We start from the raw sequence: 115,343 nt of genomic DNA, 5'->3' as shown, positions 1-115,343 counted from the left end.
CTGCTCGTCAGAATATGAATATCTTAGAGCGCAGCATCTCCCACCTAGCCGAAATTTTTGTTCCCCTTCTACCGGCGATCATTACGGGTGGTTTGATTCTTGGTTTTCGCAACGTTATAGGCGATATCAAGATGTTCGATGGCCAAACACTGACGCAAATCAGTCAGTTTTGGGCGACCGTCCATTCGTTTCTATGGCTAATTGGTGAAGCGATTTTCTTCTTCCTACCCGTCGGCGTATGTTGGGCTACGGTGAAGAAGCTGGGTGGCACACCAATATTGGGTATTACATTAGGTGTGACGTTAGTTTCACCTCAACTTATGAACGCTTATTTAATCGGTAAAGAAGTGCCCGAAGTATGGGACTTTGGATTGTTTGTGATTGAAAAAGTGGGTTATCAGGCACAAGTAATACCTGCAATGCTGGCGGGTGTAGCGCTGGCGTTTATAGAGACAAACCTCAAGCGAATTGTACCGGGATACCTATACCTTGTTGTGGTGCCATTTGTGTCTATTTTGTTGTCTGTGATCCTTGCTCACTCGTTGATCGGTCCTTTCGGACGTTTACTGGGCGATGGTGTCGCGTTTGCGGCTAAAGCGGCAATGACGGGTGACTTTGCCATTATTGGTGCCACCGTGTTTGGATTCCTTTACGCACCGTTAGTGATCACCGGTGTTCACCACACAACCAATGCTGTTGATTTACAGTTAATGCAAGAGTTGGGTGGTACGCCAATTTGGCCACTAATCGCATTGTCTAATATTGCACAGGCTTCTGCCGTCGTCGGTATCATCATTATCAGCCGTAAAGAAGGTGAGCGAGATATCTCTGTTCCTGCTGCCATTTCCGCCTATCTTGGTGTAACGGAGCCTGCGATGTACGGTATCAACCTCAAATACAAATTCCCAATGCTAAGTGCCATGGCCGGCTCTGCTATTGCGGCGGCAATATGTGGTAGTGCGGGTGTGATGGCAAACGGCATTGGAGTCGGTGGCCTGCCAGGTATTCTCTCTATACAGCCTCAATACTGGACTATATTCAGCATCGCCATGCTAGTTGCGATTTTTGTACCTGCGATGTTGACTCTCTTCTTCTATAAGCGCGCTCAACATAAAGGCAATTTAGAAACAGCAGCCGCATAACATACAGCAGGCAGCCTGCTCTCTTCCCCCTTGTTGGCTGCCTGCGCTTTACTCTGAGAACGAAACAATGACTATTCATAACGACTGGTGGCGCAAAGCGTCTATTTACCAAATCTATCCAAAAAGTTTTTGTGACAGCGGAAGTTCTGGCACTGGAGACATTCAGGGGATCATTTCAAAGTTAGAGTATTTGAAAGCTCTGGGCATTGACGCTATTTGGTTAACGCCTGTTTACTGTTCTCCGATGGTCGACAATGGTTATGACATTTCGGATTACTTTGCCATTAACCCTGATTTCGGCACTATGGCGGATTTTGATGAATTGATTGCCGCGGCACATCGCCAAGGGATTCGTATAATCATGGATATCGTCGTTAACCATACGTCGACAGAGCATGCTTGGTTCCAATCAGCTTTGGGTGATAAGAATAGCCCATACCGCGACTACTATATTTGGCGAGACCCACTCAATGGTGATGTCCCTAATAACTGGGAATCCAAGTTTGGTGGTTCAGCGTGGGAGCTTGATGGCTCCACTAACCAATATTATCTGCACTTATTTGCTAAAGAGCAGGCTGATCTGAATTGGGAAAACCCGCAAGTTCGTGAAGAAGTCAAAGCGATAATAGAGTATTGGGCAGAAAAAGGCGTTGATGGGTTCCGTTTGGATGTCATTAATCTTATTTCTAAACAGCAAGATTTCCCATCTGATGATGTGGGGGATGGCCGTCGATTTTACACTGACGGACCTCGCGTACATGAATATCTACAAGAAATCAGCCAGACGGTATTTCAAAAATATGGCAGCGTCACCGTAGGGGAAATGTCTTCAACGACGCTAGAGCATTGCCAGAAATATTCTTCGATGGATGGTAAAGAACTATCCATGGTGTTTAACTTTCATCATCTTAAAGTGGATTATCCGAACGGTGAGAAGTGGGGGCTTGCTCCGTTTGATTTTCTTCAATTGAAATCCATCTTTAACCACTGGCAGCAAGGCCTAAACGGAAAGGGGTGGGGCGCTCTATTTTGGTGTAATCACGATCAACCCCGCATCGTGAGTCGGTTGGGTAATGATGAGCAATACCGAGTCGAGTCAGCCAAAATGCTCGCCGCTTCCGTACACTTCATGCAAGGCACACCATATATCTATCAAGGTGAAGAAATCGGTATGACAAACCCTCATTTTGATTCAATAGACCAATACCGAGATGTCGAAAGCACGAATATGTATGACATCATGGTGAATCAGAAAGGGGGGAGCTCCGACGACATGCTTCGTATTTTAGCGAGCAAGTCACGTGATAACTCGAGAACGCCTATGCAGTGGGATGATTCTGAACATGCAGGGTTTACCCAAGGGACTCCATGGATTGATGTTGCTAGAAATTACCGTGATGTGAATGCAATGACAGCGTTCGAAGATAAAGGCTCAGTCTTCTATTTTTATCAGTCACTCGTTCATCTACGCAAAGAACTCCCCGTGATAACGGATGGAGACTATCAAGATTTAATGCCGGATCATCCGTCTGTTTTTGCCTACGCTCGTAGCAACGGTTCTCAGACGCTAATTTGTATTAACAACTTCTACGAAGAACGGGTCGAAATCACTCTACCGAGCCGTTACGACATGAAGCAAGCAAAAGGCGTGCTTGGAAATTATCAAACCGTTGAGCAGTTGAGTTTGGTTCAGAGTTCGAATCAATCTCTTGAACCCTATGAAAGCCGTGTTTTTATCATTGAGAGTATTTAGCGCTAAAATAAATGCATAAAAAAGCCGGGCAATTGGATTGCCCGGCTTTTTGTTGCTGACGTTGTTTTTTTATATCCCCAAGTAACCTCAAAATGCAGGATTCAGAGCCTCATATTCTGTTTCAATTCAAGCCTTTCTCACTTCAAAATAAAGAACGCAGCGGAATGACGAGTCCTTTCCAAGCTCTTAGACGATGAAGTGGGGCAGAATATGAGCCCACTTGGGGATATTAGTGTTGAACTGAGCGCTTACTTACACTGTATCGTGTGGGTTTATGGTTCATAGCCAATACTAAGTTCAGCGCGATTGCCCCTAAAATAGACAAGCCGATGACTTCAAGCGAAACGAAAAAGAATGATGCAATTAGAATCGCACAATCAATGATCATCTGGCTTTTGCCAACTGAGAACCCAGTCTTATCTTGAATAATCAAGCAAAGCACATTAAAGCCACCAAGGCTGGTGTGATGTCGGAATAAGATCAGCATGCCTAGTCCCATCAATAATCCGCCCGATATCGCGCAGTAAAGTGGGTTAATGCTATAAATCTGAATCAGCCAGTGCAGGTTATCTGCGAATATAGAAACAAGCGCACCAGAAATTAAACTGGTCAGCGCGAATCTTTTGCCAAAGCGTTTCCAGCCTAAAATATAGAATGGGATATTTGATGCGAAATAGAGAACGCCGAAACTAAAAGGCACAAATTGGCTAATTAAAAGCGCTAACCCTGTGGTTCCACCCGTCAGTAAAGTCGCATTCTGTAAGAAGAATACGCCCTGCGCGACTAAAAATGTGCCTGTCAGTATTGCGATCCAATCTTCTTTTCTTGTGTGTTTTTCCATCAAATTACATGTTAACTTACCGAAATTGAGCGGAATACTAGTGAAAAACTGCTACTTTCGATAGCTTGAATGGTAATTCTACCTCTAACTTATGTATCTTTGATTTTACAGGGTGTAAACCTTTAAGTTGACAGTGATATAGTTTAGAGAAACGATATAGACCACCACTATGATGAACACTCAAACGGAACATGAAATATCTACATAAAGAAAGTTGCAAAAGTCACTTTATGACGCAGATCAAATTATGTAGAATGCACCCCATCAAATACGGTGACGAAAACGTTTGCTTTTGGTCGTTGTGTGGTTTTTTTGAAACTTTCAGTAAATCTGAGTCAGGAGATACAGATGCTTAAGCGTGATATGAACATCGCTGATTACGATGCGGACCTATTTACAGCAATCCAAGAAGAGACTCTTCGTCAGGAAGAGCACATCGAGCTTATCGCTTCAGAAAACTACACCAGCCCACGTGTAATGGAAGCGCAAGGTTCTCAGCTAACAAACAAGTACGCTGAAGGCTACCCAGGCAAGCGTTACTACGGTGGTTGTGAGTTCGTAGACAAAGTTGAAGCATTGGCTATTGATCGCGCATGTGAACTATTTGGTGCGGATTACGCAAATGTACAGCCTCACTCAGGTTCTCAAGCAAACAGTGCTGTGTACATGGCGCTTCTTAACCCAGGTGATACGGTTCTAGGTATGAGCCTGGCGCACGGTGGTCACCTAACTCACGGTTCTCCAGTTAACTTCTCAGGTAAACACTACAACGTTATCCCTTACGGTATCGATGAAGCTGGTCAGATAAACTACGACGAAATGGAAGCATTAGTAGTAGAGCACAAACCGAAAATGATCATCGGTGGCTTCTCTGCTTATTCCCAAGTTTGTGATTGGGCGCGCATGCGTGAAATTGCAGACAAAGTAGGTGCTTACTTCTTTGTAGATATGGCTCACGTTGCTGGTCTAATTGCAGCGGGTGTTTACCCTAACCCAGTACCACATGCTCACGTTGTTACTACAACAACGCACAAAACACTGGCTGGTCCACGTGGTGGTCTTATCCTTTCTAATGAAGGTGAAGACTTCTACAAGAAGCTGAACTCAGCAGTATTCCCTGGTGGTCAAGGTGGTCCTCTAATGCACGTTATCGCGGGTAAAGCGGTAGCGTTCAAAGAAGCACTAGAGCCAGAGTTCAAAGAGTACCAAGCACGCGTTGTTGCGAATGCAAAAGCAATGGTGGCAGAATTCCTAGAGCGTGGTTACGACATCGTTTCGGGTTCAACAGAAAACCATTTGTTCCTAGTTGATCTCATCAACAAAGACATCACGGGTAAAGATGCCGATGCAGCACTTGGTGCGGCAAACATTACAGTAAATAAAAACTCAGTGCCAAACGATCCACGTAGCCCGTTCGTTACGTCTGGTGTTCGTGTAGGTACGCCTTCAATTACTCGTCGTGGCTTTACTGAAGAAGACGCGAAAAACCTAGCTGGCTGGATGTGTGACATCTTAGACAACATGGGTGATGAAGCCGTAATTGAAGCGACTAAAGCGAAGGTGCTTGAGATTTGTAAGCGTCTACCTGTTTACGCATAATATCCTTTAGTTCGTTCTATTGGGTTTCAGAGATATATACATAGTGTGTCTCTAATCGATAGACATAGAAATAGAAAAGCGCAGCCATTAGGCTGCGCTTTTTTTTTGAAATCAAAGCATGCTTGAACAACTTAACTCTCGCCAGTTATCTATTTTTGCGAATTTTATATTCTGCTGTGAATTGTCCTGATTGGCTTTAGTTTTGTTTCGGTATTTCATACTAAAAAAGCACGAAAGACCTTTTTATTGTAAGGTTAAATGACTTTATTTCCATCAAAAAACAGGTTGTTTGTTTCTTGATCGAGAATAGGGTTAACCTACTGACCTAGTTTGTATTTAGTTTTTTGTTTCGGTTTTTAAGGAAAATATCAGATTAAATTTTGTGAAGTTCATTGTGATATTTTTGTTAATAGTGCCTTTTATTTGTGAATTCAGTGTGTATTATTCCTGCCCTCTGCATTTGTTAGTGCAGTAAATAACTATCAAAATACTATATGCAAGCATAAACAACTGGAGTGAAACGATGAATAAATCGCTTTCAACAAAAATTTTTATAGGTCTATTTGCCGGCCTAATGATAGGTACCGCCATTCAGTACTTATTCAATGGCATCACCATTATGGATACTTATGTTTTGGGAGCGGCTGAGGGCGCTGGTGGAATGTTCGTATCACTTATCAAGCTTTTGGTTGTGCCACTGGTCTATGTGTCGATCGTCTGCGGTATTGTTGAGTTAAAAGACATTACTTCTTTTGGACGCCTTGGTGGTAAAACTTTTGCCTTGTACATTTTCAATACCATCATTGCGATTACTGCGGCACTGACTATCGGAATGATTGTTCAGCCGGGTGCTGACGCAAATTTGGCTGGTACGGTTTCTGAAGCAGTGAAATTAACGACAACAGAAACACCAGACATCTTCTCTCTGGTTGTGAACATCGTGCCAAGCAACCCTGTACAGGCGTTTGCAAATGGTGACATGCTACAAATCATCTTTATGGCAATCCTTACAGGCCTTGCTATTCAGGCTCTGGATTCACGTGGTGGTCCTGCAATTCGCACCTTCAAAATGGCAAACGAGATCATGATGAAGTTGGTGGGTTTGGTCATGAGCCTTGCACCATACGGTGTATTCGCGTTGATGATTCAACTTGGCGCGACTTTAGATGCAAATACATTGGCGTCAGTGGCTGGATATGTTGCCCTTGTTGTCGCTATGTTGGTGTTCTGGATTTTCTTCTTCTATCCAACCGTCGTAGGGTTGGCTACAGGTATTTCTCCAAAAGAGTTTATGCGTGCAACGCGCGAGCAAGTTCTGTTCTCACTTTCGACAGCAAGTTCTAACGCAACTATCCCTGTTACCATGCGCACACTTACCGAGAAGTTAAACGTCTCTCGATCTGTTGCCGGTTTTGGTGTGCCACTTGGTGCGACAATGAACATGTCTGGCGTATCCATCTACATTGCTCTTGCGACAATCTTTGTCGCCAATGCGTTTGGTCAGCCAATCAACTCTGCTGATATCTTTACTCTTGGTCTAACGATTCTGCTTCTATCTATCGGTGCGGGTGGTGTCCCTGGTGGCGGCGTAGTTATGGTTGGTGTATTACTGCACCAATTGGGTCTTCCACCTGAAGGTTTGGCTATCATTGCGGCAGTAGACCGTATCAATGATATGTTCTGTACGTCTTCAAACGTAGTAGGTGATACTGCGGTGAACACCATCGTAGCTAAATCTGAAAACGAAATAGGCGTTGAAGAAAAATCTGAACCTGTTCAAGTGAGCTAATTACGACGAAAATTGGCTTATATAAGCGGAGCCTTTTGGCTCCGTTTTTTGTTGTAACGACAAGGGTTCAGAGAAAAAAGAAAAAAAACGTTACTTTTTTTAATGAATCCCCTTGAAAAGGTATTCCATGCCCTTATCTATTGGGCATAGACAAAGCAAAGTAGTTTGCACACATATTTTGTGAGTAGGGGTTGAATCCCCATTCCTCATCCCCACTTATGGGGATATAGCAAAAAGATAATTGATTTAATCGGAGATAGCCTGATGGGTAAAATCATTGGTATTGACTTAGGTACTACTAACTCTTGTGTTGCTGTGTTGGACGGCGATGCACCACGCGTAATCGAGAACGCTGAGGGTGAGCGCACAACTGCATCTGTTATTGCTTATACAGACGGTGAAACGCTGGTAGGTCAACCTGCGAAACGTCAAGCAGTTACAAACCCGGAAAACACGCTATTTGCAATCAAGCGTTTGATCGGTCGTCGTTTCGAAGATGATGAAGTTCAACGTGACATCGAAATCATGCCTTACAAAATTGTTAAGGCTGACAACGGCGATGCATGGGTAGAAGCGAAAGGTCAGAAAATGGCTGCTCCTCAGGTTTCTGCTGAAGTTCTAAAGAAAATGAAGAAAACGGCAGAAGACTTCCTAGGTGAAGAAGTAACAGGCGCTGTAGTGACTGTTCCTGCATACTTCAACGATGCTCAGCGTCAAGCAACTAAAGATGCAGGTCGTATCGCTGGTCTTGATGTTAAGCGTATTATCAACGAACCAACAGCTGCTGCTCTAGCCTACGGTCTAGACAAGCAAGAAGGCGATCGCACAATTGCGGTATACGACCTTGGTGGTGGTACGTTCGATATCTCTATCATCGAAATCGACAACGTTGATGGCGAGCAAACTTTCGAAGTACTAGCAACTAACGGTGACACGCACCTTGGTGGTGAAGATTTCGATAACCGTCTAATCAACTACTTGGTAGACGAGTTTAAGAAAGAGCAAGGCATCGACCTTAAAGTTGATCCTTTAGCAATGCAGCGTGTTAAAGAAGCAGCAGAAAAAGCGAAAATTGAACTGTCTTCTGCACAGCAAACTGACGTGAACCTACCTTACGTTACCGCTGATGCAACTGGTCCTAAGCACATGAACGTTAAAGTGACTCGTGCAAAACTAGAAGCGCTAGTTGAAGACCTTGTTCAACGTTCTCTTGAGCCACTAAAAGTTGCTCTAGCAGATTCTGATCTATCAGTAAGCGAAATTACAGACGTAATTCTTGTTGGTGGTCAAACGCGTATGCCTATGGTTCAGTCAAAAGTTGCTGAGTTCTTCGGTAAAGAAGCTCGTAAAGACGTGAACCCTGATGAAGCAGTAGCAATGGGTGCTGCAGTTCAAGGTGGTGTACTTGCTGGTGAAGTGAAAGACGTACTACTTCTAGACGTAACGCCTCTTTCTCTAGGTATCGAAACTATGGGCGGCGTAATGACAGCTCTAGTTGAGAAAAACACAACAGTACCGACGAAAGCAAACCAAGTATTCTCTACAGCTGAAGACAACCAAAACGCGGTAACTATCCACGTTCTTCAGGGTGAGCGTAAGCAAGCAATGCATAACAAATCTCTAGGTCAATTTAACCTAGAGGGTATTCAGCCTGCACCTCGTGGTATGCCTCAAATCGAAGTAACTTTCGACCTTGATGCGGATGGTATCTTGCACGTATCTGCGAAAGACAAGTCGACAGGTAAAGAGCAAAAGATCACAATCCAGGCATCTGGTGGTCTAAGCGACGACGAAATCGAGAAAATGGTACAAGAAGCAGAAGCAAACAAAGAAGCGGACAAGAAGTTCGAAGAATTGGCTTCTGCTCGTAACCAAGCTGACCAAATGATCCACGGTACTCAGAAGCAAGTTGAAGAAGCGGGTGACGCGCTTCCTGCTGAAGACAAAGAAAAGATCGAAGCAGCAATTACTGAGCTAGAAGAAGCGAAGAAAGGCGAAGATAAAGAAGCTATCGACGCGAAAGTTCAGGCGCTAATGGCGGCATCTCAAAAGCTAATGGAAATCGCACAGCAGAAAGCTCAAGCTGAACAAGCTGCGGGCGCAGAAGCTGGCGAACAACCTAAGCAAGACGACGATGTTGTTGATGCTGAGTTTGAAGAAGTGAAAGACGAGAAGAAATAATCTCTAAGCTATTATCACTCGAAATATCAATGTTTCGGGTGATATAGCGTCTAAATCTTCTATGCTGCGGGCGTTCGAGTTATCTCTTACGCCCGCAAGTTTGTAAATAGGGAATCAATCCAGATAAAGAGTTTGTGATAGTAAGGTGCTTAGCACACTGGCTAGTGTTGCTATTCATACATATGCTTTTCTCATAACCTTAGGATCAGTCTCCTTATCTAGATTGATACAAACCACCAAGCGGAACCATCCGTTTGCAGTAAATAATTGGTGACGAAGAACATGTCAAAACGTGATTTTTACGAAGTATTAGGCGTTGGCCGTGATGCATCAGAACGCGATGTAAAAAAGGCGTATAAGCGCCTTGCTATGAAATTTCACCCAGACCGTAATCAGGGTGACGAATCGGCTGCGGAAAAGTTTAAAGAAGTAAAAGAAGCGTACGAAATTCTTTTAGACCCACAGAAGAAAGCGGCGTATGACCAATACGGTCACGCAGCCTTTGAACAAGGTGGAATGGGCGGCGGCGGTGGCTTCGGTGGAGGCAGCGCTGACTTTGGCGATATCTTTGGTGACGTTTTTGGCGACATCTTTGGTGGTGGTCGCCGTGGTGGCGGTGGTCAGTCACGTGCCCAACGCGGTGCAGACCTTCGCTACAACATGGAACTTTCTCTAGAAGAGGCTGTTCGCGGTGTTGAAAAAGAAATTGAAGTTCCTACTCTAGTTGAGTGTGATGTCTGTGATGGCAGTGGTGCTAAGAAAGGTTCTGGTGCTCAAACATGTGGAACATGTCATGGTCATGGCCAAGTTCAAATGCGCCAAGGCTTCTTTGCTGTTCAGCAAACATGTCCTACCTGTCACGGTAAAGGCAAAATCATTAAAGACCCATGTAATTCTTGTCATGGTCAGGGTCGTAAGCAGAAAACGAAAACACTGAATGTTAAGATCCCTGCTGGCGTGGATACGGGCGATCGTATTCGTCTTTCTGGCGAAGGTGAAGCTGGAGAAATGGGCGCACCTGCTGGTGATTTGTATGTACAAGTACATGTTCGTGAGCACAACATCTTTGAGCGTGATGGCAACAACCTTTACTGTGAGGTGCCAGTTAGCTTTGCAATGGCTGCACTGGGTGGTGAAGTTGAAGTTCCAACTCTTGACGGTCGTGTAAACCTGAAAGTGCCAGAAGAAACACAAACGGGTCGTATGTTCCGTATGCGCGGCAAAGGTGTGAAAGGTGTTCGCGGTGGCGGTGTTGGCGATTTAATCGTGAAATTGGTTGTTGAAACACCTGTTAAATTGAGTTCCCGTCAAAAAGAACTGCTGCGTGATTTCGAAGAAACGTGTGGCGGAGATGCGGCGAATAAGCATAGCCCTAAGTCAGAAGGCTTCTTTAATGGTGTTAAGAAGTTCTTTGATGACCTAACAAGCTAACAACGTAAAATCGAGACATAAAAAACGACAGCCAGTGCTGTCGTTTTTTTATATCTGAAACAAATGAGTGATTACTTGTTGATACTGATGGTTTCACCAGACTTACAACGGAACTGGTAGTAACGCTGGCTTTCGTTAAACTTAGACAAGCCTTCACCGCTGCAGTAATCAGCGTTAATGTTGCGCATTGTCTCTAGTGTCACTTCAGAGCGAAGTGCAAACTTGGAGCCATCCGCACATACAATACGAACACGACCATCATCGCTTACTGAGTAAACTTTTACTTCGGTATTACAAAGCTCGAACGATGCGTCCATGTAGTTATCTTGTTGGGTAGGTGTAGAGCTACAACCTACCAGCGTCAAAGCCATTAGACCTGCTACTGCAAATAATTTCATCTGTAGTTTCCAACTGGTTGATGTTAATTTTATGCTGAATAACAAGCTGAAGTGTTTGGGCTCGTCGCCATTTAATCGCTTAGCTGCTATACAACAGATTTTAAAGTAAAAATATTTAAGCATCTTAGCGTAAAGCCAGATGTGAGTAAAATTCCGGTATAAAAAACGCCCCGATTTCTCGAAATCGGGGCGAATTATAAAAAACTTAATAGTAATAGAAGGTTAAGAGTTCAGTTTACTTAATCTCAACCCCTTTAGCTTGAAGATCGGCATGGTAAGAGGAACGCACAAATGGACCACATGCAGCGTGAGTGAACCCCAGCTCTAGCGCGATCTCTTTTAGCTCATCAAACTCTGAAGGTGGCACATAGCGTTCAACCGCTAAGTGGTGACGACTTGGTGCTAAGTACTGACCAAGCGTTAGCATTGTCACACCGTGAGCACGTAAATCTTTCAGAACTTCTACAATTTCTTCTTTTGTTTCGCCTAAGCCCATCATCACACCAGACTTGGTTGGGACATCCGGGTGTTGTTCTTTAAACTTGCGAAGCAAATCAAGTGACCACTTGTAGTTCGCACCTGGTCTCACCTTGCGGTAGAGGCGAGGTGCTGTTTCTAGGTTATGGTTGAACACATCTGGCGGGTTATCTTTTAACAGTTCTAACGCGGTATCCATACGACCACGGAAATCAGGAACCAATGTTTCAATGCGTATGTTTGGGTTCATGGCGCGAATTTCACGGTTACAGTCGGCAAAGTGCTGTGCCCCACCGTCGCGTAAATCATCTCGGTCAACAGAAGTAATAACGACATACTTGAGTTTCATGTCTTTAATTGTTTGAGCAAGATGCTGCGGCTCGTTGCTGTCCGGTGTGATTGGACGACCATGGGCAACATCACAGAAAGGACAGCGACGGGTACAGATAGCACCTAAAATCATAAATGTAGCCGTACCGTGGTTAAAGCATTCCGCTAAGTTAGGGCAAGAGGCTTCTTCACATACAGAGTGAAGATTATTCTTACGCATGGCGGATTTGATTTCTTGGATACGTTTGCTATCAGAAGGTAACTTGATTTTCATCCAATCAGGTTTGCGTAACACTTCTTTCTGTTCAATTGGCATGTTCTTCACTGGGATCAGTGCCATTTTGTCAGCGTCGCGGTATTTAACGCCTTTTTCCATCTGGATAGGTTTGCTCATGATGATTTGCTTTCTGTAATAATTTCGACTTGCTTGTAGCCCAGCAGTGCAACAAGCTCTTCAATCAGCGTTGTTTCAACGCTGCTCACTTCAGTATCACTGTTAAAATCGCTGATTTGGACCATTTCCAATCCTTGGTAGCCACATGGGTTAATACGCAGAAATGGCGAGAGATCCATATTTACATTTAAGGCGAGTCCATGAAAAGAACAACCTTTTCGAATGCGTAGCCCCAGCGAACAAATCTTTTTATCACTCACATAAACGCCCGGAGCATCTGGTTTTGCTTCGGACTCTATATCATATTGCTTCAGTGTATTAATAACCAGATTTTCGATATGAGTGACTAAGTCTCTTACTCCCAATGAGCGCCGGCGCAGGTTTAATAGGAAATAAGCCACAACCTGACCCGGACCATGATAGGTAACTTGACCACCACGATCGCTCTGTACTACTGGGATATCGCCAGTATCAATTAGATGCTCTGTTTTGCCTGCTTGACCTTGAGTAAAAACTGGGTTGTGTTCTACAAGCCAAACTTGGTCGCCCGTTTCTTCATCACGAGTATCAGTAAAGTCATGCATGGCTTGCCAAATGGGTAGGTAATCTTGTCGACCTAGCTTTTTAACGACTAACTGGTCTTTGACTTCAAGCAAACTAAAAGATCCTTTGAAATAAGAACGATAAAAGTAAACGGATTATAAACTTCTTTAACCAATCTAACTACACATAAGCGACATGGATTTTACATCTAAGCTAGAATTCCATGCTGGAAATTAGAGAGTTGGTACTATGGATAGGGTAATAAACCCTAGAAAAACAGCGACTAATAAGTCGCTGTTTCAATTCGAGCTAAATAGTTAGAGGCTAAAGTACTATGCTTACCTAAAGTACCATGCGTACGATGTCGATATCGCCTAACTCTTTGTAGAGTGATTCTACTTGCTCGATAGAAGTCGCTGTGATGGTAATAGAGACGGAGTTGTATGTCCCTTTTCCACTTGGCTTAACGGTAGGGCTGTAGTCGCCAGGAGCGTGACGTTGAATGACTTCTAACACAAGCTCTGGCAGTTCTGGTTTTGCGTAGCCCATTACCTTGTAAGTAAACTGACAAGGGAACTCAAGCAGGTCTTTTAGTTTAGCGTCTGAGTTGATATTCAACATTGCGAGAACTCCGATTTAGTATTCGATATTGCGGTGCGAAATAGTACTGCCAAATGTAACGGATCTCAAGTTACATCAGTGTACCCTCACATTATGATGCAAAAAAGCCGCTAACGCGGCTTTCAATAATTAAGTATTAGATACGCTAAACTTAGCTAAACCAGCTCTTGAACAGCAAGACAATGTAATCAATTAAGCGGCTAAATAGGCTGCCTTCTTCTACATTTTCTAGCGCTAGAAGTGGGTATTCAGCGATGTCGTCACCTTCAACTTGGTAGAACAAACGTCCAACCACGTCGCCTTTGCGAATCGGGGCCTGAAGTTCTTTTTCTAATACGAAGTTGGCAGTCATGTTTTTCGCCTGACCACGAGGAAGGGTAACGTAGGTATCTTCGGCAACACCTAGAGCAACTGAGTCTTTGTCACCCATCCAGATTTTTTCGCTAACGAAAGTTTCCCCTGATTTGTGTGGGGAAACCGTTTCAAAAAAGCGGAATCCGTAGTTGAGCAGTTTCTTGCTTTCCGCCTTACGAGCGTTAGCATTTTTTGCTCCCATTACAACGGCGACTAAGCGCATTTTGCCTTCAGTTGCAGAGCTCACCAAACTGTAGCCAGCTTTGCTAGTGTGCCCGGTTTTGATGCCGTCAACGTTCATGCTTTTATCCCAAAGCAAGCCGTTACGGTTGTATTGGGTTATACCATTGTAAGTAAACTGTTTTTCGGCGTAGATGCGGTATTCATCTGGTACATCACGAATAAGAGCCTGACCAAGCAGTGCCATATCGTAAGGCGTTGAGAAAAGGTCTGGATTATCCAAGCCATGTACATTGGCGAAGTTGGTATCTTCCATACCAATCGACTTAGCCCACGCATTCATAAGGTCTACAAACGCGTCTTCAGATCCTGCAACATGTTCAGCCATGGCGACACAAGCGTCGTTACCTGACTGAATGATGATGCCGCGGTTTAGATCATCAACGGTTACCGTAGTGCCCACCTCAATGAACATTTTTGAAGAATCAGGGAAATTTTTCGCCCACGCATTCTTACTAATGACCACTTTATCAGACAGCGAAATGTTACCGCGTTCAAGCTCTTGACCAATGACATAGCTGGTCATCATCTTGGTAAGACTTGCTGGGGACAAACGTGTGTTCGCCTCTTTTTCTGCCAGAACTTTACCGGAATGGAAGTCCATGAGCACGAAACCTTTAGCGGCGATTTCAGGTGCATCTGGGACTACAATAGGAGCCGAGAATGCAGGAGAAGCGAAAGTTGCTGACACGATTGCTGAAGTGACAAACAAAGATTTAATAGATTTCACAGATTTTTTCATTGGTATTAGTTGTTAGTCTGATTGTTTAATGCTGAACGTTCGTATCTTAGCAGAATCATTCTGATAAGTCAGAAGCTTACTGTTGCACAAATTAACCCGTTTGTCCCTAAGGATTCTGTTTCACTTGTTTAATGAACGCGGTGGGGTAGCCTTGTGAGTGTACTTGAGATAACGTTTTTTGCGTTAATTCTTGGTCATTAAATGGACCTAAAAAAATACGATGTATCTTTTTTGACCCTTCTGTATAACTGCGTACTGATAGGCTTTGACCCAAAGATTTCGCTAAAGTTCGGGCTTTGTCTTCATCTTTTGATGCGGCAACTTGAATAACAAACCTTGGCAATTTCTTCTGCGCAACGAGCGATGTATTTTCACGGCTTACAGATATGTACTCAATTTTTACATTTGCAGTCCCCGTCTGAACAACGCCTAACTTGTATGCCGCTGCGTAGCTTAAATCAATAATACGCCCTTCATGAAATGGACCTCGGTCGTTAATGCGGACAATAGCCGCTTTTCCGTTGTCTTTGTTCAGTACCTTGACGTAACTTGGAAGAGGTAAAGTCTTATGTGCTGCTGACATAGAATACATGTCGTATATTTCACCGTTAGACGTTAGGTGACCATGAAACTTTTTACCATACCAAGACGCTTTACCTTCTTGAGTAAATCCTTCTGGCTCTTTAACAATCTTGTATGAGCCACCCAGTAAGCTGTAGTCTTTGTTGCCGCCTAAACTGATGGGTTCATAAACCGGATGAGCATCTTCAATATGTTCAACAGAAAGAGGCACTTCAGGGGCGACATCGTCATCTATGGTGTACCTGCCTTTGTCTGGGCTTGTACAGCCAGTTAAAGCCAGTATTAAAATTACGATAAGTGAGTAAATTCTAAAAGCCATCAGTTCGCCTTAGAGAGCATTTTACGGTGAGTGTGAATCGACATCAGAATGCCAAACCCGGCCATTAGCGTTACCATGGATGTGCCTCCATAGCTAATCAAAGGCAGTGGTACACCTACAACGGGAAGAATGCCACTCACCATACCTATGTTTACAAAAACGTAAACAAAAAAACTAAGAACAACACTGCCCGCCATCATTCGACCAAAAGCGGTTTGCGCTTTACTGGCTAAAAACAGACCACGACCAATTATAAACAGGTAGATGCAAAGTAGCGCGACCACACCAATCATGCCCCATTCTTCGGCAACGACGGCAAAGATGAAGTCAGTATGACGCTCTGGTAAGAATTCAAGTTGCGACTGAGTTCCTTGCAACCAGCCTTTTCCGGATAAACCGCCAGAACCAATGGCAATTTTACTTTGAATGATGTGATAGCCTGCGCCCAATGGATCAGATTCAGGGTCAAACAAGGTTCTTACGCGAACCTTTTGATACTCTCTCATCAAGAAGAACCAAAGAATTGGGATGAAGGCACCGAGTGCAACGGCCGCAGCCGTGATGATCTTCCAGCTTATTCCTGCAAGGAAAATAACAAAAATCCCTGACGCAGCGATGAGGATAGAGGTTCCTAAGTCGGGTTGCTTGGCAATGAGTATTGTTGGAATGAAAACCATCAATAGTGAGGCGATCAGTGTCTTAAATGTAGGGGGGAGTGAACGCTTACCAATGTACCTCGCCACCATGAGTGGTACGGCGAGTTTCAATAACTCAGAAGGCTGGAAACGCACAAAACCAAGGTTTAACCATCGCTGGGCTCCTTTAGATGCTTCTCCGAAAAATAAAACCCCTAACAATAGTAATATCCCAACAAAAAACAGCAATGGTGCGGCGGTTTCATAGGTGCGTGGTGGGATCTGTGCGAGCAGCAACATCACGACAAGAGACAACCCCATTCTCATGGCTTGTCTGTCCATCATCGCGAGGCTTTGTCCACTGGCACTGTACATAACTACCAGCCCAAAGCACATAAGCAGCAATAACCCAAGCAACATGGGCAAGTCGATATGGAGTTTATCGAAAAAGGAACGATTTCTTCCGGTAGAAGGGTCAAACCGCATTATTTATTCCCATCTTTGCTGTCAATTAAAACGTGGTCGAAGATCTCTCGTGCAACAGGTGCACCGTTTGAAGAGCCACCCCCTGCGTTTTCCAATACAACCGTTACTATCACTTCTGGATCATCAAATGGAGCAAATCCTGTGTACAGAGCGTGGTCTCTCAAGTGCTCTGCCAGTTCGTCGGCGTTGTATTCTTCGTCTTCTTTGAGCCCAAACACCTGCGCTGTGCCCGATTTGCCACCCGTTACGTATTTTGCTTTCGCGAAAGCTCGTCGGGCCGTTCCTTTTTTACCGTGGTTTGCTAGGCGCATTCCTTCTAAAGCAACATTCCAATAGCGTTTAGATACGCCTTCAACCGGTGGGTAAGATTCAATAGGTGCGGCTGTAGTGACATGAGGTTCTTGAGTTTTATCAATGGTCGCTCTAAGCAGGTGAGGAGCAATAACTTCACCTTTGTTCACCAACACGGAAGTAGCTTTCGCTATTTGCATTGGGGTCGCTGTCCAGTAGCCTTGTCCGATGCCTACAGGGATCGTATCACCTTGGTACCAAGGTTGGCGATGACGCGCCATTTTCCATTCTCGGGTTGGCATGTTGGCTTTACTTTCTTCATGAATATCGATACCCGTAAAGTCACCAAATCCAAACAACATCATCCAAGTGGAGATGCGATCAATCCCCATGTCGTAGGCAATTTGATAATAAAAGGTATCCACTGATTCCTCGATTGATTTCAGTATATCGACACGACCGTGTCCCCAACGTAACCAGTCTCGAAATGGTCGAGTTTTCGAGTTAGGAATACGCCAGTACCCTGGATCATTACGTGTGGTTTTTGTCGTAATGACTTTTTCTTGAAGTGCTGCCACTGCGATAAATGGCTTCACTGTAGATGCTGGCGGATAAATTCCAAGGGTTGCGCGGTTAACTAAAGGTCGGTCTTTGTCTTCTAATAAGGCGCGATAGTCTTTGCCGGAAATCCCATGTACGAAAGAGTTCGGGTCGTAGCTTGGGCTAGAAAGCATCGCTAAAACCCCGTTATCGGTTGGGTCGAGCAAAATTGCCGAACCTCTTCGACCATCCAGCAAACCATATAAATACTGTTGTAATTTAATGTCTAGGTTGAGGACGATATCTTGCCCGGGAACCGGTGGTACGTATTTTAATGTGCGAATAATACGGCCACGGTTGTTCACTTCAACTTCTTGGTAACCAGCCGTACCGTGAAGTAGGTCTTCATAAAAACGTTCGATACCAAGCTTACCAATATCTCGGGTTGCTTGATAATTGGCGACTTTATCTTCGCGCTCTAAGCGTTGTAAATCACGATCATTAATTCGAGATACATAGCCCAACACATGAGTCAGTACCTTTCCATATGGATAATAGCGTTTTAGCGTAGCGTTCACTTCTACACCAGGAAAGCGATGCTGATTCACAGAAAATAGAGCGACTTGTTCTTCCGTTAACTGGTTTAAAAGTGGTACGGATTTAAATCGCCGAGTACGCTTACGTTCCTTGTGGAAGCGAGTAACACGCTCTTCAGAGATATCAAGAAAAGTACGCAACTGAATAATGGTTTCGTCAATGTCTTTGATTTTTTCAGGCGTAAGTTCAAGGCTAAAGATGGGGCGGTTTTCAGCGAGTAGAATACCATTGCGATCGTAGATCAATCCGCGGTTAGGGGCGATAGGCACCACTTTTATACGGTTGTCATTAGAGCGGGTTTTGTAGTCTTGAAACTGGTTGACTTGAATGTTGTATAAGTTGACGAGAAGCACACCCATAAGCGCCACAATGCCCATAAAGGCGACTAAGGCGCGTCGCGAGAATAGGGCGGACTCGGCGGTGTAATCTCGGATTTGGGTGCGCTGACGTCTCATCTAGCGTTATTCTCGATGATAGGGGTGGTTAGCGGTAATGCTCCAAGCTCGGTATAGGCTTTCTGCCATAACAACTCGAACTAATGGATGAGGCAGCGTAAGAGGTGACAAAGACCAGCTTTGTTCGGCAGCCGCTTTGCAAGCTGGCGCTAAACCTTCAGGACCACCGATTAGAATCGATACATCTCGTGCATCTAGTTTCCAAGCTTCCAATTGTCCTGCAAGTTGCTCTGTATCCCAGCGCTTACCCGGAATGTCCAGAGTAACAATTCGATTGCCTTTTGGCACTGCCGCCAACATCGCTTCGCCTTCTTTTTGCAGAATTCTTGCAATATCAGCATTTTTTCCACGCTTACCTGCTGGGATTTCAATCAATTCCAAAGGCATGTCGTGGGGGAACCTGCGTTTATATTCTTTAAACCCTTCTTCCACCCACTTTGGCATTTTCGTGCCAACGGCAATAAGTTGAATCTTCAACGATTAGCTCCAGAGTTTCTCAAGCTGGTACAGCTCTCGCTGGTCTTCTTGCATTACGTGAACCATGGTAGAACCCATATCGACAACGACCCATTCGCCTTCTTGTTCGCCGTCTACACCTAGCGGTTCTAGCCCAGCTTTTTTCGCTTCACTGGCGACGTGATCGGCTATCGAGGCTACGTGACGCTTAGAGTTTCCTGTGCAGATAACCATAAAGTCTGTAACACTGGATTTGCCTTGAACATCAATGGTCACGATGTCTTCTGCTTTCATATCGTCTGCTTTATCCGCTAAAAAATCACGTAGATCTTGTACTTGCAATGTCTTTTACCTTAAAAAAAATTTAACCGTTATTATACTCAAGTTATTCCAAGATGCTCGCATCTGAATGAAATAGTTATTGGTGTTGTGGAACCAGGGTATTGGGCTGTTAAAGCGCTATATTGAATGTAGCCTTTGGCTCACAAAATTGAAGTGAAATTTGAGCCAGAAGTAGCCAAACTGGGCGGTCATAGCGCGTTTTTGCATTTATTTCGGCTTGAGCTGTCAACGAGAGCAATTTTTGAATATCAGTTGGCGCTAGCCTTTGCAGTGCAGCGGAATACATTGGACGCTTAGTTTGCCAAATTCTACGGGCATCGAAGACTTTCCCCAATGGTAGAGAGGTGGATTCTTTATGCATTTCCAATATCAGTAGCAATTCTTTCTGAAGAGTACGAAGTAAAATGATGGCTTCAGTACCTTCGGCTTCAAGTTGTCTTAATATGCGTTGCGCTCGCTTACTCTGACCGGCAAGCAATGCATCACTCCATTGGAATGGCGTAAAGTGATTATGCCGACTTAATGCTTCTTCGACTCTCAGCAGCGTTAACTGACCATCAGGATAGAGAAGTGCTAACTTTTCCAAACTTTGTGAAAGGGCCAATAGGTTGCCTTCGTGCCATTGCGCCAACATTTGTATTGCTTGATTATCAGGGACGAGGTTCAGTTTACGACAGCGTTGTTGCACAAATTGAGGTAGTCGTTGGGTGTCCGGAGTTAGACATGTCACAACACAACCATTGGCAGAAAGTGCTTTAAACCATTTAGCATTTTCTTGTTGCTTGGTCAGCTTGTGCCCAATGATTACCAGCATAATATCAGGGTGAAGCTTATCAGCTAAACCAATAAGCTCTTTTCCTGTTGCTGCATTTACACCGGTTTCAGGAATCTCTAATTCGATGATCTGACGAGCTGAGAATAGGCTCAATGCCTGACAGCAGTCGTACACCAAGTTCCAGTCGAGTTGAGCATCGACCGCAAAACGGTGACGTTCTTCAAACCCTAGGCTTTGCGCGTGTCGCTGTATCGCTTCTCGGCTTTCTTGCAATAACAATGGTTCATTGCCAAAGACCAAAAAAATACCATGCTGAGATCGAGGTAAGTGATCGGCAAGTTTGTCCGCAAAAATACGCATTACTGGTTCTCAGCCGAGACTTTTTCTGTAGTCGTTGTCTGTGTCACACCGAGATCTAACGTCATACTTTCTTCTTGGTTCTCGCTATTGATGTCGTTTTGGCTTTTATCAAGCTGTGCTTTTAATCGCGCCATTTGACGAAGGATTTGTCTCGCGGCTTGTTTACGCATTTCATCAATAATCATTTCTTTTTCAGTCGATTTAGCGAGGGCAGTTAATGGGTTATCCAAGAAGCTGCGGTTGACTGTTGTTGTAAATGATTGGCTACCAACACCTGGAACTGTCACTCGATACGAAGCCGCGTAAGTAAGTTCATATTCTGCTGCACGGCTGTTCTGATACAAAGAGAGAGTGCGTTCACCATTGGACTCACTGGTTAAATGCAGGTTTGGGATGTCTTCTCTTGGGGCAACGGCATCTACGCCATTCAAATCCAACTCAGCACGGACGTACCGCGTTAATGAGCCATAAGAATCAAAGCTGGTAAATGATATTTCAGAAAGTTCTTCTGGAAGAAAGTACGTATCTCGGAAATGAAAACCACAAGCAGACAACACCGTTGTCAAGACAAGAACAATAGAGGCACGCAAGGTGCGAGAAAAAGAAACACGCTTCACAAATCGTTTCCTAGTATTCGGATTAACTTTGATGACAACACTGTTTGCGTATGCGCACAATGTACTCATCAAAATACGCCGATAAAAACAAACAGGGTGATGATTCACCCTGTTTGCTTATTTTTATGGGTTGGGTTTTATGACAATCAGTTTGCCACAATGTTCAGAAGTTTACCCGGTACGTAAATGACTTTACGGATCGTTTTTCCTTCTGTGAACTTAGTAACGTTCTCATCGTTCAAACCAAGCTCTTCCACTTGTTCTTTCGACGCGTCAGCAGCAACGGTCATTTTTGCACGCAGTTTACCGTTAACTTGGACAACGATAAGTTTCTCGTCTTCAACCAGTGCTTTTTCATCGAAAGTCGGCCAAGTCGCGCTATCAACGTCAGATTCCCCTAGCGCTTCCCACATTTCATAACTGATGTGTGGAGTGATTGGGTATAGCATTGTAACGACTGCTTTCAACGCTTCATCCAGAATAGCACGATCTTGAGCAGACTCTTGTGGAGCCTTCGCAAGCTTGTTCATCAGTTCCATGATTGCAGCGATTGCAGTGTTGAATGTCTGGCGGCGAGATACGTCATCAGTCACTTTCTGAATCGCTTTATGAACGTCACGACGAAGTGCTTTTTGATCGGCGTTGAACGCACTTACATCAACGGCTTCAGCAGCGCCCTTTGATGTGTGCTCGTTTACTAGCTTCCAAACACGCTTCAAGAAGCGGTTTGCACCTTCAACGCCAGACTCTTGCCATTCGAGAGTCATGTCGGCTGGAGAGGCGAACATCATGAACAAGCGAACGGTGTCCGCGCCGTATTTATCCACCATTTCTTGTGGGTCGATACCGTTGTTTTTCGACTTGGACATTTTGATCATGCCTGAGTGCTCAACGTTACGACCTTGGCTATCGATTGCAGAGTCGATTCGACCTTTACCGTCACGCTCAACTTTCACTTCCGTCGGCGCAATCCATTCTTTCGTGCCTTTCTCATTCGTATGGTAGAACGCATCCGCTAGTACCATACCCTGACAAAGAAGCTTCTTGAATGGTTCATCTGATGTGACATAACCAGCATCACGAAGCAACTTGTGGAAGAAGCGAGAGTAAAGAAGGTGCATACACGCATGCTCAATACCACCGACGTATTGATCCACAGGCAGCCAATAGTTTGCTTTTTCTGGATCGAGGATATCGTCAGCTTGTGGAGAACAGTAACGTGCGTAGTACCAAGAAGATTCCATGAACGTATCGAATGTATCTGTCTCGCGTAGAGCGGGTTCGCCGTTAAACGTGGTTTTTGCCCACTCTTTATCTGCTTTTATTGGGCTAGTAACGCCGTCCATGACCACATCTTCCGGAAGGATCACTGGCAGTTGGTCAGCGGGTACTGGGTGAACTTCACCGTCTTCAGTGGTGACCATCGGGATTGGTGCTCCCCAGTAACGTTGACGAGATACGCCCCAGTCACGCAAACGGAAATTAACGGTTTTGTTGCCTTTGCCTTCCGCTTCTAGCTTCGCAGCGATAGCATCGAATGCTGCTTGGAATTCGAGACCGTCAAATTCACCTGAATCGAACAGCACGCCTTTCTCTGTGTAGGCTTCTTCAGAGATGTTGAGTTCACTGTCATCAGCGGGTTTAATGACTGGAACAATATCCAAACCGTATTTTGTTGCGAACTCATAATCACGCTGGTCGTGAGCTGGCACTGCCATGACGGCACCTGTACCGTAATCCATTAATACGAAGTTAGCGACGTAAATGGGTACTTCACGACCGTTTAATGGGTGGATGGCGGTGAGACCTGTCGCCATGCCTTTCTTTTCCATCGTGGCCATTTCAGCTTCGGCAACTTTGTTGTTCTTACATTCTTCGATGAATGCCGCGAGTTCAGCGTTGCTCTCTGCTGCTTTCGCGGCAAGAGGGTGACCAGCAGCAATGCCAACGTACGTCACACCCATCAACGTATCTGGACGTGTTGTGTACACTTCCAAATCTTTGTTGTCTTTGAGCGAGAAGCGTAGCTCAACGCCTTCAGAGCGACCAATCCAGTTACGCTGCATGGTCTTCACCATTTCAGGCCAACCGTCTAAATTATCTAGGTCGTCGAGAAGCTCTTGTGCATATTCAGTGATCTTAATGAACCATTGAGGAATTTCTTTTTGCTCAACAGGTGTATCACAACGCCAGCAACAGCCATCTTCCACCTGCTCGTTAGCAAGCACGGTTTGGTCGTTAGGGCACCAGTTAACAGAAGAGGTCTTTTTGTAAACCAGTCCTTTTTCGTAAAGCTTAATGAAGAACTCTTGTTCCCAACGGTAGTATTCAGGAGTACATGTTGCGAGTTCACGATTCCAGTCGTAGCCAAAGCCCAATAGCTTAAGCTGGTTTTTCATGTACTCGATGTTTTCGTATGTCCACGGAGCCGGAGCCGTGTTGTTCTTAACCGCAGCGTTTTCAGCAGGCAGACCAAACGCATCCCAACCAATTGGTTGCATAACGTTTTTACCTTGAAGGCGCTGAAAACGAGAAACCACATCACCGATGGTGTAGTTACGCACGTGACCCATGTGGAGACGACCACTTGGGTATGGGAACATGGAGAGACAGTAAAACTTTTCTTTATTCGGGTCTTCGCTCACAACAAACGTTTTGTTGTCGTCCCAGTGCTTTTGAACTTTCTGTTCAATATCTTGCGGGTTATATTGCTCTTGCATCGATGATATCCGGTTATCTTGGAATTTGTGAGATCGGTTAGATCAGACGGTGATAGATCAGCATAGAATACATAAAGGAAAGACAGTCAACAATAGTCAATGCACGGAGGTTGTTTATGCCTGAGCGTAAAGCCCGTTATGAAGCGTTCCTAGAAGAGGTTACTGATACGTTAAAACATAGCCCTGAGGAGTTGGAACGTGTCTTGGAAACATCGTCTCAGGTCGTTGCTGCTGCTAGCGATATGACTAAAGATGAACTTTCTCTTGTCTCCGCTTATGTCCGTTCGGATCTCAGTGAATTTGCTCAAAATTATCAACAAAGTAAAGATACCTTCCCCGAAAGCCCTTTTTATCGATTAATTGCCGATTCCGTTTGGGAGGGGCTGTTAGACATTACCGATAGAACCAAGGTGGAGTGGCAAGAGCTGTTTTTAGATTTGGAGCACAAAGGGTTATATCAAACAGGTGAAGTGATCGGGCTTGGGTATCTTGTTTGCGATGAATGCGGTGATAAATCGTATTTTAATCACGCCACATTGATTCCACCTTGTAAGAAGTGCGGCAATACAGGCTTCACACGACAAGCGTTGAAGCCATAAAATTAGCTGTTTTATTTCGCTATTGTCCAGCCGTCGGGAAGGTCCGCTTGTTGTAGGAACATGTTTAGAGCAAACTGACCGCCTTCATCTCCCCAATCGTACCACTTGACGTCAAATCTCGATCTTGTATCGGTAGCTCCGTGTCCCAATATTCCCCCATTTACCAATTGAACAGTATTTGGAGTAATAGTGACATCTAAAGTAATTGGAAATGCCATATAAGTCGAAGTACCGTTAATTAAGTACCCTGGCTGCATATGACATCTAGCTTCTGTGATGGAGTAGTCACCCGGCGGGATATCGGTAAGTAAACCATATCCACCGTATTGAGAGTAATCTCCGTCTTCTAACTCTTTTAGTTCCTCCAGATTGGTATAGAAGCGTCTGCTATCGTCGCCAAATGCAAAAGAGATGGCATGACATGGATACTTGACTGTATTACTCATGTAGACAACAACGGGAACCAATGCTGCACCATTGCCAACTGGATCTGCGAGCTTTGTTGTTTGACAGCCTGAGACTAATACAATGGACGACACTAGGGCTGCACAAGAAGTGAGTTTATTCACTGTAAAATCCTGTTTTACTTTTTTTGAGCGCTCATAATCCTAAAAATAAAATTATCATCAAGATATTACATGGTTTTTTCGGCTCGCTTCACATAAAAATGTGATACTGACAAAGAAAGCAACACAATTAAATACAAGGGCCAAATGCCCAATATTCTATACGGAGTCATGCCAGTTGCTGAACTCACTTCCGCCGTTAACACTTCTGTTTTAAATTGTGGCACTTGGTGAATGATCTTGCCTTTGTAATCGGTAATCGCTGTTACGCCGTTGTTGGTTGCTCTGACGACAGGTCGGCCTAGTTCGAGTGCTCGCATTTGCGCGATTTCCATATGTTGGTGAGGTCCAATAGAATCACCAAACCAAGCGTCGTTTGAAAGGGTGAGTATGTAGTCGGTCTCTTCCGTGATGTTCTGGCGAACTTGTTCGTTGAAAATGATCTCATAACAGAGCGCCGGCGCGAAGTGACGTCCATTGGCTTCGATGTTTTCCTGTACGAAACCACCTCGGCTGAATGACGACATTGGTAAATTAAAGAATGGTGCAATAGGGCGAAGAATGTCACCAAAAGGCACAAACTCACCAAAAGGAAGTAGGTGATGTTTGTGGTATTTGGGCTGAGATTTAGGGTTGTATTGTTCTTGCTCATTCTGCCCAATAGCTATCACGCTATTGTAGAAATTTTCTCGGCTGGTTGAGGTTACAATACCCGTTATGATGCCACTTTGGTTTAAGCGCCCTGCACTGTCTAAATTGCTAAGGAAAGAAGGCAATTCATTTTCAAATGCAGGTATAGCGGCTTCAGGCCAAATGACGACATCTGCATCCCAGTTTTCACGAGTCAGATCCATGTATTTCATAATGGTGGGCCAGCGCTGACTGGGCAGCCATTTGAGTTCCTGAGAAATGTTCCCTTGTATCAACGCGAACTTAGTCGTGTTGTCTTTGTCTTCTTCTACCCAATGAACAAGGTTAAGAGCACCTGCAAGCGCAAAGAGTCCGATTGGGAGGGCTAAGAAGTGCCATCGTTTCTGTGTGAGCGCGAGAGTGATAGCTCCTGTGATTAGCCAGATTATATAGCTTATGCTGTCTACGCCACCTATAGGGGCAAAGACACTGAGTGGGGAGTCTACTTGGCTGTACCCAAGCCATAGCCACGGAAAACCAGTCATTACCCAACCTCTTAGCCATTCATTAATGAGCCATAGAGATGGAGCCGCGAGTAAAAAGCGGACGAGATTAGCGTTTGGAAACCACCGATTGAGTACGGCAGCAAATAGAGCAGGGTAAATCGAGAGATAACTGACCAGCAAAAACATCAACGCTAAACTGGCGAATTTGGGTAACCCACCAAATGTATCGATACTGATGTGAACCCAGCTAATGCCTATGGCAAACTGCCCAATTCCCCAGCTAAATCCGATAGCTAACGCTTGTTTGGTCGTTTGTTTTTCTAAAAGCAGAAGAAGTAGGAGCGGGCTGAGAATAGCCACGGGCCAGAGTTGGTAAGGTGCAAAAGCAAGCGTAGTCAGTGCCCCAACAAAAGCGGCCGCAAGCGGCCGCACGAGGCGATGATTTAGTATTGTTATCATCTTCGTCTTATTATCGTTGTAGCATTTGGCTACTTGGTTAACCTAAACTCAGGTTAGCTACTTAAATCCTCTTCAGCAGGAAGAGGCTCCTCATCAGGGACGGTAACCTGAAGTTGAACGACACGGCGGTTGTCTGCAGCGGTAACCTTAAACAAATAATGCTCAATTTCGACCACTTCTCCGCGTGTAGGTAGGTGTCCGAAGCTGGTCATCACCATGCCGCCGACCGTATCCACTTCTTCATCGCTAAAGGTGGTGCCGAACGTTTCATTAAAGTCTTCGATGGTGGTCAAAGCTTTAACGGCGTAGGTGTGTTTACTCAATTTCTTGATATCGGTTTCTTCTTCGTCATCGAATTCATCTTCGATTTCGCCAACGATCTCTTCCAAGATATCTTCAATGGTTACCAGCCCAGAAACTCCACCGAACTCATCTACGACAATTGCCATGTGATAACGTTCCTCTCGGAACTCTTTTAGCAGTCGATCGACGCGTTTGCTTTCTGGAACGACGACAGCAGGGCGTATTACCTGCTCTATATCGAATGGAGCACTGTCCGAACCTAAGTATTTTAATAAGTCCTTCGCTAACAGAATGCCTTCCACATGGTCTTTGTCTTCACTGATAACTGGGTAGCGGGAGTGCTGTGCATCAGTGATCAAAGCGACTAAATCATCGAGTACATGAGTTCGCTCAACAGTGACCATTTGCGAACGTGGGAGCATGATGTCCCTTACTCGCGTTTCGGCGATTTCCATAACACCTTCGAGCATATCTCGCGTGTCATGGTCAATCAGTTCGTTTATTTCAGAGTCCCGAATGACATCAACTAGCTCCTGACGATCTTTCGGTTCACCTTGAAATAGCTGACCAAGGCGTTCAAAGAAGGACTTTCTACTCGGACCTTCAGTTTTTTCTTTCTTCCCTTCCGTAGAAGAGGTCGAATTGTCTTCGTTCATGATTTCTCAATCGTTAACGCTATCAGATGTGTGATAGCACACTTAAAGCAGCCTTATTTGTCGTTCAGTTTGAAGGCTACTGCTTTTCTGCTAAATATGGGTCTTCGAAGCCCATAGATTGCATAATTTCGGTCTCGAGGGCTTCCATTTCTTCTGCTTCCTCGTCTTCGATATGATCATAACCTAACAGATGCAAGCTACCATGTACAACCATATGCGCCCAGTGCGAGGTGGCATTTTTATCTTGTTCTTTTGCTTCCAGTTCAACCACTTGTCGGCATATTATCAAGTCACCAAGCAAATCCATCTCGATGCCCGGAGGGACTTCAAATGGAAATGAAAGTACATTTGTTGGTTTGTCTTTGCCTCGGTATTCGTGGTTAAGCTGTTGGCTTTCTTCGACGTCCACAATGCGAATGGTCACTTCGGCTTGGGGCTGGAAAAGAGGGATGGTCTTATCTAGCCACATTTGAAAGTCTTCTTGTGAAGGAAGTCCACCTTCATTTTCGACCGCGAGTTGAAGATCAAGTTCGATGGTCATTATTTACTTACCGATTGTGCTGCGCTAATCGATTGTGGCAAAAGCTCGGCGCTTTGGGTTTCAAGTAGTTTTGCTTCCCGCTCTTCACGCTTGCGCTTTTCGTATTCTTTTCGTTCTTTTTGATCTTTGGCTTCCCACTTCTCATATGCGTTAACAATACGAGCAACTACTGGGTGTCGCACTACATCATCAGACAGGAAGAAGTTGAAGCTTATTTCATCAACTTCACTTAATACTTCGATAGCATGACGAAGACCAGACTTTGCACCACGAGGTAAATCAATTTGGGTTACGTCACCGGTAATCACCGCTCGTGAGTTAAAGCCGATACGCGTCAGGAACATTTTCATCTGCTCAACAGTCGTGTTTTGGCTTTCATCGAGAATGATAAAGGCATCATTGAGTGTGCGACCACGCATGTAGGCGAGTGGGGCCACTTCAATAACGTTACGCTCTATGAGTTTTTCAACGCGTTCAAAACCAAGCATTTCAAACAAAGCATCGTATAGAGGGCGTAAGTAAGGGTCGACTTTTTGGCTCAAATCACCGGGCAAAAAGCCTAATTTTTCACCAGCTTCTACTGCAGGGCGAGTAAGAAGGATTCGTCGAATCTCTTGTCGCTCCAAAGCATCAACAGCCGCTGCAACGGCTAGATAGGTTTTACCTGTACCTGCAGGTCCGATGCCGAAGCTGATGTCGTGAGTCACCATATTAACCAAGTACTGTCCTTGGTTGGGTGTACGCGGCTTGATCACGCCTTTTTTGGTTTTGATAAAGACTTCTTTACCATGCTCGATAGCAGATTCAGTGGATTGCTCCAATACGCCCGACTCTTTGATGGCAAGGTGAATCAATTCAGGTTCGATGTCGGTAACTTGGCCTTTAACTGGCGCGGTCTCAACATATAAAGATTTGATGATATCCAGCGCAGCCGAGGCGGTATGGGGTTTACCCACAACGGAAAAGAAGTTGCTACGATGGTTTATTTCTACACCAAGTCGGCGTTCTAAATGTTTGATATTGTCGTCGAAAGGACCACAAAGGCTGGACAAGCGACGGTTGTCTGAAGGTTCTAGATCGATTTCTAGAGTGACGATTTTATTACTCAATGCTGCCTCACATTAAACCATGACAATAAAGCCCGACTTCGACCGGGCTCTACATGGTTATTTAATCTGTAAGCTTATGGTGTAAAGGTTGCTACACCTAGCTCATCTTCCTTGCGGGTTTTTTCCATCATTGCCGATGGAGAGGTCACCACGCGAAGGTTCATTTCTTTTTCAGTTCGTATCAGTTCGCCGCGAAGTGAATTCGCGAATACATCAACGATATTGACGTCGACAAACTGACCGATGAGTTCTGCAGGGCCTTCGAAGTTAACCACTCGGTTGTTCTCCGTACGGCCACGAAGTTCCATCATGTTTTTCTTAGATACACCTTCGACAAGAATACGCTGTTCAGTGCCCATCATCAAACGGGAGTATCGCATTGCTTGAGTATTGATTTGTTGCTGCAATTCGTAAAGGCGTTCTTTTTTAGTTTGCTCGCTGACGTCACACGGATAGTCTGCTGCTGGTGTTCCCGGTCGAGCTGAGTATATGAAGCTAAAGCTCATATCGAAGTCGACTTGTTTAATCAGCTTCATTGTGTCTTGGAAATCTTTATCCGATTCTCCAGGAAACGCCACGATAAAGTCGGAGCTGATTTGAATTTCTGGGCGCGCTTTTCTCAGCTTACGAATAATGGATTTGTATTCGATAGCGGTATGCGGACGCTTCATCATCGTCAAAATGCGATCGGAACCACTTTGTACAGGCAGGTGAAGGAAGCTCACCAACTCCGGCGTATCTTCATACACGGCAATGATGTCGTCAGTAAATTCAAGCGGGTGGCTGGTCGTAAATCGAATGCGGTCAATCCCATCGATAGACGCAACAAGGCGCAATAATTCCGCGAAGCTACAAATATCATCATCAAAAGTCGCACCACGGTAGGCATTTACGTTTTGACCCAGCAGGTTAACTTCACGAACTCCTTGCTCGGCTAACTGGGCGATTTCAAATAACACATCGTCCATTGGGCGGCTGACTTCTTCGCCACGGGTATACGGTACTACACAAAAAGTACAGTATTTAGAGCACCCTTCCATAATAGAAACAAAAGCGGTTGCTCCTTCAGCGCGAGGTTCAGGTAAGTTATCGAATTTCTCTATTTCTGGGAAAGAAATATCCATAACGGGCGCTGAATTGTCGTGAGATGATTTGATCATCTCCGGAAGACGGTGAAGGGTTTGTGGACCAAAAATAACGTCAACAAACGGGGCGCGTTGTCGAATGTGGTCGCCTTCTTGCGTGGCGACACAGCCGCCAACACCGATAACTACGCCGGGCTTTTTGTCTTTCAGTGTTTTCCAGCGACCAAGCTGGTGGAAGACTTTCTCTTGCGCTTTTTCTCGGATTGAACAGGTGTTAAGTAATAGAACGTCTGCTTCTTCAGGTTCCTCTGTTAGCTCGTATCCGTTGGCGGCATTAAGCAGGTCGGCCATTTTTGACGAATCATATTCGTTCATTTGGCAGCCCCAAGTTTTAATTAGCAGTTTCTTACTCATTGCACTCACGCTCGTTATTTTGTTCGTATTTGTTCAAATTATAGCCACTACTGTTGTAGTGAGCGGCGTATTGTACTGCTTTAAAAACCAACTGACCAGAGATCGTTTAGCACTTGAGCTTTAAGCTATTTGCCCAGAATCTATCGCGGCGGATATTTCTTCATCGGTAAAGCCAAATTCCAGCAAAACTTCGCGAGTATGCTGACCGACCAACGGAGCCGGTCTGTGAATATTTGGCGGTGTTTCAGACATGGTGACAGCAGGTCCGACACATTTCACATTCCCAGCGAGTGGGTGTTCGTAGTTTTGGATTAACCCAAGGTGCTCAACTTGTGGATCAGCAGCAGCTTCTAAGTGCGTTTTAACTTCACCACACCAAATGTCTTCTTCGAGCATCATTTGCATTAAATTTTTTGTATCAAAGGCTTGTGTTCTTTTGGCGATTTCATTCCAAACCATATCTCGTTCATCAAACAAAATAGCGGGGTCGTCAAATTGCAAAAGGCTGTCATCCCCAAGTACTTTTACCAGAGTCTTAAATGGGCTCATGGCAATGGTGACCCATCCATCAGAGCTCGGATAAGTACCAAAGGGCGCATCCATCCCGGGGTGACCAATACCGGAGTTTGGTCGTTGGAAATCCTGATTGAAATTCATCGCCATCAGCATTTCTTGACCCTGATGTGCGAGCATGCCGGCCAGTAAGTTCACGACAATCTTTTGCCCCTTGCCTGAACGCTCTCGCCAATAAAGTGCAGAAAGGACGGAGTAGACAATATTCATCGCACCCACTTGATCTGAAAAGCCAGAACCCGCAGGTGTCGGTGGGTGGTCGGCTTGCCCTGTCGCGGCCATTAACCCTGTTAGTCCTTGAACCAACATATCTTGACCGGGGCGAGAAACGTAGGGCCCTGATTCTCCGTAGCCCGTTCCCGAGCAGTAAATGATTCTTGGGTTGATAGCTTTGAGGTCGTCGTAGCCATAACCCAGTCTATCCATGACGCCAGGTCGAAAATTTTCGATGACGATATCAGCGCTTTCGACCAAGCGATAGAGAATGGCTTTGGCTTCTTCTGATTTTAGGTTGGCAGCAATGGAGCGCTTGTTTCGGTTCCACGCAAGGAAGTTGGGGCTCTCTTTTCCGCCGACCCATTGATTTTTAAAGGTGAGAGAACGAAATAAATCCCCAGCACCGGGTCTTTCCACTTTGATGACATTGGCCCCCATGTCGCCTAGCAACTGAGTAGCAAAAGGTCCTTGTAGAAGCTGTGAGAAATCCAATATCGTGACATCACTTAGAGCGTGTTCCATGCTCATTTCTCCTTGTTTTTGAATACAAAAGATTTATGTCTTTCACCAGTTGTTTTGAGGAGGCTCGGTTAGTGAGCCCCTCTCGAATGAGCTGTGCGGCTGCATCTTGAAAATCTATGTAACCTGTATATCTAGGGCGTAAATAAGCGTTATCTACGGTGGTATATGCATGGTGATAAAAATGATTCACAGGCTGATTTACATCGGTGTTTTTCCATGCGGACTTGAAACTCGGCTGCCCGTTGTATTCAGGAATGAAGGTGTTCTGAATATCAGAACTGAGCAGATTTTTAAGATACAGCAGTAACTCATTGGTGACAGAGCACTTTTTTGTAATGGCTATGCCTGTTCCACCTAATATTGATATGTTGCTTGGTGGGGCTCATATTTCGATCCTTGAAGGTGCTTGACTGTAGTTAACGTACCCATAGACAAACGGGCACAGGTCAAACGTACTTGAGTCATTCAGCGTATCTAATATCTCAATAGGGTTAAGAAAGGTGGACGGTGCAACACTCGCTAAGAATAAAGATTTCATTAAATCGACGGCTTCAACGCCATCATGAGTGCTCATAAATTGATGGTTATTAGGACCGCTTGAGCCTACTGCAAGAGAAAGAGCCAAAAGCTGCAATGTGGAGTGAGGACCCGCTAAACAAAGCTGAAAGTGACATCGAGTGCGTAAAAGGTCGAGCCAACCATTAATGGCTAGTGCGGTGTCTCTTTCCTTTAAGCGATACGCCATGACTTGAGAAGACGCATCCAAAGGCAGTGCCCAGCAGTGGTTGTCGAGCCAATAACTGTGGGCAGCTTGACCAATACAATGGGCTTTCAACTCTTCCAGCCACATGGGTGAAAGCAGCGCGTCAAGGGGTTGTAAACAATCAGAGGTAATGGCTTGCCCTAAATGAGGATGGTCTATAACGAGTAAGTCATAATGACTGGCGAGTTCATGAAGTGGTGTTTCCTCAAATCCAGATAAAGGCTGAACATCCCATTTCTCTATGGGGCAATGTTCCCACTCTAAGCTGGTTTGTAGCGCTTGGTAGCCTCTTGGGTGATCCCACGTTAGCCCTTTCAAATTCATTGCAACCTCTGCTCATTGTAACCGCATAGATATGGGTTCTATGCGCTCTCCAGCACTATCAAACCAGTGGGTGTGCTCGGAGGAAAACCCTAACCCAATGGTTTCGCCAGTATTTACTTGCATTTGCCGTGATGTTTTCACCATCAATACCCTGTTTTTTAGCGATAATGTATACAAGTAGCTGTCACCCAATAACTCCGTTAAGGTCACGGTGGCTTGGATGATGGCGTTGGGATCGTTTACCAGCTGGATGTTTTCCGGTCGTATTCCAAGTGTGACCGCCCCCTCGGGCACGGCGAGTGAACGGCAAAGATTGATGTGGTCGCAGGGGATGATATTCATGGGTGGATTACCTAAAAATGTTGCGACGAAGGTGTTTTGAGGTTTGTCGTAGATTTCTTCCGGTGTGCCGACTTGCTGAATTTTTCCTTGATTGATCACTACAATACGATCAGCAAGGGTCATCGCTTCGACCTGATCGTGGGTGACATAAATGGTGGTAACTGCCAATTCATGTTGCAGTTTCTTCAACTCCGCGCGCATGCTGGATCGTAGCTTGGCGTCTAAATTTGATAGGGGTTCATCGAGAAGAAATAACTTGGGTTGTCTTACAATGGCACGGGCTAAGGCGACGCGCTGCCTTTGCCCACCGGACAACTGCGCTGGTTTACGGTCAAGTAAGCTGTCGAGCTCAACACGTTTCGCGACCTCGTCGATCATTTCATTGCGTTGGGACTTACTTAGCCCTTGCACTTTCAGCGGAAAGTCGATGTTGTTGCGCACGGTCTTATGTGGATAAAGCGCATAGCTCTGAAACACCATCGCCAAATCTCGCTCGTTTGGGGGCAATTCGTTCACGCGCTTTCCATCGATCAAGATATCGCCTTGTGAGGGTTTTTCTAAGCCAGCAATCATTCTCATAGTGGTACTTTTTCCACAGCCAGAGGGGCCTAGCAACACCAGAAATTCTCGGTCTCGAATATTCAAGTTTAAGTTATCAACGCTGGTCACTGTAGACCAAGATTTGGAGAGTTGTTTGAGTTCAACAGAGGCCATAAACCGTCCTTATACATTACTCGAAGCGGAGAAGAGAGGAGTCAAAGGCAATATCACGATGTGTACCATCGTCTCCCGTAACGCGGATGCTGTGCCGTTCAACCTCCACATGTTGAATGTTTTGCCAATTTGGCTGCGCACGAAATACAGCAAAGGCATACCCCACTTGCGTTTTTCCATTGGTATTCAGGTCTAAGGCCGTGGGATACCCTTGTTGATTGATTGGGTTACAGGAAGTTGATGCTTTATGACCTAAATGGGAATACGCGCAACCTTCTTCCAGCCCAAGCACATGCGTGTGTGAACCATTAAATGGGGCGTAGTTTCGACCTCCATGGCTTTGCCAAAGCGTTGTGAGCGGCAATACCTTTTCAGGCTTAATGGCAAGGTAGACCCAGCCCTCTTCTTTGCACAGGGCGGCAGTCCAGCCCCATTCTTGTTGTGTTGGAGAAACGAGATGAAGTATATCTTCATGACGTTCGCTCCATGGGTAAACAGAAAGATCCGCGTGGTGTCCGTTTGCAAGCCTGACTGATTGGATAGTTGTGAACTGTTGAGGGTAGGCAAGAAGCGAGCGTCCGCGTGTCGGGTCTGGCTCCAATGCTTCATTAATGGTGTAACCAAACGCCTTATGTGAAAAGGATAACCGAACTTGAGATTGGCATTTGAGCATCGCATGGTAGCTGATCGGAATCGCTCCATTACCTCCAGAGAATTCATGCAGGTGATAGATAAAGGGTGAACCGCTTTTTAATGTGATTGTCTTGGTGAGCTTCGCTCCATAAATGTGGCGATCTAATTCTGCAACCAGCTGATTTTCTTCACTCTCTATTACCAGCCAGTTTCCGTTGCTGCTCCATCCATGAGGCGGGGCGGGTTCTATGTCACTTTCTCCGAATGGCGCACAGAAGAAATCCCCCGACAACTGCTGCAAAATAACAGGGTAATCTGGGTGGTGTTCATCGACCCAAGGCGCACGATGCATTGGCGAAAACTGATCATTGCCATCGGTGAATCGAATGTGATCTAAATGCCCACCTTTGGTTTTAAATTCACATTCCACATTTTCATTGCGAAGTGACACTACCATTTTAATCTCCTTTCACCAGCATACCGCCATCGGTGATGAGTATTTGCCCGGTGATGAAGCTCGATTGTTCTGTGGCGAGAAAGAGCACCGCTTGCGCCACTTCGTTTGGCTGACCAAATCGACCTATGGGGTGGTTGTCATTCCACCGCTGGCGAAGTTCTTCTGGGTTATCAACTTCATCAAAAATCTTCTCGTTCATGGGGGTCATGATGGTGCCGGGCGCGACAGCGTTGACTCGGATGCCATCGGGTGCAAACTCAATGGCGCTCTGGCGAGTGAGAGCGTTAATGCCTCCCTTTGCGGCAGCATAAGCACTCCAACCATGAAACCCAGCAAAGGCCTGCGCTGAACTGATATTGACTATCGCTCCTTTACCCACCTTTTTCATATCCGGTACGGAATGTTTTATGCCACGCCATACACCAGATAAGTTAGTGTTTATTACCTGATTCCACCGTTCTTCTGATATCTCAACGGCGTCACCGGATAACGCCACTGCCGCATTGTTGATCATGATACTGACCAGCCAATTTTTTTGGTGCACCCACTGGAATAACTGGTTTACCGAATCAGGGGAGGAAACATCGGTAAAATAATAGTGAACATCCAACCCATCCAATTTAAGCTGATTGGCTATCTCTTCTCCTTGGGTCTGATTGATATCGGCAATGATGACCGTTGCGCCATGGGTAGCTAAAACTTCGACGCACGCTAACCCAATACCTTCTGCTCCGCCTGTCACCACGGCAACTTGGTTCACCAGCTGATCTCCCCCAATATGCTCGTTTTTATTCATTGTTAGCTCCTGTTGAGGCGATGATTTCAGAGCTCATATCAAAAGAAGCAGTTCGTTTATCTAAAAAGGCGGAGACCCCTTCTTGCCCATCGGCGGAGCAATAGAGCTGTAAAAGTTCGGCTTGCTCCCAACTTAACCCTGATTCCAGCGGCGTATCTAACCCATTTCGAACCAGCTTTTTCATTGCGGCCTGAGCCGTAGGGCTGACTTTCAGTAAGTAACTGGCTTTTTTCAATCCTTCCGACATGAGATTGTCTTGAGAGCAAACTTGAGATGCGAGACCAAGACGCAACGCTTCATCAGCTTTAATTCGCTTAGCCGATAGGAGAGCGTCAAGAGTGACAGCTTTTCCTACCGCTCTTAATAGCCGTTGCGTGCCTCCACCTCCGGGGCATAATCCCAATAAACCTTCGGGTAACCCCATCTGGGCGTTGCTCGCCACTATCATCAAATCGCAGGCTAGGGCTATCTCGAATCCGCCGCCCATCGCGTAGCCATTAACCAGTGCTAGAGTCGGTTTGGGCAACTGCTCTATAGTTTCGAATGCTTTTCTTCCTTGGAGCTGATAATCGTTGAACTTTTTGATTTGCAAACCGCGGTATTCATTAATGTCTGCGCCAGCTACGAAGGCTTTGTCGCCGCTACCGGTAAACATCACAACTCGAACATCATCGTCTTGATTGACATTGTCTAGCGCCAGAATCAACTCGTTTTGCATGTCTTCAGAGAGTGCGTTGAGTTTTTCCGGTCGGCTAAAGGTGATCAGCGCAACGTGTTTGGCTGGGTAGGTCAGTTGGATAAAAGTAAAGTGATCATGTTTCATGGAATCATCCTTTTACAGAGCCAGCAGTGAGACCTGCAACAAAGTGTTTTTGTAGGAAGAAAAACACCACCACAATAGGCAATGAAATCATGACGGAGCTCGCCATGAGTTCGCCGTATCGAATGCCATACTGACCAATAAAGTCGTTCATCCCGACAGGCAAAGTTCGCATTTCTTGAGTGGTAGTAAACGACAGAGCAAATAGGAACTCCTGCCATGTGACAATTAAAATGTACACGCTGGTGGCGATGACACCGGGGCGGCAGAGCGGGAGGACAATTTCGAAAAAAATTCGCATTGGCTTGGCGCCATCCATCGCTGCAGCTTCGTCGAGCACAGCGGGGATATTTTCCATAAACCCTTTCAGCATCCAAGTTGCCACGGGAAGGGTTATGGTGATGTAAGCAATAATGAGAGACAGCTTGGTATTGAGTAAATCGGCGTCGTCCATCATTTTGTATATGGGAATGATGATGGCACTGGAAGGAAACATTTGTGACACCAGAATCAAGCCAAGGAAAATCGCCATGATTTTTATCTGAAATCGTGTAAAGGCATAAGCAGCCATTAGAGCGAGGCTAGTGGATATGACCAAAGTGCTTAAAGAAACGACGACGCTGTTGAAGAAATACTGCCTAAATTCTGGGCGGAAGGCGTTACTGTAGTTTTCAAAGGTTGGGCTGTCCGGCCACAGCTTTGCCGGAATGGCGAACGCTTCGGTGGACGGTTTTAGAGAAACTGACACCATCCAAAAAATTGGCAGCAAAATGATCAACGCCAGCAGTAATTGACCTGTCAGTAGCGCTAGCTGCTTCATGTTGAGTTTGATTTTCATATTGGGGCTCATCGGCTCTCCCTTTTTTGTAGCCAGAAGTAAACCGAGAGTAAAACCACTAAGATAAGAATCGACATCACGCCGTAAGTTGCCGCTTCTCCGAATCGAAACTGACCGAAACCCAATTCAAAGATCTTTGTGGGGAAAATATGAGTGCTGTCTTTAGGACCACCACGGGTAAGTACCCAAACCATGTCGAAGTAGTTGAAGGTTAGAATGGCGGTAAGCAGTAAGTTGATCGCTACCACATGTCGAACGGCGGGAATGATGATTTCTATCAGGCGACGAAATGGTCCAGCCCCATCCACGATGGCTGCCTCTATTTGTTCCTTATCGACACTTTGTAATGCAGCGAGATACACAACCGTTGAAAATGGGAAGCCTTTCCAAACGGCGGCTATCACAACTGCAAACATGGCGGTGTCAGGAGTGGCTAACCATGCAATGGCTTCGTCAATCAAAGAGCCAGACAGGAACATAGAATTGATGAGCCCCAATTGAGGGTCATACATGAAGCGCCATACTATGGCTGCCACTATTCCCGGTAGCACCCAAGGAAGCAGCACTAGAGAGCGCATTAACCCTTGTCCGGGTATTTTCTCGTTCAATAAAAGTGCCGTTAAAAAACCAAACAGGTTTTGCAAAACGATTACACCAAACGTCCATGCAACGGAGTTTTGAATGATTTGCCAGAACTGCTCCTGTGATAGCAATTTGCTGTATAGCTGAAATCCCACGAATTCTGGTTCGGGGTTGATGAATGATGTGGCGTATAAACTTTCGATGAACGTGCCAAACATTGGGTAATACATCAACAATCCGATAAGCGCGACGGCAGGCGCGATCATTATTAGAGGAAATCCAAAATTATTCTGGTACTTCATTGCCACACCCATGCTTAGTTCGCGCTGATAGCCTGATGTGGCTACCAGCACTTCCAATTACAACTGATTGATCTTGATGCAAGCCGAGTCCGCTGCTTTTTGTGCATCCGTGCCATCAAAGAGATCTTGAATCATTGCCATTTGAATATCGGCAATTTCCAAATACCGAGAAGACAGTGGTCGAGGTGATGCGTTATTCAAGTGCTCAATGATTGCGTCTGGCTTGTGGCGATTAGCATCAACAAACTTTTGCGCTGCGTTGACGTTAGCAGGAAGAAGGTCGACGACTTTTCCATTGATGTCTTGCCTTGTGAGGAATTGGGCAAATTTCCACGCCGCTTCTTGGTGTTTGGAACCTTTGTACACGACTAAATTCCAGCCGCCGTAAGTACCAATCGGGGTTTTACCAGCAGGGGCGTGACCGTTTACAAAGTCCCAATCTATACTGGATTTCTTCAATGTGGGTTGTTCTAAAGCTGGCCAAAACTCAATGGCTAATGAACCATTAAGGAATAGCTCTCGCATGTCTCCACTGGAAGCATTTAGAATACCTTTAGGGGCGTATTGCGAGAGATCTTGAAGATACGCTAAAGCTTCAACCGCCGGTTTTTCGTTTAACTTACATTGCCCACTGCTATCTAAGACTTGACCGCCATTGGAGAAGATAAAGGAGTTGACGATCACGACGGTGTCTTCGCCTTTATGACCAAACAAACCAACGCCATATTGTCCCTTGGAAGTGTCTGTTAGTGCTTTTGCAGCGGACTTTAGCCCACTCCAAGTGACGATTGAGTCAGGCTCGATACCTGCCTTTTTGAATAACGCGTTGTTGACGTAACTGAATTGCCACACGTCTACATTGAATGGGACCCCCCAAGTTTTGTCTTTGTATCGAACTGAAGACCAAGCGCCGGGAAAGAATTGCCCTGCATTCATTGAAGCCGCATTCATTTTCTTATCGAGTGGGATAATCGCTCCTGCTTCTGCAAATGCGGCTAGCCAGATCTGGTCTACCGTTGAAATATCGGGGGCATTGCCACTTCTTACTGCTGTCAGAAGCCTTTGTTGATATTCAGGGTAGGGCACGGTTGTTACATCTACTTTGATCCCTGGGTTTTCTTTTTCAAATAGTGCGACAGACGCTTTTTGGTAGTCACTCAAACCAGATTCAGTCTGTTGGTTATCCCAAAAGCGGATGGTTATGTCTTCTGCTTGAACTGTGGGTGCAGACACCATCAGCACTAAGCTGATAGAGGCGCATAAACTGCGCAAACGTGTACTGAGACGCTTCATAAACTATCTCCTTGTTTATTTTGGTGCATCACTGCTTGTGTCTTGTCTTCAGACTTCAAGTAGTCTTCGGCAAGGTGAACGCGTATACCATTTGCCGACAGCTCTAGCCGCTGTGCGGGAATGGTGCCTAAATCTGTCATAACATCAGTAATGTCATGCAATGGAGCAATCAGGTAATTTTCTTCCGCGCCCATCTGGCTGGCTTCGCCTAAAACCAGTGTTTGATGCGAGCGGGCAATGGCGGTTTTGGCTACGACTGAGCATGCTTCGTCGTTCATACTGATACCAAACTTGGCTGAAATGCCATCCACGGAAAGAAAGGTTTTGTCGACTCGAATTTGTTCTAACGTTGAAAAGCAAGCAGAGCCTGTCAGTGCGCGCTGACCAGACAAAAGCTCTCCACCTGTTAAGATGATCCGAAAATCGTGTTTGTATTGTTGGAAAAATTCAAAGGCATCCAGAGAGTTGGTCACAACGGTGTGTTTGCCAGCTGCCTCAATCAAAGCTGAAGACAAAGGCATGGCGAAAACGCCGTGATTAATGAATATTTTGCTTTCACGCTTGAGTACCTTCACTGCCATTTGGGCAATGCGTTCTCGAGCATGATTTACTTCTTTGTGAAATTGGATTTCAGGCGGTTGGATCTCACATTGTAGCCCTAAGTATTGGCATTCTGATTCCAAACTTTTCGCCAGTTTTCGGTACCAGTTGTGATCGATAAAGTGCGGCACAAACATGATTCTTGCTGGTGGTAAGCTGCTTTTGTCTACAGAAAAGTCACGACCAGCCAACTCGGATAGGTTTTGTTTTAAAACCCAATGATCATTTTGCCGAGTAAACCGAGTGTGTACATCTTGCCCTGTCAAAACATCAAAAGGGGTCAATACTGGTTGGGGAACAATGCCGCTAACCAACTTGGCTACTGTGTGTGCCGCCATGTAGCCAACCAATTCTGGATATAAAGCGACACATGCGTGAAGTCGGTTGCCGTAAGTGAGTTCATCCAGTAAATCATCGCCTTCTAATCCGATTGAATAGGCGTAAATGTCATGCCGACCTTTTGTGGCTTCTAACCCAGCAAGAATCGAGTGGTCATTCACGCCGAACAAAACATTGATATCCGGATGCGTTGTGAGCGCATCTTGTATTTGTCGCAGTGCGGTTCTGTAATGCCCAAACCCATCAATCGATAGCATCTGGAGTTCACCTAAGTAAAATTGGTTAAAACCCCGTAAAAACCCTTTTGTTCTTTGTTGTGCGTTAGAGAGTTGTGCATGGTTAATGAGTAGAACATTTGCGCACTTCACTTCATCACGATTGAGCTGACTAGCGGCAAATTTTCCTAGTTGGTAGCCTGCCTCTAAATTATCCGGACCAATATAAGTGCACTGAGAATCGGGAGCTGATTCAGACAAGACAGGAAGCCCGTTTGCTAATGCTCGTTGCTTGAGTAAGTCGCCCCATGGTTCATGGATAGGAGGAAGGATCAGCGCATCAACTTCATCAAGCCCGATATTTTCTTGGGGGAGCGGGGGAGGCGTTATATTTTTAACGGCATGAACAGCGCCATGAGAGCGTTCCAGTTTTCCACTTTTTGCCAGCCGTGCGACGTCTCTTCGAATAGTGACGTTTGCTACTTGTGGAAACTCCTGAGCAAGCTGCGCTATAGAGACGTTTCTACGGTTCTCTAGTACGTTCAATATGGCTTGTTCGCGGAGCCTTTGGTTCATAATGAGTGATCCACTGGATTAACAATATTCACCATTATCTGTATAAATCAATCTAAATGATCAAATTATTCACCTGTAAATTACAAAATTATCACAAATGATCATTTGTGTTCTTTATTGATCTTAAAGAGTGACCTGATACTTGTTCTTATCGTGGACGACTTGTCCAATAGAGCAGTAAACTAAGCGCTTCTGGCACAAAGTGGCTATTTGGGAAAGGTATGAAAAAGTTTGATATTGCCGTGATTGGTGGGGGTATGGTTGGTGCTGCTGTGGCGGTGGGGTTTGCCAAACAAGGGAAAGAAGTGTTGGTTGTTGAACATCATCAGCCTGAAGCTTATGACTCTACCCAGCCAATGGATTTGCGCGTATCTGCAATTTCTCAATCTTCAGTGAACTTTCTCGAAGAACTTGGAGCTTGGAATACTATCGAAAGCACCCGTGTATGCCCATACATACGCCTTGAAACGTGGGATATGCCAGAGTGTCGCACACGATTTCATTCCGACGAACTCAACCTTGAGCAACTGGGCTTCATTGTAGAGAACCGTATGGTGCAGTTGGGGTTGTGGGATGCGATGGCTAAGCTAAGTAATATCACGCTAAAGTGCCCAGATACGTTAGAGGCGATAGAAGATAATTTGGATTCTAGAGTGCTTCGTTTAGCCAGCGGGGAAGAATATCAAGCGACATGGGTGATTGGAGCCGATGGAGCAAATTCGAAGGTGAGAGACATTGCTCAAATAGGTGTTACTGCTTGGGATTACCGCCAGCATTGCATGTTGGTTAATGTCACAACAGATAAGCCTCAGCAAGATATTACTTGGCAGCAATTTACCTCGTCTGGACCTCGTTCATTCTTGCCTCTACCGGGGTATCAGGGCTCGGTTGTTTGGTATGACTCGCCGCAAAAAATTCGTTCTCTACTGGCGATGAATCATACTCAGCTGGCAACAACTATTATGGATGAATTCCCAGCTGAACTCGGCACAATAACGGTAGAGCAAGCCGGTGCTTTTCCGCTCACGAGACGCCATGCACAGTGCTACCATCAAAAAGGCTGTGTGTTAGTAGGAGACGCTGCCCACACTATTAATCCTTTAGCGGGGCAGGGCGTTAATTTGGGATTCAAAGATGTAAAAGCGTTGCTAGAACAAAGTGATTCGCTGGGTTTGACCAAACAAGCTTTGGATCAGTATCAATCGATTCGTAAGCGCGACAACCTCCTAATGCAAACAGGGATGGATGTATTTTACAAAGTCTTTAAAGACACATTCCCTCCCATCGCATTTGCACGAAACGCGGCATTGAAACTCGCAGAGCACTCCGGTCCTATTAAGCAACAAGTTCTGCGCTATGCGCTCGGTTTATAGCGCAATGTTCACACGCTTAAACGTAGGCTAAAAAAACTGCACACATACGGGGTTACCAGTCGAGATGCTGTACCCCGTTTCTTGTAATGTCCCGCTTTCTTCATTGCGGCGATAAGACACCAAATTGTTCGTATCTTGATTCGCGACAACTAACCATTTTCCGTTTGGCGTCAGGTTAAAATCCCGAGGGTTTAACCCACCTGATGATATGGTTTGAATTACGCCCAAATCACCGGAGACTTCCACCTTTAAACAGACGATAGAAGATTGCTGTCTACCTGAAACATAAACAAACTTCTCATCTGAAGATAAACGTATCGCTGCGGCAGCACCACCTTCATTGTGTTCTACAAATGGAGAAATGGTTGATGCTATTTCCCAAATGTCGTTTTCATTCTTTTTAAGAACCAAAACTTCTTCAGACAACTCGCAAAGCACATAAGCTTTGAGCTCATCTTGTGAGAAAACCAAGTGGCGAGGACCACTACCTGGTGGTGTTTGAACGTGCTGAACTTCAGATTCGTTGATGAGGGTGTTGGATATGGGATAAAAGCTCACTCGGTCCGTACCAAGGTCTACCGTGACTAATTCATTGGTTTGTTTTAAAAAACATGCAAAGTGAGCGTGAGGTCCTTCCTGCCTATCAGTATTTGGACCATTACCAGCATGTTGGATTGTGTGTGTGTGTTCTAGCCGATCACTGCTGAGCGAGAATACACTGAAATTGCCAGTGCCATAATTAGACGTCACTGCTAGTGTTTGATTTGAGTTTACTGCAACGTGGCACGGATAATCACCATCAACCAGATTGCTATCGAGCAGGGTCAGCTGGTGGTTTTTAATATCGTGCACTGACAAGCCTGCCCCTTTTCCATTGGCGAACTCATTAATTGCGAAAACTCGCCCATCCTGAGAGGTCAAGTAAGCAGGATTTTGCTCATCAGATATCAGCGCAAGTTTGTCGAAAGCGCCTGTTTCTAAATTCATGTGGACAGAGGAAATACCTTTTCCTTCCCCTGTCATGGCTCCAATGGATTGAGTGTAGCTACCGATAAGAATCTTTTGATGATTTGCCATTCTGAGTTGCCTTCGCTGCTTTAATTTATGCAAGCCATGATCAGTATGATTGGGGATAAAACGCAACTGAAAGCGGAATTCATAGAGAAAGAATGAGAATCAGAACAAAGATTTGATGATGTGAATCAGAAATGATCATGCAGAAAATAGAAAACCCACCAAAAGGTGGGTTTCTAAATAATGGTGCGGAAGGAGAGACTTGAACTCTCACACCTTGCGGCGCCAGAACCTAAATCTGGTGCGTCTACCAATTCCGCCACTTCCGCAACAAATCTGTAGTCTTGAATGATGATTGGTGAATCATTCAGACGTTGTATATGGTGGCTACGACGGGATTCGAACCTGTGACCCCATCATTATGAGTGATGTGCTCTAACCAACTGAGCTACGTAGCCACTTTTTGAAAAATGGTGCGGAAGGAGAGACTTGAACTCTCACACCTTGCGGCGCCAGAACCTAAATCTGGTGCGTCTACCAATTCCGCCACTTCCGCATCAAAATTTTTAGTTATCAAGATGATTGGTAAAATCTCAATAACGTTGTATATGGCTGGGCTACCTGGATTCGAACCAGGGAATGGCGGCATCAAAAGCCGCTGCCTTACCGCTTGGCGATAGCCCAGTAGAACAACTACATTTTGGAATTGAAGTGTTACTACACTGAATTCCGCCACCGCCGCTTAGCGGTAGTTTATATACTGTATCCACTTAAAACTCAATCTATTAAGTATTTAAGTGTGAATTTAGTGGCTGGGCTACCTGGATTCGAACCAGGGAATGGCGGCATCAAAAGCCGCTGCCTTACCGCTTGGCGATAGCCCAACAACGAGTGTGTATAATCACACTCTAAATAATGGTGCGGAAGGAGAGACTTGAACTCTCACACCTTGCGGCGCCAGAACCTAAATCTGGTGCGTCTACCAATTCCGCCACTTCCGCAACAAATTTGTAGTCTTGACTGACAATTGGTAAGTCAATCAGACGTTGTAATGGCTGGGCTACCTGGATTCGAACCAGGGAATGGCGGCATCAAAAGCCGCTGCCTTACCGCTTGGCGATAGCCCAACAGCGAGTGTGTATAATCACACTCTAAATAATGGTGCGGAAGGAGAGACTTGAACTCTCACACCTTGCGGCGCCAGAACCTAAATCTGGTGCGTCTACCAATTCCGCCACTTCCGCAACTTAATCTGTAGTTATCAAGACAATTGGTAAAGTCTCAACAACGTTGAATAATGGCTGGGCTACCTGGATTCGAACCAGGGAATGGCGGCATCAAAAGCCGCTGCCTTACCGCTTGGCGATAGCCCAACTGATTGTTTAGCGTGTCAATCTCACGCTCTTTATTTCTAAAGAGAACAATTCATGGTGCGGAAGGAGAGACTTGAACTCTCACACCTTGCGGCGCCAGAACCTAAATCTGGTGCGTCTACCAATTCCGCCACTTCCGCATGAATTTGTTGTGATAGAAGGTTTGAGATGGTGCGGAAGGAGAGACTTGAACTCTCACACCTTGCGGCGCCAGAACCTAAATCTGGTGCGTCTACCAATTCCGCCACTTCCGCGTCTCAAATTTCTATCTTGTTATTCGCTAATTGGTAAAAGCCAATAACAATTGTATGGTGGCTACGACGGGATTCGAACCTGTGACCCCATCATTATGAGTGATGTGCTCTAACCAACTGAGCTACGTAGCCATCTTTTGTTGCTATGTTTTTAGAGCGAGACAATATAATACAATCTCTACTCTAGTTCTACCGAAAATGTAAAAACTTTTCGCTAGAAAACAATATGGCTGGGCTACCTGGATTCGAACCAGGGAATGGCGGCATCAAAAGCCGCTGCCTTACCGCTTGGCGATAGCCCAACAGCGAGTGTGTATAATCACACTCTAAATAATGGTGCGGAAGGAGAGACTTGAACTCTCACACCTTGCGGCGCCAGAACCTAAATCTGGTGCGTCTACCAATTCCGCCACTTCCGCATTATTTCCTAAAAGCTTTCAAAAAAGCACTTAGGAAATGGTGGCTACGACGGGATTCGAACCTGTGACCCCATCATTATGAGTGATGTGCTCTAACCAACTGAGCTACGTAGCCATTTTCAAACTTTTGATCTCTTTGATAAGTCGCCTTATTGTCGAGAACGGAGCGCATTATGCGGATATGACCCAAAACCGTCAACAGTTTTTTTTAATAAATTGCGATTTTAGAATTGTTCGCCCTTTTTTTAAGCAAAGAGACGTGTTTCTGATCTAAAAGTGTTGTGATTGCAACACAGGTATAGCCTGGAGGGGTATTCAAATCGGAATTATGGGTATCGTTAAATAAAAAAAGCCAACAAATTTGTTGGCTTTTTGAACACTTTTAAGTGAAAACGTGAAGAGTAACGCTTAAACGTTGAAGCGGAAGTGAACGACGTCACCATCTTTCACAATGTAGTCTTTACCTTCTAGACGCCATTTACCGGCTTCTTTTGCACCGCTTTCTCCGTTGAATTGGATGAAATCATCATACCCAACGACTTCTGCACGGATGAAACCTTTCTCAAAATCAGTGTGGATTTTTCCAGCAGATTGAGGAGCTGTTGCACCAACTGGAATTGTCCATGCACGCACTTCTTTTACACCTGCGGTGAAGTAAGTTTGCAGCGTTAACAACTCGTAGCCAGAACGAATTACACGGTTCAACCCTGGTTCTTCAATGCCCATATCGGCAAGGAATTCTTCGCGGTCTTCATCGTCTAGCTCAGACAGTTCTGATTCGATAGATGCACAAACAGCGACAACAACGTTGTTTTCATTCTCGGCGTACTCACGTACTGCATCTAGGTATGGGTTGTTTTCAAAGCCATCTTCATTCACATTGGCAATGTACATGGTTGGCTTAAGTGTTAGGAAGTTCAAGTAGCCTACGGCTGCCAGTTCTTCTTTTGCAAGATCAACCGTACGAGCCATTCCACCTTCTGTTAGAACAGGAAGCAGTTTTTCAAGAACAGTCAGTTCAAACTTCGCGTCTTTGTCGCCGCCTTTGGCTTTCTTAGTGTTGCGGTGTATAGCGCGCTCACAAGAATCCAAATCAGCCAATGCAAGTTCTAGGTTGATGACTTCAATATCTTCAATTGGAGAAACTTTACCCGCTACGTGAACAATATTTTCGTTCTCGAAACAGCGAACAACATGACCAATCGCATCTGTTTCACGAATGTTTGCAAGGAATTTGTTACCGAGCCCTTCACCTTTGGATGCGCCCGCAACCAAACCTGCGATGTCGACAAATTCCATTGTTGTTGGCAAGATTTTTTTCGGATTAACAATTTTCGCTAATGCGTCTAAACGCAAATCTGGAACAGGTACTACGCCTGTGTTTGGCTCGATAGTACAGAAAGGAAAGTTTGCTGCCTCGATGCCTGCTTTAGTCAGTGCGTTAAACAGAGTTGATTTACCAACATTTGGCAAACCAACGATGCCACATTTAAAACCCATGATAGTAACCTTATTCAGCTTTGAACGTGTGTAAGCGGTTTTGCGCTTTCGTAAGTCCGTCTTTTAACAAGATGTCGAGGCTGCGTACAGATTCATCTACTGCAGCTTCAATGCATTCTTGCTCTTTGGCTGGTGCTTTGCCCAATACATAGCCCGCCACTTTGTCTTTATGCCCAGGATGACCAATGCCAATCCTAAGGCGATAGAAATCTTTGTTATTGCCTTGTTTACTGATGATGTCTTTTAGACCGTTATGCCCACCATGACCACCGCCTTTTTTAAATTTGGCTATACCAGGAGGCATGTCGAGTTCATCATGTGCCACCATTATTTCTTCTGGGGTAATCTGATAGAACTTTGCAAGTGCTGCGACCGCCTTGCCAGACAGGTTCATATAGGTGGTTGGAATCAGTAAACGCAAATCCTGACCATCGACCATGATACGACCCGTTAACCCGAAAAATTTAGCTTCATTTTTTAAGGTTACATTATGAACCCTCGCTAATTCTTCAACTGCCCAAGCCCCAGCATTGTGGCGGGTTCTTGCGTATTCCGGTCCGGGATTTGCCAATCCAACCAGAAGTTTAATGGTCTGACTCAAGGTTATGGTCTCTCTGCGTAATCAAAAAGCGCGATATGATAGCACAATTCAAACTTATTAATCGACAGGATGTCTGCGGACATTCTACGGATAAAAAAATGCCCCGCATTGCGAGGCATCTTTTAAATTAGGGTCATTCATAGCTCAACCTAAATCTTGGTTGGGCTTTGAACTTAAGTCTTAGTTGAACATTGCAGAGATAGACTCTTCATTGCTGATACGACGAATCGCTTCAGCCAACATGCTAGACAGAGTAAGCTGAGTTACTTTGCCTGTTGCTGCCATCTCTTGAGGTAGTTCGATTGAGTCAGTAATAATGACTTGGTCAAGTACCGAGTTAGCAATGTTTTCAGCAGCGTTACCAGAGAACACAGCGTGAGTTGCGTAAGCGAATACACGCTTTGCGCCACGTTGTTTTAGTGCTTCTGCCGCTTTACAAAGTGTGCCACCTGTATCGATCATGTCATCAACGATCACGCAATCGCGACCTTCAACATCACCAATAAGGTTCATCACTTCTGAAACGTTAGCACGTGGGCGACGCTTGTCTACGATAGCGATATCAGTATCGTCGAGAGCCTTTGCGGTCGCACGAGCACGTACAACACCGCCAAGGTCAGGAGATACAACAACCGGATCTTCAAGACCACGAGCACGCATATCTTCAAGTAGTACTGGAGTACCGAAGATATTATCTACAGGAACATCGAAGAAGCCCTGAATTTGTTCTGCGTGAAGGTCGATAGTAAGAACGCGGTCAACACCAACGTTAGAAAGGAAATCGGCAACCACTTTAGCAGTGATTGGCACACGAGCTGAACGTACACGGCGATCTTGACGAGCGTATCCGAAGTAAGGGATTACTGCTGTAATACGGCCAGCTGAAGCACGGCGCATTGCATCAATCATTACCACCAACTCCATTAGGTTGTCGTTGGTTGGTGCACAAGTAGATTGGATGATGAATACATCACTACCACGCACGTTCTCGTTGATTTGAACAGCGACTTCGCCGTCAGAGAAACGGGAAACAGTAGCGTCACCTAGGGAGATGTATAGACGATCAGCAATACGTTGGGCTAGTTCAGGTGTAGCGTTACCAGCAAATAGCTTCATATCAGGCACGGTAGAAACCTCGGGGTTGCGTCCAGTTTTTAGATAGATTGTGAGTCGGCCGATTCGTACTCGGCCAATCTTTCTTTTAGAGGCGAAAGATTTACGCCTGCAGCTACAAATGCATGTACATCATCTGAAAGCTGAGAGAGCACTGAATTTGCTTCACTTTTGTTCGAAAATTCGCCAAAAATGCAAGATCCAGTACCCGTCAATCTTGACGGCGCGTATTGTAGCAGCCATGAAAGTTGCTTATCAACCTCAGGATAGAGTATTCGGACGATTTTTTCGCAATCGTTTTCGTACTCAGTGTCAAGAAGTGTTGCCAGATCTCGTTTTGGTGTGTTTCTTGTCAATTGAGAATGAGAAAAAATGTCGGCTGTCGCGATGCTGACATTAGGGCGAACAACGAGATAGACTTTTTCTTCTGGCTCTGCTGGGTAAATTTCTTCACCAACGCCTTCTGCAAACGCGGCGTGACCTCGAACAAAAACAGGTACATCGGCACCCAAAGCCAAGCCTATTTCCGCCAGCTCATTGTCGGACAGCTTGGTTTGCCACAAATAATTCAACGCAACCAACGTTGTCGCGGCGTTTGAAGAGCCACCGCCTATTCCCCCACCCATTGGAAGAATCTTTTTTAACTCAATGTGCGCACCTAATCGGCATCCGGTTTTTTGTTGCAGTGCATGGGCGGCTTTCCAAATTAAGTTATCTTCTAGGGCAACCCCTGTGATTTCTGGCGACAGCGTCACGTTACCGGTTGTATTGGCTTTTATACCCAACTCATCGCCGTAATCGATGAACTGGAATAGTGTTTGGAGCTCGTGGTAACCATTAGCTCTTTGACCCGTTATGTACAAAAATAGGTTGAGTTTTGCTGGCGAAGGCCAAGTGGTATGGGTTGGAATCATTGAGAGACTATCCATTTTGAAACGGCAATTTTTAACTTTGTTTTGTCCTGTACTAACGTCAGGCTCGACGGTAATACGAATTCATTTTGTTGGGTGTATTTATTAAAGTTTAATTCCCAAGCTTGACCATCTATCTGCTTTGTTAAGCCACTTAACGTATTCTCTTCGTTAAGTTGGTAGTAGTCAGCATCGATAGGTAAACCTTTTATCCATTCACTTAACTGATCAATCGGGATACTGAGACCGGTAAGACGCTTAATCAGAATATTGCCACTAACGTGCTGATACGTGTCCCCTTCATGGGTGACGACGGTTGCTCCATTTTCATCAATGTTAAGCAATAACGCGGTCTGACCAAGCAAGGTAGTTAGACGAAGTTCTTCTGAGTTATGAGTTTTTTTCCAATAGAAATTCAGGCTCTGGCGCTTACTTTCACTGATGTAAGCCATTTTCCCTGTCAGGGCATATTCATGGAGTGATTCTAGCTGATTTTGATGTGAAACCCAGTCGACAGGTTGATTGGTCGTCTCTGGAAGGGTGGTACAAGCAGAAAGTAAAAGTGCTACTGAAGCGACAAACAGTGCAGAAGAGCTTCTCAAGGCACGAACAAATTGGGTGATAGGTGAAATGAGTAGAATAGTCAATCTTTGCTCCACATAACGCTAATTCGGCGCTCACTATATCACTTAAATGACATCGTGTTTAAATCCCCCCTTTAAATAGGTGCTTCCATAAAGTAAAATTCAAGCTCTTACAGTATTTTCGGACAGAGATCTCTCACTACATGTCTTTGCTTGTCATTGGTATCAATCACAATACGGCGTCGGTCGAATTGCGAGAAAAAATTGCATTTTCTCCAGACAAGCTGACCCAAGCACTATCTGATATTGCCAATAATTCAAGTATTAACGGTGGAGTGATCCTTTCAACCTGCAATCGCACAGAAATATATTGTGACGTCAAAAATGCAGGAAAAGGTCAGATAATCGATTGGTTGACTGATTTTCACGGTATCCATTCAACCGATTTAATGCCCAGCCTGTATATCCATGAAGAACAATCTGCCATCAAACATTTGATGAGAGTGGCTTGTGGGTTAGATTCCTTGGTGTTGGGTGAACCCCAAATTTTAGGTCAGGTTAAGCAGGCGTTTTCGGATGCTCGTGATAGTAAGGCCGTTGACGCTACAATGGAGAAGCTTTTTCAGAAAGCGTTTTCTGTTGCTAAGCGTGTTCGAACTGAAACTGAGATTGGTGGTAATGCGGTGTCTGTAGCTTACGCTGCATGCACACTAGCAAAACACATTTTCGAATCGATTGAAGAGACAACAGTATTGTTGGTCGGTGCAGGTGAAACCATAGAGTTGGTTGCCAAACACCTTGATGGTCATGGCTGTAAAAAAATGATTGTCGCGAACCGTACTCGTGAAAGAGCACAAACACTGGCGGAAGATTTTTGTGCGTCAGTGATTAGTTTGCCGGAAATACCTGATCATTTGCCAAAAGCTGATATTGTTATCAGTTCCACAGCAAGTCCGTTGCCGATCATAGGGAAAGGAATGGTAGAAACGGCTTTAAAAGCCCGCAGGCATCAACCGATATTAATTGTTGATATTGCGGTGCCTAGAGATGTAGAAGCACAAGTTTCTGAACTGGACGATGCCTATTTATATACAGTGGATGATCTTCAATCCATCGTTGATAAGAATATAGAGCAAAGAAAAGTCGAAGCCATACAAGCGGAAGCCATTGTGGCAGAAGAAAGTGCTGGGTTTATGACTTGGCTTCGTTCTCTGCAAGCGGTAGATAGTATTAGAGACTACCGCGAATCTGCGAATGGTATCCGTGAAGAGCTGCTTTCTAGAAGTTTGCAATCGCTGTCTTCGGGCGGTGATCCGGAAAAAATTCTTATCGAGCTTAGCAATAAGTTAACCAACAAGTTGATTCACGCTCCCACGCGTGCGCTGCAAAGTGCAGCAGAGCAGGGTGAACCCGCCAAATTAACTGTTATACGTCAGAGTCTCGGACTCGAAGACTCCTAAACTGATTTTAAGAACATTATGAAACCTTCTATTTTGACCAAGCTTCAAACGCTGGTAGAGCGTTATGAAGAAGTCCAGCATTTGCTTGGCGATCCAGACATCATTGGCGACCAAAACAAGTTCCGCGCCCTTTCGAAAGAATACTCTCAGTTGGAAGAAGTCACGAAATGCTTCCAATCTTATCAGCAAGCGCAAGAAGATCTTGAGGCTGCAGAAGAGATGGCGAAAGAAGACGATGCCGAAATGCGTGAAATGGCTCAAGAAGAAATCAAAGAAGCAAAAGCGTCCATTGAAAATTTAGCGGACGAGCTTCAGATTCTTTTACTGCCTAAAGATCCTAATGATGACCGTAACTGCTTCCTAGAAATCCGAGCGGGTGCAGGTGGCGATGAAGCGGGAATTTTTGCGGGTGACTTGTTCCGCATGTACAGCAAATATGCTGAGAAACGTGGTTGGCGAGTTGAAGTTGTGAACTCCAATGAATCGGAACACGGCGGTTACAAAGAGATGATTGCGAAAGTGGTCGGTGAAGGGGTTTATGGCGTATTGAAATTTGAATCTGGTGGTCACCGTGTTCAGCGCGTACCAGAAACAGAATCTCAAGGTCGCGTACACACTTCAGCTTGTACTGTTGCCATTATGGCGGAGATCCCAGAAGCAGAAATTCCAGAAATCAAAGCATCGGATCTGAAAATCGATACCTTCCGAGCGTCGGGCGCAGGTGGTCAGCACGTTAACACCACTGACTCAGCCATCCGAATTACTCACTTGCCTACAGGTACAGTGGTTGAGTGTCAAGATGAGCGTTCACAGCACAAGAACAAAGCGAAAGCGATGTCGGTTCTGGCTGCGCGAATTACCCAAGCTGAAGAAGCCAAGCGAGCAGAAGAAGTGTCAACAACTCGACGCAACCTATTAGGTTCTGGCGACCGAAGTGATCGAATTCGTACCTACAACTACCCTCAAGGTCGTGTTTCTGATCATCGTATCAATCTAACGGTGTACCGTTTGAACGAGGTGATGGAAGGCGATCTACAAAGCTTGGTTGATCCCGTGATTCAAGAGCATCAAGCGGATCAACTAGCGGCATTAGCAGATCAAAACTAACAGCATGTTGAACGCTAATGACTAGTGAGCTAGGTATGCCTGCAAGTATTGAAGCCACTTTAAAAGCGGCAACAGAACAATTGATAGCCAGCGGCAGTGATTCGCCGTCGCTGGACGCGGCTGTATTGCTTTGCCACGCACTGGATAAACCGAGAAGCTACCTGCTGACTTGGCCTGAGCGAGCAATGACGACCGAACAGAATACAACGTTTCTCTCTCTCTTAGAAAGACGTTTGGCCGGAGAGCCCGTCGCCTACATTGTAGGTGAAAGAGAATTCTGGTCGTTGCCGTTAAAGGTGTCACCATCAACATTGATCCCTCGACCCGACACTGAACGCCTAGTTGAACTGGCGTTGGATAAGATGTCTGGCGTTACAGGAGAAGTGCTTGATTTGGGAACTGGGACGGGTGCCATTGCATTGGCGATAGCCAGTGAATTGCCCTCGGTACAGGTCACAGGCGTCGACATTCGTATTGAAGCTCAAAAACTGGCTACAGAGAACGCAACGCGTTTAACTATACGAAATGCTTCATTTTTACAAGGAAGTTGGTTTTCCCCTATTACTGAGGGAACGAAATTTGCTTGTATCGTAAGTAATCCACCCTATATTGACGCTTGCGACCCACACCTTGAGAAAGGTGATGTTCGATTTGAGCCGATGAGTGCGCTTGTTGCAGAAGAGAAAGGAATGGCGGATCTGAGCTACATAGCTGATAACGCACGTTCTTATCTTTCTGAAGACGGTTGGCTTTTAATGGAGCACGGCTTTGAGCAAGGCTTGCTAGTGCGAGATGTTTTAACGTCACTAGGGTATGTCGATGTAGTGACAGAACAAGATTACACCGGAAACGACAGAGTGACGCTGGGTCGCTTTCAGTCTTGATAAAGGGCGATATCGTCCTTATTGATGAGCAATGTACTGAGTACATATAAAAAAGATAATTATTATGTATATAGCGCTAAAACATTTCCACATGCTTACGATTGCGATCAGTGTATTGCTGTTTGTTCTTCGGTATGCATTGATGGTGGCTAAATCGCCAGTATTAGAAAATAAATTTCTCAAAATATCACCTCACATTAACGACACACTTTTGTTGTTGTCTGGTGTGGGATTGGTTGCTATCACGGGCTTTGTACCGTTTACACCAGCAGGGCTTTGGTTAACTGAAAAGATAACTTGTGTGCTGGCTTACATTGCCCTTGGATTTTTTGCATTAAAATTAGGTAAGAACCAATTGTTACGAGCGTTTGCCTTTTTTGGTGCGCTAGGATGGTTGGCTATGGCAGGGAAACTTGCTGTTACGAAAGTACCGGTATTGTTAGGTTAAATCATGTTTGATCTGTTCGACGAAGACTTAGATGACATGACATTGGTTGAAGGGGCTTTAGCGCTAAATGAGGCGATTGATCCTGATACGAATGTACATTGGGCGAATGCAGAGCTTGAGCGTCTGTTAAAAGAAGCCGAGCTAGAATTGAGCCACGAAGTGAATGAGCAAGCAAGGTTTGAGGCTTTCTTGCGCCTTTTTTATTGCCAGTGGCAATTTGAAGGCGACAGTGAAGCTTACTTTGCAAGTGAAAATGCTTTTATGGACAAAGTGCTTGAGCGACGCAAAGGCATCCCTGTTAGCTTGGGTTCGCTTTTACTCTATTTTGGTCAAAAGCTGGGCTTTCCTGTAGAAGGGGTAACCTTTCCGACTCAGTTTCTTGTCAAGGTGATGTGGCCTGATGAAACAGCGACATACATCAACCCATTCAATGGGGAATACGTCAGTGAGCAAACACTGCGTGCATGGCTAATTGGTCATGATGGACCATTGGCTAAATTGAAGCCAGAGCATTTGGCTTCAGCGGACAATCCGACGGTGATTGGGCGTTGGCTTGCGTTAATTAAATCTGCGATGTTGCGTGAAGAGCGATACACTTTAGCGCTGAATTGCACGGATTTAGCATTGACGTTTGTTCCTGATGACCCTTATGAAATCCGCGATCGTGGGTTTATATATCAGCAACTCGATTGCCATCAAATTGCAGCAACGGATTATCAATTTTTTATAGATCAATGCCCTGATGATCCGGGTGCAGAACTCCTTAAAGCTCAGGTGAGTACCATGAGCGAAACTCAAATTACTATTCATTAGGCGAGACCTTCCTATGGAACAGAAAACCGTCAAAATTGGCGAACTGGATGTCGCTAACGACAAGCCATTTACACTTTTTGCGGGCATGAATGTCCTTGAATCACGCGATCTTGCTATGCAGATCTGTGAGCATTACGTAAAGGTGACAGAGAAGCTGGGTATCCCTTATGTATTCAAAGCGTCTTTTGATAAAGCAAACCGCTCCTCAATCAATTCATACCGTGGTCCTGGTATGGAGGAAGGTTTAAAAATTTTCCAAGAGTTGAAAGAGACTTTTGGTGTCAAAATTATTACCGATATCCACACAGAAGCGCAGGCACAACCCGTTTCTGACGTCGTGGATGTTATCCAACTTCCTGCTTTCTTGGCTCGTCAAACCGATTTGGTTGAAGCGATGGCCAAGACCGGTGCTGTTATTAACGTGAAAAAACCTCAATTTATGAGCCCTGCTCAGGTGGGGAATATCGTTGATAAGTTCGCGGAATGTGGCAACGAACAAATCATTTTATGTGAGCGTGGAGCTTGCCACGGTTACGATAACCTTGTGGTAGACATGCTTGGCTTTGGCGTGATGAAAAAGGCGTCTAATGGTAGCCCTATCATCTTTGATGTGACCCACGCGCTACAAATGCGTGACCCATCGGGTGCCGCATCTGGTGGACGCCGTGAGCAGACTGTTGAACTTGCGAAAGCGGGTCTAGCGACGAGCATTGCAGGTTTGTTTATTGAAGCGCACCCTAATCCAGATAAAGCGCTATGTGATGGCCCATCTGCGTTGCCTCTTGATAAGTTGGAACCTTTCTTAGCTCAAATGAAATCTTTGGATGATTTGATTAAAAGCTTCGAACCTATTGAGATTAACTAGGCTGGTTTCAGATAAATATCAGCGTACTAGCGCTAGCTAATTGAAGTGAAAAAAACGGGCTTTTAATGCCCGTTTTTGTGTTTATTGTGCTTGGACTTTTACAGGTCTAAAGCTTGAATCGAGACACTTCTTGGTAGAGTTCACCAGAAATACTGTTCAGCTCTGAAGCTTGTGCACTTGCGTCTTGCGCTTGCTCCGCAAGAGCCTGAGAAACGTCTTTTACTTCGTTGGTGTTACGAGTAATTTCTTCTGTCACCAAAGATTGCTCTTCTGCTGCTGCCGCAATTTGGCTTGCCATGTCGTTGATCATATTGGCGGACTGAGTAATTCGCTGAAGGCTTTCTGATGCAATACGAGCGTCAGTGACAGCTTTCTCTGCATTATTCTGGCTGATTTGCATAGAAGACACTGCACGCTGAGTCGTACTTTGAAGCGTATCAATATTGCGGTTGATTTCGCCTGTCGCATCATGCGTTCGTTGGCTTAAGACTCGAACTTCGTCTGCAACTACCGCAAACCCGCGACCTTGCTCACCGGCACGCGCCGCCTCGATAGCTGCATTCAATGCCAATAGATTGGTTTGCTCTGCGATTTCCTGAATCGTCGACAAAATGCCACTGATTTCCTGAGCATGCATTTCAAGCTCTTGGATAACAGAAGTGGCATCGCTGATGTCTGAGGCAAGAGAAAGAATAGACTCTTGGCTATTGAGTACCTCACGTTCACCTTGATTAGAGATCTCAACCGTTGCAGCCCCTTCTCTGGCTGTGTTTTCTGCATTGCTGGCGATTTCTTGAGTAGCGCTTGACATCTCGGTTACTGCCGTTGCCACCATATTGATTTCTTGTTGCTGGTGGTCGATGCGATGGGCATTCTCATTGGCGTGTCGAGAAGTGATATCGGCTTGGCTCGATAATTGAGTTGAATAGTTGTGAATGTTCGATACGAGCAAATGCATTTTTTCTGTAAATCGATTGAAGTTTGCAGCAAGCTTGCCAACTTCGTCGTTCGATTGAATGGTAATTCGTTGCGTTAGGTCCCCATCACCCTCTGAGATCTCTTCCAGCGCTTTACTGACTTGAGTAAGCCCTTTCAGCTGGAAAGAAACCATCCACCAGATAACGAAAAGTACGATCAACGCGACTATGATGCCAGTAAAAATCAATTGTTTAAGAAGAGCGTCGTGGTTGGCTTCTTCCGTTGCACGGTCCATTTCCAATGCAAAAATCCAGTCGCTGTTCGGTACTGAAGCAAAGTAAAGAAGTTTCTCTTTACCGCCGCGAATCGATATCTCAATTCGGTTCTCATCCGATGCAGAACGAATCGCAGTGTTAGAGAGTTTTGGAGCGTAGCGGTTAAAAGGCGTCATCAGTAACGACTCTTGAGGGTGAGATAAGATGGTTCCCCCTTCATTAAGCATCATAGCGAACGCATTGTCGCCTACTTGGTAGCTGTTGAGGTTTTTTTGAATCGACCCCAGCTTAAGGTCCGCACCCAAGATACCAATCATTTGACCGTTAGCGTACACCGGAGTCGATATCGTTAGCATGGTGTGACCTTGTTGGGCACCAACATACGGTTTTGATACCACGGTTTTACGTTGGTTAGAAGCTTGCTTAAACCAGTCGCGACCGCGAGCATCAAACTCAGGGTAGGGAGTAGATGTGCCTGCAAGATAAACGTCGCCGTTCATTTGCGCGAAAAATACTTCATCGAATCTGCCTGCTTTTTTCGCTTGAGGTAATGCCACAATGGCTTCTTCTAGCGAATTAACAGTAGCGGCGGCATCCACTACATCCTTGTGAGACACCAGCCAGTATTCCAGAGATTCGACAGCGGTATTCGATAAGCTTATCGCGCGGCTGTAAACACCGTGACGCGTTTGCTCAAAAAGAATAGATGAAGCACGCCACGTTAAAATGGAGCGGGTTCCCTATGCTTTCTGCCAATATTTACGACAAAGAAACGGGCGAGCGTAAATATCAGGCTTATCATATTTTTGAAAAGCAAGGCATCAAGATTGCGGTTATCGGTCTAACGACAGAAGATACGGCGAAAATTGGTAACCCTGAGTTCATCAGTAGCCTAGATTTCCGTGATCCAAAAGTAGAAGCGAAAAAGCTAATTGCTGAACTAGAGAAGTCTGAAAAGCCTGATCTTATCTTCGCGGTTACACACATGGGTCACTATGAAGACGGTAAGCGTGGCATTAACGCTCCTGGTGATGTTGCGTTGGCTCGTTACTTAGATGAAGGTTCTTTGGACATGATCGTAGGTGGTCACTCTCAAGAACCTGTTTGTATGGAAGGTCCAAACGTTGCGAAGAAGAAGTTCAAACCTTCTGACGAATGTAAGCCAGATCAGCAAAACGGCACTTGGATTGTTCAAGCTCATGAGTGGGGCAAATACGTAGGTCGCGCTGATTTTGAATTCACGAACGGTGAACTTCAAATGGTCAGCTACGATTTAATTCCTGTTAACTTGAAGAAGAAAATTAAAGTTGACGGTAAGAAGAAGCGTGTCCTAATTGAAGACGAAATTGCACAAGATCCAACGGTACTCGCATTCCTTAAGCCATACCAAGAAAAAGGTCAGGCAGAGCTAAACGTTAAGATTGCAGAAACCAACGGCAAGCTGGAAGGTGACCGTAACGTTGTTCGCTTCAACCAAACTAACCTTGGTCGTTTGATTGCGACAGCACACATGCAACGTGCTAAAGCGGACTTTGCGGTAATGAACTCTGGTGGTGTTCGTGATTCAATTGAGCAAGGTGAGGTCACGTACAAAGACGTACTTACTGTTCAGCCATTTGCCAATATTCTAACTTACACTGACATGTCTGGTGCTGAAGTATTGGATTACCTTAACGTTGTAGCAACTAAGCCTGTTGATTCTGGTGCTTATGCACAGTTCGCTGGCATTTCTATGACCGTTGCTAATGGCAAAGTAAGTAATGTAAAAGTGGGTGGGAAAGCTCTAGACAAAGCGAAAACTTACCGCTTTACCGTTCCTAGCTACAACGCAGCAGGCGGCGACGGCTATCCTAAGCTGTCTGGTCACCCTGGTCACGTAAACACAGGATTTGTTGATGCTGAAGTTTTGAAGGACTACCTAGAAAGCAACAGCCCAATTAACGTAAATGCGTATGAGCCAAAAGGCGAAATGGTATACAAGTAATTGACCCATAGCGGAAATTACGATTTGATAAAGGCGAAGCGAATGCTTCGCCTTTTTTTATGGAAATCGTACGCATGACACCAGCCATCAATTTAGCGAAAAAGAAAAACGTCCCCCATAAGGTCCATCAGTACAAACACGATCCAAGTAACCAGAATTATGGGCTTGAAGCCGTTGAGGCTTTGGGGCAGAACCCGGAGTGTGTTTTCAAAACGTTATTGTTTAGCCTCGATGGACAAGATAAAAACCTGGCCGTTGCCGTTATACCTGTTGCAAGTAAATTGAATCTTAAACTCGCAGCCAAAGCGGCGAAGAGTAAAAAAGCGGATATGGCGGATCCAAGCATTGCTCAGAAGACTACTGGTTACATTGTGGGAGGAATTAGCCCAATCGGACAAAAGAAGGCACTACCAACCTTTATTCATTCCTCTGCACTCGCTTTAGATCTTATGTGCGTGAGTGCCGGAAAGCGTGGGTTGGAAATAGAGCTCACGCCTGAAGATCTATCCAAACTAACTCGCGCTCAATTTGTCGACCTTTGCATTTAAATACGATTCTTACGGTGTTTGACGCAGACAAATAGATCGCCAAAAAGATAAACCACGACCGAAGAGGACACTTTAAAATGTGTTTGGTGAAAGAGGATTCGACGCGGCTGGGCTTCCAGACCCCGATCCACATGCGACGCAGATATATAGGTCGCTAAAACGAAAAAACCTCGTCCGAAGACGAGGTTTTAAAATGTGGTCGGTGAAGAGGGATTCGAACCCCCGACCCTCTGGTCCCAAACCAGATGCGCTACCAAGCTGCGCTATTCACCGATTCTTTATATCTCAAGGCTTTGCCTCAAGATGGATGCGTATAATACGGTTTCTGACGACAGACGCAAGCACTTTTATCAATAATTTTTAACTTATTGACGGTGTGGTTAGATGGTGAGCGATTAGTAATTAAATGTGATTAAAAACACATCAAAAGAAACAAAGTCGTCACGTCGGTATTACTGTTGATCTAGATCAGTACTGAGTAATCCATCGAGTATTAACGTTAACCTTGTCTTTCAGCACTGACGGAGGAAACATGGACTTTTGGCTAGATCTCCTATTTGGTAATGCTATAGGGCTGTCTTCAATGATAGTTATATTCGGCGCAATTGGACTGATGCTGTTTTTCGGCACCTACTTCGTCTATAAAGTATTGAATGACAAATCTCCTCACTAGATCGCTTAGCAATTAACTAAATTGCACCGAAGGGAGTGGACTGCTTTCTTCGGTTTTTCTTTTTCTAACACTCCATATTCCCATCACTTGGGTATATAATCCGTTCATCTGTTGATGATGCATTCGAGATGAACTTATGTCTCAAGATGATGAGCTGGATCTCTTTCAGCAAATGATGAGTGATGTCACTCCTATCAAAAACGACACGGCTATTCACGAGAAAAAACACCAAGTGACCGATGTGCAACTTGCAAAGCGCGAAGCTGCGATGTCTCTATCAGAAGATGACCCCGAATATTTGTCTTTAGAACATGCGCCTATGCTAAAGCCAGATGATATGGTCGAATACCAAAAACCGGGTGTTCAGGATGGAGTTTATCGAAAGTTAAGGCTTGGGAAATACCCGATTCAAGCGCGACTAGACTTGCACAAGAAATCGCTGAAAGATGCGCGAGATGAAGTGGTTAAGTTTCTTAAACAGTGTCAGCGATTGGATATTAGAACACTTGTGATTGTTCATGGTAAAGGCGAGCGTTCTAACCCTCCGGCATTGATGAAAAGTTATGTGGTGAGTTGGTTATCCCAAATCCAAGAAGTGATGTGTTTTCATAGTGCGCAACGATTCCATGGCGGAACAGGTGCTGTGTATGTCATGTTGAAAAAAAGTGCAGAAAAAAAGCTCGAAAATCGAGAGCGTCATCAGAAAAGAATGAGCTAATTTTTAAGGCGGAAATCCCGCTGGTTCACACCGATTGTCATCCGTTGTGAAACGTTAACAAAAGAGAAAATATCAATATGTCTCAGACATCTGAAGCCAAAAGGCTAAACAAATTCATTAGTGAAACTGGGTATTGCTCGCGCCGTGAAGCCGACAAATTAATCGAGCAGGGTAGAGTGACCATTAATGGTGATCTGCCTGAAATGGGTGTGAAGGTATTGCCAACAGACGACGTGCTGATCGACGGAAATCCTTTAAGGCAAAAAGAAAAGCCAATCTACATTGCACTTAACAAACCCACGGGGATCACCTGCACAACAGAACGTCACGTTGAAGGCAACATTGTTGACTTTGTTGGTCATAGAAAACGCATATTCCCAATTGGTCGTTTAGACAAACCTTCCGATGGACTGATTTTCCTAACCAACGATGGCGATATTGTTAATAAGATTTTACGTGCAGGAAATTCCCACGAGAAAGAATACGTTGTACGAGTGGACAAACCGATCACTCAAGAGTTTCTCGACAAAATGGGTAGTGGTGTTGAAATTTTAGATACAGTTACGCTTCCTTGCAAAATCTCTAAGGAAACAAAATTCTCCTTTAGAATTGTTCTAACTCAAGGGCTTAACCGCCAAATTCGACGTATGTGTGAAGCGTTGGGCTTTGAAGTATTTAAACTACGCCGTGTTCGAATTATGAACATTTCGCTTGATGGCATCCCTAATGGTAAGTGGCGTTACTTAACCGACGAAGAAGTAGCAGACATTCATCGATTGTGTGAATCATCGGTTGGAACAGAAGAAGCGTCTCGCGCAGATAGTAGCGGTAAAAAGATAGAGAAAGCGACGGATGCGAAGCTGTTCGATCACCGCCAAAAAGAACAAGCAGAACCTAAAAAGTTCAAGACCTTTAAAGGCAAAGGTACCGACTTTAATCGCCGACCAAGTAAAGGTGGAGAAGGAAGCACCGCTAGGCATAACAACGGTACTGTTAGTAAGAGCGGGAATAATAAAGGCGGCAGCAATAGCGGCAATCATAGTCAGAAGAACCGAAGACCAGAATCCAACGCTGGTGGTAAAAGCCGTCCATTTAAAGTCAGAAAACCGAGTGGAAAAACTCTGGGCTAAGTTAACCTGAATTTAGAATGAGTTAGGGTAACCGATTCCGATTCTTATACAACAAAGGAAGACAATGTCTTCCTTTGTTTATTTATGCGCTACACGTTTTTACACGTTTGTTATAGAGTTTCCGCGAAGCTCTGGTGAAGCAGTCACTTTTCTCCGCTAGCACTCTACTTTTGATGAGTTGGAAAGCTGATGCACTTTCCACCCTTTCTGCTCAAGGAGCTCAAGTACGTTGTGCTTCCCAAGTAAATGTAATGTACCCACCACCACTGTATAGTTACCTGCCACCTTCAGCCATTCTGGAGTATTCAACTTTTCAACCCAGTCTCGGTTGCGTTGATACAGCAAGGTTTCCAATGCATCTTCTTCAAAATCCCCTTCTTCAAGCAGTTGAAGGAGCTTACTTTTATCCCCCGACTTCCAAGCTGATATTTGACAATGGAATTCGTCGTTATACTTATCCCAATGCAGTAATGTTTCTACGAGCAACTGTGATCCGTTACGAGGGAGTGCGTTGAGAAATCCAAGTTGCTGATTTGCCGTTTCTAGTGCTTTAACAGGAACATTGTATTCTAACGCTTGGTTGGTCAGAACATGATCAACCCCATCATTTGCGGCGTAACCTAAGCGTTGGAAATTAGCCATTTGAAGGGTTAAAGCGGCCAGCCAAGGTGGGGAATTCTGCAATCGAGAATCGGGTAAGCCAAGTTCTTTGGCGATAGCAGTGAGTTTTGACGATTGTTCTTTACTCAGAATGTCGCTGGTCGAAAGTTCAGACGTCGGGAAACTGAGTGATTCTGGAGGGTGGCTTAAATCAATTTCAACAATCAAAGCTTTGCTGTCACTTAAAAAGCGATTCACCATCTTAGGCAGCGGATACATGCTTTTGTCGCCAACATGGATAGAACCCAGTATTAACAGAGTTTGCTGACCTTTTTGTGCTTTCCAGTAGAGCGGCTCTTGAGCTATTGAAGTTAACGGGAAAACAAGAAGCAAAGCCAATGCAATACGCAATGCAGAAGACAAAGACATAGAAAGTTCCTGACGTTGATTATCGATTTATACAGAAAGTGGGGGATGGCGTGTTTCGGTATATGCTCGTCTTTACTATGAGTATGTATCTTATGAAGTTTTGTTGTGCCCCATAGTAAAACCCCACCGGATATCGTATTCCAATGGGGGGAGAAATGACAGAAGCGCTGTCACTAAATTAGGGATTGTTTAGAATTTGTAGCCGATACCCGCATATAGAGAAGTGGACTCAGCAACAACTTTTTTAGCCCCAGCTTTAATCGTAAACTGTTCCATGATGTCGTAACCAATTTCAGCACCCAAGGTAAGACCGAAGCCGTCAGAAAAAGGTTTTTGCGATACTTTATACGTCTTGCCAAGAATTTTTGTTGATACTTCTACCTTACCATTTGCGCTTACATACGCTGCCCCCACTGGTGCTGCGAGATAAAGGTTACCTAAGTATAATTTTGGTTTAAGGTTGAAGTTGATTGCTGAAACGCTAATCTCTGAAGATGCTTGAATTCCAGTGACGAATATTTAATTAAGCGGAGTCAATCAAGTGAATCTACACCAGTTAGAGAGCGATAGGCGACAATGAAGTTTTACCCTAAATTTTATTGTTCACACCAAGTTTCAAAATGTAAGAAAACAGCGATTTACCTGTGTTGTTTTCCATTCTCTTTCTCTGCGTAACTCTAAATTTCGCTTTCATTGGTGAGTGATATTATGTGATCTAGATCTTTTTTATTACCTAAAAATACCTGATTCTGTTGATGTGTTCCTTGTGCTTATGTGACCAGGATCAGTATTGGTTGCTGCTATGCCGTATGGAATGTGATGTGACGCGAAATGCATGTTATAAGTGAACTTAATAACTTTTTATTTATAGTGTTTAACATGCTGAATAATAATGTTTTTTAGGTTTTTATAATCTTTGATTTTGATGGTGATCACTATTTAATTGGTTTTGTTTTGCGCTCCGAAAAATATCTGTAATGATTTGAATCGAGCCAGGGAGGCACTAAAAAGAATTCAACTGGATTGCGTATTCTTCGACCAAAACGGATTCAGTGCAGATTAACAAAGATAGGTAATTAAAATGAAAAAAGTATTCACTCTTTCGGCTCTAGCAGCGGTCATGTCTACCAGCGCTTTCGCAGGTTCTTCTTACGTAACGGGTAACGCTCAATTCCACAGCGATGATATCCATGGTTCAAAAGCGACTTCTACTCTAGAAGCAGGTCACACGTTCGATTCTGGTACCACCCTTTTGGTTGAGTACGATGGTATCCCAGTAGGTAAGTTAACTGGCGATGCTGCTCCAACACCTTACATCACACTTGGTGCAGAGCAGATGTTTAGCATCAACGACAATCTTTGGGTTGCAGCGGGTTACCATCACTTGCTCAACAATGGCGAAACAGTTCAGTATCGCCCACTCGTCAAGATTGGCTACAACTTCGATAACGGTCTTTCTTTGAGCAACCGTACTCGTTACCACTCAGTAAAAGATGGCGACAATCAAACACGTTTCGACAACCGTATTGGTTACACGTTGAATGAAGATGTTGCATTGTCTTACAACAACGTATACGTGGTTAACTCTGCAGAAGGTGCAGACAACTCAATGGATCACGAGCTTCGTGCGACATGGACTCGTAAAGGTGTACAACCTTACTTTGAGTTCCGCAATCAAGGCGACAACGCCAACAACGCATTCGTATTTGGTGCGTCTTACGGCTTCTAATTATCCGTAACCTTTTCTAAGTCCGAAATTGCCCGCTGTCCTAGCGGGCTTTTTCGTTTAATGCGTATTGCTCTGTTGAAGCTATTTTCATACGGATTCAATCTGGGAAGGTTGATTTGAACTCTAATCGGTATTTCTAATCGGTATAGAAGTGATGAACGGGACCCGAACCTGTGCCTACTTCTAATTCATCGGAATGAGCGATGGCTTTTGTAATGTAATGTTTTGCCATACTAACGGCTCTTTCCAAGGCATGCCCTTGTGCTAGATAAGATGCGATAGCCGATGATAATGTGCAGCCAGTACCGTGCGTATTGTTAGTTGAATGGCGTTTAGCACTGTATCGAAACACTCTTTCGGGCGTTATCAATAAATCTGTGCTGCTTTCATCCTCTTTTAAGTGACCTCCTTTCAATAACGCATTACGCGCACCAGATAGTTTTAAAGCATCGGCTAAGGTCAGCATTTCGTCTTCATTTGAAGGGAGTTTGGTATTCGTTAAGACCATGGCTTCAGGAAGGTTTGGGGTAATCAAGGTGGCTAATGGGAACAGTTCTTTCTTAAGTGCATCAACCGCTTTGCTTTCCAATAACGTATCGCCACTGGTGGCGACCATGACAGGATCAACGACGAGAAATTTAGGGTTGTACGCTCTAAGTTGGTCAGCAACAGCATAAATGATGTCTTCGTTACAGAGCATCCCCACTTTTATCGCAACGATGTTTAGGTCGGAAAAAACGGCATCCAACTGCTGCGCAACAAATTCAGCAGGCACAGAATGCACACTTGCCACACCATGTGTATTTTGTGCCGTCAGCGCAGTGACCACTGAACACGCATAGCTTCCCGTTACCGAGATGGTTTTGATGTCGGCTTGAATCCCTGCACCCCCACTGCTGTCTGAACCGGCAATGGTGAGCACGATGGGTGTAGCTGGTTTGAACATGGTGACTCCTATAAAGAGATCAATGCGCACGTTAACTGACGAATTTAGTGCATTCACCAATATAAATCGGAAGGGTTAAAAGTGAATAGGGGGTTGACTCACAAGTTGGATAAATGGCGTTGTCTTTTTAATGCCGGTTACGCTAGCTACAAGCGATATTTTTGCAATAAAGGCTTGTAGAAAGTTTGCGTTAAAACGGACAGCAACCGCCAAATACCGCGTTGAAACCATGTTAGATGCTTGGTGTAAACGTAGCTGTATTCAATTTCTGGCTTTGCACCTCTATGCGTTTTGAAGCGCGGAGCGCCAGAACTCATATTGAAGTTGAGGCCATGTGTCTTGGCGTATTCTATGGTGAAAATGGATATACGGCGATACAAGGCTAATTTAGAGGGAAGCGATGTGTCGTACCCAAAAATAGGGCAGGTCATGTCTCCATCTATAATAACCATCCCAAGCGCTGCAACCATTCTTCCTTGGTAAAAAAGCCCGCGTAGCTGAATGAGATCTTCTTGACTCATCCGGTACAGGTATTGGGCAGTAAATTGGATATTGTGCTCGCTGTACTTATCTAAATATAGGGCATCATAAAGGGTTTTAGCCCGTTCACATTCTTGCTTAGATTCAAGTGCTCTAAATTTCCAACCTTCCTCCATAAGTAACTTTTTGTCTCTTTTTACGTCGGGTGTAAGTTTGAAGTTAGCCCAATCGCAGTGCAGATAAACTTGCCTAGTGGCGATTGGTACCCAACCGTCGGTTTTTGCATTCTCAATAATACTGAGGTGCTGAACGGGATTGAGTGATCGCAGTAATAGGGCTTGTTTTGGTGCAAGCTTTAATGCAGCATCGCGAATTTTTTGAAGCGATATGGTATGCCAAGATGAACTGTACATATTGGTCGATAAGCATTGGTTGTTTAGTGTTTGAACTTCATCTAACTTGGCAAGCTTTAAGGGTATAACCACGGCTTTAATCATAAAGCGACATAGCATCCGAGCGAGAGCGTTGTGCACCTTTGGAAGCTCGTCTTCGGCATAACCAGAAATGAGCGATAATGGGGAGACGGCATAGCAGTTATTCGCGATAGGTTGGCTAACTGTACTTGGAATGATGATACCGTCTATTTCCAAACATGCGAACTCAGCCCAACACTTGTCTATTGGCGCTTCATTGGGGAGCAGGTTTGAAAACTTTCTGTACCAGTCATTTGAGCTATTCATTCAGATTCACCATTCCACTCTATGTCGAAGGTTGTCGCTGCTGATAGGCTTAGATTCTGCTTTTTTGCGTTGTAGAGAAGCCCCATGAACCCAAGTGGTGCACCATACACAGTGATGGGGACTTGAGAAACAGGAATGGCTGAGGGGGTGTTTAGAAAGTCACTCCAGCTTTTTTTGTTGAACAATGATTTCAATCCATCACAAATCAACATTACCCCGCCTAAATGTTTTGCACTCACTTTTGGGGAATTCAACGCTGATGTTTTCTTTGAGGTGAATTCGTCTTTGCTCCACAAAAGAAGGTCCCCAATAAGGTGTAAACCGCTGGTTGCTCTTGGATTGCATTCAATCACATAGACGTCACCGCTATGTTCCATGAAATCAAATGAGACTTGTCCATGATAGTTATGCTTAATACCAAACGCTTCAATAAACCGAGAAATTCTGGCATCTTCCGTGGGCTCGAAATAGGTTGCGGCGGAATGATTTAAGCAATATTTGGGTAAGTAACATTGATGTTCGATACGTTTTCCATGATCAAAAACCGCGTAAAGACACAGAGGTGCTCCCGACAGTTTTTGCTGCTGTACCCAAGGATATTGCTTGGATACCTCTATCGAAGAGATCGCTTCAATACTAATGTCACGGATGATGTCCGTGCCAAAGCGCGAATAAATCGGTTTAAGAATTGAATTAGAATCGATATCGATTTGCTTTTTGTCGGTGATCAATTGGGTAGTGGGGCGCTTTACACTAGGCAGGTTTTCTAGCAAACCAAAAACGTCTTTCTTGTTGTGCAGTGCATAAAGCAAGTCGGGCGGAGGCATAAAGCCATTCACATTTGGTCGCTCATTGATGAATTTGGCTAAGTAAAACACTTCTTCACAAGTTGGGATCACCACTTGAATATCAAAGTGGTCAATGGCTTCCAAAATAGCCGCGCGATACCCACTAAAATCGGTTTTTGGAGCGGGGGTTCTAATGTAACCGGATACGCCTTTGGTGTATCGAGCTAGCGGAAATCGTGTGCAATCCGAAAGGTAAATTTGGTGTCCTTGTTTTAGTAATGTTTGAGCCCATTCAAAGGCGACAGGTGCACGAGCCCCTGTGACAAGAAAGCGCATTGGATTATTTTGCATAGAGGTTGACCACACGTCTTTGCTTGTTAGAAGGGGTCCACTCTGGTGCGTGACCAAATTCAATGGTTACATCATCTAACTGCAGTGAATTAAATAGACCCATTAATGCCGCTTTTATTTTGTGATGCCATTGAGGCAGTGCTTCGACTGTTAACTCGTTGAGATCGGTTTGAACAATTCGGTAATCGACCCTGCCTGCGATCTCTAACGTGATGGCTCGATAGATAAGATCTGGCAGAACATGTGCCGGAAATTGGTTTCGAGTAAGTAGGAGCTTATCGCCGCACCGCCCTGCTATTGATCCAATAGGCTCAAATACGCCATCATCATCTTTTGCTTCAATAATATCGTCCAGTTGGTAGCGAATAACAGGCTGAGTTCGCCGCCTAAAGTCGGTAATAATAGGGCTATAGTGGGTTCTTTCTTGGTTCAGCCAATGCTTTTCGATATGAACAATGTCTTGGTTCCAGCGCATTTGTCCATGGTTATCGGTGCAAGCCAGAAACCCTTCTGTGCACTGATACACTTCATGAAGCTCACCTTTGAATCTCTCTTGAATGAAATGTTTATCAGCTGGGGTTAACACCTCTGCGCCTGAAATAATGCGTTGCGGTGAGATGGCTGGGGATCCAAAACTGCCGCTGAATTCGGCACAAAGCTGCAAGGCTTGGGCGCTTCCAATGAGCAATGTGGGCTGGAAATCATCCAATGCTTTCATCCACTCGTGAGTGGGCTTCATCAAGTCTGCAAAAAAGAACTGGATAGGTCCCCGGTTAACGGTGGTATAAAGTGGGCTATTTGCTCGTAGCGCTAAGGCGACTCGGTGTTTTTGCCAAACATTGGGTAAAAGCTTGCCAAGGATATTGCCCGCCCACATTTGTCTTTCTTTGCTGTCGGCAAGAAAGAGCCCGCGCTGCCCTGAAGTGCCAGAAGACAGACCAACCGTTACATCTCCAACACGAGATTCACTAAATTGGCGTGTCGATTCGCAAGTGAGCGCTCGCTCCATCAATTCCTCACCATCCAACCCTCGTGTATTGATTCGTGAAAGATTCTCCATCATGAAGGATTTATTGATAATGGGAAACGCTTCCAATGGGAGCCCTTTAAGCCCACGGTATAATGGGGAATGCTCACATACCCAGTCTAAGTGCGTCTGAATTTGCTGCTGCTGCCACGCATTCACTTGCTCGCGAGATTGAAAGCGTGAATAGCGCGCTTTGATAAAATGATTCAATAAGGTGATCATGACATCCACCCTTTTTCTTTTAGTCGGTCAATGGTGTCGGAGCAATGTGAAGGCACAAATTCAACTATGTGATTTAGTTGATGGTAACACTTACGGAGCTCGTTCAGCGTTCGTTTATACGCGCCAACATCATCACACAGCATATTGGCTAACCAGTGTTGATTGACGTTCTCAGACAAACTTTCAATAAGCCAGCAAGCATCAGCCAACAAGAAAACCCAGTTATTATTGAGTTTTGTTAATAACCCTACTTGCCCTGCAGCATGCCCTGGAAGATAAACTAAGAACAGCAACCCATCGCCAAATAAATCTTGGCATTGAAGATCAATGTCGTTTGCTTCAGGTAATACATCGCCTATTGGCTGTGTGATGTTTGAATGAGTACGAATGTTACTTCTTACCGAGTCAGGAAGAAGCTTTTTTAAATAGCCTTTGCGGACACCGCCCACTCGGCTTGACTGAGTCAGTGCGTTTAAACCATCGGGGTGGCAATGAATCTCGGCGTCGTCGAACTCGCAAATTGCCGCAATGTGGTCGGCATGAAAATGCGACAACACCACATGCTTGATGTCGGTCTTACTTATGCCTTCCTTGTGCAGTTGCTCCAAAATACCGTCACCTTGATGAAAATGACAAGGCGTCGTCCACGCGTAAAAACGTTCTGGGAATGGGCGAGTTCGTTGAAAAAACGCCTCGTGGTAACCCGTATCAAAGAGCATGTAGCCCTGCGTAGGGTGATGGATAGCGGCAACCGCAGCAGGAAAGGCTCGGGGTTTTATGCCACTACCGGGTTTAACAACAAAACCTGGGTGAACGCAGTGCCCACCTTCAAACAGTTTGATTTTTAGACCAGATGACATAACGCTGAATCCCTTCTTCTATTGATACGTGTGGTTTATAGCCAAGCAATTCTTTCGCTCGGCTAATATCCAAGGTTTGGTGGTAGTGGAATAACCCAGCAGAATACCGCGTTATTTTTGGCTCTGGTCTACTAGGTAGTTTTGTTCTTATCCACTCATTAGCGGTCAAAATAGGTAAAAGCCATGAATACGGAAGACCTTTTATGTTGACACGGGTATTGCTTCCTTGGTGATGTGAGCTTTGTTGAAATAGGCTATGTAGAATATCCAAAACGGGTTTTGGTTCGTCGTTACTGATATTTAAAATGGAACCTGATTCAATATTCTTGGCATTCTCGCAAGCCAGAATGGCGGCATCAGCGACGTTATCCACATAAGTAAGATCCAGAATAGGGTTCCGACTAGAAGGCATGAGCAGCGTATTTCCTCGAATTGCCTTCATGATTCTAGGCACAATAGCTCGGTCGTTGGGGCCAAAAATACCACGTGGTCTTAAGATGATACTTTTAAGGTCGGTAGGCGTTGATTGCACTAATTGCTCGGCTTGATATTTTGTTTTGGCGTAGTCGTTGCAAAACGGATTGGCGACAGGGTCTGATTCTTTTATTGCCCAGCGATCGCTTTCATCAAAGTACACGCTGGTGGTGGAAATATGAATGAAGGTTTTGACATCTTCTTTTAAAGCCGCATCGAGCAGGTTTTGAGTGCCCAAAACGTTGGCTTGGTAAAAATCATCATAGCTTCCCCATGGGCTTGAAAGCGCGGCACAATGAATGATGGCATTGACGCCATGACAGGCTTGGCGCAACATTTCTTTATCCGACAAATCACCGAGGTAAGCCGACGCGTTGTAGTTTTCTTCGAGTGAAGCGGCAATCTTCAGGTTTCTTCCTAAAAATCGTAGGGCGTGTTTTTTGTGGTACAAACGGATAATGGCGTTACCAAGCATACCCGTCCCACCCGTGACCAAAATCTTCATAGTGTGATGACCCCCATTCCAAGAGACAAACCAGCCGCCGATCCAGCCATAAGCACCTTCTTATCGCTGCCCGCGTGTTTGTTTCGCAGTAGGTGGAGGTTAATAGGAAGTGACGCGGCCACTTGGTTTCCTAGCTCATGGAAATTATTAACGATTTTCTCTGCGTCGAATCCCGTTAATTTGGGCAGTTTTACCATCCCATGGTAGCTAGCTTGATGCGGTAGGAAGAAGGCAATATCGTTTTTGGTTAACTCTGCCCGAGCCAAGCCGCGTTGTAGAAATTTAGGCATGACATTCACAATATGGCGAAACAGAGATTTACCATCCATTTCAAACTGGCAAGCGGCTAGGTAATCCTCGTAAGGAGTTTTATGCGGGTTCACGTTACTGCCGCCGCCTTTAATTTGACAGCATTGATAACCTTCATGATGAGTTTCAAATAGCGCTCCGTGAAAACCATAGGCGTCAGGCTTGGCTTCTAACAAATAAGCCGCCGCGCCATCGGAAAACAAAGTCGCTACCTCTGGCCTTGGTTTTTTGAATTTATTCAAAGTAATACCAGAACCTAGCTCACTTGAAACAATCAAAATCCGCTGGTGGCGATTGGCTTTAAATAAGCAATTCGCCAGATCAAGTGCAGATAAAAACGACAAACACGTGCTGTTTACATCGAAACTGGCTAGGGAAGGAGGTGCTTGTAATTGCGACAGTACGGCTGCGGCATCGTAAGGAAGTGATTGGTGGTGGGTACCGCTGGCATAAATAAGAAGGTCAATATCGTTAAGCGAAATGTCTGCCTTTTCTAAGCAACCTTTAACGGCTTTCGTTGCCATAAAAAGAGCGCTTTCTTCACCTGAGGCTATGTAACGTTTACCGACAGCGTATTTACTTCTACAGGTTCCTTTTTCTAATCCAAGGTAAAGGTCAAAATCATCTCCATTCCAAGGGTATTGGGGGAGATACACATCACTAGAGAGAATCCTAAAAGCCATTTTGTCGTCCAACTATCCATTTGTTGATTTTTTAATACTAATAAAACAGTGTTCAAAATGAAAGTAATTAAAAGACTTAAATTATCATTAGAGATAACGGCTATCAGTAACTTATTGTTATTTATTCTAAATTTTAGAGGAGCTTAATAGATTTGCTCAGAATGATGTTTTTAAATACGATTAAAAACCCTAACGGCAGTAAAACCGTTTTTAACAAGAACAGAGCGATAAGTTCCATTAAGCTAATAATTGAATCTTCCACACTGTTTTGTATTAAGTCGAGCCGTTCGGTTTGAGAGCGTAGCTTACCAGTTAAGCTTTCCCACTCTTGTCTGACTGAACCGAGGAAGCTGGAATCCTCCGCTGGCTTTTCTAATGCAGAAGGATCAGAAGCTTGTTGAACAAGTGCGGTGACTTCTTCGATATAAGTGGCTCGGGACTCGATTTGTTGATCCAAAAATAGCGTATCTACCATGATGTTTAAACCAAGGGAAATCACCACAGCAAACCGGATCAACACCATAAACTTAAACACCGAGAACCATTGCTTCTTGTAGCCCTGCATAATGGGGGACCAAATGGACAACAATAACCCCAAAGCACAAAATGCCAAAAGTACATTGGCAAGCTGGGAAGACATCATGATTAACAAGACTTTTTGTAAAGCCAAAGAACCGACAGCGAGTGTCATCACCCAAGCAAATTTGTCGATTAAGTCACTCACAGGGTTCAGAACTTGACCCAACGTAACGGAAGCCACACCAACGGACACTTCTGCACTTTTAACAAGCGAAATTGCCGCATCTAACGTACGGGCAGTCGCAAAACTGGCCCCTGCCACCAGCATGCTTTCATTTACCATCTCATGAGCTTTCTCGTCGGTAACACGCACAAACCCAAGTACCGTGATAGCAACAACCAATAGCGTTATCCATATCTTTTTGGAAGACGAAAGTTGCGCAGAAGATGAAGCTAAAGGGAGTGGGCTTTTTTGATCCGAGCCAGCAGAGTTTTCCATTTAAGTGTTACCGAAGACATAGGAGATAGGTAGGTATTATAACCAGCGTTAGAGTACTCGAATGTTAATAAATTAGAATATATGAGCTATTTGGGTTCTAATTTTTCCCTAAACTCAGACCCTCTTTCATCATATATCTATCAATAAGATCTTTCGAATTAAAGAGTTATAGCCTTCTGTGTAAAAATGCGGCAGAAATCAATCTACTGCCATATGGAACGGTGTATCTAATTGAGAGATTTGAACCTCTATGCTATTTTCGCGCGCTAAATAAGTGGTTAGTTTCATATTGAGTTTGTTAACAATAAAAAGTTAATGGCTCTCCGGTAGGCTGCGCGAAGGAAAAATAATGGGAAAACCAGCTGCACATATAGGCTCTGCTCATACTTGCCCTGCTGTAACGGGGAAAGTTCCACATGTAGGGGGACCAGTTGCCGCTGGATCACCTAACGTATTTGTTGGTGGTATGCCAGCAGCGAGACAAGGAGATATGTGTGTTTGCGTTGGTCCTCCCGACAGCATAGCCGCAGGCTCTTCTGGCGTATTTATCAATGGCAAACCAGCAGCTCGTCAGGGCGATGGCACATCACATGGTGGCTCCGTAGCTTCTGGTAACCCGACGGTTTTGATTGGGGAAAAAGCCAGTGGTCCAATGGGGAACGGTGGGTCTTCTGGAGCCTCAAAAGCCAATCGTAGTCCTGAAGACGATAACCGAGAGTTGCCTAGTGCTGGAGAATGGGTAAGCGTACAAACACTTGTTGAGCTTGCAGTGGCTGACCAACTGACCGCTGTTTTCTGCAACCGTTCTTCCGGTGGACATTGCCCATATTGTGGTAATGGCTGTTAGCTTGGAGGAAGTAAGTGAATAAACTCAAAGCACTGATGGCAAATGATGCCCTTAATCACTGGATAGTTGTCGACGCTATTCGAGTTCCTGATATTGAGGAACAAATTTATCTCCATGAATCCACTTCAGAAGCCTTTAAGCTCTACGATGAAAGTCCTCTTCAAGAATTCAGAGAACAAAGCCCTGTCATATTCCAATACTTTGGTGCAGAAGGAATTTCTGAGCAGCTTTTTAACGACTTTGCATTTCGCACCAGTAGCGTCATGTTTTCCGCAAATGTTGAAGTTGAACCATATCGTATTTTTAAACACCTCCAGTCATTAATGGTTGTGAATATCGACAGCAAGAAAACGTTGCTTAGGTTCTATTCAAGTAAATTCTGGAATTCTTCAATTGGAAAAATGGCCCAAAGTGATATCGATACGCTTTTAGGACCTTGTCAATACATAGGTTGGGTAAACGAAGATAAAGAACTTAAGGTTTACCAGGGAAAAGAAGTCGATGAGCCCAATTCAAATGACGAAATATTGAACTTAAATTCTAGCTACTTTTTGGAATTGATATAAATGGAAATCACAAAAGACATTTGCGTAATTGAAAACAATGATCCAGTTTCATTAATTTCTCGAAAGTTTGGCTTAAGTGTCGATATTGTAAAAGAACTTAACAGCAACCAACTCAAGTACTCAGATTTTTATTCACTCACAAAAGAAGCCGTTGAAGCGGGTAATGCTGGTGAAGCGGAGAAACGTACTCCCCTCCCAGATGAACCAAAAGAACGGGCATGTGGTAATGAAATATGTTCTGAAAAAACGGCAGACTTTGTTGATATCCTCTATGTACCTGCCCACCCGAGTACCGGAAACCCATATTGGTATGCGATTACCCAAAAAGCACAAGATGCCATAAAAAAAGAACAAGATCTGCTTAGTAAATCGGTATCTAAAGACTCTAAAGCAACACTCTCAAAAATGAATGAGCTTGGTCTTCTATCAAAATTTCAAACCGCACCTCATGAAGCTTTTTTGGAAAGCGCTAACGACAAAGAAAGATATAGAGATGTACTTCGAAAGCTGGTTGCATTGCGTTCAGGGGCGGCGGAGTACGCTAAAAATGGTGAAGCGGGTTATGTTATTTATATTGCTGAAGAAGAAGGGTTGGATTACGACAGCTTTTTAGACAGAAGCATTACGTGGGAAAATGTAAAGCAGTATTTTCTTAAAGCACTTCCTTACATTTCGCCACCAGTGGGTCAAATATTAGACTGGATTGCTGAGGACGAGAAAAAAATCAGCCTAATTGAAAAAGCTCGTTGGCGTGTACAAGCAAAATTGGTTGATCACTTAGAAGATGAAATAGATAGGTTGGAATACCTAGCTGAAAGAAGCGCCAAAACCAAAAAAAGTGATGATGGAACTGCATTTGTCTACGACACAAACCTAAAATACTTTACCAGTGAAAGACAAAAGGACATCGCAGCCAGAGTAAAACAACTGTTTCGAGGAAGGCCTTACAAAGACCAAGATATGTCTTTAAATTCTCACGCTACTGCATTGATAAAATACAAAAAGTTCTGGAATGAAGACGCGAAAGAAACCGCCGATTTTATTTTTAGTGAAACACCTATCACTCGTGGAATGCCTCAAAAAGTAAGAGCGTATCATTCATTTATTAAGTCACTGAATAAGCTCAATATTTATGGCTATCTTATCAAAGAGCAAATTCTTACCAAAGATGAACTGTTTGGAGGGAGTGGCACTCAGTTTGGACCCAATTTCCTCAACAACTCTTCTTACTACAAACATTATAGAGAAAACGCTTGGTTTTCAGACAAAGCCGTCCCGATTGAGATCGAAAATGAACAACATGTTCGCGAGGCGCTAACTCAGGAGTTGGGCTTACAAAGCCTAAGAGGTGTCGACTCGCAAGTACGCTCGAACCTAATTGAAGAGAAATCGAAACAAGTTAACTGGTCTTATTATCCGACATTAGCGGTTATCGAAACCATTGATGCAACATTGGCTGAGTGGCTTGGTGATTTAAGATCGGTTCTTGCTAATCAAGGGGGAAGTACTGCTTCCACAATTCCAGATATATTCAGTGAATTTGTTTGGGTGAAAGCAATTGCAAAAGCTCGCCTAGAAAACTTGAAGAATATGGCGAAAGAGCGAGCAGGAAAGGAGGGCTGTGAGCTAAGTAATCATTACTTGGATAGAATGAACCGAGATACCGTACCAAAAACATTCCAGGTTTTATGGGATGAAACAAAATTTGTCGCAAGTAGAAAGAGTATAGGTTTATTTCGGACTGATTCTGGGGCAGCAGATTTACAAGTCGTGGAATGTTCTCTACTTTCAGACGGCAACGTATATTGGGTAAGAGGACCAAGCTGGTTTATTCCTTCTTCGCAAAGTGAAATAGCGAGAGCAAAAGGGCACGTAAAAGATGTAACAGAAAAGGTCGGGCTTGTAGACCCTATACTCGCGCCGGAGCTCACACTTGGAGACGCCTTAAAGGCAATAAAAAATGGAGCTTTGTCATCGTTATCAGGACCTAAACTGAACTTAAAATTAGAAATTGACAAGTTTGAGTCAAAAGCGTTCTGGCAGGATTCTTATCATTGGCAAGGCGGTATGCATGAAGAGAAATCAGCCTACATCGCCAATGCGCAAGCACAGTTTTTCCGATTCACTTCGAGCACTGAAGCTACGTTGAACTTGCCTGCAACGCAAGTGACAGGAGTTGATGTAAACCGAGACCTCACTGGTGGAGCCTCAATAGGTATGCGTCTCAATTTATTGAGCGGTCAGTTACATTTTGCTACTTGGTTTCCTTTAAATAATGATGCTAAACAGCCCGCCAAAGATGTTGAAGGTATTCGATTAAGTATTCCATACATCGCTAAATTGCCTAAACAAGATGCTGTAGAAGAAAGGATTTTCGATGGCGGCGAGTTGTTTATGAAGGTTTCTGCCACTGTGTATGGGACAATAGGCGCAAGTTGTAATCTGTCTGCTCAGCTATCCTATGGTCCTTCAACGACGGAGCAAGGAAGTATTGGCGTTCGAGGACAAGCGTTTAATGTCGCGAGCTACAACGAGCAAGTAAATGCCCATGCCTCAGCAAGAGTGCATGATACCAATATGAAAATCCCAAAAGGTGTTGCACAGGCTACTGCCAAGGTTGATCTTTTTGCAGGTGTTGAAGCTGGGGGGAAAATAAATGCCGACGTTTATTGGCGGCCACCAACAGTGACTATTTCAGGAGTCGCACACAAAGGGAGTACACTAAAGCTCGGCAGTGTAGGCACACAGTTAGCGGGCAATTACGGAATCGGTTTCTCAGGTGAATTTCGTTTGGTGCTGGATAACGGCGTACTTACCATCATTGCTGCGGCAAAAGTGGTTTGTGGTCCCGGTGTTTCAGGAAAGTTCTCGTTCGCACTCAATGCCATTAATGCCGACCGATTTATAGCGCATTTGCTGAGTATTTTGAAAGAGTCAGGCTTTCGATACATTCGATTCTTTGGTGAAAAGGACGAACACGGTAAAAATGAGGCATTTGAGGAGCTGAATCAACAACTAACTCTAGCGGTTTGCCTCGGGCTCACATTAGGTGAAGTGCTTTTACTTCCTGCCACATCCTATAACTCTTACAAATTCGATATTCTACAAGAAGATTATGCGCCCACCATCGCTCGCCATATTTTGGATAAGTCTCAAAAAGGTACACAGGCTTGGGTGAAAAACTTACCACCAGAGACGCTAAGTAACCTGTTTTCTTGCTTGATTAACGCAAAAGAAAAGGGTTGGTTTGAATCAGTTGAAGAGGAAAAGAAAAGATTTCTAGAAAAACTCAATATGGCGAAAGCGTTGGCTCAATTATTTGACTGGATTAAACCTTCGGTACTAAACAAAGAGAATAACCACAAAGTATGTCGGCAATTAGAAGAAGCGCTTATAAGGATGGACTCCAATTTGGAAGAAAATGAAGCGCCTTTACTTCAATGGAAAAAGTTGGCCGACAGTTGGCAGAGAATTGATAGATTTATATCTTCAATAGAGGTTGAAAAAAATATTCTCAATGATGAAGGTGAAAATGTAATAATTGTAGCTGAGGAAGATGCTAAATTTATTAAAAAAAGTATGGCTAACGCGATGGAAGTTATAGGCTCAGGATTTTCATTGTTTAGATACGTAGACGCAAATGGAAATATTCATTACAGAGCTGTAAAGAAATCAACTGAAAATAGCAAGCAGAGTGTTAAAGAAAAGAGTAATACACTTCGAAGTATATATAGAGAGGATAAATCTTGGGAGGAAATCACGTGAAGTACAATATAAAAAAAATAGTAATGAATACAATCATTACAACTATTGTATTTGTTTTTCTATTTTTAGCTTTCATGTATGGTAGGAAATATTATAAGGATTTGCCAACTGAATTTAAAATAAATCAGTTAGAGAACTCACATGTCTACTCAAGGCTTCTAAATAGTCGAGAATATGTTGGAGTTACAAATAAAGACCCATATATTTCTAGTGCCTACCGACCAGGGGACAAATTATACGAGCCATTACTGGCAGTACAGCAAGGGCGGTGGGATGAAGCTCAAGAACTTCTAGAGCCATTGGTTATGGCTGGTGACACCACCGCCATGTTTTGGTTGGCAGAGATCAATTATTCCACCGGTGCTTTTTCAGGAACCTATGGGGCGACCTTATTTAAAAAGGCAGCCAAACTAGGTAACCCTTATGCAGCTCTAAAATTAGACGGCGACAATGAAGAGTGCCAACGTTTTATGGGCAGGCATTGCAGTAAAGAGTGGGGCGATCTTGCTGAAAAACTGCTAGAAGAACGAGCAGCCAATGGAGACTACAAAGCGCGTTTTGCATTGAGCCGATATCGAGGTTGGAACTCTAAGGAAGACTTTAACGAAGCCGTTGAAGTGGTTATAGAAAGTGCAAAAAATCATTATTTCAGACCATTAATGGAAGTGGCCTTTCCTTATTATGATGCAAGCGATATAGAACGGACAAAAATTGAGAATGATTTGCTTAGATTTATCTTACATCATAACTATCCTCGTGCAATTTTAATGCTTCACTATGGTGAACGAGAGTTTTCTGATGAGTATAAGAAAGAGATCTATGAAAAGTATATGTTACTCGTTGGGAATAAGGACTTAGCTATCTTAGATTATTATGGCGAAAATTATAGAAATGACAGAGACAAACTCATTTATAGTTTGGCTTTTTCTATGCTTTCAAATACCTATAAAAATGAGTATGGCGGTAAAGTAAGAACTTGGGAATTTGAACACAGATATCTTGATTCTGGTGATAAATTCACTGAAGAAGAGATTAATAAAGCCAAAAGTTTATTTGAAGAAATGAAAAGCACATCCACCCCTGTGATTTATATTGATGAGATTGAACCAAGAAAATATCTTTAGTAATAACGCCCTAATTAGGCGCTTGATTTTTATTATGAGATCATTGTTTTCTATATTGTTACTATTCATTTCACTGTGTTCTTGGGCAACCGATTCAATAGAACAAGGAATTCGACTTTTTAATCAAAAAGAGTACACCCAAGCACAAGAAATACTCTTAGAGGAATCCCGAAAAGGCAGCGCCTACGCCACCTATTGGTTAGGTGTGGTGCAATACAAGAATGGCGAACATTTTGAAGCAGGTGATACGTTTTTAAAAGCAGCGGAAATGGGAAGCCCATGGGCAATGGCTATGTTGTTTGAAAATAAGCTCTACATGCATTCACCTTGTTCGTATTTAAGTTGGGCGTGTGATGATACATGGGAAGAAAAAGCAATTAAAGCTTGGGAAGATCAAGCCAAAAATGGTAATGGAAAAGCACTATACGCACTTAATATAAGTCGAAGAGATTGGTGGGAATACATTCCATTTTACCGTAGCGGAATTTATAAAGAAATAGCGCGAGAAGCGACAAAAAATGGTGGTTACCGGTACTTTAATTACAGTCGGTACTGGGATTCGGATGATGAAAAAATTAGCTATCTCAAGTTGGCGGCTAATAAAGGGTACGCACCAGCAATGGTTTCATTATACTATTATACTGAAGATACCGATCCAATTTCAGCCGAAAAGTGGCTATATAAAGCACTGAGCCTTGGTTATCCGAATGCAGCAGAAGCATTCTTAAATAAATATTTTCTAGATGATAGTGATAATAAAGACTTAGAGAAAACTTATTTTTATAATAAACTTTGGGGTGAGCTGGGAGGAAGGAAAATGAGTGACGAGATTTTTCTAATCGAAAGTGTAAAAGTTAATGGGGCGACAGTATTTGATGATAAGGGAAAGCGAGTTACTCGAAGAATCATTTCTCAAGAAGAACAAAATGAATTAGACCGCCAAGTAGAAGAGTTTGTCAAAGATATTAAAATTAACCTATTCCTAGATGAAACCTCTATCGAGTTGTTCTAATTGAACGCGCCTAAAATAGGCGCTTTTTCTTCTTCTCTAATCACAAAATGATATGTGGAACATACCGAGCGTAGTCTTGGGTGATGAGTGAATCATCTTCTCGGATCGACATGCCTGCTGCCCGGTCGTTGACGAGCCAACTGCCGACAAGAGTGTGACAGTTATTGAATACGGGGAGCGGATGGTATGCCTGAATGATTGCCCCTTCTTCGCCATACGGTCCATCTGCTGTCGCCACTTCTTTTCCGTCTTTGAAGATTGAGATATTCGCCCCTTCGCGTGAGAAGATTGGTTTTACAACGTAGTCTTTCAAAGTATTTGCTTGAGGGTCATCCGAGAAGTACGAGGGCAGCAGGTTAGGGTGGTTTGGGAACATTTTCCATAACATGGGAAGTAATGCTTTGTTAGACAAAACAGATTTCCACATAGGTTCCAACCAGTTTACTTTCGCTTCCGCAAGGTGTTGGGCATACTCCTCATTGAACATGAATTCCCATGGGTAGAGTTTGAACATCCAACGGATCGGGCTGTTTTTCAGATCCGTGAACTCGTGGTGTTGGTTCAAGCCAATGTCTTCTATAAACACAAACGCTGTCGAGAGCCCTGCTTCTTTGGCGCAATCCTCTAAGTATTGAACCGTTCCTCTGTCCTCTTCTGTGTCTTTACAGCACGAGAAATGCAGCGTTTGACCGGGCTGAGATTTGGCGAGCTGATGGAATCGGTCTATCAGGTAATCTTGTAGAATATTAAATTGGTCGGAGCGCCTGTCCAATTCGCCTGCGTTAACTTTTTCTTCCAACCAAACCCACTGCCAAAACCCTGTCTCGTATAAGCTGGTTGGTGTATCTGCGTTGTTTTCCAGAAGCTTTGCGTGCCCCTTCCCTGAATAGGCAAAGTCGAGCCTCGAATATAAGGAAGGTTCATTGGCTCGCCACGACGTTCGAACGTTGTCCCACATCTCGCTTGGGATCTGAAATTTCGCGAGCAGTTCTTCGTCGTTCACCACTTTGTCGACGACTTGCAAACACATTTGGTGGATTTCTTCGGTTGGCTCTTCGATGTCTCGTTCGATCTGCTCGAGCGTAAATTGGTAATACGCTCGCTCATCCCAATACGGGTCGTCGTACATACTGTGAAAGCCAAAGCCGTATTTTTTTGCAAGTGCACGCCAATTTGCGCGCTCTTTGGTATCGATTCTTAGCATCAGGGGTATCGCGCCAGATTTTTGATGGAAGGTCTATCGACCTTAATGATGAATAAAAGCGAAAAGAAGTAGGGGACGATTTGCCCCCCTACTTGGATGGTATGAAGTTATCCGCCCCATCCTGACTTCTTGCCACTTGAGCGAGAAGAAGATTTAGAACCAGAGGATTTGCTCCAGCTGGATTTGGCTTCTACGGTAGAACCAAAACCGCCCCGCGACATCGTTTTAGATACGGTTGGCGGCTTTTTGAAGTCGTTTGTTTTGACTTTGATTTTTTTGTGTTTTTTGTAACTACTGCTACTTGAACCGTACCAAATACCATCGTCGCTGTACCAGCCACTGCGGTAGATGTACATGGGGCGAGAATAGTAGTGTGAGTCGGTAAGGCGAGCGAACATAAACCCACTCAAAGCTGGGATGAACCAATTTTGATATTCTGGCTGAAAACACCCGCGTGTAAAATCGAATTCACAGTCGTCCTGAGTGTTAAATCTAGGTGAAGATAACAACGCTAGCTCTGCCGCATCTTGGTACGCGGTCTGGCATTGCTGGGTATACCCAGGGTGGGCATCGCTACACTCTTCAACGGTTCTAAAGATTTCTGCTTCCGTTGAATCGTCCGAACAACCTGTAACGGTGGCTAACCCCATGAACGCTACGAGAGGTCTGACATCAGCTTGTCGCCAATCCTTTTTCATGGATGGCAATATGACTTTTCTACTCCGTTTCATCCGGTGCTCCTTAGTAAGTCATACACGCAGCGTTAAGCATACCTACTGCGATTGAAACACTTGCCAACACAATACCGGCAGAGATTTCGTTGTCTTCAATACGCTGGGAAATTTTAGGCAAGAACATGAATCGAACGAGCATAAAAGCAAGTAACTGAGCGATAAATGCGACTACTCCCCAGATAACAAAATCGACTAAGTTAACTGAGTTAGATGCTGCTCCCGCGATCGAAATGCTGTAACCCACAAACGAGCCCGAAAGTGCTACTGCGGCAGCGATATTATTTTCTTTGACCAGTTTCCATTCGTCATAAGGCGTAAAGCGGATATAGACCAGCTTAAACAGGATCAAGAAGGCGATACAAATCGCAAAGTATGTTACGAAATCCACTAAACCCGCTAGGGATTGAGCCACTAATTCCATGAATGAAATTCCTTGTAAATGTGTTATCCAATGACAGTAAAGTCAGTGGGTGACAGGTCGACGCCTGTAATATAGGTAACGCAGCGCTCAGCCGAACCATTTTCGAAACTTTCTTCGCATGAGATCACAAGCGATTCAGCTAAATCGGGGGTAGCGTCGCGTTCATAAAGCATAATGAATTGGTCGGTTTCCGATATCTTTCCGTTGCTGTGGTAGGTTTTTTCTGTCATCGCGACGGGGCGGTCGTTATCCCATACCTTGGTGAACTCATGATCGTCAAGTTGCTGAGATGGCTGCACCAAATCTGTCTCTATCCAGCGGTTCCAAGTGGTTTCTAGGTCGATAGACTTGGTCTCATAGAAGTAAAAGAGCTTCACTTCTAATACTCCAATGTCGCCTTCGCCATTCAGCAATACTTGTATGTATCCATCGTCGTCGGTGTAGTATCGAAGCAGTGTTGTTTGACTATCGAGCTTCACTTCCCCGACGGCTTGAATCAGCTGGGTACGAGATGCGCCGTCAATGGTGAGTTCAGGTTCGAGCATGCGAAACTTTAAGTCGTCCAACTCGAAAGCACCGCCAAGTCTAAGCCCTAAAACTTCGGGAGCATTGGGCTTTTCTTCGGTTTTTTCTGTTTTTTTCTTAAACCAGTCAAACATGGTTATTTCCAACTGAAGTTATCAATTCGCTCATCGGCAATATAGAAAAGCGTGTTACCGGCGGATACCACACAATCTAAGCTGGGGTTCAGCTCAATACCTGTTCCTTTATCAATACCAATCAGGGTTGCTTGATAGTCCTTTTTAAAGGAATCGAATAACTCGCTGATTTGGGTTTCAGAAGCATTGGCAGGAAATGCCACTGAATATTGAGTCATGCCTTGTGTTGAATTCAGCAGCTCTTGATGAAGGGCGCTCGAGCCAGGGTCGACAGCGGCTTTGGCCAGCATTTCGGTGGCTACCGATGGAATGCACTCGGCATTCGGGCAGTGCTGCTTAAGCAATCGACTTAATGCTTCGTCTTTGAAATAAGCCAGTAAGTGCGCTTTCGGGTTTTCATTTGCGCAGTAGAGGGCTGCTGATAAGGTGACGTCGTCTTCTGGGTTATCGATGATGACACAACTCGCGGCAGGCAAGTTGGTTTTCACCATATCGTTACAGTCTGTGAAGGCACTGACTTTAACGAAGTCGATTTCAGATGGAAGCGGGTTTTCTATGTCGGCTTTTACACAAAGTACGATGCGTCTTCTGCCCGTTTCTTCATGTTGTAACATACGAATTAAGTGCAACGTCCGTTGCTCATTCCAACCCAGCAACAGAATATGATTTTCCACGTTTACTCTCCGTTTTCCTAATACGCCTGCACGCCACATCGTGACGACCAAAACCCCAATTTGACTCACTGATATTGCAAATAAACCCAATCCAAACGGGATGACAAACAATGCCACAATCCAACGACCTATTGGCGTGGTTGGTGACATATCACCGTAACCAACGGTAGATGAGGTCACAACAATGTAGTACAAAAAGTCGGTGACACTCGATGTAAGGTCAGATTCGCCCGCAAACGCGAGTAACGCCCATGAAATGACCACATAGCCAGCGGCTAAACCGAGTAAGCTTTTGGTTCTTAGAGAAAACAGGTGGGCGTATACCCACCTTTTTAATGTAAACCACACAGTCATGTGAGGAATGTACCTTTATTTGCCTAAGATACGAGCAAGCTCGTCTTCTGCGGAAGATTTACCCCCCGCGGTAATACCTGCATTGGCCAGTTTTTTATCTAAGCTGCTGCCCGATTGCGCTTCGTGCAATTCTTCCGCTGCTTCTAACTGAGCTTGTTTCTCTGCTTGACGATTTTTAATGCGCTCAAGAGATTCCACGGCGGTGGTCATTTTACTGTTCGCACCAACGTTGGTCGATGAGACTGAAGCTTGTGCTTTTTGCACTGCTTCATTGGCTTTTATCACATCCACTTGCTGCTCTAGCTGACGCAATTTGTCTTTCGCCTGGGCAATGTTCTCGCGTAACTTTTGCTCAGACGCTTTGAACTGCTCTGCGTAATTTTGCTCGGTAGTACGTTGATTGGTCAGCTCTGCTACTCGCCCTGCACATTCAAGAGCTAACTCTTGCTCACCCTTTGTCATGGCGTTACGGGCGTGTTCTTCGTATTCTGCAATGCTGCCGTCTAAACCTACGACTTTGTTGTCAGCAAGTTTTCTTTTCGCGACCAGAGAAACCAACGCTTCGTCTGATTTTCTGAGTTCTTCTTTCGCTTCACGGATCTCTTGATCCAAGATACGAAGTGCTTGGCTATCTGCAACCTCTTCAGCAGCTTCGTTTACGCCACCTTTAATCGCAGTAAATAGCTTTTTCCATACACCCATTATGCTTCTCCTAAGAATTCTTCATACAAGTCGATGAACGCTTCCACATTACGGTACAGTGTCGCTATCTCAATCAGCACGCTCTCTTCCTTTGATTGAGAAGAAAGAGAACCGAACGCCACATAGTAGTCGTCACCGGCAATGTTGTTAATGCCGATAGTAGAAAGCGGGAACATTTTGTGGGTTCTTAAGATTTCATCATTCAAGGCGTTTACATCACGCACTGACGATTTTGCAAAAAGCAGAACTTCAGCAATGATTTGTTCGCCAGCAACAGCGAGGTAAGCCTCTACACCATCTTCATTTCGAATAAGAAGAGATTGAGAGGAAGTGTTGTTTTCGACTGTCCAGCCTTCGTGGTTAGAAAGTACCGGCACTAAGTCGTTGAGTGTCCAAGCCATGTAGATATTCCTTATTTATTATGGAATTACCATCTAAACGTTGTATGCAACACCGAAGATGTATGTGTGTTACACAAATCCAAGATTAGATACTAACCGTATCATATTGTTTCAATATGAAAATTCATAGCCATAAATAAATCGAGCTATTCTACAAATTTAGACTTTTGTTAAACATGAAACCTAAGCGCTTTAGGCGTGAGTTAAGAAAGCTTCCGTTAACTGTTGGTAGAGAGCGTCTATGCTTGGTCGCTCTTTTATATGCTCAAACAGTGATGTGTGTACACTGGCTTCGATGTGATTGCTGTGCCCACACAGCGTGTTACAAAGGTTAACGGGGGCGACGATGCTTTCCATAATGGCATCAACGAGAATACATGCCTGAGAGAGTACAACTCTTCCGCCGTCTTTTTTGAGCAATACTCGCTGCGCAGTGCCGACGACTTTTTTTCCATTAATGTTTAGGTTGTAGTCGCCATCACAATAGGAGTGGGGCGTGGCGTGTATATCGGTTCTAACGCCCAGAGCTTTAAAAAACTGGGTGAGGACAAAGCACAAATCTTGATACGACTTTTGAATGTCGTAGGGAACGCCTTCTTCCCAATGATAGATGTGAGAAAGGTTAATAATTCCTGGAACTTGTGGAACAGGAGCGCCACCTGTTTTTCGTGACATGAGAAGCCACCCTAAGTTATCCAACCCCGACGTTAACTCTTCAGTTACTTTCCACTTCTTACCAGAAGGCAAGACCAATGTGGCCGTTTTGGCTTGCCAAAGCATCAATACCTGAGAAAGCTCTCCAGATTGAACTTGTTTTAGTAACACGCTCTCTTTTTCAAAAATATCTTCTACTTCAATACTCTTAAAACGAACCAGTTTATTTTTGGAAACCATAGATATATTCACTTTCGGGGTTGACCAATCTCATTCTAAGCGGGTGCCACAGGATAGGTAAACCATTCAAATTGGTCAGACTTTCCCTGTTCGGGTTTCTAGCCGAATTTAGAGCTGCATAGTTCATGTTAACGATCAATGTTTAAATTTGATATAAAAGAGAGCCAGCTGTTCATGACTTGTTAGTGATATTTCTATAGATTTCTTTTTTCATAGATTGCTGATAATTATCAAAAAAATACAAACCTATCGGCTTTATTAGGTATTGCTGAACTAACCTTTAATAAATAAATGGCGAATAGTCCAAAAATAAATGAGGTTGGTTATGGATAGCAAAGTAAATGTATTGAAGAGAGTTGGAAGGTTTAAGCGCTCTCGATTGGCAATGGCGTGTTTGGGAAGTACGGTACTGCTAACAGGGTGTATTTTCGATGATGATGTAAGTCCAACAGTCGGTGGTGAGTCGAATGTTTCTACCCCTATTCAAACGAGCTTGCCAATAACGAGTGGGCTGCCCATCCATCTTGTTGTGAACAATGGTGCAAACCAAGATTCTGTAGGTGGGCTAGATGTCAGTGCACAATTCCAAATGGAAGGGCAAGATACCAATGTAGACATTTCTATCATCGACTCTGACGGGATAGTTGTGGCTGGTTATAAGGATGGCGGTAGTTATGTTTCTGGTGATATGAAAATTCCATCTTCAGGCTTTTTACCCCTAACACTAAAGTCCGATAATTTAAAGAAAGAAGACAATTCATCTGCCACTTTGAGTCTTGTCGTTTCGGGTGATGGTTTTTTCTCCAATGCGGCAACGTACGATCTTTTGTCTTCAGATACTTCTCTTCAAAACCGAGTAGAAGTCCTTCCTAAATCGACTTCTTCTGACTTCGCTGGTGCGTTTGCTGAAGAAACCGTGTGGCTCAGTGGGAATGTAGTTACTCAGCAAGTTGTGATCAATACGCCTATAAAACCAACCTCCAGTCTGGCTGGGCAAATTCTTGATAATGCACAGATTTCAATTGATATCCCCGCGAATACGGAGTTTTTTGATAGTAACGGGAATCCATTTGAACCGACTGGAGCGGTAAAAGCATCTGCTGTTTTGGTTTCTGCTGATCCTAAAAACCTTTCAAATAGCACGAACAACCCTTTATTTGCGTTCCCAGGTGGGCTCCAGGTTAGTGGCCTTGAAGGGGCGACACCGTCAGATTTAAATAACGATTCTGAATTCAGCTTTATCAGTGCAGGGTTTGTCGCCATCGAAATCAAAGACAGCTTAGGAAATCAAGTTTCTCAGTTTGGTGGCGATGGGATAAACCTAAACTTTGAAGTACCGAAAAGTACGGTTCACCCGAACACATCTCAACCTATAAAGTTGGAAGATGGATCCATCCCATTATGGAGCTACAACGAAAATACAGCTAAATGGTCTTATGAAGGTGAAGCGCTGATTACAGCTGAAAACGCCAATACATTTAGTGTGGTGAAAAAGATAACGCACTTGTCTTATTACAACCTTGATTGGTATGGAACAAACAGATGTAAGCTCGATGTAGATGTTTTAGACAAAGACGGACAACCCAACAATCAGAGGTTGCGCTTGTCTTATGCTCGTAAGGATGGCGGTTGGGCCTACAAGCCGTCAGGGTGGGGGAATGATTTAGACAAATTGAACATTCAGAGAGTCCCTGCCTTTGCTGGTACCTTCGATTTATTGGACAGCATCGGAAACAGTCTTTTGGCATCCATAGAAGTGGATGGGCAAAGTATCGCAGTTGGAACTGGTGAAAAAGGTGTTAATCTCGACGATTTCTGTTTTGGTAAAACGAACGATGCATCAAAGTCATTCACTGCGCACTTAAACATCAAGAACCCTCCAAGAATAAACCTTAAGCCAAGTGTGGAGTTGGTTTGCCCAACGGACACAACCAAGACAGCAAGCGCAAACAGTGGGCGTTATTATTTGTATGAGGGCTACTCATATATTCAGCGCGGACAGGTAACGAATGGCGAGTTAGATTTACAGAATTTAACTGAAAACGCACAATATAAGTTGTATTACTACGGCAATAATACTCGAGGCAGATTAGAGTTTACAGCGTCTGATTCACTGACCTCACTTCAAATTAATGACCTATCACTTTGCCCGACAGTGAATCAAACCTTGCATACACGACTCGTCTGTTTGGACAGCAATCAAACGGTTATCAAGCAGAAACCCGCGCCTCTAAGCCGCTATTGGGCATATGATGAAAGCTATTCGCAGTATATGCAAGGAAGCACCAATGACAATGGTAATGCGACGCTAGATAAGATTGTTGAAGGGGTAAACTACTATGCGAGAGCTTATTTAAGAGAAAATAACCGATGGTACTACGGTCGCTTATCTACTCCGTTTGTCGGTAGTAGCTCGCAAACGGCGACAGTGGATATGAAGCTTAGAAGCACCGATTCCTTCTGTACAACGGACGAGCCCGTAGATTATGCACAGACTGAGTTGTCGGGCTCTGCGACATCGGCAAACGCGAATGGCACGGAAAAAGTTACGATTACTGTTCAAGAAAAAGACCAATATGGGAATTCACTAGGGAGTAATACCGGAACTCTAACTCTTAGTGCTTCTCCTTCAAATGGAGTGACGATTGAAAATACTCAATCCAATGGTGACGGTACGTATACAGCGGATGTATCTTCATCGGTTGCCAGCAATGTGGTGATATCTGGAAGTATTGATGGTAATGCAATTTCTGATACTGCCTCGATTGATTTCGTACAAGCTCTCGATGTGAGCCAAACGGTTTATACATTAAGCTCTACCAGCGTGAGTGCGAATGGATCGGATGAAGTGACTGCCACGGTAACTCTAAAAGATTTTGAAGGGCAGGCATTTGAACCAGCAAGCGGAACCGTGAGTTTTGCTACTACAGGCACAGCGAATGGTTCTGGCGCAACGCATCAAGGTGGCGGGGTTTATACTGAAGCATTTACATCGACAACATCGGGTTCGGTCACGATAACACCTCGATTGGACAGCACTGACCTAAGTTCTGCTCAAACCGTTACCTTTACAGCAGCGTTAGATGTTAGCCAAACAACCCTTGCACTAAGTACTAACACTGTAGATGCAGATGGCACAAGCACCGTTACTGCAACCGTTACACTAAAGGATTACGCAGGACAAGCTTTTGAACCAGCAAGCGGAACGGTGAGCTTGGTAACAGATGGAAGCGTAACGTCTTCCGCAGTAACAGCTCAAGGAGATGGTGTGTATGTTGTGACTTTAACTTCAACGAGCGCTGGCTCGGTCACGATAACACCTAGATTGGACAGCACGGATCTTAGCTCTGCTCAAACCGTTACCTTTACAGCAGCGTTAGATGTGAGCCAAACAACCCTTGCACTAAGTACTAACAGTGTAGATGCAGATGGCACAAGTACCGTTACTGCAACCGTTACACTAAAGGATTACGCAGGACAAGCTTTTGTCCCAGCGAGTGGAACGGTGAGCTTTACGACTACAGGCACCGCGAATGGTTCTGGCGCAACGCATCAAGGTGGCGGGATTTATACTGAAGCATTTACATCGACAACGGCAGGTACAGTAACAATCACGCCAAAACTGGATAGCATTGATTTAGCAGCTGCACAGTCTGTGACCTTTACGTCTGCAGGACCCGATTTGGCTCAGTCGACGATTACAGCAAACAGTTCTGCAACCAAAGTGAACAACGCTTTACAGTTAACAGTGACGTTGAAAAAGGCTGATGGTTCAAATTATGGTCAAAGTGGTGGTACGTTAGCACTCTCGTCCTCACCTTCTGGAATCACTGAAAGTGTAGTGGATAATGGAGACGGTACTTACACCGCGACTATTAACAGCTCAACGGCGACTGATTACGTCATTACCGCAAACGTAGGGGGTAACAACTTAACGAATACCGTGAGCGTTGCCTTTACTCAAGTCGATGTAGGGAATGTGGAAATGACCTCTAATGTCACCATACCTAATGGTGGTTCAGGTCAAATATCAGTTGTGCTGAAGCAGTCTGATGGCAGCGATGTAGGGCACGGTGGGCACACGGTTGCGATTGCGACAGCCAGCTCTGTATTCGCCTCAGCAGCAACTACGGATAATGGTGATGGGTCTTATGCGTTAAACGTGACATGTAACTTAACGGGCTTTACTGCACCAATCACTGTTGAAGTCGATAACAGCAGCATAGGTACGTTTATGCTGACTTGTAGCTCTTAATTTTTTTAATCTAATAGCTATAGAGCCAGCATTTGTTGGCTCTATTTTTTGTAACCCTAATAACTCGTCAAAAAATATCACCAGTAAGTTCATTCTTCAGTACCCCTCATATATTCAGGTAAATATTCCATATAGTACAGAGGCAGAACGATGTGTACTCTTTCAGCTGCAGGAGAACCTTGAGTACCAGTAAGCTTAATGGTTTTGTGAGGGCTACACTTTTTCGATATAGGATTGCAGTGATTTCGCTCGAATATGCATCCCGCTTTATACCTCACAAAACGCTTAAAACTTTTCAACACCCTACTACCTTGCTCCTTTTTTATAACTCGCTTAATGTAGAACAACTCGTTTCCCGCTGGAGTATCGAAACCCCATGAACAAAAAAAGTGCCAACTCAATTGAACTGTCCGACCTGATTCCACTGTGTGAAGCCAGCACATTACAAAAGGGCATAGCGTTGTCGAAAAAAGGAGCAGTACGCAAGATCAAGGTGACAGGCGATAAGGCAAGTGCGATGGTGAAAGGCACGTACGATTATCACGTAAGCCTCGATGTGAGTGATTCGATTTGGGCAGAATGCGATTGCCCAGCGGCGCAATATCAAAGGTTATGCAAACACGCGGTTGCTCTCGCCATTAGCCTGCAAGCTTATGAAGATGTACAGAGTGCCGAGAATGAACGCACCATAATAAAAGCGTATCTCAAGAGCTTGGGAGAAGATGCGGTATTAGAACAATTGCTCGATTACCTTGAAGAAGACGAAGGGAAGTGGCAAACATTGCTAACGACAATCACCCTCCGCCAGAACCCAGCCAGTTATAGCGAATTGAAAAAACGGATCACTCAAGCCTTGCCACGCGAGCAAATATGGGATTGGCGGGCGAGCAGTGACTATTTCATGGCAGCTGAAGATCAACTGGCCATTATTGTTGAATCTATGCAAGCCTTAACGGCAGAGCAACAATGGAAGTTGATTTCTTACCTCGTGGAACGGCTAAATAGCGTGCTCGGACACATCGACGATTCGAATGGCGACCGCTTTGGAATCGAAGCGCTCATCAATTCACACATGCCCCGTATATTCTCGGAACTGAATTGGAGCGAACAAGTCAAAGCGCAATGGATGTTTGAACGCCTTACGAGTTACGAATTTGATGTGTTCCCTAGTATAGAAGAGCATTTCAAAGAAGTTTGGCAGCACAATACTCACTTTTTGGCGTTATGCCGCGAAGCCATAGAGAAAGCATCAAAGACAGATGACGAGGCATGGAATCTTAGGCGTTATGCCAAACCCTTAATCGAACAATCGTCAGACTGGCGAGAAGTAGTAGAAATAAAACAAAAAATAGCACGAACATGCCGCGATTACCTCGAAATAGTGGATATCTTTATTGACCATAAAGAACCCTTAGAAGGGGAGTTTTGGTTAGCCAAAGCAAAGAAAATAGCCACGAATTATGAGCAAGAAGCGTGTCATCAAATGCAATTCAAGCTCTATATCGAACAAGGGGAAATCGCCTCCGCGTGGGCGTTAGGGAACCGCCTGTTCGAGCAAAGTGCAGCGTTCTCACGTTACCAACAACTGGCTCTGTTCAAAAAAAATTACGCCATAGAAGATTCCGGCTTTCTCGCCCGTGCAGAGCAAACCTTAAAAGCCGCTTACCCAGCCTCTCAAGGAGGAAGAGTGGTGTTTAAAGGGCTCGACGATTTATTAGAATTTTATATGGAGCAAGAGGAATGGCACAAAGCGTGCGATTGGGTGGCAACGCGCCGAGTTTCATCGGACGTGTTATTAAAATTGGCCGACAGCATAGTCGAAGACATGCCAACCCAAACATTGAGTTACTACTTGCGTGCTGTGGTAGTTCAGATTGAACAGACCAATAACGACGGGTACGCCGCCGCCATTCGGTTACTCAATCACGTTGAATCCTTGCTTAAACCGCACCCAGAAACATTGTCGTCTTTTTATGCTGAGGTATCGTCGTTAGCCAATACCTATAAACGCAAGCGCAATATGCTCAAGCTATTCCAGCAACATTATGGTGCGTATTTGTAGCCTGCTGACCTTTCAAATGGAATTTAACTGCGAAAGGTCACAGCCCCTAGACAACGGGTATTTTTCGTTAGTGTGAAAAAGCACAGAAATGGCGTGACAGATACCAGACAGCCACAACTGTCTTAGATATAATGCCCTCAATTTAATATGTATTTTATTTAGGGCATTTTTTAATGACCAACAACAACTTCTCCCAAACCGCTGCCTTTATCTGGTCGGTGGCTGACTTGCTTCGCGGTGACTTCAAACAATCTCAATACGGTCGTGTGATCCTACCGTTTACCCTGCTTCGTCGTCTTGAGTGTGTGCTTGAACCAAGTAAAGAATCGGTAATTACGGAAATACCAAAGGTTGATGCGTTGAGTAAAACAATGGTTTCCGCTGGCAAAGATCCTATTGACGAAAACCAACGTGAAAAGATGTTGTTACGCGCAACGTATGATGAAAAAGATCGCTCCAAAAACCTTTCTTTCTTCAATACTTCGCCAATGAACCTTGGCAAAATGGGGCAGAGCGATATAAAAGCCAATCTTCGCCATTATGTACAGTCATTTTCCAAAGATGCGCGTGAAATCTTCGAGCATTTCAAGTTCGATGAGTTTGTTGGTCTGCTGGAAGATGCCAACCTGCTTTACAAAGTGGTGAAGAAGTTTGCCACCACCGACCTTAGCCCCAAAAGCATTTCTAACCACGATATGGGCTTGGTGTTTGAAGAGTTGATCCGCCGCTTTGCGGAAAGTTCGAATGAAACCGCAGGTGAACACTTTACCCCGCGTGACATCGTGCGCCTGACCACCTCATTGGTGTTTATGGAAGACGATGAAGCCCTCACCAAAGAGGGCATAATTCGCACCATCTACGACCCAACCGCGGGTACTGGCGGTTTCCTCTCTTCAGGCATGGAATACGTGCACGAACTCAACCCTAAAGCGGTGATGCGTGCGTTTGGTCAGGAGCTAAACCCAGAGTCTTACGCTATCTGTAAGGCCGATATGCTGATCAAAGGGCAAGATGTTAGCCGAATCAAACTGGGTAACACCTTATCTAACGATCAACTGCCAGCCGACAAGTTTGACTACATGCTGTCTAACCCGCCGTTTGGCGTCGACTGGAAAAAGATCGAAAAAGAGATAAAGGAAGAGTTTGAAGACGGTTTTGATGGACGTTTTGGTGCGGGCTTACCGCGAGTTTCTGACGGCTCGCTACTGTTCTTGATGCACCTTATCAACAAAATGCGCCCCATCTCTCCGCTAAAAGAGAAGAGCGTTGATAACCCAGTCACCGATGGTGGGCGTATTGGCATCATCTTGAACGGCTCGCCGCTGTTCACAGGTGGCGCAGGTAGCGGTGAAAGCGAAATCCGTCGCTACATTTTAGAAGCTGACCTGCTTGAAGCCATTGTCGCGCTGCCAACCGACATGTTCTACAACACAGGCATTGCGACCTATGTTTGGGTTCTGACCAACAAGAAAGACCCAGAACGCAAAGGCAAAGTGCAGCTTATCGATGGTTCCAACCTATGCGGGAAAATGCGTAAATCTCTCGGTTCAAAGCGCAACGTGATGAGTGATGACGATATCAAAACCATCACTCGCACCTTTGGTGACTTTGAAGTGGTTGACGCTCGTGCCCTAGACAAACCTACCGAGCAAAAGTCGAGCCGTGGTCGTCAAGCCGTGAACCCGAAAGCGGAAACACCAAAAACCTTCGCTAGTAAAATTTTCGACACCCACGAGTTTGGCTACCGTCGCTTAACCATCGAGCGCCCGCTGCGTCTGTCTGCGCAAATCACAGATGTTGCTGTGGAATCACTGCGCTTTGCACCTAAACCATTTAACGCAGTGATGCAGGCTGTCTTTGAGCAGTTTGGCACTGAATGGGATGACAACAGTTATGGCACACTGATTGAAGTAGAAGCCGAAGTGCGTGCGCTGATTAAAGCGGATTTCCCAGAGCTGAAAGAAAAGCAAATCAAAGACGTGCTGAACAGCAAACTGTGGCTAAGCCAAAAAGCCTTGATGGATGCAGCGAAAGCCCTGCAAGTTGCGGTTGGCGTTAACCTTGGCGGAAAGCACCAGCAATCCGACGATTTCAATCAGTTTGAACTGACACTGAAAGGTGCGCTCAAGAGCACCAGCATCAAGTTCGATGCCAAGCAGAAGAAACAGTTTATAGATGCGGTAACGTGGAAGAACCAAGACGCCGAGCCTGTGATCAAAAAAGTGCTAAAAGAAGACGCACAACCGCTTTACGGTGCTTTTGGCTACAAAGGTAAGGTTGTTGAGTTCCAACAAGATGGCGACCTGCGTGATAACGAGAACGTGCCACTTGACCCGTCAGTGACAACATCAAACCTAATTGAAAGCTACTTCAAGCGTGAAGTGCAGCCACACGTTGCTGATGCGTGGATCAACGCGGATAAGCGTGATGACAAAGACAATGAGATTGGCGTGGTGGGGTATGAAATTCCATTCAACCGCCATTTCTATGTTTACCAACCACCGCGTGCGCTGGAAGCAATTGATGCCGATTTGGATGCGGTAAGTGGCGACATTATGAAGCTACTGCAAGAGGTGCACTCCTGATGGTCTTTTTCACCAATAACTGCGTTGTGGCTGTGCTCGCTCAGTCACATAGGCAAGCTATGCTCCTTTGCTATGCGCAGGCACGCCTTGCAAGTTAGCATTTGATAAGTACGTTTCTGCTTCTTCTAAAAATAACAGCGGCTATGCTGGTATTCGAGCGATGGTCGCGTTCTCTGGCGAAGTGGAGTTTAACGATGCCGACCCTGACAGCGCCGCGTTTATGGATCAAAAGTTCACCGAGCACAACATGAACCCAGATCTTAAAGGTCGAGAGATGCGCAAAGCATTTGATAGCGATGACTATCAGGTGATGCTGGTGGCCAACAAGTTCCAAACGGGCTTTGATCAACCAAAACTCTGCGCCATGTATGTGGATAAGAAGCTCGCGGGCGTTGAGTGCGTACAGACGCTTTCACGCCTCAATCGTACTTATTTGGGCAAAGCGGAATGTGGCACTTTTGTGCTCGACTTCTACAACGACCCGCAGGACATTCTTGATGCTTTCCAGCCTTATTACCAAGTGGCAGAGCTGGAGGACGTGTCTGACCCTGATAAGGTTTTTGATCTCTCAGAGAAGTTACGTTCCAGCGGTATTTTCCTTTGGTCGGAGGTAGAACAGTTTGTTGATGCCTTCTTCACCAAGAACAAATCAAACGCAGCCATCAGCAATATCTGCAAACCAGCCATTGATCGTTGGCGTAAGCGTTATACCTCTGCGGTAGAAGAGTACCTTCACGCCAAGAACGTGTTTGAACGCACCAAGAAAACAGGCGATGCAGTATTAATCGCCAACGCGGAAAACGCTTTTAAAGAGTGTAAGCAAGAGAAAGACCGTCTTGAGATCTTCAAGAAGGACTTAGGCAGCTTTGTACGCTTCTATGAGTTTATGTCGCAGATTATTGATTACGACGATATAGAGCTGGAGAAACTGAGCCTGTTTGCGCGTCACTTACGCCCAATGCTGCGCGAGAAGGTTATTGAAGAGGATGAGCTTGATCTGGGCAACGTGGTCATGAGCCACTATCGCTTATCAAAAATCCGCCAGCAGGACATTCAGCTTAAGGAAAACACACCTGAATACAAACTCCAGCCAAGTAACGATGTTGGCACCGCCAAGCCAAAGGATAAGAAAGAAGAATTCCTGTCTCACATCATCGAGCGACTGAACGAAGTGTTCGTCACCGATAATCTCACCGACAAAGACATGATCAACTATGCCTTCACCGTGCGTGACAAGCTGACCGAGAACGAAACGGTGATGAACCAAATTGCTAACAATACCCGTGAACAAGCCATGTCGGGCGACTTCCCACGTGCGATTGATGATGCAATTATGAACAGCAACGAGGCGCATCAGGAACAAATGATGCAACTGCTGTCTGACCCAGACAAAACCAAGCAATTTGCGAGGGTGATTTTTGATATGTTGAGCGGGGTGAAGTAATGGCGATTTATGAACTATTGGAAGATAGATTGACGCGAGTAGAGTCGACCTCTTTCGAAGCCGAGAAACTTAAAGAAAGATAAGATATTCAGCGTCGAATATTGCCGCAATCAGCGAAGGTTTTAGCACCAACAGCACGATACCGAAGCCATAAAACCAAAAGGGTCAACTCTTGCGAGGCGACCCTTTCCAAACGTTTGGTGGAGCTGGTGGGATCCTTATTGATGCATCACTAAATCCTTGCGGCTATCTTCATCGCATTGTCGAAAATTGCGCTTGAAACATGCATTGGAAAATCTTCTGGTAGCTCTTTTTTTACTTGAACAATCGCGTTAGGCAGTTTGTCTTTCAATTCACTCATTATTTTTTGCATATCTTCCTGACTAAAGTTTACAGCTTTAGCCGTATCCAAAAAATGACGAGGCAGGATTTTATTGATTTCATACTTCTTACCCTGCGTTGCTTTCAACCCCATCGCCAGCTTTAACTTTCTGATATTGAGTCCTTTTCCTCCCAGTAATGGGTAGGCGGACAAAATATCGTAGAATGGCGTGAGTCGGTAGCTTCCTCCTTTATCAATATAGATAGAGAAGTTCTTTGCGTGTCCGTCTGTCGCACCAATGAGCCATTGAAACACTTGGAACCTCATGAAGTTATAGCGATCTTCTAGAGCGTTACTTGAACCCATTAATAACTCCATGATCTGCACGATTCCTGGACCACCTTGAGATTCGTATTTAATGGATGATGGCATACCAAATACTTGGCAAATATCTTCCTGAGGCAAGCGTAGCAAGCCTGCTCCGTCTTTTGTCCAGCGTCTATCAAAGCGTTCTACCGCTAAAGCTTTAAGGTTGTTTGTTTTGATTATATTGATGTTGGGAACGGCGAATTCCATCGCTCTCGCTAGCTCAATGCAAAGATACTCGTTTTCTACACTGTCTTTGAGATCCAATGTCGCGTTAGCTTGTTGTATTTCGCCTATTGGCAGTTTGATAATGTGAGTGGTGGGCGTGTTTCCTTTGGGGATGCACCATTGTTCATCAACGAATAAGAGCGCCGTTTTCTCTTGAGCACCTGCCACTGAGATTCTAAAGTCTTCCTCCTCTTCGAGCATCCCTAGTGGGATATCAGACTGGTATGCAGAAAGAACCGCCTCTAATTTCTTATCATCTAATATGTCGTATCTGGGAGGGGCTTTTTTATAAGGGCGTTCGGGAGGAAGTAAAGCAATCGTACCAACACTGTCTTTACCCACTTCTTTAAGGAGATCGAAAGGTTGTTTGGATGGAGTTTTATACCTTGCAACGATCCTATCTCTGATTTGGGGGCTGTCTGGTAAGAGGTTGTCAAAATAATTTATAACGGCATCGGAAGTGATAGGGGTAATTGAAGCTTTAAAGACAACGACAACGGACGAGTATTTACATTGGTAACCCAGCTCTTGTCATATTGAAAAGTGTGAGCGCCATTCTTATGCTTCTTTAAAGTGCCTACAAGCTCACCATTCATGTATGTGATTAGTTCTTGCATTACCAACTCTCATCATCATTTTCATCTAACGAAGTGACCTGGGTTTTTTCTTGGATACTGAATGTTAGATCCATTGCTTGAGCAAGTTTAAAGAAAGTTGAAAGTGTTGTTTTGTTTGGGTTGTTCTCGAAGTTCGAGATCGTCGCTTGTTTTATACCTACTCTTTTTGCTAACTCTGATTGAGTCCATCCGTTCTTTTGACGTATTAAGAGCATCAAGTCTGCCAATTGCTTTGGGCTATATATCATTCGTTCCAGCCCTCATAAGTGAGCGATGAATTTTGAGGGAGTCTAGGGTCTGTTGACCTTTCGAGCTGATTTTTGCAGCAATTTGTGGGTTCTTTATACAAGGCAGCGCTTATTCGGTGTAGTCGCTCTACATCAATAGGCGGTAACGCAGTAGAAAGGAGCCACAAATGCTGCCCGAAGGGTTCGTTTCTATGTGCTTTACTCTTTGTTGCAAGGTATTTGCTTAGAATAACTAAGCTAAAGACCTTGCGCCGCGATTAAAATACATAGAACTCGAACAAAATTTAACCGCGAAAGGTCAACAGACCCTAAATATCCTTTAGTAAGGATAGAAGAAAGTGTATCCCTATAAGAGGATAAAGCCTATTTTATCCCCATTAGAGGATACGCATGACAATATCCTTTAGTAGGGATATCTTATTGATACCAATATTCAAATACTTGAGAGACCAAATACAAAAAGCCCACTAACTCTATGAGCTAGTGGGCTTTCCAAACGTTTGGTGGAGCTGGCGGGAGTTGAACCCGCGTCCGAAAATCATTCATCATTGGTACTACATGCTTAGTCGATCTTTAAATTCACCATCCACCTGCGAACCGACACGCTAGTAAATGACTATCCTGAATTAGAATTCGCGCTTTTCCTCTCAGGCGGGAGAAGCCACGCTAGCTAGTTTGGGTTTGACTCTTTGTAATTCCCCGTCTTACAAGCGGAAGCTAGGGCAAAGAGGCTCTGAGCAGGTTATTAAGCTGCTAGTGCGTAGTTTTCGTCGTTTGCGACTATTTTTTTGCGGCTTTTTACGTGGCCAACCGCCCCACGGCATGCACCTCAGACTGCAGTATTCCCGTCGAATCCTGAATCAGCCCCAAAGTGTAGGTTGCATAGTACCAGAAAACCTTAGGCTGTCTAGCACTGCGCAACTCAAGTGGTCAAGATTAGCGCAAATTGCTCTTCATAACGCGAGCTTTATCGCGAGCCCAATCTTTTTCTTTCATATCAGTACGTTTATCGTGCAGTTTTTTACCCTTCGCGACACCCACTTTCATTTTGACCCAAGAGCGGGACCAATACATAGCGGTGGCAACCAAGGTCATACCTTCGCGGTTTACTCTGCCAAATAGGTTGTCGATTTCACGACGTGACATCAGCAGTTTACGCACGCGGGTAGGGTTTGCAACGGTATGAGTACATGCTTGTTGTAGCGGGGTGATTGTCACTCCACTAATAAATGCCTCACCATCGCGGATATATACATAGCTTTCGGCGATATTGGCTTTGCCTTGACGCAGAGATTTGACTTCCCATCCCTGAAGTTCTAGGCCAGCTTCGATTTCGTCGTCGATGAAATATTCGTGGCGAGCTCGTTTGTTTTGAGCAATGGTATTGCTACCTGCTTTTGGTTTTGAATTTTTCTTTGCCATAAGAACGGCATTATATACCCAAGTTCCCTAAAGATGCTAGGTGCATACGTCATTGTGTGTTTCTTTTTAAACGAATACTTCGTGAAGAAAATGAAACGGATAAGGCATTCAAACGCGTTTGTTTTTGTCTTTTATTCGCCGAGAAGCCAGCGAGTTTTTTAGGGCTAGATCTAGAAAACTTTCATAGGAGGATTACGTGAAGTAACATAAGAGAACGTTTTCCCCGTTTCAATGTTTGTTTAAGTGAATCCGATATGCCGCAAGTAACCCGCAGCGCCCTAGTGCCATTTAGCGCTGAGCAGATGTATAGCCTTGTAAATGATGTAGCCAGTTACCCAAGCTTTTTGCCAGGTTGCTCTGGTTCTCGAATTATTGAAAACTCTGAATCGAGCATGGTGGCATCCGTGGATGTGTCAAAAGCAGGCATCAGTAAAACGTTTACAACATCGAATCAGTTAGAAGCTGGACGAAAAATTTTGATGCAGCTGGTGGATGGTCCATTTAAGCAGCTTCATGGTGGTTGGGAATTTACTCCGCTGGATGAAACAGCATGCAAGGTTGAGTTGAAACTAGAATTTGAATTCACTAGCAAACTGGTTGAAATGGCATTTGGTAAAATTTTCAATGAGCTGACTAGTAATATGGTGAACGCGTTTACACAGCGTGCAAAGCAGGTATATGTGTAATGAGCAGAGTACCAAACATGATTCACGTCGAAGTGGTTTATGCGTTGCCGCAAGAGCAGCGAGTGATAACCTTAGCCGTAGAGGCGGAAATGACGGTTCAAGAAATCATTGAGCAATCTGGCGTGTTGGATATTTACCCCGAAATCGATCTCGCAAAAAACAAAGTAGGCATTTTTAGTCGCAACATAAAGCTAAATTCTACGGTGTTAGACAGAGATCGCATCGAAATATACCGACCGCTTTTAGCCGATCCCAAAGAGATACGTCGGAAAAGGGCAGAGCAAGCGAAGAAACAAGCAGAAGCTGAAAAGTCCAAATAAGCCATAAGCTGAAAAGTGTATGGTTGGCTTGTTAACGAAAATAGATATAACGCAAAAATAGAAAAGGCTCGCAATTGGCGAGCCTTTTCAGTATCTGGTGAACTTAAATGGGGTTAGTAAACACCTTCGAAAAAGTTTTCACTGGCTGGGAAATCACCTTCCACTTTGACCAATCTTTCGTTGTCATCGAAACGAACAAAGAGATTTTTCTGTATGGAGTCGCTATGCCCTTTTGTGTGGTGATAAATGTAATACCACGTATTTGGGTAGCCGTTTTCGACAAGCATCGGCGAACCTAAAACAAAGCGAACCTGTTCTTTAGACATACCAAATTTTAATCGGTCTACCGAGTTCTGCTCAATGTAATTTCCCTGATTGATGTCGATACGATAAACCAGTTTTTCTGCAACCGAGCAACCCGTTAACATGACGAGCGCTAATGGTACTGCAACAATCCACTTCTTAAATTGCATATGCTTTCTGTTCTTTATTACTAAGTTCAAGTTCTCGGGCGAGATGATAATCACTCTGGGCCGAGAAGTAAAAAGTTTCTCATGCCATCCATTGGCATTCTCGAGTTTCTAACACCATTAAATAGCGATGGTGAAATCATATGACCATAGTTATAGCGATAAGTTGCATTGTTACAAAGACAAACAGCGCAGGGCTGAGCTGCGCTGTGAGGTGAATAACATTTTGTGACTGGATCTTCGTTGTGGAATTGAGGGTTCTATTAGGCCGCAAATAAAAGCTCTTTCGCATTTGCCAGCGTACTATCGGTTATCTGGCTACCACCTAATAAACGCGCTAATTCAGCAATTCGCTGGTTTTGATCTAAGCAGTTCATTTGTGTTTCTGTTTTGCCGCCTTTGGTGTTTTTGGCGACAAATAACTGTTGGTGCCCACATCCGGCGACTTGTGGAAGGTGAGTCACACAAAGAACTTGCGTGGATTCACCAAGTTTACGAAGCATTTTGCCGACTACTGCTGCAGTAGGACCGCTGATGCCCACATCGACTTCATCGAAAATCAGGCTAGGAGTATCCACTTTTTGAGCGGTGATGACTTGAATAGCCAAGGAAATACGTGAAAGTTCACCACCAGAGGCAACTTTTGCTATTGGCTGCATCGGTTGACCTGGGTTGGTTGACACTAAGAACGTTGCTTGGTCGATACCAAGTGGCGACGCATTATTTTCATCACGTACGACATCAATACAGAACTTGGCTTTTTCCATACTGAGTTCGTGCATACTTTGGGAAATAAGTTTATTGAGTTCTTTTGCATAGCGCTGTCGAGATTTGTTCAGCTTTTCAGCGGTGGCTAAGAACTTCAGACGTTTCTCTTCAACTTCCGCTGCTAACGCGTCCATTTTTTCGTCTGAACAATCTAAGGCTTCAACTTGTTTGAGCAATTCTTGGTGGTGTTGATACAGCTCATTTGGCATTACATGATGCTTACGTGCGGTAGACATCATTTTAGAGAAACGTTCTTCAACATAAACCATGCGAGCAGGATCGACATCGATACCATCTAGGTAATGACGTAACTCACTGTTTGCCTCTTCCAATTGAATAATGGCTTCAGAAATCATATCGGGTAAGCCTGAAAGCTTTGAGTCTAACTCAGCAAGCTGAATCAACGAGTGATTGGCTGTTTGAAGAATACCTAGAGCATTAACGTCCTCACCTTCATAAATCAACTCTATTGCTTGTTGGCAAGTGGATGCTAATTCACCGCTGTTAGCCAAGCGTTTATGTTCTTGTTCTAGCTCCGAAAATTCTTCCTCGCCAATGGCGAGATCGTTGAGTTCTTTGATTTGGTATTCAAGAAGCTGCTTTTGAGCGAGGTTTTCTTGGCTGTTTTGCGTAAGTTGCTTTAGGTGGTTATCTGACTGACGCCAAGTTTGGTAGTAGTTTTTGGTCTTGTTAAGTAAGTTCACGTGACCAGCGTACTGATCCAGCATAGAAAGTTGGTAGTCACTCTTCATCAGTTGATGGTGGGCGTGCTGTCCGTGAATATTAATGAGGAGCTGCCCGAGAACCTTAAGCTGTGAAGCAGGTACTGGGCTGCCGTTAATAAAGGCTCTTGAACGACCTTCTTTAGTGATAACTCGTCTTAGGATGCATTCACAGCCATCCATCAGATCGTTATCTTCTAGCCAACGCGTTGCATTGATATTGTTGTCCAGTAAGAACGAGGCTGAGATGTCGGTTTTTTCTTCACCTTGACGAACAGAGCTTGCTTCGGCGCGATCGCCTAAACATAAGCCTAGAGCATCAATAGCGATGGATTTACCTGCGCCTGTCTCGCCGGTAATGGTTGTCATGCCTTTGGCAAGTTCTAGCTGTAAAGACTTCACAATTGCAAAATTATTAACACTTAGATGAGCCAGCATTTTATTTACCTGTATAACTGAATAATACTGTATATAAATGCAGTATATACTGTTTCTTTATACAGTAAAGTTGTACAGGTGATTTTTTTCGTTTTGTCGATTTTTTGTGAGCGAAATCTTGGTCAGAAAAGCTTGCTAGACCAACCCAATTTATTCCTTAGCACGTGATAGTAACTGTAGTCTTCAGGGTGAATGAGTTTGAGTACATTTGGGCTTTGATAAATGTGGATCTCATCCCCTGGGGAGACGGGTAATGAAATTTGCCCATCACAGCTTATCTCCTGCGTGCCACGATTATCTGGGGAAACAAGCAACTTAATACGTCGGTTGCCATCCACAACTAACGGGCGGCTAGAGAGTGTGTGAGGGAACATTGGCACAAGGGAAATAGCGTTCAGGCTTGGCGATAAAATAGGGCCGCCGCCAGAAAGTGAATACGCAGTAGAGCCAGTCGGAGTGGAAATTATCAATCCGTCGGAGCGTTGCGAGAAAGCAAATCGATCATCGATGTACACTTCAAACTCGATCATGTGAGCGATTTGCCCAGGGTGCAGTACCGCTTCATTAAGCGCCGCATTGTGACTTTTTACTTGCCCGTGCCTATGCACTTCAGCTTCCAGTAGAAAGCGGTCTTCCTCTAAGTATTCACCAATCAGGACTTTGGATAGCGCTTTTTCAAAGTCTTCAGGGTCGAGATCGGTTAGAAAACCAAGGTTTCCGCGGTTGACACCAATCACCGAAATATCAAATCGAGACAGCACTCTGGCCGCACCAAGCATATTGCCATCGCCACCCACAACAATGGCAAGATCCGCTTGTTTTCCAATGTTCACTAGACTGGTGAAACAAGAGCGGTCTATGTCTGTTAGGATTTCTTGTAATCGATCGTCAATGACGACGGAGTAGCCTTCTTTAATGAGCCAGTGGTACAACTCTTTATGAGTTTGAATGGCTTTACTGTCACGGGGTTTGCCTATAATTGCGATCACTTCAAAAGGCTTTGGCATAGAGAAAATCCGTTGTCTGAGGTTATTGTGCTTGAAACGCAAATCTTCATCCCCATAATAAAGGCAAGTTGAAGAACTATGCGAGGTTTTTTATCTCAATTTTTTGAGCATATTATCGCATAAGTAGTTGAATTCTGAATTCTGGAGATATCATGAGCAACGAAGAAAACAAGATTAATGAAGAAGAGCTAAAGCAACAGGAAACTGCAGAAGAAGTAGATGCAGTAGGCTCTGATGCCGATATCGATTGGAACGAAGAATCGGTTCAAGATGAAACTGATGCAAAAATCGCTCAACTTGAAGCAGCATTGCTTTCAAGTGAAGCTAAAGTGAAAGAGCAGCAAGAATCGGTACTTCGTGCAAAGGCAGACGTTGAAAACATGCGTCGTCGCAGTGAACAGGAAATCGATAAAGCCCGTAAGTATGCGCTGAATAAATTTTCTGAAGAACTGCTTCCAGTTATCGATAACTTGGAGCGCGCTATCCAAGCGGCAGATGCAGAAAACGAAGTGATTAAGCCATTCCTTGAAGGTGTAGAGCTAACACATAAAACGTTTGTTGATGTTGTGTCTAAGTTTGGTCTTAAAGAGATCAACCCTGAAGGTGAGGCGTTCAACCCTGAATTCCATCAAGCTATGTCGATTCAGGAAAGCCCAGATCACGAATCTAACATGGTGATGTTAGTGATGCAGAAAGGTTACGAATTGAATGGTCGAGTTATTCGCCCTGCAATGGTGATGGTTGCGAAGTAATTCGCTGCTGCTAAAGCGTGAAGCCTTATACAAGAAGCCCGCCTATTTTAGGCGGGCTTCTTATTTCTTAAAAAATGCTCATTGCCGTCAGAATTTATTGTCAGCAAACTTGAGCTTCCAGCGAATTTAACTGTCAGCGAGTTTTAATTATCAGCGAGTTTTAACTACCAACAAATTTTAGGCGTATTGGTACCATCGGCTTTGACCGTGAGTGTGCCGCAAGAATCACTGTTTTGACCTTTATCTGATTTTGGGGTGGCGGTGATTGTGTAACCACCCGCGGATGTTACCGCAAAGGCGTACCTGTCGTCTGAGGTATCACATATGATGCAAGTGGAGCCAGATAAGATGTTGCTCCATGAGTAGCCATTGTTATATGCCTGCTCCATTGTTAGTTGAATACGGATCATATCCGCCATGGCTTGCTTACGGTGCCCTTTGTATACGTAGTCGTTCAAGGAGGGGTAAACAACCGCCGCGAAAATGGCAATGATAGAAACCGCAACCAGAACTTCGAGCAAGGTCATTCCTTTGGGAGAGCTGTTGCGCTTCTTGCATCTATTTTTTCGAATCATTTCCATATCTTCCTTCATTTTCGCAGCGCTATTCTTCGTTGGTGCTAGCATCTCCGCAAGCGAAATTAGGTGCATAAATGAAGTTTCAGAGGAATTTGGAATATGGCTCGCGGCTTTACACTCATTGAGCTTTTGATCACTCTGGCTTTGCTGTCCATTCTGCTTGGTGCGTTTGCTCCAAGCTATAAATCAGTGACCGATGACAACCGAATAACTCGTTTATCCAATGAGCTTCGGGCGTTTTTGGTTGAAGCGCGATCGGAAGCGGTGATGAAAAACAAAGACCTTTGGGTTCATGTCACTATTTCAGGTGCTTCCAAAAATGGAGACTGGTCCGTTGAGCTACGTGAATCGAATACGGCTTCAGGCGCTTTAGTTCAAACTGTATCTGGCTCACCTTTCAAAAGTATCCACTTCAACAGTAACCATGGCTCTCCGTTTAAAGTGGAAGGCGTGAACGGTCGAATTCAAGGTGGCACTTTTCAATTCAGTTACAAAGAAAATATGTCCGATAGTGGTTCGGTGATTACTCACTTTACCAATGGTCGAGTCAAAGTGTGTGGCAGTAGAGGGAATACTCATGGCTTCAAAGAGTGTTAGCTCATCGCGTCAGTTAGGTGCGTCATTGGTTGAGTTAATGATTGCTTCAGGGCTAAGTATGCTCGCGATCATTTCAATTGGGTCTGTATATCTGACGGCACAAAAGTCGGCAACTCAACGCTCTCTTGACCTTCTGGTTCTGCAAAGCATGTCGGATACCCTTAAGTACATAAAAGAAGACGCTCTCAGGGCTGGATACAATGGCAGTGAAAATGCCGCGGCTATCGTGTCTGGGGCGGGGGATGTATATGTAACCACACCCACTTCCTTGGGATATGTGTATTTGAACAAAAACGATAAGTACGAGCATATATTCTTCAAGCATGAAGATAACAACATTAAAATATGCACAAAGCAATCTGCTGCGATTAGCACTCAAGCATCTTGTAATCGGTATTTCAAAATGCTGGATGAAAACCAAGTAAAAATTACCGATTTTACGGTGACATCGACACCACTCGGTTCAGCGGTAAGTTCAGCATTTATAACACTCTCAATGACTGGATCCCTTAAGAGCTCGACGGACTCAGTCACGCTTAATACATCGTTTAAACAAAGGAACTGGAAATGATCCGACGTTCTGAAGGCTATATTACGCTGACGATAACAAGCTTCATCTTGTTGGCTGCGCTGATTTTAGTTATGGGGTCATATAAACAGGTTTTCTTCCAAATTAAACGTGCGCAGAACGAAGTGAAAAGTCGCCAAGACCATTGGACCGCAGAGGGGGGGCTAGAGTGTATTTATGCTCGAGCCCACGTAGACAAAGTGTCTTCTGGTAACGTGAATGCATGCTCGAATCAACCAGAATTGACGATGTCTTTGGTGACATCATCCAATGGAAAAATGGCTACCGCACAGGTTGGTAGCACCATCCTTGAAAAAGAGATCCAATATGGTGGTTCGCTGGGCTCAGGTGCTTTGCAGTCGAGTGCAGACTTGTTTCTTCGCGGTGCCAATGCTTTTGATACCCCCGACCCAGGTACTTTAACGAGTGATGGCTGGAAATGTGTAGCAGCTCGATACAAAAGTACTTTCAAAGTACTTGGGACAATACAGAATAAAGGCGTCGTTCACGGTGATCCTCCTTGGGCTGGGTTTGACGGGCAAGGTAAAGACTGCAAAGTGGCGAATAAGACGACGACTAATGGTGATGGAACGACGAGTTTATCAACAGGTGATTTTGTCAAAGACTCGTCAGTCGCACCTTTTGAGAATTTTTACGGTACTCCTGTAAACGAAGCGGAAAAAGTAAGAGATAACGGAAACTTCCATATTTTAACGGGCTCAACAATCACTTCAGGAACTAAGATTCTTAGCAATTGTGGCACCAAAATAAAAAATGCTATCCATGCAGGGAATGAATTTATATGGATTGAAGGAGGGTGTGAAATATCAAAAGATGAATACCCCAGTTTGGTAGCCAAGTCAGCAGCGACACCTAATGGGGTAACGTTAGTGGTCAATAATGGACCTATTTCTTTGATATCGGATACTACTTCTGGAGAATTTAAAGGGGTACTTTTCCATATAAACTCAAGTTATTCCCCTGATTTAAGCGATTGGAGCTCTCTACCTGGCGCCAATCCATTTCTCAACCCAGTTGGCGCTTCAGATATACCTTCGGCAGTTCGAGCAAATGCATCCTATTACCAAAGTGGCTCGTTTACTTTTTCGGGGGGGCAGTATTTAGATTCTAGTGGTCACTCAGCAATTTTTAACAATGCCGTCAGCCTAAGCTTTAATAAAGACGTTATTGATTATTCTCGAAGCAAAAACTCTCCACCAAAATGGGCAAAAGGATCTTGGAATGATTTCTAAAAAACACCAGGGTTTTAGCTTGATTGAAGTGATGATCGCTTTTCTAATATTTGGTGTTGGTGTACTTGGGCTTGTGAAGTTACAAACTTTTATGGAGCACAAATCTGAACATGCGATACGCAGCTTAGAAGCGTTGTATTTAGCTGAGTCAAAGTTGGAGTATTTTCGCCAGCGATCGGTGAGCGGCGCTAATGGCACCATAACTTTTGATAGTATCCAGTCGGGTACGGAAGTAAAAAGCGGTGGCTACACACTGACATGGGCGGTATCACAGCCTACTGGTTCCATTTCGTCTGCGGTGAAAATTATCACAGTAGAAGGTGAGTGGAAAAATCGGCTCAATGCGAATCAAAAAGTGTCGATCAAAACGATGGTGTCCAGCTACAACGAGTTTGATTAGAGCGTATAGAACACAGTACAAAAATTCATCATATAAATAATCCACTCTTAAATATAACGGCGCTACAGGAGAGTTAACTTTCCTGTAGCGCTTTTATTTTGTGCTAGTTGCAAGATTGATTATGGTTTGTTGTTTATTTGTAAATAAATTAAAAATAATTGTCTGAGATTATGAAATGGTCTGGTTTTTTGTGCTTTTGTATTGGTGTTCTAATAGAATAGTTAGTCGAGAAATGAGTGATATATAACTAAATGAATAGCTCGTTGAAAACAACATCTGACATATGGAGTTACCTATGAGTAACCAAGCTGTTAAGCAGGCTCCACCATCCCAACCGTCGGGAATGGACCGATTTTTAAATTTTATCGAACGCGCTGGTAACAAGATCCCTGATCCAGCAATCTTGTTTTTTTGGGCGCTAGTAATTGTTTGGGTATCATCAGCATTACTTTCTAATGTTTCCTTTGATCTGATGAACCCGCGTACTGGTGAAGCGCTGGAAATAAACAACCTACTTACCGGTGAAGCGCTCGCAAGTTTCCTTGCAAATATGGTGACAACTTTTACTAGCTTTGCACCTTTGGGGATTGTGTTAGTAGCAATGCTAGGGGTAGGTGTCGCTGACTCTTCTGGCTTCATTACTACTGGCTTGAAGAAAATGCTGAACTTCACGCCGGCGAAACTTTTAACGCCAATGCTTATTTTGGTGGCGATAGTGTCACATACTGCAGCCGATGCGGGTTACGTACTCGTGATTCCGTTGGGAGGCATTATCTTCCATGCTGCTGGTCGTCACCCTCTTGCCGGAATTGCGGCGGCATTTGCGGGCGTTTCTGGTGGCTTCTCGGCTAACTTTATTCCATCTGGCATCGATCCTCTATTGGCTGGCTTCACCCAAACGGCAGCACAGGTATTGGATGAAAGTTATGTTGTGAACCCGCTGGCGAATATCTTCTTTACAGGGATCTCCTCTGTCATCATTGTTGCGATTGGCTGGTATGTGACCGAGAAAATCATTGAACCTCGTCTAGCCAATACTCCTGTTGATGAAGATGCGGAAGAAGCCCCCGATTTGGGATCGTTTTCTGCTATTGAATCCAAAGCGTTTCGTTATGCAGGCTGGGCGATGTTGGCAGGTATTGCTTTACTGGTTGTCGCACTTATTCCAGAAGACTCAGCACTGCGCTCACCTGATGGAGAGTTAACAGCGTTCTCCGCACCAGTAATGAAATCAATCGTACCGCTGATTTTCATCCTATTTATTATACCCGGCATTGTTTATGGCCGTGTGGCTGGCACGTTCAAAAGCAGTAACGACGTGATTAAAGCCATGTCCGATACTATGGCGACGATGGGTGCTTACATTGTCATGTCATTCTTTTGTGCGCAATTCCTGTCGGCGTTTGGTCAATCAAACATTGGTACTATGCTTGCACTTTATGGTGCAGAAGGGCTTAAAGCTCTTGAGTTACCAGGGCAAGCTACCATCGTAGGTATGATTCTCCTTACGGCATTTGTAAACTTGCTGGTTGGGTCGGCATCTGCGAAATGGGCGTTAATTGGTCCAATTCTAGTACCGATGCTAATGGCGGTCGGAATTTCTCCTGAGCTATCTCAGGCGGCGTATCGTGTCGGTGATTCTGTTTCTAACATCATTTCACCGCTTATGGTGTTCTTCCCTCTTGTGGTTGTGTACTGCCAGCGCTACGTGAAATCTACGGGCATTGGTACTTTGGCTTCTCTCATGATGCCGTTCTCCATTGCGATGTTAATCGGTTGGACAATCTTCTTACTGGCGTATTGGGCATTAGGAATACCTCTAGGTATTCAAGCGCCTTACACCTATACGATGTAAATTTAGAAGCGACACTTTGTAATTTGGTACAACGCTTTAAACAAAAGAAACCCAGCAATTATGCTGGGTTTCTTGTTTTTGATGAACACTATTTATTTGAGGTAGCGTGCATGAAACGCTAAGTGATCCTCGATGAAACTTTGTATGAAGAAATAACTGTGGTCGTAGCCGTCTTGCATTCTAAAGACAATATTGTCGTGCTGTTTAGCGATGCTTTGAAACATGTCTGGTTTTAGCTGTTCTTCAAGGAAAGAATCAGCGCTCCCTTGATCAACCAATATTGGTGGCACGCTATCTGCCGATTTAAGTAATTCACAGCTGTCGTAGCGCGACCAGTTGGCTTTATCTTCTCCTAAATACAGGCTGAATGCTTTAATACCCCAAGGACAATTCATGGGGTTGGTAATTGGGCTGAATGCAGAAACAGAACGGTATAGGTCTGGGTGCTTTAAGCCAATACTGAGTGCACCGTGTCCACCCATGCTGTGACCTGAAATGGACTTTTTGGTGTTGACTGGGAAATTGGCTTCAATAAGCGCTGGAAGTTCTTTCACCACATAATCGTACATGTGGTAGTGAGTGCTCCACGGTTCTTGTGTCGCATTAAGGTAAAAGCCTGCGCCTAAGCCAAAATCGTATGCCCCTTCTGAGTCGTCAGGTACGCTTTCGCCTCTCGGGCTGGTATCTGGTGCGACAATAGCAACACCAAGTTCGGCAGCTTTACGAAATGCCGCGGCTTTTTGCATGAAATTTTCGTCAGTGCATGTCAGCCCAGATAACCAGTAGAGTACAGGTACTGGCTCAGATTCGGCTTGTGAGGGTAAAAAAATGGCGAATCGCATTTCACACTGCACAGTGTTGGACTGATGAGTAAATTGTTTGTGCCAGCCGCCATGGACTTTTGCGGCACTGATTTCAGTAATAGCCATGTATAGGAGCTTCCCAATAGGAAACAGAGCGGAAAACCGCTCTGTTAAGTTGAAGGTCGACAGACCCTATTTATCGAAATGGACAACAGAGCGTATGCTTTCGCCTTTATGCATGAGATCAAAAGCGTCGTTGATGCCATCCAGCCCCATAGTGTGAGTGATGAACTCTTGTAGACCAAACTCACCATCCATGTATCGCTCTACAATGCCCGGTAATTCGGAGCGACCTTTCACGCCACCAAATGCACTACCACGCCAAACTCGACCCGTTACTAATTGGAATGGGCGAGTTGATATCTCTTGCCCTGCACCAGCCACACCAATAATGACAGATTCTCCCCAACCTTTATGACAACATTCAAGTGCAGAGCGCATAACGTTGACGTTCCCGATACATTCGAATGAGAAATCGACGCCACCGTCAGTCATGTCCACAATGACTTCTTGAATGGGTTTGTCATAATGTTGTGGGTTAATGCAATCTGTCGCGCCAAGCTGCTTGGCGAGGTCAAATTTACTTTCATTGATATCGACACCAATGATGCGGCTTGCTCCGGCCATTGTGGCACCAATGATCGCAGATAAACCGATTCCGCCTAGCCCAAAGATCGCAACGGTATCACCTTTTTGTACTTTAGCGGTGTTGAGTACCGCTCCCATACCAGTGGTGACACCACATCCGAGTAAGCATACTTCTTCTAATGGGGCATCAGCGTTTACTTTTGCTAGCGAGATCTCAGGCAATACTGTGTATTCTGAAAATGTCGAACACCCCATGTAATGATATATAGGCTGACCGTCTTTATAAAAACGAGTGGTGCCATCAGGCATCAAACCTTTGCCCTGAGTTTCTCGAACCGCTTGGCATAAGTTTGTTTTTCCTGAAGTACAGAACTTACACTCTCCACACTCTGCCGTGTAAAGAGGGATTACATGGTCACCGACCTCAACGCTGGTGACGCCTTCCCCAACCATTTCAACAATGCCGCCACCTTCGTGACCCAAAATAGAGGGGAAGATACCTTCAGGATCGTCGCCCGACAAAGTAAATGCATCGGTGTGGCAAACACCAGAAGCAACAATCTTAACCAGAACTTCACCTGCTTTCGGAAGCATGACATCAACTTCTTCAATAGAGAGTGGTTGATTTGGTCCCCACGCGACTGCTGCGCGAGATTTAATGAATTGTTCAGACATGTTTGTACCCTTAAGTAATCACGATGGTCGCCAACAGGTTGACTCGAGAATATCCCAACTAAGAGAACATCCTATCGTATAGAGTGAGTTGGCGAGGTATGGGGGAGATTTTAATTAATTTATTTGAATTGATAATCTGGGTAAAATGAAATTTACTATTACATATTTGTAATAATAAGATTTGTATTGAGGCACAAAAAATGGACCAATGGGAAGGGGTCACAGAGTTTGTCGCTGTGGCGGAACAAGAGAGTTTTACACTTTCAGCTCAAAAATTATCAACCTCAGTCGCACAAGTGAGCCGAAAAATTGCACGTTTAGAACAACGTTTGTCGGTAAAACTGTTCCTAAGAACCACACGTAGGGTGACGTTGACTGATGCTGGCAAAGTGTATTATCAGCATTGTCGGCATTTAGTGGATGGCCTTGAGTTTGCCGAAGAGGCGGTAACAGAGCTTCAAACGACTCTTAAGGGGAAGATCAAGCTAACGGCACCGGTAACATACGGGGAACAAATGCTTGCCCCTTTGCTGAATGAATTTTTAGTCGAGTACCCTGAAGTCGAATTAGACTTCCACCTTTCTAACCAGAAGCTGGACATGCTAGAGCATGGCTTTGATTTGGCTATTCGCCTCGGGCACTTAGGTGATTCCACCTACATTGCCAAGCGGTTAGGTGCTCGTCAAATGCATGTATGTGCGAGCCCAGCCTACTTAGAACAATTTGGCGAACCTCGATCTTTATTGGAGCTCTCCCAGCATCAATGTTTGATAGGAAATCATCCCTATTGGAGATTCATTGAAAATGGTCATAAAAGGCAGCTTTCCGTCGAAGGGCGGATGAAATGCGACAGCGGGCGCGTATTGATTGATTCCGCGCTCAAAGGTATTGGCATCGTTCAATTGCCTGATTATTACGTTCACCCCTATATGGCAACCGGAGAATTGGTCGAATTACTTACCGATTTTCGTGATACCAAAGAAGGCATATGGGCGCTGTATCCTAACAATCGGTATTTATCCTCTAAAGTTCGATTACTGATTGATTTTCTAGCTGACCGTATGTCTATTTATTAAACTCGCATGCGAACATCCAAGCTTGAGTATATAATCCGCGCATTCCATTCGAAGAATCATTGCAATTTAAACGAGCCTAGAGAGAAAACGTGTCATTTAGTGAACAAGATGAACATTTCATGCGACGAGCTATCGAGCTTGCTCATCAAGCTGAATTAGAAGGTGAAGTGCCTGTCGGTGCAGTATTGGTAAAGGATGGTTATGTGATTGCCGAAGGCTGGAACCGGTCAATAGGGCAACATGACGCAACGGCACACGCTGAAGTGCAAGCGTTGCGCAAAGCGGGCAGTGAGCTGGAAAACTACCGATTGCTTGATACCACCCTATACGTCACGTTAGAGCCATGCCCCATGTGCGCAGGTGCGCTGCTTCATAGCCGAGTAAAGAGAGTGGTTTATGGTGCGCCAGATTTAAAAGCAGGGGCGGCAGGTACAGTATTGAATCTGTTTGAAAGCCAAGCGTCGTATCACTACGCGACAATAGAATCAGGGTTACTTGAGCAAGAGTGCAGAGAGCAATTACAAAGCTTTTTTAAACGTCGACGGAAAGAAAAAAAAGCGTTAAAAGAAGGGAAGTCTGATGGCAAACATCAGAATTGATGTTTGCCGTTTAGAAACAACTGTTTCTTCCGTATCAAGGCTCTAAGCAAAGAGCAAAAGCTTTACTACGCCAAATAACTTTTTTCTTGTTATTGGCAAGCATACGCTTACGACGATTGGACGAAACAGCCTTTTGTAGCAGTCGCTTAGACGACTTTCTTTTGGAGAACATATCTTCTCTCCTCTACCAAGCTAACAATAACGGTGCTGTTATTTTTTTCTGGCACCGCCCAACACTCCCTTCACCGGTACTAGTTTTTCTTTTAACTAGTCATGCTTCTATTATTTTTGTTAAAAGCGACATCTTTGGTGA

Annotated in this window: 101 protein-coding genes, 16 tRNA genes, 1 other RNA gene and 3 pseudogenes (1 of these 121 only partly in view); 39 read left to right on the top strand and 82 right to left on the bottom strand. The window is 44.5% G+C overall.

The genetic code is table 11. From position 1 onward, the window contains the following. Positions 1 to 1,142 carry the 3' portion of a PTS trehalose transporter subunit IIBC gene (gene treB / locus LDO37_RS14515; RefSeq protein ID WP_126605947.1) on the top strand. It extends 283 nt beyond the left edge of the window, so 1,142 of the gene's 1,425 nt are visible here — the last part of the coding sequence; the start codon falls outside the window, past its left edge; its stop codon occupies positions 1,140 to 1,142. A 67-nt stretch (positions 1,143 to 1,209) separates the two neighbouring features. Then, positions 1,210 to 2,895, top strand: coding sequence for an alpha,alpha-phosphotrehalase (gene treC / locus LDO37_RS14510; protein ID WP_126605948.1), 1,686 nt, complete (start codon positions 1,210 to 1,212; stop codon positions 2,893 to 2,895). Between the two features lie 229 nt (positions 2,896 to 3,124). On the opposite strand, the gene LDO37_RS14505 is transcribed toward treC, so the two are convergent. Then, positions 3,125 to 3,736: a YitT family protein gene (locus LDO37_RS14505; RefSeq protein WP_126605949.1), complete on the bottom strand. Its 612-nt coding sequence runs from the start codon at positions 3,734 to 3,736 to the stop codon at positions 3,125 to 3,127. 348 nt (positions 3,737 to 4,084) lie between these two features. Here LDO37_RS14505 and glyA point away from each other — a divergent pair, with 348 nt between their 5' ends. The 4 genes from glyA (at position 4,085) to dnaJ (ending at position 10,736) form a co-directional block, all read left to right on the top strand. Beyond that, positions 4,085 to 5,335, top strand: coding sequence for a serine hydroxymethyltransferase (gene glyA, locus LDO37_RS14500; RefSeq protein ID WP_126605950.1), 1,251 nt, complete (start codon positions 4,085 to 4,087; stop codon positions 5,333 to 5,335). 523 nt (positions 5,336 to 5,858) lie between these two features. Further along, complete coding sequence (locus LDO37_RS14495; RefSeq protein ID WP_126605951.1) at positions 5,859 to 7,124, top strand: dicarboxylate/amino acid:cation symporter; 1,266 nt, start codon at positions 5,859 to 5,861, stop codon at positions 7,122 to 7,124. Between the two features lie 264 nt (positions 7,125 to 7,388). Beyond that, positions 7,389 to 9,305: a molecular chaperone DnaK gene (gene dnaK, locus LDO37_RS14490; protein WP_101110772.1), complete on the top strand. Its 1,917-nt coding sequence runs from the start codon at positions 7,389 to 7,391 to the stop codon at positions 9,303 to 9,305. 282 nt (positions 9,306 to 9,587) lie between these two features. Continuing rightward, the gene (dnaJ, locus tag LDO37_RS14485) at positions 9,588 to 10,736 is read left to right on the top strand and encodes a molecular chaperone DnaJ (RefSeq protein ID WP_126605952.1); all 1,149 of its coding nucleotides are present in this window, start codon (positions 9,588 to 9,590) and stop codon (positions 10,734 to 10,736) included. A gap of 71 nt (positions 10,737 to 10,807) precedes the next feature. Here dnaJ and LDO37_RS14480 read toward each other — a convergent pair whose 3' ends face one another. The 13 genes from LDO37_RS14480 to leuS form a co-directional block, all read right to left on the bottom strand. Continuing rightward, on the bottom strand, positions 10,808 to 11,134 hold the full coding sequence (locus LDO37_RS14480; protein WP_101110770.1) for a hypothetical protein: 327 nt from the start codon (positions 11,132 to 11,134) through the stop codon (positions 10,808 to 10,810). Positions 11,135 to 11,369: 235 nt separating this feature from the next. Beyond that, the gene (gene lipA, locus LDO37_RS14475) at positions 11,370 to 12,335 is read right to left on the bottom strand and encodes a lipoyl synthase (RefSeq protein ID WP_126605953.1); all 966 of its coding nucleotides are present in this window, start codon (positions 12,333 to 12,335) and stop codon (positions 11,370 to 11,372) included. Continuing rightward, positions 12,332 to 12,991: a lipoyl(octanoyl) transferase LipB gene (gene lipB, locus LDO37_RS14470; protein ID WP_126605954.1), complete on the bottom strand. Its 660-nt coding sequence runs from the start codon at positions 12,989 to 12,991 to the stop codon at positions 12,332 to 12,334. Before lipB ends, lipA begins: the two co-directional genes overlap by 4 nt. Positions 12,992 to 13,220: 229 nt before the next feature. Beyond that, positions 13,221 to 13,499 carry a DUF493 family protein YbeD gene (gene ybeD / locus LDO37_RS14465; RefSeq protein WP_101110767.1) on the bottom strand — a complete coding sequence of 93 codons (279 nt, stop codon included), beginning with the start codon at positions 13,497 to 13,499 and terminating at the stop codon, positions 13,221 to 13,223. 151 nt (positions 13,500 to 13,650) lie between these two features. Next, positions 13,651 to 14,835 (bottom strand): serine hydrolase, encoded by a 1,185-nt coding sequence (locus tag LDO37_RS14460; protein WP_126605955.1) that lies wholly within the window; start codon positions 14,833 to 14,835, stop codon positions 13,651 to 13,653. Between the two features lie 106 nt (positions 14,836 to 14,941). Further along, the gene (locus LDO37_RS14455; RefSeq protein WP_126605956.1) at positions 14,942 to 15,736 is read right to left on the bottom strand and encodes a septal ring lytic transglycosylase RlpA family protein; all 795 of its coding nucleotides are present in this window, start codon (positions 15,734 to 15,736) and stop codon (positions 14,942 to 14,944) included. Continuing rightward, positions 15,736 to 16,857, bottom strand: coding sequence for a rod shape-determining protein RodA (gene rodA, locus LDO37_RS14450; RefSeq protein ID WP_101110764.1), 1,122 nt, complete (start codon positions 16,855 to 16,857; stop codon positions 15,736 to 15,738). The genes LDO37_RS14455 and rodA overlap by 1 nt, the downstream gene beginning before the upstream one ends. After that, positions 16,857 to 18,740 (bottom strand): penicillin-binding protein 2, encoded by a 1,884-nt coding sequence (gene mrdA / locus LDO37_RS14445; RefSeq protein ID WP_126605957.1) that lies wholly within the window; start codon positions 18,738 to 18,740, stop codon positions 16,857 to 16,859. The genes rodA and mrdA overlap by 1 nt, the downstream gene beginning before the upstream one ends. A gap of 6 nt (positions 18,741 to 18,746) precedes the next feature. Then, on the bottom strand, positions 18,747 to 19,217 hold the full coding sequence (gene rlmH, locus LDO37_RS14440; RefSeq protein WP_101110762.1) for a 23S rRNA (pseudouridine(1915)-N(3))-methyltransferase RlmH: 471 nt from the start codon (positions 19,215 to 19,217) through the stop codon (positions 18,747 to 18,749). A gap of 3 nt (positions 19,218 to 19,220) precedes the next feature. After that, on the bottom strand, positions 19,221 to 19,538 hold the full coding sequence (gene rsfS, locus LDO37_RS14435) for a ribosome silencing factor (protein ID WP_101110761.1): 318 nt from the start codon (positions 19,536 to 19,538) through the stop codon (positions 19,221 to 19,223). A 109-nt stretch (positions 19,539 to 19,647) separates the two neighbouring features. Then, entirely contained in the window at positions 19,648 to 20,673 is a 1,026-nt protein-coding gene (gene holA, locus LDO37_RS14430) for a DNA polymerase III subunit delta (protein ID WP_126605958.1), read from the bottom strand. Continuing rightward, a complete protein-coding gene (locus tag LDO37_RS14425) occupies positions 20,673 to 21,290 on the bottom strand; it encodes an LPS-assembly lipoprotein LptE (protein ID WP_224056032.1) in 618 nt (205 codons plus the stop codon). Before LDO37_RS14425 ends, holA begins: the two co-directional genes overlap by 1 nt. Before the next feature lie 146 nt (positions 21,291 to 21,436). Next, on the bottom strand, positions 21,437 to 24,010 hold the full coding sequence (leuS, locus tag LDO37_RS14420; RefSeq protein WP_126605960.1) for a leucine--tRNA ligase: 2,574 nt from the start codon (positions 24,008 to 24,010) through the stop codon (positions 21,437 to 21,439). Between the two features lie 116 nt (positions 24,011 to 24,126). On the opposite strand from leuS, the gene LDO37_RS14415 reads away from it, so the two are divergent. After that, the gene (locus LDO37_RS14415) at positions 24,127 to 24,609 is read left to right on the top strand and encodes a zinc ribbon-containing protein (RefSeq protein ID WP_126605961.1); all 483 of its coding nucleotides are present in this window, start codon (positions 24,127 to 24,129) and stop codon (positions 24,607 to 24,609) included. A gap of 11 nt (positions 24,610 to 24,620) precedes the next feature. Here LDO37_RS14415 and LDO37_RS14410 read toward each other — a convergent pair whose 3' ends face one another. The 16 genes from LDO37_RS14410 to LDO37_RS14335 all read right to left on the bottom strand — a co-directional run bounded on the left by LDO37_RS14410 (position 24,621) and on the right by LDO37_RS14335 (position 41,783). Next, on the bottom strand, positions 24,621 to 25,178 hold the full coding sequence (locus LDO37_RS14410; protein WP_126605962.1) for a hypothetical protein: 558 nt from the start codon (positions 25,176 to 25,178) through the stop codon (positions 24,621 to 24,623). Between the two features lie 65 nt (positions 25,179 to 25,243). Continuing rightward, entirely contained in the window at positions 25,244 to 26,770 is a 1,527-nt protein-coding gene (gene lnt / locus LDO37_RS14405) for an apolipoprotein N-acyltransferase (protein WP_126605963.1), read from the bottom strand. Positions 26,771 to 26,823: 53 nt separating this feature from the next. Continuing rightward, positions 26,824 to 27,729 (bottom strand): CNNM family magnesium/cobalt transport protein CorC, encoded by a 906-nt coding sequence (gene corC / locus LDO37_RS14400; protein WP_101110754.1) that lies wholly within the window; start codon positions 27,727 to 27,729, stop codon positions 26,824 to 26,826. A gap of 76 nt (positions 27,730 to 27,805) precedes the next feature. Next, positions 27,806 to 28,270, bottom strand: coding sequence for an rRNA maturation RNase YbeY (ybeY, locus tag LDO37_RS14395; protein ID WP_224055248.1), 465 nt, complete (start codon positions 28,268 to 28,270; stop codon positions 27,806 to 27,808). Further along, entirely contained in the window at positions 28,270 to 29,379 is a 1,110-nt protein-coding gene (locus tag LDO37_RS14390; RefSeq protein ID WP_101110752.1) for a PhoH family protein, read from the bottom strand. The genes ybeY and LDO37_RS14390 overlap by 1 nt, the downstream gene beginning before the upstream one ends. Positions 29,380 to 29,453: 74 nt before the next feature. After that, the gene (gene miaB / locus LDO37_RS14385) at positions 29,454 to 30,878 is read right to left on the bottom strand and encodes a tRNA (N6-isopentenyl adenosine(37)-C2)-methylthiotransferase MiaB (protein WP_101110878.1); all 1,425 of its coding nucleotides are present in this window, start codon (positions 30,876 to 30,878) and stop codon (positions 29,454 to 29,456) included. 120 nt (positions 30,879 to 30,998) lie between these two features. Continuing rightward, the gene (locus tag LDO37_RS14380) at positions 30,999 to 32,189 is read right to left on the bottom strand and encodes a CaiB/BaiF CoA transferase family protein (RefSeq protein ID WP_126605964.1); all 1,191 of its coding nucleotides are present in this window, start codon (positions 32,187 to 32,189) and stop codon (positions 30,999 to 31,001) included. A gap of 382 nt (positions 32,190 to 32,571) precedes the next feature. After that, on the bottom strand, positions 32,572 to 33,276 hold the full coding sequence (locus LDO37_RS14375; protein WP_126605965.1) for a hypothetical protein: 705 nt from the start codon (positions 33,274 to 33,276) through the stop codon (positions 32,572 to 32,574). A 12-nt stretch (positions 33,277 to 33,288) separates the two neighbouring features. Then, a complete protein-coding gene (locus LDO37_RS14370; RefSeq protein ID WP_126605966.1) occupies positions 33,289 to 34,332 on the bottom strand; it encodes an ABC transporter ATP-binding protein in 1,044 nt (347 codons plus the stop codon). A gap of 16 nt (positions 34,333 to 34,348) precedes the next feature. Beyond that, positions 34,349 to 35,422, bottom strand: a complete 1,074-nt coding sequence (locus LDO37_RS14365) for a hypothetical protein (protein ID WP_126605967.1) — start codon at positions 35,420 to 35,422, stop codon at positions 34,349 to 34,351. Position 35,423: 1 nt separating this feature from the next. After that, a complete protein-coding gene (locus tag LDO37_RS14360) occupies positions 35,424 to 36,218 on the bottom strand; it encodes an SDR family NAD(P)-dependent oxidoreductase (protein ID WP_126605968.1) in 795 nt (264 codons plus the stop codon). Continuing rightward, on the bottom strand, positions 36,211 to 37,041 hold the full coding sequence (locus LDO37_RS14355) for an enoyl-CoA hydratase/isomerase family protein (protein ID WP_126605969.1): 831 nt from the start codon (positions 37,039 to 37,041) through the stop codon (positions 36,211 to 36,213). The genes LDO37_RS14360 and LDO37_RS14355 overlap by 8 nt, the downstream gene beginning before the upstream one ends. A gap of 4 nt (positions 37,042 to 37,045) precedes the next feature. Further along, the gene (locus LDO37_RS14350) at positions 37,046 to 37,888 is read right to left on the bottom strand and encodes a carbohydrate ABC transporter permease (RefSeq protein ID WP_224055247.1); all 843 of its coding nucleotides are present in this window, start codon (positions 37,886 to 37,888) and stop codon (positions 37,046 to 37,048) included. After that, on the bottom strand, positions 37,885 to 38,760 hold the full coding sequence (locus LDO37_RS14345; protein WP_126605970.1) for a carbohydrate ABC transporter permease: 876 nt from the start codon (positions 38,758 to 38,760) through the stop codon (positions 37,885 to 37,887). The genes LDO37_RS14350 and LDO37_RS14345 overlap by 4 nt, the downstream gene beginning before the upstream one ends. A 57-nt stretch (positions 38,761 to 38,817) precedes the next feature. Further along, entirely contained in the window at positions 38,818 to 40,053 is a 1,236-nt protein-coding gene (locus tag LDO37_RS14340; RefSeq protein WP_126605971.1) for an ABC transporter substrate-binding protein, read from the bottom strand. Then, a complete protein-coding gene (locus LDO37_RS14335) occupies positions 40,050 to 41,783 on the bottom strand; it encodes a substrate-binding domain-containing protein (protein WP_126605972.1) in 1,734 nt (577 codons plus the stop codon). Before LDO37_RS14335 ends, LDO37_RS14340 begins: the two co-directional genes overlap by 4 nt. A gap of 221 nt (positions 41,784 to 42,004) precedes the next feature. Between LDO37_RS14335 and LDO37_RS14330 the strand changes: the two genes are divergently transcribed. Further along, a complete protein-coding gene (locus LDO37_RS14330) occupies positions 42,005 to 43,156 on the top strand; it encodes a 2-octaprenyl-3-methyl-6-methoxy-1,4-benzoquinol hydroxylase (protein ID WP_126605973.1) in 1,152 nt (383 codons plus the stop codon). Positions 43,157 to 43,183: 27 nt separating this feature from the next. Here the strand turns inward: LDO37_RS14330 and LDO37_RS14325 are convergent, their stop codons facing one another. The 21 genes from LDO37_RS14325 to lolB form a co-directional block, all read right to left on the bottom strand. Then, positions 43,184 to 44,233, bottom strand: a complete 1,050-nt coding sequence (locus LDO37_RS14325; protein WP_126605974.1) for a lactonase family protein — start codon at positions 44,231 to 44,233, stop codon at positions 43,184 to 43,186. 181 nt (positions 44,234 to 44,414) lie between these two features. Next, positions 44,415 to 44,499 (bottom strand) — tRNA-Leu (locus LDO37_RS14320). 52 nt (positions 44,500 to 44,551) lie between these two features. Then, positions 44,552 to 44,628, bottom strand: a tRNA-Met gene (locus LDO37_RS14315). A 13-nt stretch (positions 44,629 to 44,641) separates the two neighbouring features. Beyond that, positions 44,642 to 44,726: transfer RNA gene (locus tag LDO37_RS14310), tRNA-Leu, on the bottom strand. Between the two features lie 53 nt (positions 44,727 to 44,779). Beyond that, positions 44,780 to 44,854: transfer RNA gene (locus LDO37_RS14305), tRNA-Gln, on the bottom strand. A gap of 125 nt (positions 44,855 to 44,979) precedes the next feature. Next, a tRNA-Gln gene (locus tag LDO37_RS14300) sits at positions 44,980 to 45,054 on the bottom strand. 32 nt (positions 45,055 to 45,086) lie between these two features. Next, positions 45,087 to 45,171 (bottom strand) — tRNA-Leu (locus LDO37_RS14295). A 51-nt stretch (positions 45,172 to 45,222) separates the two neighbouring features. Further along, positions 45,223 to 45,297: transfer RNA gene (locus LDO37_RS14290), tRNA-Gln, on the bottom strand. Between the two features lie 32 nt (positions 45,298 to 45,329). Next, positions 45,330 to 45,414, bottom strand: a tRNA-Leu gene (locus LDO37_RS14285). A 54-nt stretch (positions 45,415 to 45,468) separates the two neighbouring features. Next, a tRNA-Gln gene (locus LDO37_RS14280) sits at positions 45,469 to 45,543 on the bottom strand. Between the two features lie 55 nt (positions 45,544 to 45,598). Continuing rightward, a tRNA-Leu gene (locus LDO37_RS14275) sits at positions 45,599 to 45,683 on the bottom strand. Positions 45,684 to 45,712: 29 nt separating this feature from the next. Continuing rightward, a tRNA-Leu gene (locus LDO37_RS14270) sits at positions 45,713 to 45,797 on the bottom strand. A 55-nt stretch (positions 45,798 to 45,852) separates the two neighbouring features. Beyond that, a tRNA-Met gene (locus tag LDO37_RS14265) sits at positions 45,853 to 45,929 on the bottom strand. A gap of 95 nt (positions 45,930 to 46,024) precedes the next feature. Next, positions 46,025 to 46,099 (bottom strand) — tRNA-Gln (locus LDO37_RS14260). A gap of 32 nt (positions 46,100 to 46,131) precedes the next feature. Then, positions 46,132 to 46,216: transfer RNA gene (locus tag LDO37_RS14255), tRNA-Leu, on the bottom strand. 38 nt (positions 46,217 to 46,254) lie between these two features. Continuing rightward, positions 46,255 to 46,331, bottom strand: a tRNA-Met gene (locus LDO37_RS14250). 293 nt (positions 46,332 to 46,624) lie between these two features. Continuing rightward, positions 46,625 to 47,716: a redox-regulated ATPase YchF gene (gene ychF / locus LDO37_RS14245; RefSeq protein WP_101110741.1), complete on the bottom strand. Its 1,092-nt coding sequence runs from the start codon at positions 47,714 to 47,716 to the stop codon at positions 46,625 to 46,627. A 10-nt stretch (positions 47,717 to 47,726) separates the two neighbouring features. Then, the gene (gene pth, locus LDO37_RS14240) at positions 47,727 to 48,317 is read right to left on the bottom strand and encodes an aminoacyl-tRNA hydrolase (protein ID WP_126605975.1); all 591 of its coding nucleotides are present in this window, start codon (positions 48,315 to 48,317) and stop codon (positions 47,727 to 47,729) included. Between the two features lie 180 nt (positions 48,318 to 48,497). Further along, positions 48,498 to 49,442, bottom strand: coding sequence for a ribose-phosphate pyrophosphokinase (locus tag LDO37_RS14235; protein ID WP_004401505.1), 945 nt, complete (start codon positions 49,440 to 49,442; stop codon positions 48,498 to 48,500). 29 nt (positions 49,443 to 49,471) lie between these two features. Further along, complete coding sequence (gene ispE, locus LDO37_RS14230; RefSeq protein ID WP_126605976.1) at positions 49,472 to 50,359, bottom strand: 4-(cytidine 5'-diphospho)-2-C-methyl-D-erythritol kinase; 888 nt, start codon at positions 50,357 to 50,359, stop codon at positions 49,472 to 49,474. Next, entirely contained in the window at positions 50,341 to 50,988 is a 648-nt protein-coding gene (lolB, locus tag LDO37_RS14225; RefSeq protein ID WP_185829690.1) for a lipoprotein insertase outer membrane protein LolB, read from the bottom strand. The genes ispE and lolB overlap by 19 nt, the downstream gene beginning before the upstream one ends. Positions 50,989 to 51,128: 140 nt before the next feature. Here lolB and hemA point away from each other — a divergent pair, with 140 nt between their 5' ends. From hemA to kdsA, 6 genes are all read left to right on the top strand, one after another. Continuing rightward, on the top strand, positions 51,129 to 52,385 hold the full coding sequence (gene hemA / locus LDO37_RS14220) for a glutamyl-tRNA reductase (RefSeq protein ID WP_126605978.1): 1,257 nt from the start codon (positions 51,129 to 51,131) through the stop codon (positions 52,383 to 52,385). Positions 52,386 to 52,403: 18 nt separating this feature from the next. Beyond that, positions 52,404 to 53,492 carry a peptide chain release factor 1 gene (gene prfA, locus LDO37_RS14215; RefSeq protein WP_101110736.1) on the top strand — a complete coding sequence of 363 codons (1,089 nt, stop codon included), beginning with the start codon at positions 52,404 to 52,406 and terminating at the stop codon, positions 53,490 to 53,492. A 35-nt stretch (positions 53,493 to 53,527) separates the two neighbouring features. Continuing rightward, positions 53,528 to 54,376 (top strand): peptide chain release factor N(5)-glutamine methyltransferase, encoded by an 849-nt coding sequence (gene prmC, locus LDO37_RS14210; RefSeq protein ID WP_126605991.1) that lies wholly within the window; start codon positions 53,528 to 53,530, stop codon positions 54,374 to 54,376. Positions 54,377 to 54,440: 64 nt separating this feature from the next. Continuing rightward, positions 54,441 to 54,824, top strand: a complete 384-nt coding sequence (locus tag LDO37_RS14205) for a SirB2 family protein (RefSeq protein WP_126605979.1) — start codon at positions 54,441 to 54,443, stop codon at positions 54,822 to 54,824. Positions 54,825 to 54,827: 3 nt separating this feature from the next. Continuing rightward, positions 54,828 to 55,637 carry a SirB1 family protein gene (locus LDO37_RS14200; RefSeq protein ID WP_104400414.1) on the top strand — a complete coding sequence of 270 codons (810 nt, stop codon included), beginning with the start codon at positions 54,828 to 54,830 and terminating at the stop codon, positions 55,635 to 55,637. Between the two features lie 13 nt (positions 55,638 to 55,650). After that, the gene (gene kdsA, locus LDO37_RS14195; protein ID WP_126605980.1) at positions 55,651 to 56,502 is read left to right on the top strand and encodes a 3-deoxy-8-phosphooctulonate synthase; all 852 of its coding nucleotides are present in this window, start codon (positions 55,651 to 55,653) and stop codon (positions 56,500 to 56,502) included. Between the two features lie 106 nt (positions 56,503 to 56,608). Here the strand turns inward: kdsA and LDO37_RS14190 are convergent, their stop codons facing one another. Continuing rightward, positions 56,609 to 58,357 (bottom strand): methyl-accepting chemotaxis protein, encoded by a 1,749-nt coding sequence (locus LDO37_RS14190; protein WP_221768489.1) that lies wholly within the window; start codon positions 58,355 to 58,357, stop codon positions 56,609 to 56,611. A 59-nt stretch (positions 58,358 to 58,416) separates the two neighbouring features. Here LDO37_RS14190 and ushA point away from each other — a divergent pair. Both ushA and ybaK read left to right on the top strand, forming a co-directional pair. Continuing rightward, positions 58,417 to 59,679 (top strand): annotated as a pseudogene (ushA, locus tag LDO37_RS14185) (bifunctional UDP-sugar hydrolase/5'-nucleotidase UshA); the annotation flags it as partial. A 74-nt stretch (positions 59,680 to 59,753) separates the two neighbouring features. Continuing rightward, complete coding sequence (gene ybaK / locus LDO37_RS14180) at positions 59,754 to 60,227, top strand: Cys-tRNA(Pro) deacylase (RefSeq protein ID WP_126605982.1); 474 nt, start codon at positions 59,754 to 59,756, stop codon at positions 60,225 to 60,227. A gap of 196 nt (positions 60,228 to 60,423) precedes the next feature. Here the strand turns inward: ybaK and LDO37_RS14175 are convergent. After that, positions 60,424 to 60,500 (bottom strand) — tRNA-Pro (locus LDO37_RS14175). A 259-nt stretch (positions 60,501 to 60,759) separates the two neighbouring features. On the opposite strand from LDO37_RS14175, the gene LDO37_RS14170 reads away from it, so the two are divergent. From LDO37_RS14170 to rluF, 3 genes are all read left to right on the top strand, one after another. Continuing rightward, positions 60,760 to 60,900: a DUF3149 domain-containing protein gene (locus tag LDO37_RS14170; RefSeq protein WP_101110726.1), complete on the top strand. Its 141-nt coding sequence runs from the start codon at positions 60,760 to 60,762 to the stop codon at positions 60,898 to 60,900. A gap of 136 nt (positions 60,901 to 61,036) precedes the next feature. Further along, positions 61,037 to 61,618: a DNA endonuclease SmrA gene (gene smrA, locus LDO37_RS14165; protein ID WP_126605983.1), complete on the top strand. Its 582-nt coding sequence runs from the start codon at positions 61,037 to 61,039 to the stop codon at positions 61,616 to 61,618. Positions 61,619 to 61,695: 77 nt separating this feature from the next. After that, positions 61,696 to 62,748, top strand: coding sequence for a 23S rRNA pseudouridine(2604) synthase RluF (gene rluF / locus LDO37_RS14160; RefSeq protein WP_126605984.1), 1,053 nt, complete (start codon positions 61,696 to 61,698; stop codon positions 62,746 to 62,748). Positions 62,749 to 62,904: 156 nt separating this feature from the next. Here the strand turns inward: rluF and LDO37_RS14155 are convergent, their stop codons facing one another. Both LDO37_RS14155 and LDO37_RS14150 read right to left on the bottom strand, forming a co-directional pair. Continuing rightward, positions 62,905 to 63,777, bottom strand: a complete 873-nt coding sequence (locus tag LDO37_RS14155) for a TraB/GumN family protein (RefSeq protein ID WP_126605985.1) — start codon at positions 63,775 to 63,777, stop codon at positions 62,905 to 62,907. Positions 63,778 to 63,966: 189 nt separating this feature from the next. Then, positions 63,967 to 64,191 (bottom strand): hypothetical protein, encoded by a 225-nt coding sequence (locus LDO37_RS14150; RefSeq protein ID WP_126605986.1) that lies wholly within the window; start codon positions 64,189 to 64,191, stop codon positions 63,967 to 63,969. A 667-nt stretch (positions 64,192 to 64,858) separates the two neighbouring features. On the opposite strand from LDO37_RS14150, the gene LDO37_RS14145 reads away from it, so the two are divergent. Further along, a complete protein-coding gene (locus LDO37_RS14145) occupies positions 64,859 to 65,506 on the top strand; it encodes an oligogalacturonate-specific porin KdgM family protein (protein ID WP_104400402.1) in 648 nt (215 codons plus the stop codon). Positions 65,507 to 65,642: 136 nt separating this feature from the next. Here LDO37_RS14145 and thiD read toward each other — a convergent pair whose 3' ends face one another. The 8 genes from thiD to LDO37_RS14105 form a co-directional block, all read right to left on the bottom strand. Then, positions 65,643 to 66,452, bottom strand: a complete 810-nt coding sequence (gene thiD / locus LDO37_RS14140) for a bifunctional hydroxymethylpyrimidine kinase/phosphomethylpyrimidine kinase (protein WP_126608701.1) — start codon at positions 66,450 to 66,452, stop codon at positions 65,643 to 65,645. A gap of 146 nt (positions 66,453 to 66,598) precedes the next feature. Beyond that, a complete protein-coding gene (locus LDO37_RS14135) occupies positions 66,599 to 67,672 on the bottom strand; it encodes a GNAT family N-acetyltransferase (RefSeq protein ID WP_126608702.1) in 1,074 nt (357 codons plus the stop codon). Further along, positions 67,669 to 68,811 (bottom strand): ATP-grasp domain-containing protein, encoded by a 1,143-nt coding sequence (locus tag LDO37_RS14130; RefSeq protein WP_126608703.1) that lies wholly within the window; start codon positions 68,809 to 68,811, stop codon positions 67,669 to 67,671. The genes LDO37_RS14135 and LDO37_RS14130 overlap by 4 nt, the downstream gene beginning before the upstream one ends. After that, on the bottom strand, positions 68,801 to 70,060 hold the full coding sequence (locus tag LDO37_RS14125; protein ID WP_126608704.1) for a F390 synthetase-related protein: 1,260 nt from the start codon (positions 70,058 to 70,060) through the stop codon (positions 68,801 to 68,803). The genes LDO37_RS14130 and LDO37_RS14125 overlap by 11 nt, the downstream gene beginning before the upstream one ends. Then, positions 70,057 to 70,920 carry an MBL fold metallo-hydrolase gene (locus LDO37_RS14120; protein WP_126608705.1) on the bottom strand — a complete coding sequence of 288 codons (864 nt, stop codon included), beginning with the start codon at positions 70,918 to 70,920 and terminating at the stop codon, positions 70,057 to 70,059. Before LDO37_RS14120 ends, LDO37_RS14125 begins: the two co-directional genes overlap by 4 nt. Then, positions 70,889 to 71,899, bottom strand: coding sequence for an NAD-dependent epimerase/dehydratase family protein (locus tag LDO37_RS14115; protein WP_126608706.1), 1,011 nt, complete (start codon positions 71,897 to 71,899; stop codon positions 70,889 to 70,891). Before LDO37_RS14115 ends, LDO37_RS14120 begins: the two co-directional genes overlap by 32 nt. Beyond that, the gene (locus LDO37_RS14110; protein WP_126608707.1) at positions 71,896 to 72,891 is read right to left on the bottom strand and encodes a 3-oxoacyl-ACP synthase III family protein; all 996 of its coding nucleotides are present in this window, start codon (positions 72,889 to 72,891) and stop codon (positions 71,896 to 71,898) included. Before LDO37_RS14110 ends, LDO37_RS14115 begins: the two co-directional genes overlap by 4 nt. A gap of 133 nt (positions 72,892 to 73,024) precedes the next feature. After that, a complete protein-coding gene (locus tag LDO37_RS14105) occupies positions 73,025 to 73,909 on the bottom strand; it encodes a hypothetical protein (RefSeq protein WP_126608708.1) in 885 nt (294 codons plus the stop codon). Positions 73,910 to 74,258: 349 nt separating this feature from the next. On the opposite strand from LDO37_RS14105, the gene LDO37_RS30365 reads away from it, so the two are divergent. From LDO37_RS30365 to LDO37_RS14080, 5 genes are read left to right on the top strand one after another with little or no spacing between them, the layout of a single operon-like run. Then, the gene (locus LDO37_RS30365) at positions 74,259 to 74,756 is read left to right on the top strand and encodes a PAAR domain-containing protein (RefSeq protein WP_126608709.1); all 498 of its coding nucleotides are present in this window, start codon (positions 74,259 to 74,261) and stop codon (positions 74,754 to 74,756) included. Between the two features lie 14 nt (positions 74,757 to 74,770). Continuing rightward, positions 74,771 to 75,322: a DUF4123 domain-containing protein gene (locus tag LDO37_RS14095; protein WP_126608710.1), complete on the top strand. Its 552-nt coding sequence runs from the start codon at positions 74,771 to 74,773 to the stop codon at positions 75,320 to 75,322. Further along, positions 75,323 to 79,087: a hypothetical protein gene (locus tag LDO37_RS14090; RefSeq protein ID WP_224055245.1), complete on the top strand. Its 3,765-nt coding sequence runs from the start codon at positions 75,323 to 75,325 to the stop codon at positions 79,085 to 79,087. Beyond that, positions 79,084 to 80,211: an SEL1-like repeat protein gene (locus LDO37_RS14085; protein ID WP_126607310.1), complete on the top strand. Its 1,128-nt coding sequence runs from the start codon at positions 79,084 to 79,086 to the stop codon at positions 80,209 to 80,211. Before LDO37_RS14090 ends, LDO37_RS14085 begins: the two co-directional genes overlap by 4 nt. After that, complete coding sequence (locus tag LDO37_RS14080) at positions 80,183 to 81,223, top strand: SEL1-like repeat protein (protein WP_224055244.1); 1,041 nt, start codon at positions 80,183 to 80,185, stop codon at positions 81,221 to 81,223. The genes LDO37_RS14085 and LDO37_RS14080 overlap by 29 nt, the downstream gene beginning before the upstream one ends. 40 nt (positions 81,224 to 81,263) lie before the next feature. Here LDO37_RS14080 and LDO37_RS14075 read toward each other — a convergent pair whose 3' ends face one another. The 8 genes from LDO37_RS14075 to LDO37_RS14040 all read right to left on the bottom strand — a co-directional run bounded on the left by LDO37_RS14075 (position 81,264) and on the right by LDO37_RS14040 (position 87,266). Then, positions 81,264 to 82,427, bottom strand: coding sequence for a glutathionylspermidine synthase family protein (locus LDO37_RS14075; protein WP_126606888.1), 1,164 nt, complete (start codon positions 82,425 to 82,427; stop codon positions 81,264 to 81,266). Positions 82,428 to 82,534: 107 nt separating this feature from the next. After that, positions 82,535 to 83,158 (bottom strand): DUF1190 domain-containing protein, encoded by a 624-nt coding sequence (locus LDO37_RS14070; RefSeq protein WP_126606887.1) that lies wholly within the window; start codon positions 83,156 to 83,158, stop codon positions 82,535 to 82,537. A gap of 10 nt (positions 83,159 to 83,168) precedes the next feature. Beyond that, entirely contained in the window at positions 83,169 to 83,582 is a 414-nt protein-coding gene (locus tag LDO37_RS14065; protein ID WP_104401921.1) for a DUF350 domain-containing protein, read from the bottom strand. 23 nt (positions 83,583 to 83,605) lie between these two features. Beyond that, positions 83,606 to 84,241: a YjfK family protein gene (locus LDO37_RS14060; RefSeq protein WP_126606886.1), complete on the bottom strand. Its 636-nt coding sequence runs from the start codon at positions 84,239 to 84,241 to the stop codon at positions 83,606 to 83,608. Between the two features lie 2 nt (positions 84,242 to 84,243). Then, entirely contained in the window at positions 84,244 to 85,269 is a 1,026-nt protein-coding gene (locus tag LDO37_RS14055) for a potassium channel protein (RefSeq protein ID WP_126606885.1), read from the bottom strand. A 15-nt stretch (positions 85,270 to 85,284) separates the two neighbouring features. Beyond that, complete coding sequence (locus LDO37_RS14050; protein ID WP_126606884.1) at positions 85,285 to 85,971, bottom strand: PspA/IM30 family protein; 687 nt, start codon at positions 85,969 to 85,971, stop codon at positions 85,285 to 85,287. Further along, positions 85,971 to 86,372, bottom strand: a complete 402-nt coding sequence (locus LDO37_RS14045; RefSeq protein WP_104401924.1) for a DUF2170 family protein — start codon at positions 86,370 to 86,372, stop codon at positions 85,971 to 85,973. Before LDO37_RS14045 ends, LDO37_RS14050 begins: the two co-directional genes overlap by 1 nt. A gap of 192 nt (positions 86,373 to 86,564) precedes the next feature. Continuing rightward, positions 86,565 to 87,266, bottom strand: coding sequence for a lipoate--protein ligase family protein (locus LDO37_RS14040; protein WP_126606883.1), 702 nt, complete (start codon positions 87,264 to 87,266; stop codon positions 86,565 to 86,567). Positions 87,267 to 87,591: 325 nt separating this feature from the next. Here LDO37_RS14040 and LDO37_RS14035 point away from each other — a divergent pair, with 325 nt between their 5' ends. Next, positions 87,592 to 91,521 carry an Ig-like domain-containing protein gene (locus LDO37_RS14035; RefSeq protein WP_185829875.1) on the top strand — a complete coding sequence of 1,310 codons (3,930 nt, stop codon included), beginning with the start codon at positions 87,592 to 87,594 and terminating at the stop codon, positions 91,519 to 91,521. A gap of 89 nt (positions 91,522 to 91,610) precedes the next feature. On the opposite strand, the pseudogene LDO37_RS30280 reads toward LDO37_RS14035, so the two are convergent. Further along, positions 91,611 to 91,788, bottom strand: a pseudogene (locus tag LDO37_RS30280) (AAA family ATPase); the annotation flags it as partial. 109 nt (positions 91,789 to 91,897) lie between these two features. On the opposite strand from LDO37_RS30280, the gene LDO37_RS14025 reads away from it, so the two are divergent. From LDO37_RS14025 to LDO37_RS14015, 3 genes are all read left to right on the top strand, one after another. After that, positions 91,898 to 93,583 (top strand): SWIM zinc finger family protein, encoded by a 1,686-nt coding sequence (locus LDO37_RS14025; protein WP_126608830.1) that lies wholly within the window; start codon positions 91,898 to 91,900, stop codon positions 93,581 to 93,583. 173 nt (positions 93,584 to 93,756) lie between these two features. After that, positions 93,757 to 96,168, top strand: a complete 2,412-nt coding sequence (locus LDO37_RS14020; RefSeq protein WP_126608829.1) for a type I restriction-modification system subunit M — start codon at positions 93,757 to 93,759, stop codon at positions 96,166 to 96,168. A gap of 67 nt (positions 96,169 to 96,235) precedes the next feature. Then, positions 96,236 to 97,612: a type I restriction enzyme subunit R domain-containing protein gene (locus LDO37_RS14015; protein ID WP_224055243.1), complete on the top strand. Its 1,377-nt coding sequence runs from the start codon at positions 96,236 to 96,238 to the stop codon at positions 97,610 to 97,612. 232 nt (positions 97,613 to 97,844) lie between these two features. Here LDO37_RS14015 and LDO37_RS14010 read toward each other — a convergent pair. The 4 genes and pseudogenes from LDO37_RS14010 to smpB form a co-directional block, all read right to left on the bottom strand. Next, positions 97,845 to 99,145: pseudogene (locus LDO37_RS14010) on the bottom strand (type II toxin-antitoxin system HipA family toxin). After that, the gene (gene hipB, locus LDO37_RS14005) at positions 99,145 to 99,393 is read right to left on the bottom strand and encodes a type II toxin-antitoxin system antitoxin HipB (RefSeq protein ID WP_126608828.1); all 249 of its coding nucleotides are present in this window, start codon (positions 99,391 to 99,393) and stop codon (positions 99,145 to 99,147) included. The pseudogene LDO37_RS14010 and the gene hipB overlap by 1 nt, the downstream one beginning before the upstream one ends. A gap of 501 nt (positions 99,394 to 99,894) precedes the next feature. Further along, positions 99,895 to 100,261: a transfer-messenger RNA gene (gene ssrA, locus LDO37_RS14000) on the bottom strand. A 68-nt stretch (positions 100,262 to 100,329) separates the two neighbouring features. Further along, positions 100,330 to 100,815 (bottom strand): SsrA-binding protein SmpB, encoded by a 486-nt coding sequence (gene smpB / locus LDO37_RS13995; RefSeq protein ID WP_101110701.1) that lies wholly within the window; start codon positions 100,813 to 100,815, stop codon positions 100,330 to 100,332. Positions 100,816 to 101,069: 254 nt separating this feature from the next. Here smpB and LDO37_RS13990 point away from each other — a divergent pair, with 254 nt between their 5' ends. Both LDO37_RS13990 and LDO37_RS13985 read left to right on the top strand, forming a co-directional pair. Beyond that, positions 101,070 to 101,501, top strand: coding sequence for an SRPBCC family protein (locus tag LDO37_RS13990; protein WP_101110700.1), 432 nt, complete (start codon positions 101,070 to 101,072; stop codon positions 101,499 to 101,501). After that, positions 101,501 to 101,821 carry an RnfH family protein gene (locus LDO37_RS13985; protein ID WP_126608827.1) on the top strand — a complete coding sequence of 107 codons (321 nt, stop codon included), beginning with the start codon at positions 101,501 to 101,503 and terminating at the stop codon, positions 101,819 to 101,821. Before LDO37_RS13990 ends, LDO37_RS13985 begins: the two co-directional genes overlap by 1 nt. Positions 101,822 to 101,934: 113 nt before the next feature. Here LDO37_RS13985 and bamE read toward each other — a convergent pair whose 3' ends face one another. The 3 genes from bamE to nadK form a co-directional block, all read right to left on the bottom strand. Further along, the gene (gene bamE, locus LDO37_RS13980; RefSeq protein WP_101110698.1) at positions 101,935 to 102,294 is read right to left on the bottom strand and encodes an outer membrane protein assembly factor BamE; all 360 of its coding nucleotides are present in this window, start codon (positions 102,292 to 102,294) and stop codon (positions 101,935 to 101,937) included. Positions 102,295 to 102,554: 260 nt separating this feature from the next. After that, positions 102,555 to 104,219: a DNA repair protein RecN gene (gene recN / locus LDO37_RS13975; RefSeq protein WP_126608826.1), complete on the bottom strand. Its 1,665-nt coding sequence runs from the start codon at positions 104,217 to 104,219 to the stop codon at positions 102,555 to 102,557. A 122-nt stretch (positions 104,220 to 104,341) separates the two neighbouring features. Beyond that, positions 104,342 to 105,226: an NAD(+) kinase gene (gene nadK / locus LDO37_RS13970; protein ID WP_126608825.1), complete on the bottom strand. Its 885-nt coding sequence runs from the start codon at positions 105,224 to 105,226 to the stop codon at positions 104,342 to 104,344. 152 nt (positions 105,227 to 105,378) lie between these two features. On the opposite strand from nadK, the gene grpE reads away from it, so the two are divergent. Continuing rightward, positions 105,379 to 105,978: a nucleotide exchange factor GrpE gene (gene grpE / locus LDO37_RS13965; RefSeq protein WP_101110695.1), complete on the top strand. Its 600-nt coding sequence runs from the start codon at positions 105,379 to 105,381 to the stop codon at positions 105,976 to 105,978. 164 nt (positions 105,979 to 106,142) lie between these two features. Here grpE and LDO37_RS13960 read toward each other — a convergent pair whose 3' ends face one another. Further along, entirely contained in the window at positions 106,143 to 106,553 is a 411-nt protein-coding gene (locus LDO37_RS13960; protein WP_126608824.1) for a type IV pilin protein, read from the bottom strand. 102 nt (positions 106,554 to 106,655) lie between these two features. On the opposite strand from LDO37_RS13960, the gene LDO37_RS13955 reads away from it, so the two are divergent. The 5 genes from LDO37_RS13955 to LDO37_RS13935 all read left to right on the top strand — a co-directional run bounded on the left by LDO37_RS13955 (position 106,656) and on the right by LDO37_RS13935 (position 111,229). Beyond that, positions 106,656 to 107,153 carry a GspH/FimT family pseudopilin gene (locus LDO37_RS13955; protein WP_126608823.1) on the top strand — a complete coding sequence of 166 codons (498 nt, stop codon included), beginning with the start codon at positions 106,656 to 106,658 and terminating at the stop codon, positions 107,151 to 107,153. Next, on the top strand, positions 107,134 to 107,724 hold the full coding sequence (locus tag LDO37_RS13950) for a hypothetical protein (RefSeq protein WP_126608822.1): 591 nt from the start codon (positions 107,134 to 107,136) through the stop codon (positions 107,722 to 107,724). Before LDO37_RS13955 ends, LDO37_RS13950 begins: the two co-directional genes overlap by 20 nt. Further along, the gene (locus tag LDO37_RS13945; RefSeq protein ID WP_126608821.1) at positions 107,721 to 108,974 is read left to right on the top strand and encodes a hypothetical protein; all 1,254 of its coding nucleotides are present in this window, start codon (positions 107,721 to 107,723) and stop codon (positions 108,972 to 108,974) included. Before LDO37_RS13950 ends, LDO37_RS13945 begins: the two co-directional genes overlap by 4 nt. After that, positions 108,964 to 109,374: a type IV pilus modification PilV family protein gene (locus LDO37_RS13940; RefSeq protein WP_126608820.1), complete on the top strand. Its 411-nt coding sequence runs from the start codon at positions 108,964 to 108,966 to the stop codon at positions 109,372 to 109,374. The genes LDO37_RS13945 and LDO37_RS13940 overlap by 11 nt, the downstream gene beginning before the upstream one ends. 295 nt (positions 109,375 to 109,669) lie before the next feature. Beyond that, complete coding sequence (locus tag LDO37_RS13935; RefSeq protein WP_101110690.1) at positions 109,670 to 111,229, top strand: AbgT family transporter; 1,560 nt, start codon at positions 109,670 to 109,672, stop codon at positions 111,227 to 111,229. Positions 111,230 to 111,321: 92 nt separating this feature from the next. Here LDO37_RS13935 and fghA read toward each other — a convergent pair whose 3' ends face one another. Next, positions 111,322 to 112,158, bottom strand: a complete 837-nt coding sequence (gene fghA / locus LDO37_RS13930) for an S-formylglutathione hydrolase (RefSeq protein WP_126609368.1) — start codon at positions 112,156 to 112,158, stop codon at positions 111,322 to 111,324. Between the two features lie 66 nt (positions 112,159 to 112,224). Continuing rightward, positions 112,225 to 113,355 carry an S-(hydroxymethyl)glutathione dehydrogenase/class III alcohol dehydrogenase gene (locus LDO37_RS13925; RefSeq protein WP_126609367.1) on the bottom strand — a complete coding sequence of 377 codons (1,131 nt, stop codon included), beginning with the start codon at positions 113,353 to 113,355 and terminating at the stop codon, positions 112,225 to 112,227. A gap of 200 nt (positions 113,356 to 113,555) precedes the next feature. On the opposite strand from LDO37_RS13925, the gene LDO37_RS13920 reads away from it, so the two are divergent. Further along, positions 113,556 to 114,431, top strand: a complete 876-nt coding sequence (locus LDO37_RS13920) for a LysR substrate-binding domain-containing protein (protein WP_101110687.1) — start codon at positions 113,556 to 113,558, stop codon at positions 114,429 to 114,431. An 89-nt stretch (positions 114,432 to 114,520) separates the two neighbouring features. Beyond that, a complete protein-coding gene (tadA, locus tag LDO37_RS13915) occupies positions 114,521 to 115,030 on the top strand; it encodes a tRNA adenosine(34) deaminase TadA (RefSeq protein WP_126609366.1) in 510 nt (169 codons plus the stop codon). The last annotated feature ends 313 nt before the right edge of the window (positions 115,031 to 115,343 follow it).

Source organism: Vibrio penaeicida (assembly GCF_019977755.1).
In the GTDB taxonomy this organism is placed as follows: Bacteria; Pseudomonadota; Gammaproteobacteria; order Enterobacterales; family Vibrionaceae; genus Vibrio; species Vibrio penaeicida.
The sequence above is the reverse complement of the archived record's forward strand: the minus strand, read 5'-3'. Positions and strand labels throughout refer to the sequence as shown.

Bases quoted from the DNA above. Each gene is read 5' to 3' on its own strand.
- treC (WP_126605948.1), top strand. From the start codon at position 1,210: ATGACTATTCATAACGACTGGTGGCGCAAAGCGTCTATTTACCAAATC.
- LDO37_RS14505 (WP_126605949.1), bottom strand. From the start codon at position 3,736: ATGGAAAAACACACAAGAAAAGAAGATTGGATCGCAATACTGACAGGC.
- glyA (WP_126605950.1), top strand. From the start codon at position 4,085: ATGCTTAAGCGTGATATGAACATCGCTGATTACGATGCGGACCTATTT.
- LDO37_RS14495 (WP_126605951.1), top strand. From the start codon at position 5,859: ATGAATAAATCGCTTTCAACAAAAATTTTTATAGGTCTATTTGCCGGC.
- dnaK (WP_101110772.1), top strand. From the start codon at position 7,389: ATGGGTAAAATCATTGGTATTGACTTAGGTACTACTAACTCTTGTGTT.
- dnaJ (WP_126605952.1), top strand. From the start codon at position 9,588: ATGTCAAAACGTGATTTTTACGAAGTATTAGGCGTTGGCCGTGATGCA.
- LDO37_RS14480 (WP_101110770.1), bottom strand. From the start codon at position 11,134: ATGAAATTATTTGCAGTAGCAGGTCTAATGGCTTTGACGCTGGTAGGT.
- lipA (WP_126605953.1), bottom strand. From the start codon at position 12,335: ATGAGCAAACCTATCCAGATGGAAAAAGGCGTTAAATACCGCGACGCT.
- ybeD (WP_101110767.1), bottom strand. From the start codon at position 13,499: ATGTTGAATATCAACTCAGACGCTAAACTAAAAGACCTGCTTGAGTTC.
- LDO37_RS14460 (WP_126605955.1), bottom strand. From the start codon at position 14,835: ATGAAAAAATCTGTGAAATCTATTAAATCTTTGTTTGTCACTTCAGCA.
- LDO37_RS14455 (WP_126605956.1), bottom strand. From the start codon at position 15,736: ATGGCTTTTAGAATTTACTCACTTATCGTAATTTTAATACTGGCTTTA.
- rodA (WP_101110764.1), bottom strand. From the start codon at position 16,857: ATGCGGTTTGACCCTTCTACCGGAAGAAATCGTTCCTTTTTCGATAAA.
- mrdA (WP_126605957.1), bottom strand. From the start codon at position 18,740: ATGAGACGTCAGCGCACCCAAATCCGAGATTACACCGCCGAGTCCGCC.
- holA (WP_126605958.1), bottom strand. From the start codon at position 20,673: ATGCGTATTTTTGCGGACAAACTTGCCGATCACTTACCTCGATCTCAG.
- leuS (WP_126605960.1), bottom strand. From the start codon at position 24,010: ATGCAAGAGCAATATAACCCGCAAGATATTGAACAGAAAGTTCAAAAG.
- LDO37_RS14415 (WP_126605961.1), top strand. From the start codon at position 24,127: ATGCCTGAGCGTAAAGCCCGTTATGAAGCGTTCCTAGAAGAGGTTACT.
- lnt (WP_126605963.1), bottom strand. From the start codon at position 26,770: ATGATAACAATACTAAATCATCGCCTCGTGCGGCCGCTTGCGGCCGCT.
- corC (WP_101110754.1), bottom strand. From the start codon at position 27,729: ATGAACGAAGACAATTCGACCTCTTCTACGGAAGGGAAGAAAGAAAAA.
- ybeY (WP_224055248.1), bottom strand. From the start codon at position 28,270: ATGACCATCGAACTTGATCTTCAACTCGCGGTCGAAAATGAAGGTGGA.
- miaB (WP_101110878.1), bottom strand. From the start codon at position 30,878: ATGAGTAAGAAACTGCTAATTAAAACTTGGGGCTGCCAAATGAACGAA.
- LDO37_RS14380 (WP_126605964.1), bottom strand. From the start codon at position 32,189: ATGGAACACGCTCTAAGTGATGTCACGATATTGGATTTCTCACAGCTT.
- LDO37_RS14375 (WP_126605965.1), bottom strand. From the start codon at position 33,276: ATGAATTTGAAAGGGCTAACGTGGGATCACCCAAGAGGCTACCAAGCG.
- LDO37_RS14370 (WP_126605966.1), bottom strand. From the start codon at position 34,332: ATGGCCTCTGTTGAACTCAAACAACTCTCCAAATCTTGGTCTACAGTG.
- LDO37_RS14365 (WP_126605967.1), bottom strand. From the start codon at position 35,422: ATGGTAGTGTCACTTCGCAATGAAAATGTGGAATGTGAATTTAAAACC.
- LDO37_RS14360 (WP_126605968.1), bottom strand. From the start codon at position 36,218: ATGAATAAAAACGAGCATATTGGGGGAGATCAGCTGGTGAACCAAGTT.
- LDO37_RS14355 (WP_126605969.1), bottom strand. From the start codon at position 37,041: ATGAAACATGATCACTTTACTTTTATCCAACTGACCTACCCAGCCAAA.
- LDO37_RS14350 (WP_224055247.1), bottom strand. From the start codon at position 37,888: ATGAGCCCCAATATGAAAATCAAACTCAACATGAAGCAGCTAGCGCTA.
- LDO37_RS14345 (WP_126605970.1), bottom strand. From the start codon at position 38,760: ATGAAGTACCAGAATAATTTTGGATTTCCTCTAATAATGATCGCGCCT.
- LDO37_RS14340 (WP_126605971.1), bottom strand. From the start codon at position 40,053: ATGAAGCGTCTCAGTACACGTTTGCGCAGTTTATGCGCCTCTATCAGC.
- LDO37_RS14335 (WP_126605972.1), bottom strand. From the start codon at position 41,783: ATGAACCAAAGGCTCCGCGAACAAGCCATATTGAACGTACTAGAGAAC.
- LDO37_RS14330 (WP_126605973.1), top strand. From the start codon at position 42,005: ATGAAAAAGTTTGATATTGCCGTGATTGGTGGGGGTATGGTTGGTGCT.
- LDO37_RS14325 (WP_126605974.1), bottom strand. From the start codon at position 44,233: ATGGCAAATCATCAAAAGATTCTTATCGGTAGCTACACTCAATCCATT.
- ychF (WP_101110741.1), bottom strand. From the start codon at position 47,716: ATGGGTTTTAAATGTGGCATCGTTGGTTTGCCAAATGTTGGTAAATCA.
- ispE (WP_126605976.1), bottom strand. From the start codon at position 50,359: ATGGATAGTCTCTCAATGATTCCAACCCATACCACTTGGCCTTCGCCA.
- hemA (WP_126605978.1), top strand. From the start codon at position 51,129: ATGTCTTTGCTTGTCATTGGTATCAATCACAATACGGCGTCGGTCGAA.
- prfA (WP_101110736.1), top strand. From the start codon at position 52,404: ATGAAACCTTCTATTTTGACCAAGCTTCAAACGCTGGTAGAGCGTTAT.
- prmC (WP_126605991.1), top strand. From the start codon at position 53,528: ATGCCTGCAAGTATTGAAGCCACTTTAAAAGCGGCAACAGAACAATTG.
- LDO37_RS14205 (WP_126605979.1), top strand. From the start codon at position 54,441: ATGTATATAGCGCTAAAACATTTCCACATGCTTACGATTGCGATCAGT.
- LDO37_RS14200 (WP_104400414.1), top strand. From the start codon at position 54,828: ATGTTTGATCTGTTCGACGAAGACTTAGATGACATGACATTGGTTGAA.
- kdsA (WP_126605980.1), top strand. From the start codon at position 55,651: ATGGAACAGAAAACCGTCAAAATTGGCGAACTGGATGTCGCTAACGAC.
- ybaK (WP_126605982.1), top strand. From the start codon at position 59,754: ATGACACCAGCCATCAATTTAGCGAAAAAGAAAAACGTCCCCCATAAG.
- LDO37_RS14170 (WP_101110726.1), top strand. From the start codon at position 60,760: ATGGACTTTTGGCTAGATCTCCTATTTGGTAATGCTATAGGGCTGTCT.
- smrA (WP_126605983.1), top strand. From the start codon at position 61,037: ATGTCTCAAGATGATGAGCTGGATCTCTTTCAGCAAATGATGAGTGAT.
- rluF (WP_126605984.1), top strand. From the start codon at position 61,696: ATGTCTCAGACATCTGAAGCCAAAAGGCTAAACAAATTCATTAGTGAA.
- LDO37_RS14155 (WP_126605985.1), bottom strand. From the start codon at position 63,777: ATGTCTTTGTCTTCTGCATTGCGTATTGCATTGGCTTTGCTTCTTGTT.
- LDO37_RS14145 (WP_104400402.1), top strand. From the start codon at position 64,859: ATGAAAAAAGTATTCACTCTTTCGGCTCTAGCAGCGGTCATGTCTACC.
- thiD (WP_126608701.1), bottom strand. From the start codon at position 66,452: ATGTTCAAACCAGCTACACCCATCGTGCTCACCATTGCCGGTTCAGAC.
- LDO37_RS14135 (WP_126608702.1), bottom strand. From the start codon at position 67,672: ATGAATAGCTCAAATGACTGGTACAGAAAGTTTTCAAACCTGCTCCCC.
- LDO37_RS14130 (WP_126608703.1), bottom strand. From the start codon at position 68,811: ATGCAAAATAATCCAATGCGCTTTCTTGTCACAGGGGCTCGTGCACCT.
- LDO37_RS14125 (WP_126608704.1), bottom strand. From the start codon at position 70,060: ATGATCACCTTATTGAATCATTTTATCAAAGCGCGCTATTCACGCTTT.
- LDO37_RS14120 (WP_126608705.1), bottom strand. From the start codon at position 70,920: ATGTCATCTGGTCTAAAAATCAAACTGTTTGAAGGTGGGCACTGCGTT.
- LDO37_RS14115 (WP_126608706.1), bottom strand. From the start codon at position 71,899: ATGAAGATTTTGGTCACGGGTGGGACGGGTATGCTTGGTAACGCCATT.
- LDO37_RS14110 (WP_126608707.1), bottom strand. From the start codon at position 72,891: ATGGCTTTTAGGATTCTCTCTAGTGATGTGTATCTCCCCCAATACCCT.
- LDO37_RS14105 (WP_126608708.1), bottom strand. From the start codon at position 73,909: ATGGAAAACTCTGCTGGCTCGGATCAAAAAAGCCCACTCCCTTTAGCT.
- LDO37_RS30365 (WP_126608709.1), top strand. From the start codon at position 74,259: ATGGGAAAACCAGCTGCACATATAGGCTCTGCTCATACTTGCCCTGCT.
- LDO37_RS14090 (WP_224055245.1), top strand. From the start codon at position 75,323: ATGGAAATCACAAAAGACATTTGCGTAATTGAAAACAATGATCCAGTT.
- LDO37_RS14080 (WP_224055244.1), top strand. From the start codon at position 80,183: ATGAGATTGAACCAAGAAAATATCTTTAGTAATAACGCCCTAATTAGG.
- LDO37_RS14075 (WP_126606888.1), bottom strand. From the start codon at position 82,427: ATGCTAAGAATCGATACCAAAGAGCGCGCAAATTGGCGTGCACTTGCA.
- LDO37_RS14070 (WP_126606887.1), bottom strand. From the start codon at position 83,158: ATGAAACGGAGTAGAAAAGTCATATTGCCATCCATGAAAAAGGATTGG.
- LDO37_RS14065 (WP_104401921.1), bottom strand. From the start codon at position 83,582: ATGGAATTAGTGGCTCAATCCCTAGCGGGTTTAGTGGATTTCGTAACA.
- LDO37_RS14060 (WP_126606886.1), bottom strand. From the start codon at position 84,241: ATGTTTGACTGGTTTAAGAAAAAAACAGAAAAAACCGAAGAAAAGCCC.
- LDO37_RS14055 (WP_126606885.1), bottom strand. From the start codon at position 85,269: ATGACTGTGTGGTTTACATTAAAAAGGTGGGTATACGCCCACCTGTTT.
- LDO37_RS14050 (WP_126606884.1), bottom strand. From the start codon at position 85,971: ATGGGTGTATGGAAAAAGCTATTTACTGCGATTAAAGGTGGCGTAAAC.
- LDO37_RS14045 (WP_104401924.1), bottom strand. From the start codon at position 86,372: ATGGCTTGGACACTCAACGACTTAGTGCCGGTACTTTCTAACCACGAA.
- LDO37_RS14040 (WP_126606883.1), bottom strand. From the start codon at position 87,266: ATGGTTTCCAAAAATAAACTGGTTCGTTTTAAGAGTATTGAAGTAGAA.
- LDO37_RS14035 (WP_185829875.1), top strand. From the start codon at position 87,592: ATGGATAGCAAAGTAAATGTATTGAAGAGAGTTGGAAGGTTTAAGCGC.
- LDO37_RS14025 (WP_126608830.1), top strand. From the start codon at position 91,898: ATGAACAAAAAAAGTGCCAACTCAATTGAACTGTCCGACCTGATTCCA.
- LDO37_RS14020 (WP_126608829.1), top strand. From the start codon at position 93,757: ATGACCAACAACAACTTCTCCCAAACCGCTGCCTTTATCTGGTCGGTG.
- hipB (WP_126608828.1), bottom strand. From the start codon at position 99,393: ATGATATATAGCCCAAAGCAATTGGCAGACTTGATGCTCTTAATACGT.
- smpB (WP_101110701.1), bottom strand. From the start codon at position 100,815: ATGGCAAAGAAAAATTCAAAACCAAAAGCAGGTAGCAATACCATTGCT.
- LDO37_RS13990 (WP_101110700.1), top strand. From the start codon at position 101,070: ATGCCGCAAGTAACCCGCAGCGCCCTAGTGCCATTTAGCGCTGAGCAG.
- LDO37_RS13985 (WP_126608827.1), top strand. From the start codon at position 101,501: ATGAGCAGAGTACCAAACATGATTCACGTCGAAGTGGTTTATGCGTTG.
- bamE (WP_101110698.1), bottom strand. From the start codon at position 102,294: ATGCAATTTAAGAAGTGGATTGTTGCAGTACCATTAGCGCTCGTCATG.
- recN (WP_126608826.1), bottom strand. From the start codon at position 104,219: ATGCTGGCTCATCTAAGTGTTAATAATTTTGCAATTGTGAAGTCTTTA.
- nadK (WP_126608825.1), bottom strand. From the start codon at position 105,226: ATGCCAAAGCCTTTTGAAGTGATCGCAATTATAGGCAAACCCCGTGAC.
- grpE (WP_101110695.1), top strand. From the start codon at position 105,379: ATGAGCAACGAAGAAAACAAGATTAATGAAGAAGAGCTAAAGCAACAG.
- LDO37_RS13960 (WP_126608824.1), bottom strand. From the start codon at position 106,553: ATGATTCGAAAAAATAGATGCAAGAAGCGCAACAGCTCTCCCAAAGGA.
- LDO37_RS13955 (WP_126608823.1), top strand. From the start codon at position 106,656: ATGGCTCGCGGCTTTACACTCATTGAGCTTTTGATCACTCTGGCTTTG.
- LDO37_RS13950 (WP_126608822.1), top strand. From the start codon at position 107,134: ATGGCTTCAAAGAGTGTTAGCTCATCGCGTCAGTTAGGTGCGTCATTG.
- LDO37_RS13945 (WP_126608821.1), top strand. From the start codon at position 107,721: ATGATCCGACGTTCTGAAGGCTATATTACGCTGACGATAACAAGCTTC.
- LDO37_RS13940 (WP_126608820.1), top strand. From the start codon at position 108,964: ATGATTTCTAAAAAACACCAGGGTTTTAGCTTGATTGAAGTGATGATC.
- LDO37_RS13935 (WP_101110690.1), top strand. From the start codon at position 109,670: ATGAGTAACCAAGCTGTTAAGCAGGCTCCACCATCCCAACCGTCGGGA.
- fghA (WP_126609368.1), bottom strand. From the start codon at position 112,158: ATGGCTATTACTGAAATCAGTGCCGCAAAAGTCCATGGCGGCTGGCAC.
- LDO37_RS13925 (WP_126609367.1), bottom strand. From the start codon at position 113,355: ATGTCTGAACAATTCATTAAATCTCGCGCAGCAGTCGCGTGGGGACCA.
- LDO37_RS13920 (WP_101110687.1), top strand. From the start codon at position 113,556: ATGGACCAATGGGAAGGGGTCACAGAGTTTGTCGCTGTGGCGGAACAA.